We start from the raw sequence: 85751 nt of genomic DNA on the forward strand, positions 1-85751 counted from the left end.
AATTTCCCAATTTACGCCACCTGAACACGTAACTGCTTTGTCAGAAACCGTAATTCAGCGTTCCAGAGCTCTTAGATCCAAGTAATAATCCCGAGTAGCCGCTAACTTAGGATTGAAATTTTGATAAAAGTTATGCACAGATTGGTGCAAATTTCAAAATTCATGAAGATTCCGTATAAAGATAAACATTAACTTCTAGAGTTTATCCCAAGACATTGATTTTTATAGACTTTTAATAAAAAGCTCAAAAACAGTGCATATCTAGATAGCTGGTAAATTGGCTTGTAAATCAAAATCATTGGATGATATCCACAGACTTATCCACAGGCAAAACGAAAGATTGAAGTAAATAATGGCCCTACCCATCGTAGTTCAGGTAGTTGTTGATAAGCCCTTGGCGCAGGGCTTTGATTACTTGTGGGATTCGGAAAGGTTGGGGGAGGCCCCACAAACAGGACACGTAGTAGAGGTACCTTTTGGGCGCTCAAGTTTGGTTGGTATTGTAATAAAAGTAAGCACACACTCCGATTTTGAAATTGACAAACTCAAGTCGGTGACAAAGTTAGCCCCCTTACCGGCTTTTGATCCAGCAGCTCTGAGGCTGATTAATTTTGCAAGCCAGTATTACATTCATGCGCTTGGAGAAACCATTATTCCAACGATTCCACAGATGTGGAAAAAGTCTGAGAATTGGGAAAAAATCCCCAAAAAACTCATTGCTACAGAAGAGAAGAAAAAGAAAAAAAGCCTGGAAGAGAAAAGCGAAGGATTTATTAGTGAGGCGGAGTTAAACCGAGAACAAAGGCAGGCATTAGAAAAAATCCGCCATAGCAGCAGCAATAAAAACGAATTTAAAGCAATGTTGCTTCAAGGCCAAACCGGTAGCGGAAAGACAGCAGTCTTTTTAAATTGGATCAGAGAAGTCCTAAACGATGGAAGTGCACAGGTGTTGCTACTTGTTCCTGAAATTAATTTAACTCCACAGCTCGAGCGAAGAGTTCGAGCCTATTTTCCAGAAAAGAAAATGGTAGTGCTTCACAGTGGGGTAACAGAGAAAGAAAGAGGCATTGCTTGGTACAAGGCAATGACCGGTAAAGCACAAATTATTCTTGGCACCAGATTGGCAGCGCTGACGCCGCTCCCAAATTTGCGCGCAATTGTTGTGGACGAGGAGCACGACCCGTCTTATAAGCAACAAGATGGCATTCGGTACTCAGCGCGAGATCTTGCCATTTGGCGGGCGCATGATGTGAGGCTACCAATCTTGCTGTCATCTGCTACACCCTCTTTAGAAACATGGACGGCAGCGAAAGCTGGGCGTTATGAGCACATTCGCTTGGACCAGAGAGCACAAGGCGCAGGCTTGCCTAGAGTGCACCTCATCAATACTCGCGACCCCCAGAATCAATATAGCCCTGGTGACGCCGGTAAGCCCAAAGATAAAAGCCCGATTACTAAGACATTAGCGAATGCAATTAGTAAAAATTTAGAAGATAAAAAACAAAGCTTAGTTTTAATTAACCGCAGGGGATATGCCCCGGTATTAAGCTGTAACGCTTGCACGTGGCTTTCTAAATGTCAGCAGTGCAGCTCGTATATGGTGGTGCACAAAGCGGGCGCGCTGACAAAAAAATCCGTTCTAAGTTGTCATCATTGTGGTCTGGCAAAGCCTATTCCAAGTCATTGCCCGGATTGTGGCAATGCCGATCTAAAAACACTGGGACAAGGCACGCAAAAGATTGAAGATGCAATTGAGGAAATGTGGCCTGCGGCTAGAGTGCTGCGAGTCGACACCGATGCAAGTAGAGGTAGCAAGGGAACAGAAGAGCTATTTCAAGAGATTCATCAAGGCAAGGTGGATATCGTTGTCGGCACGCAAATGATCGCCAAAGGCCATGACTATCAAAACATTGGGCTTGTGGGCGTATTGGATGCCGATGGAAGATTGTTTTCTCAAGACTTTAGGGCTGCAGAAAGACTTTTTGCGCAATTGGTGCAAGTGGCCGGTCGTGCGGGACGCGCCGGCAAAGAGGGTCAAGTCAGTGGCGATATTTATATCGAGACGCAATATCCTGAGGCAGCTGTATTTCAGTATTTGCTGCGACATGATGTAGATGGATTTTTATCTCACACTACCAATGAGAGACAAGAGGCTGGACTTCCACCATTTTCACATCAGGCTTTAGTGCATGCTGAAGCAAAAAATTTGGATAAGGCAATTCAATTCTTAAGTGCTCTTAAGGGGCGACTCAAGTTACAAGGTCATACATCTGCAGGGCTGCGAGTGTATGATCCTGTTCCCAAGCCGGTTATGCGGGTAGCCGGTACAGAGCGCGCGCAACTCGTGATTGAGGCAGATAGTCGAAAGCAGCTGCAGGAAGTTTTGGAGGCGGTTGATCGAGAATTACGTGCCAACTCTCAAGGACGCATTAGCAAAACAACACGTGTTCGCTGGCTAATTGAACGCGACCCAATCGCGATCTAATGTTTGCTTAGGCGCCAGCAGTAGTGCTGTATTTATCCAGATCCATTAATTGATCAAGCTCAGATGCGAGATCGCTTTGAGAAGTTGGTTTGATTTTGAATAACCAAACCCCATAAGGATTTTCATTCACTATTTCAGGAGAGGCATCTACTTCTTCATTCAGGGCAATAATCTCGCCACTCACTGGTGCGTGGATGTCGCTTGCCGCTTTAACCGATTCAATCACGGCAATTGCTTCGCCCTGCTTTACTTGTTGACCAAGTTTGGGCGCCTGAAAAAACATGACGTCACCCAAAGCCTCTTGTGCATGGTTACTAATTCCAACCCATACCAAGTCGTCGGTCTCCAGATCAGCCCACTCATGAGTCTCGGCAAATTTGAATGTATCTTGGGTGTTCATTGTCAGCGTTTCATTGGGGGCAGATTTCAATCCCCATGTGTGTGATGGCCTTGGCCATCAGTACGTATTAAGTTTTAGCTGAACCAGTACGGTGTGTACGGTTGTATAGGCAGCTTGCGCAAATCCAGCGTTGTTTGCGATTGCTTGTCGGAATCCATGTGCCGCCCTCAAGTCGTTTTTCGCGACTGCAAGAAGAGCAAAACTTGAGGCTCTGGGAAGTATCTTGGGTAGCAGCTGGAGTTGAGGTAGTCATGGGCAATCCGGGTCAGGCAATTCTTTATACAGAAGGTCTATTTTACCCGTTTTGTCCCACTGGGGCTGGGCTTAAGACAACTCTGACAGAATCCGCCGTTTTATTGCCATCAAAGTCTAGCCAAGCCTTGTTCTCAAAGTCATAAAGCTTGCACTTGCGGGCGGTATCGAAATACCAGTCCCAAGAGAACTTTTGCACAAAAATACGCTCTGGAAGGATGGTTTCCAGGGTATTTTGGGCCTCTTGGAGGCGATATAGGGGCACGCTCATGTCCACGTGATGGGCTGTGTGCTCCATGATGTGGTGCATTAAAGAGCCCCAAATCCAATTGAATGTGAGGTGAACCGTGGTTGAAACAAACGGCTGGGCACGTAGCCACTCAGACTTTTTGTCATACCAAGAGACAGAAGGATGGGTATGGTGAACGTACACTACAAAACCAATCATGCCGTTCCAGAATAAGAATGGAACTGCGAAACCAGTAATGAGCCCAACCCAAATAGACTGACCAGTAGCAATTGCACCTGCAATTAAACAAGCAAGCCAAATGATTGCGAAACCAGTAACCAGCAAATTATCTTTTAAGAAAATTGGGCGATCGCCCGGCTTATTTTTAGCATTTGGGAAGTACTCGCGTCTCCACCAAATCTCAATCAAATAATAAAAAACTGGACCCCAGCCACTGCGATAAAGGCGCTCTAGAGCCTTACGCCCTGGGGATAGCGCGTCATACTCAGATTTAGATAGGGGCGCCCAAACAAAATCAAAACCTTTTAAATTTGTTTGACCGTGGTGCACCACGTTGTGACCAACATCCCACAAGCTATATGGTGTGAGTGATGGCAAGAATGCAATACGCCCCAATACTTTGTTGAGTTCGCGATTTGGGGTAAAGCTTTGATGACAAGCATCATGACCCAAAATAAAAATGCGACCAGTTACAAATCCAGCAACTAAACCGAAAATCACTTTGAGGAGAATGTTTTCAACAAATATCGTGCCAGCAATGCAGCCAAGCCATAGGGCTGCGTCAATAAAGAGCAGCATGATTGCACGACCTATTTCGCCTTGCGCCATTGGAATTAGCCAGCTCCGAATAATCTTGCGGTGCGGTAATGGGGCCTCTGGGGGCAGCGGATTAGTTAGGGATGGCTCTGAAAGGGCTGAATTTAGATGTGTAGACACGATAAGAATCAATAAGTTAGACTCAAATGATAGTGGTTTTTGCTTTTCTATGCATGATGTAAGTCAAAAACCCCTTCTATTTTGGCGCGCCCGGCAGGAATCGAACCTGCGACCCTTGGCTTCGGAGGCCAATACTCTATCCACTGAGCTACGGGCGCTAGGAAAAACTAGATACCTCGCCATTGTAAGTGCCTATAGCCCTACTCTCTAGTTATAATCACCGCAAAACAACCTTAAAACCCACAAATAATAAATTCCTATGAGCAACGAGCACGGAAATCTGATCAAGTCCCCAAAACAACTCATCATCACGGTGTTTGCAAGCTTTTTTGTACCCCTGATCATCATTTTGTTGTTAATGGTGTTTGTAAATAATGGCAAGCGCGGTGACTCTTCCACGACTAGTGAGCAATTGATTAAGCCGGTTGCACAGCTCAATTTTCAAGACTCCAGCGCGCCAGCGGATCCTAAAGCACCTGCTGCTAAGTAACGATTTTTGGCACCCAATAAAAGCTCGCTATATGCGAGCTTTTATTTTTTTTAGTTGCCTTGCTCTTTTGCATCAAGGGCAACTTGATAGGCCTCTTTTTTTGTAATGCCCAATGCTTGAGACAGAACTGCGGCGATTTCTTTGCTGCCAAGATAGGGGCTAAGAGCGTTTGCCCATAGCAAGAGCGATTCTTGCCCTGGAGCCTCATCAGAGCTAGCCTGCCGCCCTGCTACTAGAACAACAAATTCACCCTTTAAGCTCTCTGCATTTTCTAGCCATGATGCGATTTCGTTTGCCTTTATGGAAACAAGCTGCTCAAACTTTTTAGTTAATTCACGGCAAATAAATACTTGGCGCTTTGGCTCTAAAGCATTTGAAAGTAAAAGCAGTGTTTCGCGAATGTGATGCGGAGACTCAAAAAAGATACTCGTTTTTTTACTGCTGCAAATGTCATGCAGCAGCGCATCTCGCTCTTTAGTTTTATTGGGCCAGAAACCTAGGAACTGAAAACGCCCATCCGCATTCAGCATGACAGAGCCGGATGCGGAGATTGCGCAAGATACCGCGCTAGCCCCGGGAATGGGGAGCACTCGATAGCCAGCCCTTTGTACTTCATTTACTAATCTTGCGCCAGGATCTGAAACTCCCGGGGTTCCTGCATCCGAAATGTATGCCCAGCGCTCACCGCTCGCAAGACTTTGAATAACAGTTTGCGCGCCTCCAACTTCATTGTGTTCATGAAGTGCCAGACATTTTTTATGAATGCCAAATTGCTGTAACAACGCTGCACTATGTCTTGTATCTTCACAGGCAATGCCATCCACTGCGTTTAATACATGTAATGCTCGCAAAGTGATATCCCCCATATTGCCGATTGGTGTGGCAACCATATAGAGGGCTCCGGCAGGCAAATCCTGTTGGTTTAAAAAATCAAATGAGCCTATTTCCATGGGGGCATCTTCTGCGTAAGATTAGTCATAAGTAAGAGCATACGTTGCTTTAGAAATTAACCCCAGTTTGGCGCATAATATTGACATGGATAAAAACACTCTTGAAGCCTTGCGTAAGCGAGCATCACAACATTTTTTAGACAGCATTGCAGTAAAGCAAGAGGCCGAAAAGGTCTTGCCTGAAGCTGTTGCTCGCGGCGTGTTGGCAATGGTAGATTGTTTGAAATCTGGTGGCAAAGTGATGGCTTGTGGGAATGGTGGTTCTGCTGCCGATGCTCAGCACTTTGCTGCTGAACTGATTGGCCGATTTGAGCGAGAGCGTGAAGAGTTGGCAGCTATCGCCTTAACAACAGACTCATCCATTCTGACCGCTGTTGGAAATGATTACAGCTATGACGATATCTTTAGCAAACAAGTGCGTGGACTTGGAAAAAAAGGCGACATTCTTCTGGGAATTTCAACATCTGGCAACTCTAAGAATGTTGTGAAAGCAATTGAAGCAGCAAAAAAGATGGGCATCAAAATTATTGCTTTTACTGGCAATGGTGGCGGCAAGATTGCGAGCTTGCTCGACAAAGATGACATTCATTTATGCGTTCCTTCTACTCGCACTGCGCGTATTCAAGAAACACATTTGGTTCTGTTGCATGGCCTATGCGATGGTGTCGATCACGTTTTGTACGACTAAGTCTTTCAATTCAATCTATTCCAGAAAACATACCAATGCGAACATCCTCTTTGATTAAAATTATTGTTGCAGCAATGACGGTAACCCAGCTCTCATCTTGCGCAGTTGTTGCTGTTGGAGGCGTCACCGCAACCGCAACTGTATTGGCTGATCGACGCAGTCCGGGCGTGCAAGCAATTGATAAAGGAATTGAGCTGGAAGCAAACAATGCTCTCGATAAAAAGTTTGGGGATAAGGCGCACATTAATGTCACTTCCTTTAATCAGAAGGTGCTCTTAACTGGCGAAGTAAAGGATGCCGATATCAAGGGTGAGGCAGGGGCATACGTGAAGGCAATGAAGAATGCCCGCTCCGTGTTTAACGAGCTGATCATTGGCCCTAACAGCAGCTACACGGCCCGCGCCAATGACTCTTATTTAGAGTCTAAGATCAAAACACAAATGGTTTTTACAGAGAAACTGCCATCAAATTCAATGGCAATTGTTGCAGAAGGTAGCAGCGTTTACTTGATGGGTATCTTGACGCAAGGCGAAGCTGATTTGGCTAAAAAAATTGCTAGCAATACAAACGGCGTGAAAGATGTTTATGTTTATTTCGACATTATTTCTGATGCTGAAAAAGCGCGCCTAGAAAAGCAAGGTAAGGCCGAACAATCACAGCCAGATAGCCCGCCAAAATATCAGTAATCAGAATATAAAAAGCTGTCGATGCACGTGTTGCATAAATTCATAAAAATATTTTTTTCATTTGCATTGCTTGCTCTGCATTTTCAATCTGTGCAAGCAAGTAGTGAAGACCAAAAAGCATTTGGAATTGCAAAACAAAATGCATGCTTAGGTTGTCATGCAGTGAATAAAAAAATTGTTGGGCCCAGCTTTGAAGCGGTTGCGCAAAAATATCAAGCAGACCCAAATGCGCAAGCATTCTTAAAAAATAAAATTGCTAAAGGTGGAGCAGGCTCATGGGGCGTTGTGCCTATGCCTGCTAATGCAAAATTAAGTGACGTAGATTTAACACTCTTGACGAGCTGGGTCTTGCGCGGCGCGCCAAATAAAAATTAAAACTGCAAATTAAGGCGTGAGTCCGGGCCTGCCCAAGAACCACCACCAAGCTTGATTGGATCGCTTCAGGTTTTCTTTTAAAACGTAATCCATATCAGCCCACTGCTCATTAGCTGCTTCTTCAACAATCGTTGCAGGACTTGCTGGCGGTAATTTAAGGTAAGCATCTGCATCGCCATAAGCATATTCCACGCTCATGCCGGCCTTTTGGGCCAAATGCATCATTGCCTTGTTGTTCGATAAGCAGTGAACATATAAGGTTTCAATGCGAGTATTACGTGAATGAACCGCAGAGCGATGTAATAGCGCCGTGCCAAAGCCTTGAGAGTGACCCTCTGGCAATACAGAGACACCAAATTCAGCAGCGCGAGCCTGGCCCTTGATTTCTGGCAAATAAGCCAAGTGAGCCATCCCGACTAGGTTTAAATTCAAGTCAAAGATGCCGAAAATCGTATCTTTATTGAAATCAAGATGCTCTACGTAGTGCTCAATCACCTCATTCGGGGTTTGAGTGCCAAAACGTAGTCGCCGATCCTCATCATTCAGCTTCAATAAGTGTTGAAGTATCTCTGCTCTATGCCCAGCATGGAGCTCTCGAACAGGCACGACTTGCCCTGCCGAATAAGGCTTGCTGGGTAAGTGTTTACTTGCTAATTTATTGTGCATAGCAACAATTTTAGCAGAAAAATCAGAAAATTTCAGGGTTTTCCCTAATGTGTGGCTAATGCGCAAAAAAGTATCAAAAAGGCGTTTTGCTTTGGACCCAGTCCTAAAAATTGCAATAAAAAATTCATTTTTTGAAAAGAAGCTGAAATTTTTTTAAAAATTTATCCCATTGATTTAATTGGAGTTATTTTTAAAGTAGGAAAAAAAGAAGGCTTTTTTAGGAAAAAGACTGCGAAAGGTGTTGACAACCCTATTCGGGTATGTCATAGTCTCGCTTCTTCGCTGAATGTTTTTGAAAAACGATTTAGCCCTCTTTAAAAATTAGTCAACCGATAATTGTGGGTACTAGGCGAAAGCATCCAGTCCTTCGGGACAGATGTAAACAAATAGTACTCATAGACAGTAAAAAGATTTGGTTTTATTACCAAGTCAATTTCTTGAATGAGTGCGACGATCCGCAAGGATCACAGGAATTGAACTGAAGAGTTTGATCCTGGCTCAGATTGAACGCTGGCGGCATGCCTTACACATGCAAGTCGAACGGCAGCACGGGTGCTTGCACCTGGTGGCGAGTGGCGAACGGGTGAGTAATACATCGGAACGTACCTTATCGTGGGGGATAACGCAGCGAAAGCTGTGCTAATACCGCATACGCCCTGAGGGGGAAAGCGGGGGATCGAAAGACCTCGCGCGATTAGAGCGGCCGATGCCTGATTAGCTTGTTGGTGGGGTAAAAGCCCACCAAGGCGACGATCAGTAGCTGGTCTGAGAGGACGATCAGCCACACTGGGACTGAGACACGGCCCAGACTCCTACGGGAGGCAGCAGTGGGGAATTTTGGACAATGGGGGCAACCCTGATCCAGCAATGCCGCGTGAGTGAAGAAGGCCTTCGGGTTGTAAAGCTCTTTTGTCAGGGAAGAAACACCGGCTCTAACACAGTCCGGGAATGACGGTACCTGAAGAATAAGCACCGGCTAACTACGTGCCAGCAGCCGCGGTAATACGTAGGGTGCGAGCGTTAATCGGAATTACTGGGCGTAAAGCGTGCGCAGGCGGTTATACAAGACAGGCGTGAAATCCCCGGGCTTAACCTGGGAATGGCGCCTGTGACTGTATAGCTAGAGTGTGTCAGAGGGGGGTAGAATTCCACGTGTAGCAGTGAAATGCGTAGATATGTGGAGGAATACCAATGGCGAAGGCAGCCCCCTGGGATAACACTGACGCTCATGCACGAAAGCGTGGGGAGCAAACAGGATTAGATACCCTGGTAGTCCACGCCCTAAACGATGCTGACTAGTTGTTCGGGATTTACATCCTGAGTAACGTAGCTAACGCGTGAAGTCAGCCGCCTGGGGAGTACGGTCGCAAGATTAAAACTCAAAGGAATTGACGGGGACCCGCACAAGCGGTGGATGATGTGGATTAATTCGATGCAACGCGAAAAACCTTACCTACCCTTGACATGTCACTAACGAAGTAGAGATACATTAGGTGCTCGTAAGAGAAAGTGAACACAGGTGCTGCATGGCTGTCGTCAGCTCGTGTCGTGAGATGTTGGGTTAAGTCCCGCAACGAGCGCAACCCTTGTCTTTAGTTGCTACGCAAGAGCACTCTAAAGAGACTGCCGGTGACAAACCGGAGGAAGGTGGGGATGACGTCAAGTCCTCATGGCCCTTATGGGTAGGGCTTCACACGTCATACAATGGTGCATACAGAGGGTTGCCAACCCGCGAGGGGGAGCTAATCTCAGAAAATGCATCGTAGTCCGGATCGTAGTCTGCAACTCGACTACGTGAAGCTGGAATCGCTAGTAATCGCGGATCAGAATGTCGCGGTGAATACGTTCCCGGGTCTTGTACACACCGCCCGTCATACCATGGGAGTGGGTTTTGCCAGAAGCCGTTAGCCTAACCGCAAGGAGGGCGACTGCCACGGCAGGGTTCATGACTGGGGTAAAGTCGTAACAAGGTAGCCGTATCGGAAGGTGCGGCTGGATCACCTCCTTTCTAGAGAAAAGATGCTGGAGCTATAGTGCCCACACTTATCGGTTGACAATAAAAGCCACGGGTCTGTAGCTCAGCTGGTTAGAGCACTGTGTTGATAACGCAGGGGTCGTAGGTTCAAGTCCTACCAGACCCACCAATCAGCGTTGATATGGACTTAGTGGACGTTGGGGGATTAGCTCAGCTGGGAGAGCACCTGCTTTGCAAGCAGGGGGTCGTCGGTTCGATCCCGTCATCCTCCACCAACATCTAAATGTCAAAACTAAGCGAACATTTAATCGTTTAGTTTTGCCATTTATGGCTGTTCTTTAAAAATTTGAGTAAGCAAAGTGTCAAATGTTTCTTTGAGAGGACATTTGACAATGTAATAAGGGTAAAGATTGAATCATCAATCAGTAATACAAACGAGTTTTACCAAGTTCTTAACAAAGTACTTACAGTTTGGATTACGGCAAACATGTCAGAAGTAGAAGTAAAACCTGTAACGGTTACTAGCAATGGTGCTCGTTATAGGATCAAGTGAATAAGTGCACATGATGGATGCCTTGGCGATTACAGGCGACGAAAGACGTTATAACCTGCGATAAGCCCCGGGGAGCTGGTAAATAAGCTTTGATCCGGGGATTTCTGAATGGGGAAACCCACCACTTTTGTGGTATCCATACCTGAATACATAGGGTATGAGAAGCGAACCTTGTGAACTGAAACATCTAAGTAGCAAGAGGAAAAGACATCAACCGAGATTCCCAAAGTAGTGGCGAGCGAAATGGGAAGAGCCTTCTAGTGATATCTCAGTAATTAACAGAATGGAATGGAAAGTCCAACAATAAAGGGTGATAGTCCCGTATGTGAAAATTATTGAGTGGTACTAGGCTAGAGACAAGTAGGGCGGGACACGAGAAATCCTGTCTGAATATGGGGGGACCATCCTCCAAGGCTAAATACTCGTAATCGACCGATAGTGAACAAGTACCGTGAGGGAAAGGCGAAAAGAACCCCGGGAGGGGAGTGAAATAGATCCTGAAATTGTGTGCATACAAACAGTAGGAGCCTCGTAAGGGGTGACTGCGTACCTTTTGTATAATGGGTCAGCGACTTACATTCAGTAGCAAGCTTAACCGAATAGGGAAGGCGTAGCGAAAGCGAGTCCGAATAGGGCGCTAGTTGCTGGGTGTAGACCCGAAACCAGTTGATCTATCCATGGCCAGGTTGAAGGTGCGGTAACACGTACTGGAGGACCGAACCCACTAACGTTGAAAAGTTAGGGGATGAGCTGTGGATAGGGGTGAAAGGCTAAACAAAACTGGAAATAGCTGGTTCTCTCCGAAAACTATTTAGGTAGTGCCTCGTGTATCACTGTAGGGGGTAGAGCACTGTCATGGTAGTGGGGTCCATTGCGGATTACTGCGCCATAGCAAACTCCGAATACCTACAAGTGCAAGCACGGGAGACAGACATCGGGTGCTAACGTCCGGTGTCAAGAGGGAAACAACCCAGACCGCCAGCTAAGGTCCCTAATATATGCTAAGTGGGAAACGAAGTGGGAAGGCTAAAACAGTCAGGAGGTTGGCTTAGAAGCAGCCATCCTTTAAAGAAAGCGTAATAGCTCACTGATCGAGTCGTCCTGCGCGGAAGATGTAACGGGGCTAAGCATATAACCGAAGCTGCGGATCACAGCAATGTGATGGTAGGAGAGCGTTCTGTAAGCCTGTGAAGGTGTCTTGTAAAGGATGCTGGAGGTATCAGAAGTGCGAATGCTGACATGAGTAGCGATAAAGGGGGTGAAAAGCCCCCTCGCCGTAAGCCCAAGGTTTCCTGTTCAACGTTCATCGGAACAGGGTGAGTCGGCCCCTAAGGCGAGGCAGAGATGCGTAGCTGATGGGAACAAGGTTAATATTCCTTGACCATTGTTAGATGCGATGGGGGGACGGATCGCGGAAAGTTGTCCGGGTGTTGGATGTCCCGGTTCTTGCGTTGGAGATGGCTATTAGGTAAATCCGGTAGCGTAATTCAAGGGCGTGAGACGAGCGAATTTATTCGCGAAGCAATTGGAAGTGGTTCCAAGAAAAGCCTCTAAGCTTCAGTCTAACAAGACCGTACCGCAAACCGACACAGGTGGGCGAGATGAGTATTCTAAGGCGCTTGAGAGAACTCAGGAGAAGGAACTCGGCAAATTTGCACCGTAACTTCGGGATAAGGTGCGCCCTTGTAGTTTGACCGTGAACAACGGGAGGACGAAAGGGTTGCAATAAAAAGGTGGCTGCGACTGTTTAATAAAAACACAGCACTCTGCAAACACGAAAGTGGACGTATAGGGTGTGACGCCTGCCCGGTGCTGGAAGATTAAATGATGGGGTGCAAGCTCTTGATTGAAGTCCCAGTAAACGGCGGCCGTAACTATAACGGTCCTAAGGTAGCGAAATTCCTTGTCGGGTAAGTTCCGACCTGCACGAATGGCGTAACGATGGCCACACTGTCTCCTCCTGAGACTCAGCGAAGTTGAAATGTTTGTGATGATGCAATCTACCCGTGGCTAGACGGAAAGACCCCATGAACCTTTACTGTAGCTTTGCATTGGACTTTGAATCGGTCTGTGTAGGATAGGTGGGAGGCGTTGATAACAGGATGCTAGTTCTGTTGGAGCCAACCTTGAAATACCACCCTGATTTATTTGAGGTTCTAACCTTGGCCCGTTATCCGGGTCGGGAACAGTGCATGGTAGGCAGTTTGACTGGGGCGGTCTCCTCCCAAAGTGTAACGGAGGAGTACGAAGGTACGCTTGGTACGGTCGGACATCGTACCTAAAGTGCAATGGCAAAAGCGTGCTTAACTGCGAGACCGACAAGTCGAGCAGGTGCGAAAGCAGGTCATAGTGATCCGGTGGTTCTGTATGGAAGGGCCATCGCTCAACGGATAAAAGGTACTCTGGGGATAACAGGCTGATACCGCCCAAGAGTTCATATCGACGGCGGTGTTTGGCACCTCGATGTCGGCTCATCTCATCCTGGGGCTGTAGCCGGTCCCAAGGGTATGGCTGTTCGCCATTTAAAGAGGTACGTGAGCTGGGTTTAAAACGTCGTGAGACAGTTTGGTCCCTATCTGCCATGGGCGTTGGAGATTTGACGGGGGCTGCTCCTAGTACGAGAGGACCGGAGTGGACATTCCGCTGGTGTACCTGTTGTTTCGCCAGAAGCATCGCAGGGTAGCTATGAATGGAAGAGATAACCGCTGAAAGCATCTAAGCGGGAAACTTGCCTGAAGATGAGATCTCCCGTAGGTTTAACCTACATAAAGGGTCGTTGAAGACCACAACGTTGATAGGTCGGGTGTGGAAGTGCAGTAATGCATTAAGCTAACCGATACTAATTGCCCGTTAGGCTTGATCCTATAACCAGCACTATTGTGTTGGATGTTTGCCAGATTTAATCTGCATCCTTATTACATGCTTACTCAAATAGAGTTGTTGATTTATCAGCAACTCGACCCTCTACGCCCGGTGACCATAGCGAATTGGAACCACTCCTTCCCATCCCGAACAGGACAGTGAAACGATTCTACGCCGATGATAGTGCGGATTACCCGTGTGAAAGTAGGTAACTGCCGGGCACCAATGCGACGCCCAGACCCTTTTAGGTCTGGGCGTTTTTACTTGTGCAAAGCGCTTAGAGAGATTGACAGAAACTCCGTTTGGAGTCAGAATATTGGGTTCGCGGAGGGGTGTCCGAGCGGCTAAAGGAGGCAGACTGTAAATCTGTTGGCTACGCCTACGTAGGTTCGAATCCTACCCCCTCCACCAGATGTGCGGGATTAGTTTAATGGTAAAACAGCAGATTTCCAATCTTCGGTCAAGAGTTCGATTCTCTTATCCCGCTCCAGAATTTGTAGCAAAAAGATTGGCCCATGTGGCTCAGTGGTAGAGCACTCCCTTGGTAAGGGAGAGGTCGGCAGTTCGATCCTGCCCATGGGCACCAAGGTTTCGTTTTATTAATTGTGTATTTCGTGTTTGGTTTAAGAGTTAACTAAAGGCAGATAAAAATGGCAAAAGAAAAATTCGAGCGGACAAAACCGCACGTAAACGTAGGCACCATCGGTCACGTTGACCACGGTAAAACTACATTGACAGCAGCAATTGCAACCGTGCTCTCAAAAGCATTCGGTGGCGAAGCAAAAGCATACGATCAGATCGATGCTGCTCCTGAAGAAAAAGCCCGCGGTATTACGATTAATACAGCGCACGTTGAGTATGAGACAGCAAATCGTCACTACGCTCACGTAGATTGCCCAGGACATGCTGACTACGTTAAGAACATGATTACTGGTGCTGCTCAGATGGACGGCGCTATTTTGGTTTGCTCTGCAGCTGACGGCCCAATGCCACAAACTCGTGAGCACATCCTCTTGGCACGCCAAGTTGGTGTTCCTTACATCGTGGTGTTCTTAAACAAGTGCGACATGGTTGATGACGCTGAATTGTTAGAACTCGTTGAAATGGAAGTTCGTGAGCTTCTATCTAAATACGACTTCCCAGGCGATGACACACCAATCATCCAAGGTTCTGCTAAGTTAGCTCTTGAAGGCGACGAAGGCCCATTAGGTAAAGAAGCCATCATGAAATTGGCTGAAGCTTTAGATACTTACATCCCAACTCCAGAGCGTGCAATTGATGGTGCGTTCTTGATGCCAGTAGAAGACGTGTTCTCGATCTCTGGTCGCGGTACTGTTGTAACAGGCCGTATCGAGCGCGGTATCGTTAAGGTTGGTGAAGAGATTGAAATCGTTGGTATCAAACCAACTCTCAAAACTACTTGTACTGGTGTTGAAATGTTCCGCAAATTGCTCGACCAAGGTCAAGCAGGCGATAACGTTGGTATCTTGTTACGCGGTACAAAACGTGAAGAAGTTGAGCGCGGCCAAGTATTGGCTAAGCCAGGTTCAATCACCCCACATACTCACTTTACAGCCGAGGTTTACATCTTGGGTAAAGATGAAGGTGGTCGTCATACTCCATTCTTTAACAACTATCGTCCACAGTTTTACTTCCGTACTACGGACGTAACTGGTTCAATCGAGTTGCCAAAAGACAAAGAAATGGTCATGCCTGGTGATAACGTCACGATTACCGTAAAACTCATCGCTCCAATCGCGATGGAAGAAGGTTTACGTTTTGCGATCCGTGAAGGTGGCCGCACTGTTGGCGCCGGCGTGGTTGCAAAGATTTTGGCTTAAGTAGTTTTTTAATAAAGGGGTGTAGCTCAATTGGCAGAGCGTTGGTCTCCAAAACCAAAGGTTGGGGGTTCGATGCCCTCCGCCCCTGCCACGATTTGAACTGAAAGTAATATGTCTCAACAAACTGTAAGTCAATCTGAAGAAAAGAGCAGCTGGGTCTCAGGACTCGCTGCTTTAATCGTCGTTGCTGCGCTAGTTCTTTACTACACGCTCATCGACCAATCTTTATGGGTTCGCTTGGGTGTTTTGTTTGGCGGCATTGCTGCTGCAGTTTTAATTGTGGCGATTTCACCGGATGGGCGTCGCTTTATCGCCTATTCGAAAGATTCTTGGTATGAAGTAAAAAAGGTTGTTTGGCCGACTCGCAAAGAGACTACCCAAATGACTCTAGTCGTATTTGGCTTTGTTCTGATCATGTCCTTGTTTTTATGGATTGCAGACAAATTGATTGAATGGCTAGTTTTTTCAGCCTTTTTAGGCTGGAAGTGAGTAAAAAATGATTGATTCTGAAGTAGCCGCAAATCCACAAGCCACTGGCAATATGCGCTGGTACGTTATTCACGCCTATTCCGGCATGGAAAAGAGCGTCAAAAAAGGCCTTGAGGAGCGTATTGCACGCTCTGGAATGCCTGAAAAATTTGGCCGCATTCTGGTTCCCTCCGAAGAAGTGGTGGAAATCAAGTCTGGCGCTAAGTCTGTTACTGAGCGTCGTTTCTTCCCAGGATATGTCCTGATTGAGATGGAAATGACCGATGAGAGCTGGCATTTGGTGAAAAACACCCCAAAAGTGACTGGTTTCGTCGGTGGCGTTCGTAACCGCCCAAGCCCGATTTCTACAGCAGAAGTTACCAAAATCATGGATCAAATGCAGGCTGGGGTTGATAAACCTAAGCCTAAGACCCTATTTGAGGTGGGTGAGATGGTCCGCGTTAAAGAAGGTCCGTTTACAGACTTCAACGGAAACGTTGAGGAAGTGAACTATGAGAAGTCAAGATTACGCGTTTCTGTTACAATATTTGGCCGCGGTACCCCAGTTGAGCTGGAGTTCGGCCAGGTAGAAAAGATGTAAAAACAAGGACTTAGTCCTGTTTTGCAGTGCAGTAGTTTAAGTGGTTAGCAATAACCGAGGAGCGGAGCTAGAAAGCCAAAAACTAGCGAAGCGTTTACTCAACGGCGGTCTTTCCTAATGAGGTTAGGCGCGCTTTAAGGAGCACACATGGCAAAGAAGATTATTGGCTTTATCAAACTGCAGATCCCTGCAGGCAAAGCAAATCCATCACCACCCGTTGGTCCAGCATTGGGTCAGCGCGGTCTTAACATTATGGAATTTTGTAAGGCGTTTAATGCTCAAACTCAGAGCATGGAACCTGGCCTACCAATTCCAGTCGTGATTACAGCGTTCGCTGATAAGAGCTTCACATTCATCATGAAGACTCCTCCAGCAACCATCATGATTAAGAAGGCCGCGAAGATCGAAAAAGGATCACCACGTCCTCATACCGATAAGGTAGGAAAAATTACACGTGCCCAGGCGGAAGAAATCGCTAAAGCAAAAATGCCAGATTTGACAGCAGCCGATATGGACGCAGCTGTTAGAACAATCGCTGGTAGCGCCCGTTCCATGGGCATCACTGTGGAAGGTCTCTAATCATGACTAAATTATCTAAACGCGTTAAAGCAATTCAATCTAAGGTTGATCGCAACAAGTTCTATTCATTGGAAGATGCATTGAGCCTCGTTAAAGAGTGCGCAACTGCTAAGTTTGATGAGTCTATCGACGTTGCTGTTCAGTTGGGTATTGATGCTAAGAAATCCGACCAAGTTGTGCGTGGCGCAGTAGTGCTCCCAGCTGGTACCGGCAAGCACGTTCGTGTTGCTGTTTTTGCACAAGGCGAGAAGGCTGAACAAGCTAAGGCTGCTGGTGCAGAAATCGTTGGCATGGAAGAGCTTGCTGAACAAATTAAAGGCGGCAAAATTGATTTTGACGTTTTGATCGCATCCCCAGACACAATGAAAATTGTTGGTACTTTAGGTCAAGTATTGGGCCCACGTGGTTTGATGCCGAATCCAAAAGTTGGAACTGTTACTCCCGATGTAGCTACTGCAGTTAAGAATGCAAAAGCTGGTCAAGTGCAATTCCGTGTGGATAAAGCTGGCATCGTGCACGCAAGCATTGGCCGTCGTTCGTTCGAGCCAACTGCATTGAAATCAAACTTGCTCGCATTGCTCGAGGCTTTGAATAAAGCAAAGCCACCTGCATCTAAGGGTATTTATTTAAAGAAGGTTGCCGTAAGCAGCACCATGGGTGCAGGCGTACGTGTAGACCAAGCATCGTTACAGGCAGCGCAATAAGTAGCTTGTAACAAAAAAGAACTTTGGGTCGACTCTTGCTCTTTGAGTGGGAGTCGAACATCAAAGACCGTTGGTGAGTTAGTTGCTTTTAAAGAGTTAATTCTTAATCGTTACGAAAGTAATAGCCAGCGCAGATGGCGACCCTGAAAAGATTTTCACAAGAGTCTTTGTGAACAAATGATCAGACGCTGGTGTGTAACCCCAACTGGAAACAGTTGGTTTTTATGGAGTTAAACCGTGCCTTTGAATGTACAAGACAAAAAAGCGATTGTTGCTGATGTCGGCGCTCAATTGGCTGGAGCCCAAACCGTCGTGCTCGCTGAATACCGTGGTATTCCAGTAGAGCAGTTGACAAAGCTACGTGCTAGCGCACGTGACCAAGGTGTATATCTTCGCGTTTTGAAGAACACATTGGCACGCCGTGCTGCACAAGGCACACAGTTTGAGCCTCTTGCTGATTCGATGGTTGGCCCCTTGATTTACGGCATCTCTGCTGATCCGATTGCTTCGGCAAAAGTATTGCAGGGTTTTGCTAAGACTCAAGATTTGCTAGTCATTAAAGCTGGCTTATATAACGGCAAATTGTTAGACGTTGCAGGTGTAAAAGCCCTCGCAACAATTCCAAGCCGCGACGAGTTGTTATCTCAGTTGTTGGGTGTGATGTTGGCACCTGTATCTGCGATGGCTCGCGTATTGGGCGCAGTAGCAGCACAAAAGGCAGCTGGAGCACCCGCTCCGGTAGCAGCACCTGTAGCAGAAGCAGCAGCCCCAGCAGCAGTCGTTGCTGAAGCCGCAGCTCCTGAAGCAGCCGCTGAGCCTGCAGCCGCAGCCCCAGAAGCTGGAACAGAAGCAAACGAAACCCCTGCCGCTGAATAAGCGACAGATTAACTATTTAAGTATTAGGAGCTAAAAATGGCGATTACTAAAGAAGAAATCATTGATGCAGTAGGCAGTATGTCCGTTATGGATTTGAACGACTTGGTTAAAGCGTTCGAAGAGAAGTTTGGTGTTTCAGCTGCAGCGATGGCTGTTGCTGGTCCTGCAGGCGGCGGCGCTGCTGCAGGTGGTGGCGAAGAGCAAACAGAATTCACTGTTAACTTGCTCGAAGCTGGCGCAAACAAGGTTTCAGTAATTAAGGCAGTTCGCGAAATTACTGGTCTTGGCTTGAAAGAAGCTAAGGATTTGGTTGACGGTGCACCGAAGCCAATCAAAGAAGGCGTTGACAAGAAAACTGCTGAAGAAGCCAAGAAGAAGCTTGAAGAAGCTGGCGCTAAAGCAGAACTCAAGTAATACAAACTCCGCTAGCGCTTCTCAAAAAGGGGCGTTAGCTATGTTGGGTTTGACCATTAGTGGTCAAACCCGATTTCATTTCTGATTGAAATCGGGTTTGCCTTCTGATACGACTGCAGAATGCAAGTTTGGTCGGACACTGGATCTAAACGATTTAGTGTTGTCCGCCAGTGATTGGTAGTGGCCAATCGCCAAATCTTTGTACAGTCGCTGAATTCGGAGATGAAATGAACTATAGCTTCACCGAACGCAAGCGAGTCCGTAAAAGCTTTGCTAAGCGAGTAAATAACCACCAGGTTCCGTACCTGATCGCAACGCAGCTGGAATCCTACGCTAAATTTTTACAGGCTGATAAGCCGGCAACGTCTCGTCTTACTGAGGGACTTCAAGCTGCCTTTACATCAGCATTCCCAATTGTGTCTAACAACGGCTATGCACGTATGGAATACGTGTCTTACCAGTTATCACAACCACCATTTGACGTTAAAGAATGTCAACAACGTGGTTATACATATCACTCTGCCTTACGCGCAAAAGTTCGTTTGATTATTTATGATCGCGAAGCGCCTACTAAGGTTAAAGAAGTAAAAGAGAGCGAAGTCTACATGGGTGAAATTCCACTCATGACAGAAAATGGCTCTTTTGTAATCAACGGTACTGAGCGCGTGATCGTTTCTCAGTTACACCGTTCCCCAGGCGTGTTCTTTGAGCACGATAAGGGCAAAACCCACAGTTCCGGTAAGTTGCTGTTCTCAGCGCGCATCATTCCTTACCGTGGTTCATGGCTCGATTTCGAGTTTGATCCAAAAGATATTCTCTATTTCCGCGTTGACCGTCGTCGTAAGATGCCCGTCACCATTTTGCTTAAGGCAATTGGTTTAAACAACGAACAGATTCTTGCAAACTTCTTCAATTTTGATCATTTTGCATTGACTGCCAATGGCGGTTCAATGGAGTTTGTTCCAGAGCGTTTGCGTGGCCAATTGGCTAACTTTGATGTGCTTGATAAAAATGGCGTAGTAGTCATTCAAAAAGACAAGCGTATCAATGCAAAACATATTCGTGAACTTGAAGCTGCTAAGACAAAAACGATCGCTGTACCGGATGACTATTTAGTTGGTCGTGTGGTTGCACGCAATATTGTTGATCCAGATTCTGGTGAAATCTTAGCTTACGCTAATGATGAAATCACTGAAGAGTTGTTGGCTACATTGCGCGATGCTGGCATCAAGCAGTTGGAAACTATTTACACCAACGATTTGGATTCTGGTGCGTACATTTCTCAGACATTGCGTACTGATGAAACTGCTGATCAAACAGCAGCACGTATCGCTATCTACCGCATGATGCGCCCTGGTGAGCCTCCAACAGAAGATGCTGTTGAAGCCTTGTTCCAGCGCTTGTTCTATAGCGAAGATACTTACGATTTATCTCGTGTTGGCCGCATGAAGGTCAATAGCCGTTTGAACCGTCCAGAAATGGAAGGCCCAATGGTTCTGTCGAACGAAGATATTCTCGACACCATTAAGTCTCTCGTAGATTTACGTAACGGCAAGGGCGAAGTAGACGATATCGATCACTTAGGTAATCGTCGTGTACGTTGCGTTGGTGAATTGGCTGAAAACCAATTCCGTGCTGGTTTGTCACGTGTTGAGCGTGCGGTTAAAGAGCGTCTCGGCCAAGCCGAAACAGAAAACCTCATGCCGCATGACTTGATTAACAGCAAGCCAATCTCTTCTGCTATTCGTGAGTTCTTCGGTTCTTCACAGTTGTCCCAGTTTATGGACCAAACCAACCCACTCTCAGAGATCACGCACAAGCGTCGTATTTCTGCGTTGGGACCTGGTGGTTTGACCCGCGAACGCGCAGGATTCGAAGTGCGCGACGTGCATCCAACCCACTACGGACGTGTTTGCCCAATTGAAACTCCAGAAGGACCAAACATTGGTTTGATCAACTCACTTGCGCTATTTGCACGTTTGAATGAGCATGGCTTCCTTGAGACTCCATACCGTAAGGTTTCTAATAGCAAGGTAAGCGATGAAGTGGTCTACCTCTCTGCCATTGAAGAAGCCAAGTATGTGATTGCTCAGGCGAATGCAACAATCGACAAAAATGGCAAGTTGGCCGACGAATTGGTTTCTGCTCGTCAAGCTGGTGAAACCATGATGGTTAGCCCAGAGCGCATCGATTTCATCGACGTTGCTCCTAGCCAGATCGTTTCTGCTGCTGCTTCACTCGTTCCATTCTTAGAGCACGATGATGCGAACCGTGCCTTGATGGGCGCGAACATGCAGCGTCAAGCGGTTCCTTGCTTGCGTCCAGATAAGCCATTGGTTGGTACAGGTTTAGAGCGTATTGTTGCAGTTGACTCTGGCACTGTTGTATTGGCTAATCGCGGCGGTATCGTAGATTATGTAGATGCAAACCGTGTTGTTATTCGTGTAAACGATGACGAAACTGCAGCCGGTGAAGTTGGTGTTGATATTTATAACCTCATCAAGTACACCCGTTCAAACCAAAATACCAATATCAATCAACGTCCAATCGTCAAGGTTGGCGATCGTGTAGCGCGCGGCGACGTAGTTGCTGACGGCGCATCTACCGATTTGGGCGAATTGGCTTTGGGTCAAAACATGACTGTGGCATTTATGCCTTGGAACGGTTACAACTTCGAAGATTCAATCTTGATCTCTGAAAAAGTTGTTGCCGATGACCGTTACACCTCTATTCATATTGAAGAGTTGTCAGTTGTTGCTCGTGACACCAAGCTTGGTTCAGAAGAAATTACCCGCGATATTTCCAACTTGGCAGAGTCACAACTCTCCCGCTTGGATGAGAGCGGTATCGTTTACATTGGTGCTGAAGTTGAAGCTGGCGACGTATTGGTTGGTAAGGTAACTCCTAAGGGCGAGACTACTCTCACTCCAGAAGAGAAACTCCTTCGTGCGATCTTCGGTGAAAAAGCCTCTGACGTTAAAGATACTTCTTTGCGTGTTCCTTCAGGAATGATTGGCACCGTTATTGATGTTCAAGTCTTCACCCGTGAAGGTATTGAGCGCGATGCCCGTGCACAGTCAATCATTCAAGAAGAGTTACAACGCTATCGTTTGGACTTAAACGACCAGTTGCGTATTGTTGAGGGCGATGCCTTCATGCGTTTAGAAAAACTGTTGGTTGGCAAAGTTGCTAACGGCGGCCCTAAGAAATTAGCTAAAGGCACCAAGATCGACAAGGATTACCTTGCTGATTTGGATAAATACCATTGGTTTGATATTCGCCCAGCAGATGATGATGTTGCTTCTCAGGTTGAGGCAATTAAATCTTCCATTGAAGCGAAGCGTAAGCAGTTTGATGAAGCTTTTGAAGAGAAGCGTACCAAGCTTACTCAGGGTGATGATTTGCAACCTGGCGTAACGAAGATGGTTAAGGTCTACCTGGCAGTTAAGCGTCGCTTACAGCCTGGCGACAAGATGGCCGGTCGTCACGGTAACAAGGGCGTGGTTTCTAAAATCGCCCCTGCTGAAGATATGCCATTTATGGCTGACGGACGCCCTGTAGACATCGTCTTGAACCCATTGGGCGTTCCTTCCCGTATGAACGTTGGCCAGATCTTGGAAACCCACTTAGGCTGGGCTGCTCAAGGTATTGGTAAGCGCATTGACGAGATGGTTCGTGAGCATGCTAAGCAAACTGAATTACGTAAGTTCTTCAAGCAGCTTTACAACGAAACAGGTCGTATCGAAGACATCGACAATTTCACTGATGAGCAAATTAATGTTTTGGCCGAGAATCTTCGCCAAGGCTTGCCATTTGCAACACCAGTGTTTGATGGTGCTACCGAAGCAGAAATCGGACGCATGCTCGAGTTGGCTTATCCACAAGATGTTGCGACATCTTTGAAGATGACGCCTTCACGTCAGCAAATGATTTTGTGCGACGGCCGTACTGGCGATCAGTTTGAGCGCCCAGTAACCGTTGGTGTAATGCACGTCTTGAAACTCCACCATTTGGTCGACGACAAGATGCACGCACGTTCAACCGGACCTTACTCATTAGTAACGCAACAGCCATTGGGCGGTAAAGCCCAGTTTGGTGGTCAGCGCTTTGGTGAGATGGAAGTTTGGGCCCTCGAAGCATACGGTGCTTCATATGTCTTGCAGGAAATGCTGACAGTGAAGTCCGATGACGTCGCAGGCCGTACCAAGGTTTACGAAAACATCGTCAAGGGCGAGCACACGATTGATGCTGGCATGCCCGAATCCTTCAACGTGCTGGTAAAAGAAATCCGTTCGTTGGGTATTGACATTGACATGGAGCGCAACTGATATGAAAGCATTGCTCGATTTATTTAAGCAAACGCAGGGTGATGAGCAGTTTGATGTCATCAAGATTGGCCTCGCATCTCCTGAGAAAATTCGCTCATGGTCTTTTGGTGAAGTACGCAAACCAGAAACCATCAACTATCGGACTTTTAAGCCCGAGCGTGATGGTTTGTTCTGCGCCAAGATTTTTGGACCAACCAAAGACTACGAGTGCTTATGCGGTAAGTACAAGCGCTTAAAGTTCCGTGGCGTTATCTGCGAGAAGTGCGGTGTTGAAGTAACACTCGCTAAGGTACGTCGTGAGCGCATGGGCCACATTGAGTTGGCAGCCCCTGTAGCGCACATCTGGTTCTTGAAGTCTCTCCCATCCCGTTTGGGCATGGTTCTCGATATGACATTGCGTGATATCGAGCGCGTTCTTTACTTTGAAGCATATGTAGTTGTTGATCCTGGCATGACTCCTGAAGGCGCAATGAAGCGCGGTCAGATCATGTCTGAAGATGAATACATTGCCAAGACCGAAGAGTATGGTGACGGTGCGTTTACCGCCATCATGGGCGCGGAAGGTATTCGTGATCTCTTGCGTTCGATTGACATCGATCGTGAAGTAGAGACTATTCGTGCCGACTTGAAAGCTACTGGTAGCGATGCCAAGATCAAGAAATACGCTAAGCGCTTAAAAGTGCTCGAGGCGTTCCAGACTTCAGGTATCAAGCCTGACTGGATGATCATGGAAGTATTGCCAGTATTGCCACCCGAATTGCGCCCATTGGTGCCGTTGGATGGCGGTCGCTTTGCTACCTCCGATTTGAACGACCTCTATCGTCGCGTGATTAACCGTAACAACCGTTTGAAGCGTTTGTTAGAGTTGCGCGCACCAGAGATCATCGTGCGTAACGAAAAACGGATGTTGCAAGAAGCGGTTGACTCATTGCTCGACAACGGTCGTCGCGGTAAGGCTATGACTGGCGCTAACAAGCGTCCTCTCAAGTCCTTGGCTGAGATGATTAAAGGTAAGAGCGGTCGTTTCCGTCAAAACTTGTTGGGTAAACGCGTTGACTACTCTGGTCGTTCAGTCATCGTGGTTGGCCCTACATTGAAATTGCATCAGTGTGGCTTACCAAAATTGATGGCTTTGGAATTGTTCAAGCCATTCATTTTCAACAAGCTTGAGACTTTGGGAATTGCAACCACTATCAAGGCTGCGAAGAAAGAAGTTGAAAGCCAGACTCCAATCGTTTGGGACATTCTCGAAGAAGTGATTCGTGAACATCCAATCATGTTGAACCGTGCGCCTACATTGCACCGTCTCGGTATTCAGGCTTTCGAGCCAATGCTGATTGAAGGTAAGGCGATCCAATTGCACCCATTAGTCTGCGCGGCATTTAACGCGGACTTTGACGGCGACCAAATGGCGGTTCACGTTCCTTTGTCGCTCGAAGCGCAAATGGAAGCACGTACATTGATGCTGGCTTCGAACAACGTATTGTTCCCAGCTAACGGCGAGCCATCCATCGTTCCTTCACAGGACGTGGTGTTGGGTCTGTACTACGCTACCCGTGACAAGATCAACGGTAAGGGCGAAGGCATGGTTTTCGCCAACATTACTGAAGTAGTGCGTGCATACGAAGCAGGTCAAGTTGAATTGGCTTCTCGTGTTGCTGTGCGTATTACTGAGTATGAGATCGTGGACAAGAAGGCAGAAGGCGATGCGCGTTTTGCTGAGAAGACCAAGATCTATCAAACATCAGTTGGCCGTGCAATCTTGTCTGAGATTTTGCCTAAAGGCATGTCTTTTGAGGAAATCAACAAGCCTTTGAAGAAAAAAGAAATCTCACGCTTGATCAACACATCATTCCGTAAGTGCGGCTTGCGCGAGACAGTTATTTTTGCTGACCGTCTCTTGCAGTCTGGTTTCCGCTTGGCGACTAACGCCGGTATCTCAGTTGCTATCGACGATATGCTGATTCCAAGCTCTAAAGAGCGCATCATCTCTGAGGCTTCTACCAAGGTTAAGGAGTATGACAAGCAGTTCATGTCAGGTCTCGTAACCAATCAAGAGCGTTATAACAACGTGGTTGATATTTGGGGTGCTGCTGGCGACCAAGTTGGTAAGGCCATGATGGATGAGTTGTCACATGTTGACGTACTCGACCGCAACGGTAAAACTGTACGTCAAGAATCCTTTAACTCCATTTACATGATGGCGGATTCTGGTGCACGTGGATCTGCAGCGCAGATTCGTCAGTTAGCTGGTATGCGTGGTTTGATGGCTAAGCCTGATGGCTCCATTATTGAAACCCCAATTACTGCGAACTTCCGTGAAGGCTTGAACGTTTTGCAGTACTTCATCTCAACCCATGGTGCTCGTAAAGGTCTGGCTGATACAGCGTTGAAGACAGCGAACTCTGGTTACTTGACACGTCGTTTGTGTGACGTTACTCAAGACCTCGTAGTTATTGAAGAGGATTGCGGTGCAACTTCTGGCGTAACTATGAAGGCGCTTGTTGAAGGCGGCGAAATTATTGAAGCATTGCGTGACCGTATTTTGGGTCGTGTATGTATCGGTGACATCGTTCATCCTGACACACAAGAAGTCATTGTTCCTAACGACACCTTGCTCGATGAAGATCATGTTGATCAAATCGTGGCATTGGGTATCGACGAAGTTAAAGTTCGCACAGTATTGTCTTGCTTAACCCGTTTCGGCTTGTGCGCGAAGTGCTACGGCCGTGACTTAGGTCGCGGTGGCTTGGTAAACGTTGGTGAGGCAGTGGGCGTTATCGCTGCTCAGTCCATCGGTGAGCCAGGCACACAGTTGACTATGCGTACCTTCCACATCGGTGGTGCAGCGTCACGTGCCTTAGTTGCAAGCAATATTGAAGCCAAATCTAACGGCGCTTTGAAGTTCTCCGGCACGATGCGTGTTGTGAAGAACGCGAAGGGTGAGCAGATCGTGATTTCACGTTCTGGCGAAGCCTTGATCGTTGATGAGAACGGTCGTGAGCGCGAGCGTCATAAAGTGCCTTACGGCGCAACTCTCTTGTTAAAAGAAGATGCAGCAGTTAAGGCCGGCGCAAGCTTGGCGACATGGGATCCATTAACACGCCCGATTATTTCTGAGTACGCTGGTGTTGCTCGCTTCGATAACGTTGAAGAGGGTGTAACTGTAGCTAAGCAGGTTGACGAAGTTACCGGTCTTTCCACTTTGGTGGTAATTGACGGTAAGCGTCGCTCAGCAGCAAGCAAAGGCGTTCGCCCAATGATCAACTTGGTTGATCAAAAAGGTAACGAAGTTATGATCGCCGGCACTGACCACCCAGTAAACATTGGCCTACAAGTGGGCGCTTTGATTACCGTTAAAGATGGTCAGAAGGTCGAAGTTGGTGAAGTATTGGCACGTATTCCAATCGAATCACAAAAGACTCGCGACATTACCGGTGGTTTGCCACGCGTTGCAGAATTGTTCGAAGCACGTTCACCCAAAGATGCAGCAGTATTGGCGAAAGTTACTGGAACAGTTTCCTTCGGTAAAGAAACCAAGGGTAAACAACGCTTGGTGATTACCGATATGGACGGCGAAGCTAATGAATTCTTGATTCCTAAAGAGAAGCAAGTTCTTGTTCACGACGGTCAAGTTGTGAATAAGGGCGAGATGATTGTGGAAGGCCCTGCTGATCCACATGACATTTTGACTCTCAAAGGTATCGAAGAGTTGGCTATCTACATCGTTGACGAAGTTCAGGACGTTTATCGTCTCCAGGGTGTGAAGATCAATGACAAGCACATTGAAGTAATCGTGCGTCAGATGTTGCGTCGTGTTCAGGTAACTGATCCAGGCGATACATCATTCATTACTGGTGAACAAGTTGAGCGTTCTAAGTTATATGATGCAAATGATGCCGTGATTGCCCAAGGTAAGCACCCAGCTCAGTTCGATAACGTGTTGCTTGGTATTACTAAGGCATCCTTGTCGACCGACAGCTTCATTTCAGCGGCTTCTTTCCAAGAAACCACTCGTGTATTGACCGAAGCCGCAATTATGGGCAAGACCGATACACTCCGTGGTCTCAAGGAAAACGTCATTATTGGTCGCCTGATCCCTGCTGGTACCGGCCTGTCTTATCGCCGTGCACGCAAGGTCAGGGAGCAATTCGAGCGTGATCGCGCTCAAATGATTGCCGCCGAAGAGGAAGCAATGGCCAATATGCCTGTAGAAGTTGAGGCTGAAGTCGTTGCTCCTACCGGGGAGGCTGATCCAAGCTAATTTGGTAATTCTGGCCAGAAATGGCCAGTTTTTTCTATCGAGGTTGACGGAAAAGGCTGGCCAAGCTAGAATGCTGAGTTCTACTGATTCAGAAGAGGGCCTTTTTGACCTAGAAATTCTCTAAGTCATTGATTTTCTTGAAGAAAGCAACAAAGAAGTACTAACCGAGCTATTTTATGCCAACAATTAATCAATTATTACGCAAGCCAAGAACAAGGCTTACCGTTAAAAGCAAGAGCCCTGCGCTGCAAAACAGCCCGCAGCGCCGTGGTGTATGTACACGTGTGTACACAACCACTCCTAAAAAGCCTAACTCTGCGCTTCGTAAAGTAGCCAAAGTTCGCTTAACCAATGGTTTTGAAGTGATTTCATACATTGGTGGTGAAGGCCATAACCTCCAGGAACACTCAGTTGTGTTGATCCGCGGTGGTCGTGTAAAGGACTTGCCAGGTGTGCGTTACCACATCGTTCGCGGTTCTTTGGACTTGCAAGGCGTTAAAGATCGTAAGCAAGCCCGTTCTAAATACGGTGCTAAGCGCGCTAAGAAAGCTGCTTAATTTTAAGAATTAAGTACTTGCAGTTTTTGTAGTAAGTCGTTGTTTGTCAGACTTAAAAGACAAGTAAGTGGTTGTTCCGTCTAGGAATTTTTCTTAGATAGTAGGGCAACCGGAGCGGGTGATCCATGTGGGCCACCCCTAACTGAACTGAAGGAGTAGTTATGCCACGTCGTCGTGAAGTTCCCAAACGGGAAATTTTGCCGGATCCAAAATTCGGCAATGTAGAAGTAGCTAAATTCATGAACGTCCTGATGTTGGACGGCAAGAAATCGGTTGCAGAGCGTATCGTTTACGGTGCCTTTGATCACATCGAGAAAAAAGCAAATAAAGAACCACTCGAAATTTTTTCAACAGCCATGGGCAACGTTAAGCCAATGGTTGAGGTAAAGAGCCGTCGTGTTGGTGGCGCTAACTATCAAGTTCCTGTTGAAGTTCGTCCATCACGTCGTTCCGCTTTGGCAATGCGCTGGTTGCGCGAAGCTGCCAAGAAGCGTGGTGAAAAATCTATGGCTCAACGTTTAGCCAACGAATTATTAGAAGCTGCTGAAGGTCGTGGCGGCGCAATGAAGAAGCGTGAAGAAGTTCACCGTATGGCAGAAGCTAATAAAGCTTTCTCACATTTCCGCTTCTAATCCAATAGTTAAGAAAAGGCACTAACAGTGGCACGTAAAACCCCCATCGACAAATACCGCAATATTGGTATTTCTGCGCACATTGACGCAGGCAAGACAACAACTACAGAACGCGTTTTGTTCTACACCGGTGTTAATCACAAAATCGGTGAAGTGCATGATGGCGCAGCTACCATGGACTGGATGGAGCAAGAGCAAGAGCGTGGTATCACCATTACTTCTGCTGCTACCACCACTTTCTGGAAGGGTATGGCAGGCAATATGCCTGAGCACCGTATCAACATTATTGATACCCCAGGGCACGTAGACTTCACGATTGAAGTTGAGCGCTCAATGCGCGTTTTGGATGGCGCTTGCATGGTTTACTGTGCGGTAGGTGGAGTACAGCCACAATCTGAAACTGTTTGGCGTCAAGCAAACAAGTATCAAGTTCCCCGTTTAGCATTCGTTAACAAGATGGACCGCACCGGCGCGAATTTCTTCAAGGTCTATGACCAAATGAAGACTCGCCTCAAGGCAAACCCAATCTTGATCCAGATTCCAATCGGCGCAGAAGAAAACTTCAAAGGCGTTGTGGACTTGGTAAAAATGAAGGCCATCTACTGGGATGAGGCTTCACAAGGTACTAAGTTCACCTACGAAGACATTCCTGCTGAATTGCAAGCTTCTGCTGAAGAGTGGCGCGAGAAGATGCTCGAAGCTGCTGCAGAGAGTTCAGAAGAGTTGATGGAAAAGTATCTCGGCGGCGAAGGCTTGACCGAAGAAGAAATTAAAGGCGCATTGCGTCAACGTACTATTGCCAATGAAATCGTTCCAATGTTGTGCGGAACTGCTTTCAAAAACAAGGGCGTTCAGGCGATGTTGGATGCAGTAGTTGAGTTGTTGCCTTCCCCATTAGATGTTCCGCCAGTTCCTTGCGAATTGGAAGATGGTTCACCTGCAACTCGTGAAGCATCTGATAACGCGAAGTTTTCTGCATTAGCATTTAAGATCATGACTGACCCATTTGTTGGTCAGCTCATCTTCTTCCGCGTTTACTCAGGCGTAATGAAGTCTGGTGACACCATCTATAACCCAATTAAGGGTAAGAAAGAGCGTGTTGGTCGTTTATTGCAGATGCATGCAAACCAACGTGAAGAAATTAAAGAAGTTTACGCAGGCGATATCGCTGCAGCAGTTGGTCTAAAAGACGCGACAACTGGCGAAACATTGTGTGATCCAGATAGCATCGTGATTTTGGAGCGCATGGTATTCCCAGAGCCAGTGATCTCACAGGCTGTTGAGCCTAAGACAAAAGCTGACCAAGAAAAAATGGGTCTTGCTTTGAATCGCTTGGCACAAGAAGATCCTTCTTTCCGCGTGAAGACTGATGAAGAATCAGGCCAAACTATTATTTCCGGTATGGGCGAGCTCCACTTGGAAATTTTGGTTGACCGTATGAAGCGTGAGTTCAGCGTAGAAGCAACTGTTGGTAAGCCACAAGTTGCCTATCGCGAAACTATTCGTAAGGTTTGCGAAGAAATCGAAGGTAAGTTTGTTAAGCAGTCTGGTGGTCGTGGTCAGTATGGTCACGTGGTTCTCAAGCTCGAGCCACAAGCCCCAGGCAAAGGTTTTGAATTCGTTGACGCCATTAAGGGTGGTGTAGTTCCACGTGAATACATTCCTGCAGTAGAAAAAGGCATTATCGAAACTTTGAATTCCGGTATTTTGGCTGGTTATCCAGTTGTAGATATCAAGGCAACATTATTCTTCGGTTCATACCATGATGTTGACTCTAACGAGAACGCATTTAAGATGGCGGGCTCAATGGCGTTCAAAGACGGTATGCGTAAAGCATCACCAGTGTTGCTTGAACCAATGATGGCTGTTGAAGTAGAAACACCAGAAGATTTCATGGGTAACGTAATGGGTGACCTCTCATCACGTCGCGGTATTTTGCAAGGTATGGATGACATTCCAGGGGGCGGCAAGATCGTTCGCGCTGAAGTGCCATTGGCAGAGATGTTTGGTTATTCAACTGGCTTGCGCTCGTTGACCCAAGGTCGCGCTACCTACACCATGGAATTTAAGCATTATTCCGAAGCACCTAAGAACGTTGCTGAAGCAGTTATGGCTGCTAAAGCGAAGTAATTTATCCACATTAATTTTGAATATTGACTAGCTAAGAAGGCAGACAAAAATGGCAAAAGAAAAATTCGAGCGGACAAAACCGCACGTAAACGTAGGCACCATCGGTCACGTTGACCACGGTAAAACTACATTGACAGCAGCAATTGCAACCGTGCTCTCAAAAGCATTCGGTGGCGAAGCAAAAGCATACGATCAGATCGATGCTGCTCCTGAAGAAAAAGCCCGCGGTATTACGATTAATACAGCGCACGTTGAGTATGAGACAGCAAATCGTCACTACGCTCACGTAGATTGCCCAGGACATGCTGACTACGTTAAGAACATGATTACTGGTGCTGCTCAGATGGACGGCGCTATTTTGGTTTGCTCTGCAGCTGACGGCCCAATGCCACAAACTCGTGAGCACATCCTCTTGGCACGCCAAGTTGGTGTTCCTTACATCGTGGTGTTCTTAAACAAGTGCGACATGGTTGATGACGCTGAATTGTTAGAACTCGTTGAAATGGAAGTTCGTGAGCTTCTATCTAAATACGACTTCCCAGGCGATGACACACCAATCATCCAAGGTTCTGCTAAGTTAGCTCTTGAAGGCGACGAAGGCCCATTAGGTAAAGAAGCCATCATGAAATTGGCTGAAGCTTTAGATACTTACATCCCAACTCCAGAGCGTGCAATTGATGGTGCGTTCTTGATGCCAGTAGAAGACGTGTTCTCGATCTCTGGTCGCGGTACTGTTGTAACAGGCCGTATCGAGCGCGGTATCGTTAAGGTTGGTGAAGAGATTGAAATCGTTGGTATCAAACCAACTCTCAAAACTACTTGTACTGGTGTTGAAATGTTCCGCAAATTGCTCGACCAAGGTCAAGCAGGCGATAACGTTGGTATCTTGTTACGCGGTACAAAACGTGAAGAAGTTGAGCGCGGCCAAGTATTGGCTAAGCCAGGTTCAATCACCCCACATACTCACTTTACAGCCGAGGTTTACATCTTGGGTAAAGATGAAGGTGGTCGTCATACTCCATTCTTTAACAACTATCGTCCACAGTTTTACTTCCGTACTACGGACGTAACTGGTTCAATCGAGTTGCCAAAAGACAAAGAAATGGTCATGCCTGGTGATAACGTCACGATTACCGTAAAACTCATCGCTCCAATCGCGATGGAAGAAGGTTTACGTTTTGCGATCCGTGAAGGTGGCCGCACTGTTGGCGCCGGCGTGGTTGCAAAGATTTTGGCTTAAGTAAGTAGAAGTAAATAATATTTAGCGGTTTGCTAACCGGTGACATCAGTGCTGCTGATGTCACCGTGCTCTTTAGATGTATAACGTGGCAGCACCACACCGCTCTTTGGAATTAATATGCAAAACCAAAAAATTCGTATTCGCCTTAAAGCATTTGATTACCGTTTGATTGACCAGTCTGCAGCTGAAATCGTTGATACAGCTAAGCGTACTGGTGCGGTTGTTAAGGGTCCAGTACCTTTGCCGACCCGTATTGAGCGTTTTGATATCTTGCGTTCACCACACGTGAACAAGACATCTCGCGATCAATTAGAGATCCGCACCCATCTTCGTTTGATGGATATTGTTGATCCTACTGAGAAAACTGTAGATGCTTTGATGAAATTAGACCTCCCAGCAGGTGTGGACGTCGAAATTAAGCTGCAGTAATGTAGTTTTTCCAGTCTTAGCTATTGCCAAGACTGGACTTTCGGGATAGAATCTAAGGCTTCGCTCAATTAATTGGGTGGAATTTTGGGCTTTATCAGCATTAAAAACGTTGTAAGTTATTGATTTAGAAGTACTTTTACTTGTAAATCACTTAAATTAATTTTGCCGACCAATCGAAGTCGGCGTGGAGCATGAATATGAGCTTAGGCTTAATCGGCCGCAAGGTCGGCATGACCCGTCTATTTACGGACGAAGGGGATTCTATCCCTGTAACCGTAATTGACGTGAGTGACAACAGAGTCGCTCAAATCAAGACCCAGGCAACTGATGGCTATGACGCTATCCAGTTGGCACATGGCACACGTAGAGCTACACGCGTTACCAAGGCAATGGCTGGTCACTTCGCTAAAGCAGGAGTGATGGCTGGTAACGGTCTCAACGAATTCCAATTGGACGCAGCAAAAATCGCAGAAATGACACCAGGACAAGTAATTCCTGCTGAAGCTGCATTTACTGCTGGTCAAAAAGTGGATGTGCAAGGCGTATCTATCGGTAAGGGTTACGCAGGTACCATCAAGCGTTATCACTTCGCTTCTGGTCGCGCATCCCACGGTAACTCTAGATCACACAACGTACCAGGTTCTATTGGTATGGCGCAAGATCCAGGTCGTGTTTTCCCAGGTAAGCGCATGACAGGCCACCTTGGTGACGTTACACGTACCGTACAAAATTTAGTCATCGCACGCATTGATGCAGAACGTAATCTCATCATGGTTAAAGGCGCTATTCCAGGCGCCCCAGGCGGTAAAGTTATTGTTACTCCAGCGGTGAAAACACCGTTGAAGAAGAAATAAGGAGAGCGAATATGGAACTTAAGCTTCTCCAAGACAACGGTACTTTAGGTGCAGGCGTACAAGCTTCACCAGAAGTATTCGAGCGCGAATATAACGAAGCATTGGTACACCAAGTTGTAGTGGCTTACCAAGCAAATGCACGTAGCGGTAACCGTGCACAAAAAGACCGTGAGCAAGTTAAGCACACAACCAAAAAACCTTGGCGTCAAAAAGGTACTGGTCGTGCACGTGCTGGTATGAGCTCTTCCCCGCTGTGGCGTGGAGGTGGTCGTATATTCCCAAATTCTCCAGAAGAGAATTTCAGCCAAAAAGTAAACAAGAAAATGTACCGCGCTGGTATGAGATCAATTTTGTCTCAGTTGGCTCGCGAAGGTCGTTTGAATGTAGTTGATCAATTTAATCTTGATGCTCCAAAGACTAAAGTTTTAGCTGACAAAGTTAAAGCAATGGGCTTGGATTCAGTCTTGATCATTGTTGATCAGGTTAGCGAGAATTTGTACTTGGCATCACGTAACTTGCACAAAGTTGCCGTGGTTGAGCCACAGCACGCTGATCCATTAGCTTTGGTTCAATACAAAAAGGTATTGGTAAGCAAAGCAGCGATCGCAAAAATTGAGGAGTTGCTGAAATGAGCCAAGTCCGTAAAAACGATCACAACCTAATGAAGGTTCTGCTTGGACCGGTGATCTCTGAAAAAGCCACTATGGTTGCAGAGAAAAACGAACAAGTAGTTTTCCAAGTAGCTCGCGACGCAAACAAGAGCGATGTAAAACAAGCAGTTGAATTGCTCTTCAAAGTGCAAGTTGACTCAGTTCAAATCGTAAATCAAAAGGGTAAGCCTAAGCGCTATGGCCGTTTTGAAGGTCGTCGTGACCACACTAAGAAGGCCTATGTGAATTTGAAGCCAGGTCAAGAAATTAACTTTGAAGCGGAGGCGAATTAATCATGCCTTTGATGAAGACAAAACCGACCTCACCAGGTCGTCGCTCAATGGTCAAGGTGGTAAATCCTGACCTGCATAAAGGTAAGCCTTTTGCAGCGTTGGTAGAGCCACAATTCCAAAAAGCGGGTCGTAACAATAATGGTCACATCACTACCCGTCATAAAGGTGGTGGTCATAAGCATCACTATCGTGTTGTTGATTTCAAACGCAACGACAAAGATGGCATTCCAGCAAAAGTTGAACGCTTGGAATACGATCCGAACCGCAGTGCAAATATTGCATTGATCGTGTTTGCAGATGGTGAGCGTCGCTACATTCCTGCTGCTAAAGGCATGACTGTTGGCCAAGCAATCATGAATGGTTCAGAAGCGCCAATCAAATCTGGAAACAACTTGCCGATTCGCAATATTCCAGTTGGTAGCACTATTCACTGCGTTGAAATTCTCCCAGGCAAAGGTGCTCAAGTAGCGCGCTCTGCTGGCGGCTCAGCAGTATTGTTAGCTCGTGAAGGCGTATACGCTCAAGTGCGTTTGCGCTCTGGTGAAGTTCGCCGTGTTCTGATTGAGTGCCGCGCCACTATTGGTGAAGTTGGTAACGAAGAGCACAGCTTGCGTCAAATTGGTAAAGCAGGTGCAAATCGCTGGCGTGGTATTCGCCCAACCGTTCGCGGTGTGGCAATGAACCCAGTAGATCACCCACACGGTGGTGGTGAAGGTAGAACTGGTGAAGGCCGTGTACCTGTATCTCCATGGGGCACTCCAACCAAAGGTTATCGCACACGTCGCAATAAGCGCACAACTTCGATGATCGTTCAACGTCGTCAAAAACGTTAAGCGATAAGGATAAATAGATATGACACGTTCAGCTAAAAAAGGCCCATTCTGCGACGCCAGCTTAGTAAAAAAAGTTGAAGTTGCACAAGCCAACAAGGACAAAAAGCCGATCAAAACTTGGTCACGCCGTTCAACAATTCTTCCAGACTTTATTGGTCTGACAATTGCTGTACACAACGGTCGTCAACACGTTCCGGTTTATGTATCAGAAAACATGGTGGGTCATAAGTTAGGCGAATTTGCCTTGACCCGTACTTTCAAAGGTCACGCTGCTGACAAGAAAGTTGTGAAGAAGTAAGGGGATGATGATGGAAGTTAAAGCTATTCACCGCAGCGCCCGCATTTCAGCGCAAAAGACACGTTTGGTCGCTGACCAAATTCGTGGTTTGCCGATTGCTCGCGCATTAAACATTTTGAATTTCAGCCCCAAAAAAGCTGCCTTCATTGTGAAAAAAGTAGTTGAGTCAGCGATTGCAAATGCTGAACACAATAAAGGTGCCGACATTGATGAGCTCAAGGTATCAGCGGTAATCGTTGATAAAGCAACATCCTTGAAGCGCTTCACTGCACGCGCTAAGGGTCGTGGCAATCAAATCGAAAAACAAACTTGTCACATTAGCGTGACCTTGAGTAACTAAGGAAAGATATGGGCCAAAAGATAAACCCCACCGGATTCCGACTCGCGGTAACGAAGAATTGGACATCACGTTGGTATGCAAACAATACTGACTTCGCAAAGATGCTGAAAGAGGACGTAGATGTCCGCAGCTATTTGAAGAAGAAGTTGAAGAATGCATCTGTTAGCAAAGTTGTGATCGAGCGTCCTGCTAAGAACGCACGCATCACTATCTATAGCTCACGTCCAGGCGTTGTAATCGGTAAAAAAGGCGAAGATATTGAAGTTCTCCGTCGCGAATTACAAAAGCGTATGGGTGTTCCAGTTCACGTGAACATTGAAGAAATTCGTAAGCCAGAAGTTGACGCGCAATTGATTGCTGACTCTATTACTCAGCAGCTCGAAAAACGCATCATGTTCCGTCGTGCTATGAAGCGTGCAATGCAAAGCGCAATGCGTCTTGGCGCACAAGGCATCAAGATCATGTCTTCTGGTCGTTTGAACGGTGCAGAAATTGCTCGTCGCGAATGGTACCGCGAAGGTCGTGTTCCACTTCATACATTGAAGGCTGATATTGATTACGCAACATCAGAAGCTGAAACAACATACGGCATCATCGGTGTAAAAGTTTGGGTATACAAAGGCGACACATTGGGTCGTGGTGCAGAAGCTCAAGTAGCTGCTCCATCTGCTGAACCAGCTGCCGAAGAAAAGAAAACTCGTCGTGCTCCAAGTAAAACAGCTGCTCGTAAACTAGCCGCTGGCACTGACAAGCCATTAGTTGCTGCTAAACCAGCAGTAAAGCGTGTGCGTAAGGTTGAAGCACCTGCCGCAGATACGCAGAAGTCAGGAGAGTAAGCATGCTACAACCAAAGCGTCGTAAGTATCGTAAGGAACAAAAAGGCCGTAACACTGGCGTGGCAACACGCGGTAGTTCTGTAGCCTTTGGTGACTTTGGATTGAAGGCCGTTGGCCGTGGCCGTCTGACTGCTCGTCAAATCGAGTCAGCACGTCGCGCAATGACCCGTCACATTAAACGTGGTGGTCGTATCTGGATTCGTATTTTCCCAGATAAGCCAATTTCACAAAAACCTGCTGAAGTACGTATGGGTAACGGTAAAGGTAACCCAGAGTACTACGTAGCTGAAATTCAACCAGGCAAAGTGCTTTACGAGATGGATGGTGTGGATGAGACTTTGGCGCGAGAAGCTTTCAAGCTTGCTGCCGCTAAGTTGCCTTTACAGACCACTTTCGTGATTCGCCACTTAGGTTGATCGGGATAGAGATTATGAAAAATAAAGAATTAGCAGCTAAAGATCTGACTGGCTTGAATGCAGAATTGACAGAGCTCTTAAAGACCAACTTTAAGCTCCGTATGCAAAAAGGCACTCAGCAACTAACTAATACCAGCCAATTGGGTAAAACTAAGCGCGACATCGCTCGTGTGAAGACTTTTATTACCCAAAAAACTGCACAGAAATAAGGAAAAAGGGATATGACAGAATTATCTAAACCCTTGCGCCGCACCCTTGTGGGCCGCGTTGTTAGCGACAAAATGCAAAAAACTGTGACGGTGTTAGTTGAGCGTCAAGTTAAGCATCCAGTGATTGGTAAGTACGTTGGCCAGTCCAAAAAGTACCACGCTCATGACGAAGCAGGCACATACAAGATGGGTGATACCGTTGAAATTGCTGAATCTAAGCCAATTTCACGCACTAAATCTTGGGTTGTGACCCGTTTGGTAGAGGCTTCAAAGGGTATTTAAGGTATTTTTAAGGGATTTTGGCGAAGATTCTTCCCAAATCCCTGTTTTACGTAGTAGAATAGAAGGCTTCTCTGGTTTTATTGGAGAAGCAGTGTTTTTCATTAATTCCGGGTTTTAGCTTTCGTTAAAGCCCATAGACGGAACCAAGACTGTTTGCCTTTGGCCAATAAGTTGGGGATTAGAAATGATACAAACCGAAAGTAGATTGCAGGTCGCCGATAACACAGGCGCCAGTGAAGTTTTGTGCATCAAGGTATTGGGCGGCTCTAAGCGTCGTTACGCCAGTATCGGTGATGTCATCAAAGTGACTGTAAAGTCCGCAGCTCCACGTGGCCGTGTAAAAAAAGGTGATATTTATAACGCTGTTGTAGTGAGAACAGCTAAGGGTGTTCGCCGTCCAGACGGTTCATTGATTAAGTTCGATGCAAACGCTGCGGTATTGCTCAACGCTAAGTTAGAGCCAATTGGCACACGTATCTTTGGACCAGTTACACGCGAATTGCGTACTGAAAAGTTCATGAAGATCGTTTCTCTCGCCCCCGAAGTTATTTAAGAGGCTGATATGAAAAAGATTCGTAAAGGTGATTCCGTAGTTCTGTTGACTGGCCGTGATAAAGGCAAGCAAGGAACTGTTACAGCCGTTCTCGATGAGAAGTTAGTCATCGAAGGCGTGAATATTTATAAAAAGAGCGTTAAGCCAAACCCAGCTGCTGGTGTAACCGGCGGCATGATTGACAAGACTATGCCTGTTCACATTTCTAATGTGGCTTTGGTTGACGGTAACGGCAAACCATCACGTGTTGGTATCAAACTCGTTGACGGTAAAAAACAGCGTTTCCTCAAAACCACTGGCGCAACATTAAGCGCATAAGGGGCACGGAGAAATTATGAGCACACGTTTTCAAGAACACTATCAACAAAAAGTTGTTGCTGATTTGATTACCAAGTTTGGTTACAAGTCTGTAATGGAAGTTCCACGTATCACCAAAGTAACCCTCAATATGGGTTTAGGCGATGCAGTGAACGACAAGAAGATTATCGAAAATGCAGTTGGTGATTTAACTAAAGTTGCAGGCCAAAAGCCAGTTGTAACTAAGGCTAAAAAAGCGATTGCTGGTTTCAAAATTCGTCAAGGCTACCCAATCGGTGCCATGGTGACATTGCGCGGTCAGCGCATGTACGAATTCTTGGATCGTTTCGTTACTGTTGCATTGCCACGCGTACGTGACTTCCGCGGCATCTCCGGTAAGGCATTTGACGGCCGTGGTAACTACAACATCGGCGTTAAAGAACAGATCATTTTCCCTGAAATTGAATACGACAAGATTGATGCCCTCCGTGGTCTCAATATCAGTATTACGACGACTGCTAAAACCGACGAAGAAGCAAAAGCTTTGTTGGCAGCATTCAAATTCCCTTTCCGCAATTAAGAGGCTAACGTGGCAAAACTATCCCTGATTGAGCGCGAGAATAAGCGCGCAAAAACTGTAGAGAAGTACGCTGCCAAGCGTGCTGAACTCAAAGCGATCATCGCTGATCAATCCCGCAGCGATGAAGAGCGCTATGAAGCTCGCTTGAAGCTACAGGCACTTCCACGTAACGCAAGCCCGATTCGTCAAAGAAATCGTTGTTCATTAACCGGTCGCCCACGTGGCACATTCCGTAAGTTCGGTTTGGCTCGTAGCAAGATTCGTGAAATCGCCTTCCGTGGCGAAATCCCCGGTTTAACCAAGGCCAGCTGGTAAGCGGCGAAAGAATTAGGAGAACTCATGAGTATCAGCGATCCAATCGCCGACATGTTGACCCGGATCCGCAATGCGCAAGCAGTGCAGAAACCGCTAGTCACAATGCCGTCGTCAAAAGTTAAAGTAGCTATTGCAAAAGTTTTGCAAGATGAAGGCTATATCGAAAGTTTCGAAATCAAAGGTGAGGCTGCTAAGCCAGTACTTCACATTGATCTCAAATACTATGCAGGCCGTCCTGTTATCGAGCGTATCGACCGTGTATCCACACCAAGTCTGCGTATCTATAAAGGCCGCCATGACATTCCAGAAGTAATGAATGGCTTGGGCATTGCAATTATTTCAACCCCTCAAGGCGTAATGACAGACCGTAAAGCACGTGCAACAGGCGTGGGCGGCGAAGTTATTTGCTACGTAGCTTAAGGAGCGAAATATGTCCCGCGTAGGTAAATCACCAATTACAGTTCCTAAGGGAGCTGAAATCAGCATCAACGGTGCAAACATTACTGTTAAAGGCCCATTGGGTACTTTGACGCATAACTTGCATCCTTCTGTTGGTTTGAAACAAGCAGATGGCGTATTGACAGTTGTTTTAAATAACGACTCACCAGAAGCTGGTGCCCAGTCAGGTACTGCCCGCGCTTTGGTAAACAACATGGTTGTTGGCGTTACTTCTGGCTTTGAGCGCAAGCTCAGCTTGGTAGGCGTTGGTTATCGTGCTCAAGCCCAAGGCGAAACATTGAAGTTGCAGTTGGGTTTCTCACACGACATTATTTACAACCTGCCAAAGGGTGTAAAAGCTGAGACTCCATCTCAAACTGAAATCATTATCAAGGGTTCCAACAAGCAGCAAGTTGGCCAGGTCGCAGCTGAAGTTCGCGCATATCGTTCACCAGAGCCATACAAAGGCAAGGGTGTTCGCTACGTGGATGAGGTTGTGCACCTGAAAGAAACTAAGAAGAAGTAAGCGAGATTAGAAAATGAATAAAGACGAATCCAGACAAAGACGTGCTCGGCAGACTCGTATTCGCATTGCCGAAGCATTGGCAAATCGCTTAACAGTTATCCGTAGCAATTCACATATTTCTGCACAGGTATATAGCCCATGCGGAACCAAAGTTGTAGCAGCTGCTTCAACAATGGAAAAAGATTTGCGCCAAGCGATCAAAAACGGCGGCAACGCTGACGCTGCAAAACAAATCGGCAAGTTAGTTGCTGAGCGTGCTGTTAAGGCAGGCATTGTTGATGTTGCTTTTGATCGTTCCGGTCATCGTTACCACGGCCGTATTAAGGCCTTAGCTGAAGCTGCGCGTGAAGCCGGCCTGAAGTTCTAATAGGGTTTAGGAAAAAACATGGCAAAAATGCAAACTAAGATGCAAAACGAAGAGCGTGATGATGGTCTTCGCGAGAAGATGATCGCTGTTAATCGTGTAACTAAAGTGGTTAAGGGTGGTCGTATTCTCGGCTTCGCTGCACTCACTGTAGTTGGCGATGGCGATGGCCGCATCGGCATGGGTAAAGGCAAATCAAAAGAAGTTCCAGTTGCTGTTCAAAAAGCAATGGACGAAGCTCGTCGCAAGATGATCAAGGTTTCCTTGCGCAAAGGTACTTTGCAGCACACCGTTACTGGTCAGCATGGCGCATCACGCGTTTTGATCTCTCCAGCTAAAGACGGTACTGGAATTATTGCTGGCGGCCCAATGCGCGCCATTTTCGACGTAATGGGTGTAACTAACGTTGTTGCTAAGTCACTTGGTTCTACAAACCCATACAACTTGGTTCGTGCAACGATTGATGGTTTGAGCAAGATGAGTACTCCTGCTGAGATTGCTGCTAAACGCGGTAAGTCAGTTGAAGAGATTCTCGGCTAAGACCAAAAGATTAGGAATCTATAAATGACAACATCTAACACTAAAGTCAAACTGCAATTAGTACGCAGCTTGATCGGCACACGCGAAAGCCATCGTGCAACTGTACGTGGCTTAGGCCTTGGTCGTATCAATTCAGTTTCTGAATTGGAAGACACTCCAGCTGTTCGCGGCATGATTAATAAAGTTTCTTATCTAGTTAAAGTTGTTGGCTAACTAGCAAGTAAATAGGCGAAGAATATGCAACTCAATACACTCAAGCCCGCAGAGGGCTCCAAGAAAAACCGTCGTCGCGTAGGTCGCGGCATTGGTTCTGGTCTTGGTAAAACTGCTGGCCGTGGTCACAAAGGTCAAAAATCCCGTTCCGGTGGTTTCCACAAAGTTGGATTCGAAGGTGGTCAGATGCCTATGTACCGTCGTTTGCCAAAACGCGGTTTCGTATCTTTGACACGTCGTCACGTTGGCCAAATTACTTTGAATGACTTAGCAAAAATCAACTTGCCAGAAGTGGACTTGTTGGTATTGAAAGCTCATGGCTTTGCTGGTGAGCAAATCAATGCAGTGAAAGTTATTAAAACTGGTGAACTCAAGATTGCTGTAACCCTCAAGGGCATTACAGCTACTGCCGGCGCTAAAGCAGCTATCGAAGCAGCTGGCGGCAAATTAGTTGAAGCAGCTTAATAGGTCTTTTCAGTAAATATGGCATTAGCACCTACCACTAACGCAGGCACTGCAACAGCAGGAGGCAAGTTTGGCGAATTACGTCAGCGCTTGATCTTCTTGGTGTTGGCTTTGCTCGTGTTCCGTTTGGGTGCTCACATTCCAGTTCCTGGTATTGATCCAGACCAATTGGCTCAGTTATTTGCAGGTCAAAAAGACGGCATCTTGGGAATGTTTAACTTGTTCTCAGGCGGCGCTTTATCGCGCTTTACTGTGTTTGCTTTGGGAATCATGCCTTACATTTCTGCATCGATCATCATGCAGTTAATGACAATTGTTGTTCCTTCTTTAGAGGCTTTGAAAAAAGAAGGCCAAGCAGGTCAACGTAAGATTACTCAGTACACCCGCTACGGTACTGTGCTCTTGGCTACATTCCAAGCACTAGGTATTTCCGTTGCTTTGCAAGCTCAACCTGGTTTAGTAATTAACCCAGGCTTGATGTTTGAATTGAACACTGTAGTTACTTTAGTAACTGGCACGATGTTCTTGATGTGGCTCGGTGAGCAAATTACTGAGCGCGGTTTAGGTAACGGCATTTCAATCATCATTTTCGGCGGTATCGTATCTGGCTTGCCTTCTGCGATCGCCAGCTTGCTTGAGTTAGTTCGTACTGGCTCGATGAATATTATTTCTGCATTGTTGATCGTGGTGATTTGCGTTGCAGTGACTTATTTTGTGGTGTTTGTAGAGCGCGGTCAGCGCCGTATCTTGGTGAACTACGCTAAGCGTCAAGTGGGCAACAAGATTTATGGCGGCCAATCTTCCTACTTCCCATTGAAGCTAAACATGGCAGGTGTTATTCCTCCAATTTTTGCTTCTTCTATTATTTTGTTTCCTGCAACGATTGCTGGCTGGTTTACATCAGGCGAGCCAACCAATATGTTCAGCAGAATTATTAAAGACTTGGCTGCTACTTTGGCCCCAGGTCAGCCTGTTTACACCATTCTGTACGCAGCGGCGATTATTTTCTTCTGCTTCTTTTATACCGCCTTGGTATTTAACAGCCGCGACACCGCTGAGAACCTAAAGAAGAGTGGTGCATTTGTTCCGGGTATTCGCCCAGGTGATCAAACAGCCCGTTACATCGACAAGATCTTGGTGCGTTTGACATTAGCTGGTGCGATTTACATGGTTTTGGTTTGCTTGCTGCCAGAATTTTTAGTCTTGAAGTACAACGTGCCGTTCTATTTCGGCGGTACTTCATTGTTGATTATTGTTGTTGTTGCAATGGATTTCATGGCTCAAGTTCAGTCATTTGTGATGCAGCAGCAGTACGGCTCTTTGATGAAAAAAGCCAACTTTAAGATGGGCGCCTAACTGAATGTCTAAAGACGATGTAATTCAGATGGCGGGTGAGGTTGTAGAGAATTTGCCGAACGCGATGTTTCGCGTGAAGCTTGAAAACGGACATGTGGTTCTAGGGCACATTTCCGGAAAGATGCGGATGCATTACATCCGTATTTTGCCGGGAGATAAGGTGACGGTGGAGATGACTCCTTACGACCTGACGCGCGCCAGAATCATATTCCGAGCGAAGTAAAGATTAAGTAGTACCTATTTTTAAGAGGTGAGTTATGAAAGTTTTAGCATCCGTTAAGTGTATTTGCAGAAATTGCAAGATCATTAAGCGCAAACGCGTTGTGCGCGTGATCTGTTCTTCAGACGCACGTCATAAGCAGCGTCAAGGCTGATCTGGTTAATTAAGAGGAAATCTCATGGCACGTATCGCTGGGGTAAACATCCCAAATCATCAACATACTGTTATCGGTTTAACAGCAATTTTTGGCATTGGCACAACTCGTGCACGCAAAATTTGTCAGACCACAGGTGTTGCAATCGACAAAAAAGTTAAAGATCTTACTGACGCTGACTTGGAAAAGTTGCGTGATGAAGTAGGTAAGTTCATCACCGAAGGTGACCTTCGTCGTGAAGTAACTATGAGCATCAAGCGTTTGATGGACTTAGGTTGCTATCGTGGCGTACGTCATCGTAAGGGCTTGCCTGTCCGTGGACAACGTACTAAGACAAATGCGCGCACCCGCAAGGGCCCACGTAAGTCTGGCATCGCACTGAAGAAATAATCAAGAAAGTTTATTGACATGGCAAAACAACAATCCGCTTCCGCCGCTTCACAGCGCACTCGTAAGAAGGTTAAAAAGAACGTTGCTGACGGTATCGCGCACGTTCATGCTTCTTTTAACAACACCATCATTACGATCACTGATCGTCAAGGAAATGCGCTTTCTTGGGCAACTTCTGGCGGCCAGGGCTTCAAGGGCTCACGTAAATCAACACCTTTTGCTGCTCAGGTAGCTGCAGAAGTTGCTGGTAAAGCTGCCGTTGAATGCGGTATCAAGAATTTGGAAGTTCAGATCAAGGGCCCAGGCCCAGGTCGTGAATCAGCAGTTCGCGCTTTGAACTCTTTGGGTATCAAGATCACTGAGATTCAAGACGTAACTCCAGTTCCACACAATGGTTGCCGTCCTCCTAAGCGTCGTCGTATCTAAGCTGGGAAGTTGGTAGTACAAGTTTTAGTAGTTTTTTATTAAAAGCCCACTGTTCATCTGATTTAAAGGATGAACTCACCGCCGGTCGCAAGACTGCGGCAAAGAAAGGAAAGCATCGTGGCACGTTACTTAGGGCCTAAGGCCAAATTAGCACGTCGGGAAGGTACCGACTTATTTTTAAAGAGCGCACGTCGCGCCCTGTCAGACAAGTGCAAGTTAGATACTAAGCCTGGTCAACATGGTCGTACATCTGGCTCAAGAACATCTGATTACGGTAATCAATTGCGTGAAAAGCAAAAGGTTAAGCGTATCTATGGCGTATTAGAGCGTCAATTCCGTCGTTACTTCGCAGAAGCTGAGCGTCGTAAGGGCAATACTGGTGAAACATTGCTCCAGTTGCTTGAGTCACGTCTCGACAACGTGGTTTATCGCATGGGCTTTGGTTCAACACGCGCAGAAGCACGTCAATTGGTTTCCCATTGCGCAATTTTGCTCAATGGCAGCCCAGTGAACATCCCATCTATTCAGGTTAAGCCTGGTGATGTGGTTGCGATTCGTGAGAAAGCGAAGAAGCAAGCGCGTATTACAGAATCACTCAATTTGGTTCAGCAAATGACTGCTATCAGCTGGGTTTCAGTTGACGCGGCTAAGCTGGAAGGAACATTCAAGCAAGTGCCTGACCGTGAAGAAATCAGCGGTGAAATTAATGAAAGTTTGATCGTCGAATTGTATTCACGCTAATTAGGCACTCTCAAGGAAAAAATATGCAAACAAATTTGCTCAAGCCAAAAATTATTTCTGTTGAAGCGCTTACCGCCAACCAAGCTAAGGTTGTTATGGAGCCGTTCGAGCGTGGCTATGGCCACACACTCGGAAATGCATTACGTCGCGTACTCTTGTCCTCAATGGTTGGTTACGCGCCAACTGAAGTAGCAATCGCAGGCGTTGTTCATGAGTACTCTACTTTGGATGGCGTTCAAGAGGATGTAGTAAATCTCTTGTTGAACCTCAAAGGTATCGTATTCAAGTTGCAGTCACGTGATGAAGTTACTATCAATTTGCGTAAAGAAGGCCCAGGCGTCGTTACAGCAAAAGATATTGATCTCCCACATGATGTAGAAATCATGAATCCTGATCACGTTATCGCTCACTTGTCTGCTGGTGGCAAGTTGGATATGCAGATCAAGGTTGAAAAAGGCCGTGGTTATGTACCAGGTAACGTACGTCAATATAACGACGAAACTACCAAGATCATTGGCCGTATCGTGTTGGATGCTTCATTTAGCCCGGTAAGCCGTGTTAGCTATGCAGTTGAGTCTGCTCGTGTTGAGCAACGTACCGACCTCGATCGTCTCGTAATGACTATCGAAACAAACGGTGTGTTGTCTCCTGAAGAGGCAATTCGTCAGGCAGCCAGCATCTTAGTTGATCAGTTAGTTGTATTCGCAGCTCTTGAGAGCAGTGAAGTTTCTGGCGATCTCGCACCAAGCCGCTCTTCAATGGTTGATCCAATGTTGATGCGTCCGGTTGATGATCTCGAACTCACAGTTCGCTCTGCAAACTGCTTGAAGGCTGAGAACATTTACTACATCGGTGACTTGATTCAACGTACAGAGAATGAATTGTTGAAGACGCCTAATTTGGGTCGTAAGTCTTTGAATGAAATTAAAGACGTATTGGCTGCTCGTGGCTTAAGTCTTGGCATGAAACTCGAAAGCTGGCCTCCAGCTAACCTCGAGAAATAATTAGAAAGGAAGCATCATGCGTCACGGAAACGGCTTACGCAAACTAAATAGAACATCATCACATCGCTTGGCGATGCTGCGCAATATGTCCAATTCACTTTTGGAGCACGAAGTCATTAAAACGACTTTGCCAAAAGCTAAAGAATTGCGCATGGTTGTTGAGCCTTTGATTACCTTGGGTAAAAAAGATAACTTAGCAAACCGTCGCTTGGCATTCAATCGCACACGTGATCGCGATATCGTAGCCAAGCTCTTTACAGAACTCGGTCCACGTTACGCAACACGTCCAGGTGGCTACCTTCGTATTTTGAAGTTCGGCTTCCGTCATGGCGACAATGCACCTATGGCATTGGTTGAGTTGGTTGATCGTCCAGAAGTTGAAGAAACAGCAGTAGTAGCTGAAGAGGCTTAAGTCTCTCAGTTGCGCAAAAAGCCAGGCTTCGGTCTGGCTTTTTTCATTTACGGGTTATAAATACAGCATGCATCAAAACTCTCCAGCAAATGCCGATGACCTCTTGGTGGTTGTGACTAGCCTTCCTAATTTGGAGGCTGCTACAGCCTTGGCTAGAGCTCTGGTAGAGGCTCACCTTGCGGCTTGTGTCCAGATTAGCGAAGGGTTGTATTCGGTTTATCGCTGGGAAGGTAAAGTTTGTGAAGAGCAAGAGGTGCTCCTGTCTGCCAAAACTATCCCACATCGATGGGATGAGATTTGTGCATTCATTAAGGAAAGCCACCCTTACAAACTTCCAGAAATTTTGGCTTTTTCACCAAAACAATATGAGCAGCAATATGGCGAGTGGGTGCAAGCTGAGGTAAATTCAAAGCCATGAGAATGCCATCCTATCTGAAAATGCTCATCGCATTGCTTGTGCTGTTGGCAGCCCAAGTTTTTGCTGCGCAAGATTTCTTGTCGCCAGAAAAAGCATTTCGGGTGGAAGCGACTTGGCTGGAAAATTCCAATCAAATTGAGATTGAGTTTATTCCTGCCAAGGGCTATTACATCTATCAAGAGTCGCTTAAATTTGATGTCGGCACAGAGGCTTCGAGGCTATATAAAATAAGCCCTTCATTACCATTAGGCATCGAAAAGTTTGATGAAACTTTTCAGAAAAAACTGCAGGTTTATAAGCAGCCATTCATGGTTTTATTGGCCGTTAAACCGGTTGCTGGAAAGCCGATTCATGCAGAGGTAACTCTACAAGGGTGTGCTGAGGCTGGTATTTGTTATCCACCTATGACCTTAAAGTTTTTATTAGCCGGGCCTGGCGTAAAGGCTGCGCCGATACCAGAAATTTTTGAGGGACAAAAAACTCAAAGTCCGTCTCAAGGTGACTTTAGTCTGGCCGATTTATGGCGTGAGCGAGATGACGTGAACGCAATCGGTCGTTTCTTGGCGAATACTTCCACTGCGTATTTATTCTTAGCTTTCTTTGTTTTAGGTCTTGCCCTAGCATTCACGCCTTGCGTATTGCCAATGCTACCGATTTTGTCGAGCATCATCTTTGGTTCCCAGGGTGGCAAAACGATTTCTAAAGGGCGCGCGAGCCTTTTGGCCCTATCGTATGTTTTGGGCATGGCCTTGATCTATGCATTGGCCGGAACCCTGATGGCAGCCCTTGGCGGAAGCGTTCAAAGAGTCCTACAAAGCCCGGTTGCACTGATTGCCTTTGCCTTATTGCTATTGGCCCTGTCAGGCAGTCTATTTGGCCTCTACGAGCTTCGTTTGCCCAATTCCTGGCATCAGCATGTTGATAGGCTGGCGGGCCGCCAGAAGGGCGGCAGCGTCTTTGGTGCCTTCGCCTTGGGAGGCATTTCTACTTTGGTAGCCAGCCCCTGCATTACTGCCCCGTTAGCAGGAGTTTTAGCCTTTATTGCTCAAACTGGGTCTATGAGCCTAGGTGCGGGTTTGCTATTCGTGATGGCCCTGGGGATGGGTCTGCCACTTCTCTTTATTGCGATTGAGGCTCGTATTCTGATTCCGTCTACCGGAATTTGGATGATCTGGCTTCAGAGGACTTTGGGTGTGTTGCTAGTGGCAACGGCAGCTTGGATTGCATCTCCTTTAATTCAAAAAACGGATCAAGTTGGCAGTGAAAAAACAATCAATGGACAAAAAGTACATCAGGTTGGCGACCTATCTTTCTTGGCCATTCATTCGTCAGCGGAATTAGATGTGCAATTGATCAAAGCAAAGCAAGAGCAAAAATTAGTCATGCTCGATTTTTATGCTGATTGGTGTATCAGTTGCAAAGAGATGGAATTGAATACTTTTGCTAATGCAGAAGTTAGCAAAGAATTAAAGCAATTTATTTTGCTACAAGCGGATGTAACTACGAATAGTTCAGACAATCAAGCATTGCTGAAACGCTTTGGCTTATTTGGGCCGCCAGGTATTTTGATTTTTAATCAGAACTCGGAAGAGCTAAAAGCTCAGCGAGTGATTGGCTATATGCCGCCCCAGCGTTTTATTGAGCGCTTAAAGCAAGCAGTCAATCAGAAGTAACTAACTCGTTGCTTGAGCTTATTTGCTTGATGCGCTTGCTTTCAGTAAACGTGCTGCCTCAAGTGAAAAGTAAGTGAGGATGCCATCCGCGCCAGCACGTTTAAATGCAAGTAAAGATTCCATCATGACTGCATCATGATCAAGCCAACCATTTTGAGCGGCTGCTTTTAGCATGGCGTATTCGCCGCTGACTTGATAAGCGTAAGTGGGGTAATCAAACACTTCTCTAACCCGGCGCACGATATCTAAATAAGGCATGCCAGGTTTGACCATCACCATGTCGGCGCCCTCGCTAATGTCGAGCGCAACCTCCCGCAAAGCCTCATTGCTATTGGCGCAATCCATTTGATAGGTTTTTTTATCAGCCTTACCGAGGTTCTTTGCTGAGCCTACCGCATCTCTAAAGGGGCCATAAAACGCAGAGGCATATTTAGCTGAATAAGCCATGATGCGAGTGTGAATTAAATTCTTATTCTCGAGTGCTTCACGAATTTTTCCGATACGACCATCCATCATGTCTGATGGTGCAACGATATCGACACCAGCTTCTGCTTGCGCAATCGCTTGTTGCACCAAGATTGCAGTGGTCTCATCATTGAGAATGCGGCCTTGATCATCGAGTACGCCATCTTGGCCATGACTTGTATATGGATCAAGCGCAACGTCAGTCATGATTCCTAAATTGGGGAAACGTTTTTTGAGTTCACGAACTGCATTGGGAACCAAACCCTTTGGATTAAAGGCTTCTTTACCGTCCGGTGTTTTTAATGCTACATCAATCACGGGAAATAAAGCGAGTACAGGAATACCTAGATCAACACATTCTTGCGCGACTGGAAACAGTAAATCCAAAGAAACACGATTAACGCCAGGCATAGAAGCAACGGCTTCTGATTTGCCTTGGCCCTCAAGCAGAAACACTGGATAAATGAGATCGCTTGCAGAAACGGTGTTTTCTTGCATGAGGCGTCGTGACCAATCATCACGACGCATGCGGCGAGGGCGATGCCCTGGAAAATTGAGCAAAGAGTTAGCTTGTGATTTCTTGTTCATGAGTTTCTGCTTCAAATAACCATCGAATAATTAAATTATCTGCCTCTTCAAGGCCAATCCGTTTTGTGCTTGAAAATAATTGTGCCGTAAGTTGCTTGGAGTCACCAGTCCCTTCTGGTAGGGCGGGGTCGTATTGTTGTAATTGCTTCCTGACTGCCTCAAGGGCGTGCTTGCACTCACTTTTATTGAGTTTGTCGCATTTGCTCAGCAAAATATGGATGGGTTTGCCGGTCGGCACAAACCATTGAATCATTTGCTCATCTAGCTCAGTAATACCTCGTCTGGCATCCACAATGAGGACCATGCCTACTAACTGCTCACGCTCCTGAAGGTAGTCGCTTAGGAGGCTATTCCAGTGGTATTTGGTCTCATGGTTTACTGCCGCATAGCCATAGCCTGGCAAGTCCACTAAATAGGCTAAAAGCTCATCCTTAGCGAAAAGCCCAAAATAGTTGATATGTTGGGTGCGGCCAGGCGTTTTACTGGCAAAAGCGAGTCTTTTTTGATTGCACAGAACGTTAATGGCGCTGGATTTGCCGGCGTTTGAGCGACCTGCAAAGGCCACCTCACGCAGGGGGGTAGCAGGTAGACAATGGGTGTCATTGACTGTGGTGGCGAAGCGGGCTTGAAAGAGTTTAGACATGTCCTGAAGCTATTGTAAAATCACGCCAAATCATGAAATATCTCATGGTGTTGGGTAAAAAGGTTGTAAATGCAGGGCCCAAACACTTTTAGGAATTTTTGCCAAGGTAAACATAATGCGTCAAAGCTCCAAAATCTCCAAATTAACTGGCCTACGTGCTGGTTTTGCGCTTTTCTCTATTTTCGCTCTGATCGGTATTTCTGGGGCTGCTATTGCTGCCGATGCCGCTCCAATGGCCCCAGCAGCTGAAGCTAAGGCTGCTGCACCAGCAAAACCAAAGATTGATCCTGCCGTTGGCGAGGCTCTTTACTCCAATGGAGATGCAAGCCGTGGCGTAACTGCTTGTATTACTTGTCATGGCCCTAAAGGCCAGAGTGCGATTAGTACATGGCCTAAGTTATCTGCACAACATGCAGCCTATACGGCCAAGCAATTGAAAAACTTTAAAGAAGGCACTCGTGCTAATCCAATCATGATGGGTATGTCTGCAGCGCTGACAGAACAAGATATGCAAAACATCGCTGCTTATTTATCTAAGCAAGCGATTTCACAAGGCGTTGCACAAAACAAAGAAACAATCGAGTTGGGCCAGAGCATTTACCGCGGTGGCATTGCTGCCAAAGGTGTTCCGGCTTGTGCCGCCTGCCACAGCCCTACAGGCGCTGGCATTCCTGCTCAATACCCACTCTTGGGCGGCCAATGGGCTGACTACACAAACGCACAGTTACTTGCGTTCCGTGAAGGTGTTCGTAAAAACAGTAGCCAAATGACAGCGATTGCGACTAAGCTTTCTGATCAAGAAATGAAAGCGGTTGCTGATTACATCGCTGGCTTGCATTAAAAAATACTGAGCTTTAAATAAAAACCCCGCTCATGTAGCGGGGTTTTTATTTGCATCGATGCATTCAGAATTATTTTGGCAAGATTGTTTCGCTTGCAAATAGATCTGCAGTTTTTTCACGAGCACGAATAACGTAAGCATTTTTTCCATCAACCATAATCTCTGCCGGTTTTGGGCGAGTGTTGTAGTTCGATGCCATCACAAAACCATATGCGCCAGCAGAAAGGATTGCTAAAAGATCCCCCTCCTCAACAGCAAGTGTGCGATCTCTACCAAGCCAATCACCAGATTCACAGACAGGCCCAACCACATCATAGGTTGAGCTCTTAGCTGCTTTAGTTTGAGCGGCAACAATGCCATGATGTGCTTCATATAGGGCCGGCCGCATCAGCTCTGTCATAGCGGCATCGACAATACAGAAGTTTTTTTCTACACCGGGCTTGAGGTATTCAACTTTAGTGAGTAGAACGCCAGCATTGCCAACCAAAGATCTGCCTGGCTCAAGCACAACATCTAGATGAGCAAAGCCGCGTTCTGCCACATGGTTCAAAAGAGTATTGGTAAATTCGGTAATGTCTGGAGGTGTTTCATCGCTGTACGAGATTCCGAGACCACCACCAAGATCTAGATGATGAATCACAATACCTTCCCTTTTGAGATTCTCAACTAAGTCTAAGACTTTATCTAAGGCATCTAAGTAGGGCGCGGTAGTGGTAATTTGCGAACCAATATGACAGTCAATTCCAACTACATCAATCTGCGAAAGTTGGCTAGCTTCACGATACGTTTTTAAAACTTCGTGATACGCAATTCCAAATTTATTTCCTTTTAAGCCTGTAGAAATATACGGATGCGTTTGCGCATCGACATCTGGATTGACGCGTAAAGAGATGGGCGCTCTGCAGTTGAGTTTGCTTGCTACACGGTTGATGTTGTGAAGCTCCGCAATGGATTCAACGTTAATACATTTCACTCCAGCCTGAAGAGCGCTTGCAATTTCAGTAGCAGATTTACCAACACCAGCAAACACTAGACTTTTTGGGTCGGCACCAATGGCCAAGGCACGTGCTAATTCACCGCCGCTTACTAAATCAAATCCCGCGCCGAGTTTTTTGAAGCAATCAATTACTGCTAAATTGCTATTGGCTTTCATGGCGTAATGCACGCGTGCGCGACGCTTACCTTGCTGATCAATGCAAGCTTTGTCATAAGCTTGGTAGGCTTCAGTCAACGCTTTTTTGCTGTAGACATACAGCGGTGTGCCAAATTCTTTTGCTAAATCTGCAAGCGGAATTTCTTCGGCATACCATGTGCCTTCGCGTTCAGTAAATCCAGATAATTGAGGAAGTGGAATTGCTTTACTTGTCATTACTTGGCCGATGATGAATTGTTGGTGCTAGCAGGAGTTTGCGGTGGATAGAGCTTACCTTTAGGCTCGGGCTCTGTAGGTGCTGGAGGCGCATTTGGAACATTTGGCATATATAGAGGACCCCTAACCCCACATCCAACAAGGGCTATTAGTAGGGCAATGCCGAGGGCTCTATTGAGAATCGCTATCATGAATGTCTCTAAAACGAATGATTGAATATAGCATGCAGGACTCTGGGATGAATCCAAATAAATCGAGCGTGGAAACCATTGACGACAAGCAGTTTCACCAGCTAGGGAGCAATTTATTGCAGTCTATCGAAGTGGCTTTAGAGGCCGCCGATGATGAATTGGATCTCGATTTGGATGTAGAGCGCCAAGGGGGCAATGTGATCAATATCCGCTTTAGGGATAAAAGCGTCATTGTGGTCAATACACAACCACCTTTACATGAGATTTGGGTGGCAGCAAAGTCTGGTGGTTATCACTACCGTTGGGCGGGAACCATGAGTCAGCCTTTGTGGCTCGATACCAAAACTGGCCGAGAGCTCTTAAATGATTTGACTGAGTTTGCTAGTGCTCAGGCTGGTCAAGCTGTGAATATTGGCCTAATTAAGTCTTAAGGCCTTAGGCTGCGCCAGTGGCATTTAAGGTTTCGATTACCTGGGTGTCAGGTACGCTCTTGATTTGAGCCTTACCTATTTTTTCCAAGATGACATAGCGAATCTGCCCGCCCTCTGTTTTCTTATCCACTTGCATGAGTTCCATATAGCGTTCTGCGCCAAACTTAGGCGGAACAATAGGCAAGTTCATGGATTTGATGATGGTAGTGAGGCGCTCTAACTCAGGTTTGGTAATGAGCTTAAGGCGACAAGATAAATCAGCACCCATCACCATGCCACAGCCAACAGCCTCGCCATGTAACCATTCCCCATAACCCATCCCAGCCTCAATAGCATGCCCAAAGGTATGTCCAAAGTTCAAGGTTGCACGAACGCCACCTTCTCTTTCGTCTGCAGAAACAACTGCAGATTTAATTTCACATGAACGCAGTACAGCATGTCCCATCGCATCGGTATTGCAGGCCAGTAATGCCGCCGCATTCACTTCAATCCAATCTAAGAAATTGGCATCTGCAATAGCACCATGTTTCACTACTTCAGCAAGGCCAGCAGAGAGTTCTCTTGGAGGCAAAGTCTTGAGTGTATTCAGATCGGCAATGACAGCAACCGGTTGATGAAAGGCCCCAATCATATTTTTCCCTAAAGGATGATTGATGCCAGTCTTCCCGCCAACAGATGAGTCAACCTGAGCTAGTAAGGTAGTGGGAACTTGTATGAAGCGAATGCCGCGCATGAAGCTCGCAGCAGCAAAACCAGCCATATCGCCAATCACACCGCCACCTAAAGCAACCAACATGGTTTGGCGATCTGCACCAAACTTTAAAAGATCATCAAAAATCAGTTGAAGATTTTTCCAGTCTTTGTATGACTCTCCATCAGGCAGAGTAATTGTTCTAACGGGTTTGCCAAAAGTCTCTAAAGTCTTAGTCAAGCGCGCAGCATAAAGCGGTGCAACCGTAGTATTGGTAACAATATAAATTGAAGTGGCTTTTTCACAAGCGCTAAATAAGCTTGGTTGATCAATCAGGTCAGTACCGATATAGATTGGATAGCTGCGGTTGCCAAGATCAACTTCGAGTGTTTTCATCATAGTGCCAATGTATTTAAGCGGAAAGTTCAAGTTGCATGATTAAGGTATTGACCAGCTGATTGACACTGGGCTTACCAGTTTCAATGACATGATCTGCTATTTCGCGGTAAAGGGGATCGCGAATGGCATATAAATTTTCTAGAATCTTTTTAGGGTCACCATTCCGAAGTAGGGGGCGCCCTTCGCCGCCTTTAGTGCGGTGCCAAAGTTCATTTGGATTTGCGTGAAGGTAAATTACAGTGCCACGCTCACTGAGCGCTTGACGATTACCTGGAAGCAAAATAGCGCCACCACCAGTGGCCAGCACAATTTCATGTTCAGCAGTAATGTCCTGAATAGCTTGGGCTTCTCGTTTGCGAAATCCTTCTTCACCTTCCATCTCGAAGATGACGGGAATTTTCACACCACAACGCTCTTCAATGACATGGTCGGCATCTAAAAAGCGGCGCCCTAATTTTTTGGCCAGCACTTTTCCTACGGTCGACTTTCCGGCACCCATGAGGCCGATGAGAAAGATGTTGTTTTTCGAAGAGTTCACACTTCGATTTTATTAGGGTTTGTCGAGAACGGTAGGGGTTAAGAAGACAAGCAGTTCAGTTTTGTCTTGTAATTTGGATTTATGACGAAATAAGTGGCCTATTAGAGGAATATCTCCCAGTAAGGGGACTTTGACTTCATCCTCCCTTGCGGTTGTCTGAAAGATTCCTCCAATAATCACCGTTCCACCATTTTCAACCGTCACCTCTGAGCTCACGCTTTTGGTATCAATGGCATATCCCTGCTCTGTTTTCATGCCAATAGTGTCTTTATTAATGCCAACTAGCATGGAGATTCTTCCGTCAGGATGAATTTTTGGCAAAACCTCCAAACGTAAATTTGCCTTCCGGAATTGCAATTTACTGCCATTTTGTGAGGTGGTTTGATAGGGAAGTTCCGTCCCCTGCTCGATAGTGGCCTTCACCTGATCACCGGTCATGATGCGTGGATTGGAGAGAATTTTTCCTTGGCCATCTGACTCAAGAGCCGACAATTCTGCCTGTAAGAGGCGACTACCATTTTTAGAAATCAGCGTTGCAGCTACAGTTGCAGGATTGAATCCACTTAAACCTGTACCACTCAAATCAAAATTACTCGAAACCTTTTTGTCTAGGCTGCTGCTCAAAGAGCTCGCTTGATAACTAAGCTTTACTCCTAGTTCACGAGCAAAGCGTTCATCTGCTTCCACAATACGGGCCTCAATCAGTATTTGTCTTGGGCTATTGATGTGGTCGCCACCAAAGGGGAGGGCTGCATCTTCCCGCCGATGCTTTTGGAATGCAGCAATTTCTGCATGGGGACCAATCCAGTAAATATCGCCATTGCGCAGTAGGCGCAATCCTCTGCTTGCCAGAATGGAGTGAAGGGCTGTTTCCCATGGCGTGTTATTGAGTTCAACCGTCATTCTGCCTTTGATAGATTCACTTAATAAAAAGTTGGTGCTTGCAAGTTTGGCAAGCACTTGTAAAAGCTCTGTCACCTCAATATCGCTAAATTGCAAACTAATGGGTGCCTCCATTAAGTTTTGCGCAGGCAAATTCGCACGAATTGGAGTCACTAGAAAAATGCATAAAAAGCCAAAGCAAAGACTAAATTTTTGTATGTGTGCCTTCATCGATTTGGCCTTTGCTTCATTCGGTTTTAGAGGGTTTGAGATTGAGGGTTTTACCTTGTACGTGAGTGAGGGTTGCAAAGTCCTTCTCAAGCTGGGTTAATCGCCAATCCCCTAAAACCAGACCTCCTTTTTGAAACATCACATTGTTTTTACCGTTATGAAAAAACGCTTGTTGGGAGCCCCCCATTTGACTTACCCCCAGATAACGCCAGCCACGGAGTTCAAGCTCATAAGGCAGGGCTTGAGGCTTGGCAATGAGCCTGGTAATTGGCCTACTTTCTTTTAATGAGTGAACGCTCACTTCTATTGAGTCAATTGCCTCATATAAATCGTCTTGTTCGGTCTCTAATTCAGAGCGCAATACAGCAAGTTCCTTTTTAAGCTCAGAAATCTGCTTGTATGACTCTTGGTTTAAGGCTTCAGAGCCCGTCTTAAGGGATTCATAGGCCATCAATAGTGCTATGCCAATAGCGATTAACAAGACTCCGAATATGGCAAACGCTCCCAACTGGTGGAGTTGATTGAATACTTTAGAGTTACTGAAATCTGCTAGTCCGATGCGTTCTTTGGGTTGGTTTGAGGGCTCTGGAGATGGGCGCTTTGGTGAGGTGGATTTACGAATTCCATGAGGGTCGGGGATGGCTGGATCATCACCAAGCTCACTCAGAATTGCATCAAAAGATTGGGGAGAAATGTGGCGAGATGGCATCCCCTTATTTTTCAAGTTTGGACAATTAATAGACATCAGCCTGGGTTGAAACTGTTGTCAGCAAAGATGCTTAGAAAAACTCAAAAACAAGGGTTTTGGAGCTTTTAGGAAAATTACTTAAGCGCCCTATAATTTGAGCATATGGCCCTCCCCCCAAAAGACAAGCCGCCGCAAAATCAGCGACCAATCCGTCAACTCGACAGAAGTCCGCGGTATTCCCGAGTAGGGCCAGGCTCACCACGTAAATCTTCCAGTAATCCCCTAGTGAAAGCTATGTTGATTATGGGCGTGGTATTTGCTTTGGTAGTGATGTTGTTAATGGGCTACGCCTTTCTGGTCGCTAAACCCAATTTGCCAAAAATTTCGGCCTTGACGGATTACAACCCAAAAACACCATTGCGGATTTTTACAGCAGACAAGGTCTTGATTGGTGAGTTTGGTGAAGAGCGGCGCAAGGTCATTCCGTTGGATGAAATCCCGCAAACCATGCGCAATGCCGTTCTGGCAATTGAGGACGATCGTTTTTACTCTCATGGCGGCGTTGATTACGTCGGTATTTTGAGGGCCGCCCTTACTAATCTGCGCGGGCATTTATCGCAGGGCGCTTCAACCATCACCATGCAGGTGGCTCGCAATTTCTTCCTCAGCAATGAGAAAACATTCAGTCGCAAAATTTATGAAGTTTTGCTTGCGTGGGAGATTGAATCTCAACTCACAAAAGACAAGATCCTCGAGATCTACATGAATCAGATTTTCTTGGGCCAAAGAGCTTACGGTTTTTCGAGCGCAGCCCAGATTTATTTTGGCAAAGATTTAAAAGATATCTCGATAGCGGAGTCTGCTATGTTGGCTGGCCTACCTAAAGCCCCATCAGCATATAACCCAGTAAGCAATTTCCGTCGCGCTAAGATTCGCCAAGAATATATCTTGCAGCGTATGCGTGATCTTGGGTATATCTCAACTGAGGACTACCAAAAAGCCATGATTGAGGAGCTGCGTATTCGCGGCCTTGGTAATGAATTTGCAGTACGCGCTGACTTCCCTGCAGAGATGGTTCGCCAGTTATTGTTTACTCAGTATGGCGAGGCTATCTACTCTCAGGGAATCGATGTCTACACGACGATCTTAAAGGCAGATCAGGATGCTGCTTATAAAGCGGTGCGTCGCGGTATTTTTGAGTATGACTTACGGCATGCCTATCGCGGGCCCGAGGGCTTTATTGATCTTCCAGAGGACCCAGTAAAACGTCAGCGCGCAATTGATGAAGCCTTGCTTGCTTATCCACAATTAGATGACTTGCAATCCGGCGTTGTTCTCGATGTGAAGCCTAAAGAAATGCAAGTCATGATTGCTACTGGCGATACCATCACCTTGAAGGGTGATGGTATGAAATTAGCCTCGGCATCGATTACGGATAGCACCCAACCCAAAAAGCGTTTACGCCCAGGTGCAGTAGTTAGATTGCTTTTGGATGGTGGCGTTTGGAAGTTAGCGCAGTTGCCTCAGGTGGAGGCAGCCTTTGTTTCGATGAATGCAGATACGGGCGCGATCTTATCCTTGGTTGGAGGCTTTGATTTCCGTCGTAATCAATTCAATCACGTCACTCAAGCGCTGCGTCAGCCGGGATCCTCCTTCAAGCCTTTTATTTATGCTGCTGCAATTGAAAAAGGCTATACCCCAGCCACCATGGTTAACGATGCACCCTTATCGATTGGGAGTATGGAGACCGGTAGTCAGGCTTGGGAGCCAAAGAACTACGACGGCAAGTACGATGGCATGATGCGCTTGCGCAATGCATTGGCTAAATCCAAGAACTTAGTTTCTGTTCGGATTATTCGAGCGATTGGCCCTTCATATGCGCAAGAATATATTCAGCGTTTTGGCTTTGAGCCTGAAAAACATCCGCCTTACTTAACCATGGCTTTAGGTGCGGGCTCAGTGACGCCTTTGCAGATGGCCTCAGCTTATAGCGTCTTTGCAAATGGCGGATATCGCGTAGATCCGTTTTTGATCGACAAGATGGTTGGGTCCAAAGGAGAAATTTTGTTTGAGGCCAAACCTGCACGCGTTGGCGATGGAGCCCCTCGAGTTCTAGATGCGCGCACTGCATTTGTGATGGATAGTATGTTGCAGGAGGTAACTAAAACCGGTACGGCAGCATCCGCTAGACCTAAATTAGGTCGTAATGATATTGCCGGCAAAACAGGTACTACCAATGATTCTCATGATGCTTGGTTCGCTGGCTACAACCCTAAAGTAGTTGCCGTTGCTTGGATTGGTTTTGATAAGCCAGCTAGCTTAGGTGATCGTGAAACTGGTGGCGGCCTCGCTTTACCGATGTGGATTTCATATATGTCTGTAGCATTGAAAGATGTGCCACAGGAGGCACGTGAAGTTCCTAGTGGCGTGACGCAGGTAGATGGTGATTGGTTTATTCCTGAGTTTTCTCGTAGTGGTGGCTCACGCGAACTTCAGTAGTTCGTATTCAAAATGGCCCGGCAAGCACGCACTGTAATTCCTGGCCAAGCAATGCATGTCATGGTTCGTGGTAATAATCGTGAAACTCTTTTCTTTAGCGATGAAGATCGTCGTGCCTACTTAGATTGGTTGCGAGAGGCTGCAAGACAATTTGGATGTTCAGTCCACGCTTTTGCGTTAATGCCAAATCATGCGCACTTACTCATGACCCCGCAAAATGAAGATTCGCTTGCGAAAACAATGCAGTCTTTAGGTCGACGTTATGCCCAATACTTCAATCAACAGCATCATCGTTCCGGAACAATTTGGGAGGGACGTTATCGCTCATCTTTAATTGACCCAGACTATTTTTTACGTTGCCAGCGCTATATCGAACTGAATCCGGTAAGAGCTGGCTATGAATCGAGCCCCCAAGACTCCAATTGGACTAGCTTTGCTACTCATATTGGAGGCAAAGCAGAGTCTTGGTTAGTTGATCACCAGCACTTTTGGAAGCTGGGTAATACCCCATTCGAAAGGCAAATGAAATGGGCGGAGTTTGTGAGAGAGGGCGCCCCCCATTGGGAAGACCGGCAAATTACCGAATCTTTGCTCAGATCAAAGCCATGGGTCAGCGATATCTATGCGAAAAAGGTATTTAAAGACACTCCAGACTTGGCTCAAATACGGCATCGCGGACGTCCTAGAAAAATTAATTCAAGTAATTCAATTTCTTAGGATGATTTAGCGACGGTATTTAGGGTTGTGATAAACGACTCTGTCCCTATTTCAATAATTCATTTTGGTGCGGTCCCTAAATAAATGGGACAGAGTCATTTTATTTCTATTGCATCGGTATGGGTATTCCCCTATATTTGATCCTCCAAAAGTTATCGGGCCTTTGTCGCCCCTCGGAAATACTATGACTACACAATTCAATTCTGATCTACGCCCAATCGCTCATGGTCTCTATGACCCAAGTAATGAGCATGATGCTTGCGGCGTAGGATTTGTCGCGCACATTAAGGGCAAGAAATCCCACGAGATCGTTGCTCAAGGTTTAAAGATTCTTGAGAACTTGGATCATCGGGGTGCGGTTGGCGCAGATCCTTTAATGGGTGATGGTGCTGGCATCTTGATTCAGATTCCAGATGCCTTGTATCGCGAGGAAATGGCTAAGCAAGGAATTACATTGCCACCATTTGGTGAGTACGGTGTTGGCATGATTTTCTTGCCAAAAGAACATGCATCACGTTTAGCTTGTGAACAAGAATTAGAGCGCACTGTGCGCTTAGAAGGTCAAGTTGTTTTGGGATGGAGAGATGTGCCGGTAGATGTGAAATTGCCGATGTCTCCAACCGTGAGAATGACAGAGCCATTCATTCGTCAAATTTTTATCGGTCGCGGTCGCGACATCATGACAACCGATGCGCTTGAGCGTAAGTTGTATGTGATTCGTAAAACAGCAAGCCATGCAATTCAAGATTTACATTTGAAGCATGGCAAAGAATATTTTGTTGCATCAATGTCTGCGCGTACTATTGTTTATAAGGGTTTGCTGTTAGCTAACCAGGTAGGCGCATATTACGAAGATTTGCAAGATAAGCGTGCTGTGTCAGCTCTTGCACTAGTGCATCAGCGCTTCTCTACTAATACTTTCCCTGCATGGGAATTGGCTCACCCATACCGCATGATTGCGCACAACGGCGAAATCAATACTGTTAAGGGCAACGTTAATTGGGTCAATGCACGTGAAGGTGCAATTAGCTCGCCAGTCTTGGGCGATGACTTGCAAAAATTATGGCCATTGATTTATCCAGGTCAATCTGACACCGCTTGCTTTGATAACTGCTTAGAGTTGTTGGTAATGTCCGGCTATCCGTTGGCACAAGCCATGATGATGATGATTCCTGAGGCATGGGAACAGCATGCATTGATGGATGACAATCGCCGTGCTTTCTACGAGTACCACGCAGCGATGATGGAGCCATGGGATGGACCAGCTGCAATGGCATTTACCGATGGTCGTCAAATTGGCGCAACGTTGGATCGTAATGGCTTACGTCCAGCACGTTATTACGTAACCGATGATGACTTGGTCATCATGGCTTCCGAAGCTGGTGTGTTGCCGATTCCAGAAAATAAGATCGTTCAAAAATGGCGTCTACAGCCAGGCAAGATGTTCATGATCGACATGGAGCAAGGTCGCATCATTGATGACGTTGAGCTCAAGAATGCTGTATCTAAAGCCAAGCCATACAAGAGTTGGATTGATGCAGTTCGCGTGAAGCTAGATGAGGTTGATGCTAGCAAAGCTGATTTAGTCGATGAAAAAATGACGATTCGTCCAGCGGCTAAATTATTGGATCGCCAACAAGCGTTTGGTTACACACAAGAAGATATCAAGTACCTCATGGCCCCAATGGCCATGAATGGTGAAGAGGCTATTGGGTCCATGGGCAATGACAGCCCATTAGCGGTGCTATCAAACAAGAACAAGCCTTTATATAACTACTTCAAGCAATTATTTGCGCAGGTAACCAATCCTCCGATTGATCCAATTCGCGAAAACATGGTGATGTCATTGGTGTCATTCATTGGACCAAAGCCCAATTTATTAGATACCAACAATATCAACCCTCCAATGCGTTTGGAAGTGAGTCAACCCATTTTGGATTTTGATGACATCACCAAGATTCGTCATATTGGCCACTACACCAACGGTAAGTTCCGCTCTTACGAGTTAGATATTTGCTATCCGGCAGCATGGGGTAAGGCTGGCATCGAAGCGCGCTTAGCATCATTGTGTGCAGAAGCTGCTGATGCAGTACGTTCTGGGTACAACATTTTGATCGTGAGCGATCGTCAGGTGGATGAGAAGCATGTTGCTATTCCTGCATTGTTGGCTACCTCAGCAATTCATCAACACTTAGTTGAAAAAGGTTTGCGTACTAGCGTAGGTCTGGTTGTTGAGACTGGTAGCGCGCGTGAAACACATCACTTTGCACTCTTGGCTGGTTACGGTGCTGAAGCTATTCACCCGTACCTCGCGATGGAAACATTGACCGATATGGCTAAAGGCTTGTCGGGCGATTTATCTGGTGAAAAAGCGGTTAAGAACTTTGTTAAAGCGGTTGGTAAGGGCTTGCAAAAAGTGATGTCCAAGATGGGCATCTCTACGTATATGTCTTATACCGGCTCACAGATTTTTGAAGCGATTGGTTTAAACCATGAAATCATCAATCAGTATTTCAAGGGCACTCCATCTAACGTAGGTGGTATTGGCGTCTTTGAAGTAGCTGAAGAAGCTTTGCGTATGCACGCTGCTGCGTTTAGTAATGACCCAGTTCTCAGCAATATGTTGGATGCTGGTGGCGAATATGCCTTCCGTATCCGTGGCGAGAACCACATGTGGACTCCAGATACGATTGCGAAGTTGCAGCACTCTACTCGTATTGGGGCGGAGAAGGGCTATCAAACTTATAAAGAGTACGCCAACATCATCAATGATCAAACTAAGCGTCAGATGACTTTGCGCGGTTTGTTTGAGTTCAAGATTGATCCTGCAAAAGCAATTCCATTGGATGAAGTTGAGTCTGCAAAAGAAATCGTGAAACGTTTTGCTACGGGCGCGATGTCTTTGGGCTCGATCTCAACTGAAGCACATGCGACCTTGGCAATTGCGATGAACCGTATCGGCGGTAAATCCAATACCGGTGAGGGTGGCGAGGATCCAAATCGTTATGTGAATGAACTCAAAGGCATTCCAATTAAGAAGGGTGAAACGCTCGCTAGCGTTTTAGGTAGCGATGTTGTTGAAGCCAATATCCCATTGCTTGATGGCGATTCATTGCGCTCGAAGATTAAACAAGTTGCTTCAGGCCGTTTCGGCGTAACGACAGAGTACTTGCGTTCTGCAGATCAAATTCAGATCAAGATGGCGCAAGGCGCAAAGCCAGGTGAAGGCGGTCAATTACCAGGCGGTAAAGTATCTGACTACATTGGTAAGTTGCGTTTCTCAGTGCCAGGCGTTGGTTTAATTTCTCCTCCTCCGCACCATGACATTTATTCAATTGAAGATATTGCCCAATTGATTCATGACTTGAAGAACGTCAATCCAAAAGCAGATGTTTCTGTCAAATTAGTATCTGAAGTTGGTGTAGGTACAGTTGCGGCTGGTGTTGCCAAGGCAAAAGCGGATCACGTAGTGATTGCTGGTCATGATGGCGGCACTGGCGCATCTCCACTATCTTCAATTAAGCACGCTGGTTCACCATGGGAACTGGGCTTGGCTGAAACCCAGCAAACCTTGGTTCTCAATGGTTTACGTAGCCGTATTCGCGTTCAAGCTGACGGCCAAATGAAGACGGGTCGCGACGTAGTTATTGGTGCTCTATTGGGCGCTGATGAGTTTGGTTTTGCGACAGCTCCATTGGTAGTAGAGGGTTGCATCATGATGCGTAAGTGCCATTTAAATACTTGCCCAGTCGGTGTTGCTACTCAAGATCCAGAGTTACGTAAGAAATTCTCTGGTAAGCCAGAGCATGTTGTGAACTTCTTCTTCTTTATTGCTGAAGAAGCTCGCGAGATCATGGCGCAATTGGGTATTCGGAAGTTTGATGACTTGATCGGCCGCGTTGATTTGCTAGATACTCGCAAAGGTATTGAGAACTGGAAGGTTCATGGTTTGGATTTCAGCAAAATTTTTGCTGAACCTCAAGTTGCTGCAGATGTTCCACGCTATCAAGTGTTGACACAAGATCACGGCTTAACAAGTGCGCTTGATAACGTTTTGATCGAGAAGAGTGAGCCTGCTTTAGAGCGCGGCGAGAAAGTTTCGTTCATTGTTCCAGTGAAGAACGTGAATCGTACTGTTGGCGCAATGCTCTCAGGCGAAGTAGCGCAACGTTATGGTCACGCTGGTTTGCCTGACGACACTATCCACATTCAGTTGAATGGCACGGCGGGTCAAAGCTTTGCGGCTTTCTTGTCCCGTGGCATTACTCTGGACTTAGTAGGTGATGGCAATGACTACGTTGGCAAAGGCTTGTCTGGCGGACGTGTGATTGTTCGTGCTTCACATGAGTTCCGTGGCGATACGGCTAAGAACATCATTGTTGGTAACACCGTTTTATACGGTGCAATTGCTGGTGAAGCATTCTTCAATGGTGTTGCTGGTGAGCGTTTTGCAGTTCGTAACTCTGGAGCCACTACGGTTGTTGAAGGTACTGGTGACCACGGTTGTGAATACATGACTGGTGGAACTGTAGTGGTGCTTGGTACTACTGGCCGTAACTTTGCTGCAGGCATGAGCGGTGGTATTGCTTACGTTTATGACGAAGATGGCATGTTTGATAAGCGTTGCAATACCAGCATGGCAACGCTAGAAAAAGTTTTGCCTTCTGCAGAGCAGATTGCCAAGATGCCTCAGTCTGAGTGGCATGCTCCGGTTGATGTGAAAGATGGTGGTGAGCGCTTAACCGACGAGCAAATTTTGAAGAGCTTAATTGAGCGTCATTTCCGTTACACCGGTTCAGAGCGCGCTAAAGCACTCTTGGCTGATTGGGAAAATTCTCGTGCGCGTTTTATCAAGGTTCTCCCAACTGAGTACAAACGTGCTCTAGGTGAGTTATGGGATAAGGCGCAAAACAAAACTGTTGCTGCTTAATTAATACAGATATTAAGAAAAGATACTAAGGATTCGATATGGGTAAGGTCACTGGATTTATGGAGTTTGAGCGCGTCGATGAAACGTACGAAGCGCCAGTCAAACGCCTTCATCATTACAAAGAGTTTGTCGCTGCTTTAACCGACGAAGAAGCTAAAGTTCAAGGCGCGCGCTGCATGGATTGCGGTATTCCGTTTTGTAATAGCGGGTGCCCAGTGAACAACATCATTCCCGACTTTAATGACTTGGTGTTCCATAACGACTGGAAAAATGCTTTAGATGTTTTGCAATCTACCAATAACTTTCCAGAGTTCACGGGCCGTATTTGTCCGGCACCTTGTGAAGCGGCTTGTACCTTAGGTATTAACCGCGCTCCTGTTGGCATTAAGTCTATTGAACATGCCATTATTGATAAAGGTTGGGAGAGTGGTTGGGTGAAGCCTCAGCCATCTAAAACCAAGACTGGCAAAAAGGTAGCTGTTGTTGGTGGTGGCCCTGCTGGTATGGCAGCCGCCCAGCAATTGGCACGCGTTGGCCATGACGTCACTGTGTTTGAAAAGAATGATCGCATTGGTGGTTTGCTGCGCTACGGTATTCCAGATTTCAAAATGGAAAAGTGGTTGATTGATCGTCGTGTAGAGCAGATGCAAGCTGAAGGCGTGAAATTTGAAACCGGTGTTTTTGTTGGTAAAGAAGCCATTGGCGCCGAAGTAAAAAATTACTCTACTAAAACAGTTTCGCCTGATCAGTTGATGAAAGACTTTGATGCAGTAGTGATTACTGGCGGTGCAGAGCAGCCACGTGATCTCCCTGTTCCTGGTCGCGAATTGGCTGGCGTGCACTATGCCTTGGAGTTTTTGATTCCACAAAACAAAGAGAATGCGGGCGATTTCAAAAATGAAATCCGCGCTACTGATAAGCATGTTGTCGTTATTGGTGGTGGTGATACTGGTTCTGATTGTGTTGGAACATCGAATCGTCATGGCGCCACAAAAATTACTCAGTTCGAATTGCTCCCGCAACCGCCTGAAGAAGAGAATAAGCCCTTGGTATGGCCTTATTGGCCAACCAAACTCCGTACCTCCTCTTCTCATGAAGAAGGTTGTGACCGCGATTGGTCAGTTGGAACGAAGCGTTTTGAAGGCAAAAACGGCAAAGTAGAAAAATTAATTGGTGTTCGTTTGGAGTGGAAAGACGGCAAGATGGCTGAAGTTCCAAATTCTGAATTTGAGATCAAGGCAGATTTAGTACTTCTGGCTATGGGATTTGTATCCCCAGTTCAGCAAGTGCTCAATGCTTTTGGCGTTGAGAAAGATGCGCGTGGCAACGCTAAAGCAACTGTGGATGGCCAAAATGCTTATCAAACTAACGTTCCCAAGGTTTTTGCAGCTGGTGATATGCGCCGCGGACAATCTTTAGTGGTTTGGGCAATTCGTGAAGGGCGCCAATGCGCCCAGGCAGTAGATGAGTATTTGATGGGGTCATCTGTTTTACCCCGATAATATTGGGGATATGAACACTGTCCACCCAAACTCTTTGGATGCAAGCAAGCAATCTATAGGAGAAGTTGTCGTTTCCGTCAAGGACGTCGACTTTTCCTATGCTCCTGGTGAGCGACAGATTTTGTCAGGTCTCAATATGGAGTTTCGTCGCGGCCAAGTGGTCGCAGTGATGGGCGGATCGGGCTGCGGTAAAACTACCATCTTGCGTTTAATCGGCGGTCAATTTACTGCACAATCTGGTCAAGTTTTATTTGAAGGCCAAGACATCGGCAAGATGACCGGTGATCAATTAATGAATGCTCGTCGTCGCATGGGTATGTTATTTCAGTTTGGTGCTTTGTTTACCGATCTCAGCGTTTTTGAAAACGTAGCATTCCCATTACGCGAACATACTGATTTAAGTGAAGAACTTTTACGTTCCTTAGTATTGATGAAGTTAAATGCGGTGGGATTACGTGGTGCTCGTGATTTAATGCCATCGCAAATTTCTGGTGGCATGGCAAGACGGGTTGCCCTCGCTAGAGCAATTGCTTTAGACCCTCCCCTCATCATGTATGACGAGCCTTTTGCAGGCTTAGACCCAATCTCTTTAGGCATTACTGCACGCTTAATACGTGATCTGAATAACGCCCTCGGAGCCACGAGTTTATTGGTTACACACGATGTTGAAGAGACTTTTGAAATTGCTGATTACGTCTACTTTATCGCGAATGGCCGGATTGGCGCACAAGGTACGCCTGCTGAATTAAGTCGCTCGACCGATCCTTTTGTTAGACAGTTTTTGGATGCTGCACCTGATGGTCCAGTACCTTTTCATTACCCAGGTCAAAGCTTGGCTGAAGATTTTGGAGTGAGCATTTAATGACTGCTCTTCAAAAACTTCTCGACTTATTTGGCGACCTTGGATTTTTTGTTCGTCGCAACTTGAGTAGTCTCGGGCTTGCTACAAGAATGTTTGTAGCAGTCATTTTGCGTTCAGGATTTTTACTGAAAAGACCTCGCCTCGTCATCGATCAAATCCTCTTTGTTGGCAATCTCTCTTTTGTGATCATTGCGGTCTCGGGTTTATTTGTAGGATTTGTATTGGGATTGCAGGGCTACTACACCTTAAATCGCTATGGCTCAGAGCAGGCCCTGGGTTTATTGGTTGCACTTTCTTTGACTCGTGAATTAGGCCCAGTTATTACTGCTCTGCTGTTTGCTGGTCGTGCGGGTACTTCATTGACCGCAGAAATTGGCTTAATGAAAGCCGGTGAGCAATTAAGTGCAATGGAGATGATGGCTGTTGACCCCTTAGGCAGAGTGATAGCCCCAAGACTTTGGGCTGGCATTATTTCTATGCCAATTTTGGCAACCATCTTTACTGCGGTAGGCGTCATGGGTGGCTATTTTGTGGGAGTTCCCCTGATTGGTGTTGATTCTGGGGCCTTTTGGTCTCAGATGCAGGGTGGTGTAGATCTCTTTTCAGATATCGGTAATGGCTTAATTAAAAGCATGGTGTTTGGTGTGGCAGTGACGTTTATTGCCCTTTATCAGGGTTATGAAGCGAAGCCTACGCCTGAGGGCGTATCGCAGGCCACCACTCGGACAGTGGTGATTTCTTCTTTATCGGTTTTAGCGTTGGATTTCCTGCTAACCGCAATGATGTTCTCGAACTAGAAAGAATAAACTGGGACTCTTATGAGAAAAAGTGCAATTGATATTTGGGTAGGAATTTTTGTTGCCATTGGTTTATTGGCAGCTCTATTTCTGGCATTGAAGGTCGGCAATATGAATGCAGTGTCATTTGCACCCACTTATAAAATTTCTGCGCGCTTTGACAATATTGGCGGATTAAAACCTCGTGCACCAGTGAAGAGTGCTGGAGTGGTAGTTGGACGTATTGCTAATATTTCCTTTGATGACAAAACCTATCAAGCAACTGTTGTGATGACAATTGAAGATTCTTATAAGTTTCCAAAAGACTCATCCGCAAAGATTTTGACTTCAGGATTGTTGGGCGAGCAATATATTGGCCTTGAGGCTGGCGGCTCGGATGATTTTTTGGCTAATGGCGAAAAAATTACCCAGACCCAATCAGCAATTGTTTTAGAAAACCTCATTAGTCAGTTTCTCTATAACAAGGCAGCAGATAGCGGGCAAGATAAGGGTGCAGCAAAGTAATGCCGTCTGTAGTCAAGTTCATCAGCAGGGCTAGGCAATGCATCTTGTTATGTATAGCTTCTGTCTTAGTAGGCTGCGCCTCAATACCTGCAGGGGTTGAGCCTTCACCACAAGATCCTTGGGAGCGATTTAATCGCTCCGTTTTTGAATTCAATGAAGGTCTTGATGCCTATTTATTGAAACCAGTAGTCGCTGGTTATCGATTTGTTTTACCTGAATTTGTGCGTGAAGGTATTTACAACTTCTTTAGTAACTACAACGATATCTATACAGCTTTGCAAAATATGTTGCAGGGTAAGCCCGACTTTGCCTTCAATGATTTGATGCGCGTGGTAGTTAATACCACCTTTGGTTTGGGTGGATTAATCGATATGGCCACTCCTGGCGGTTTAGAAAAGCACAAGGAAGACTGGGGCCAAACTTTTGGTGTTTGGGGTGTACCTGCTGGCCCATACGTAGTCTTGCCTTTCTTTGGACCAAGTAACGTACGCGATACCTTTGGAACGGTTGCTGATTTAGAGTCCGATTATCTCTTCAGTTACGTTAAAGATATTGGGTTACGAAACAGTATTACTGGCTTACGCGTTGTAAATGCTCGCAATACTTACTACGAAGCTGGTGATTTATTGGATGGGGCTGCGATTGATAAGTACAGCTTTATGCGAGATGCTTATATTCAGCGTCGTCAGTATCAAATTAACGAGGGCCGTGATGATGAAGAGCCTACGATGCCCGTTTACCAGAATCCTTACGAGTAAGCGATTTAGCTGAGGGGCTAAAATTAGCCTCAATCAAGATAAAAATAGCGAGATAATTGGATATGAAAATTTTTAAAAAATTGACCAAGTCTTTAGTAGCAGGTTTGCTACTTATCTCCGGCGCAGTCTTTGCGCAAATCCCTGATCAAACAACGGCTCCTGATGTGCTGATCAAAATGGTTGTGTCTGATGTTATGGCCTCCGTGAAGGCGGACCCTGAAATCCAAAAGGGCAATATTCCGAGGGTAGTCGATTTAGTTGAAAAGAAAATTGTTCCTTATACCGATATGCGCCGCACCACCGAAATGGCAATGGGCCCCAATTGGAAGAAGGCAACCCCTGAGCAGCAAAATCAATTGGTCATGGAATTCAAAAACTTATTAATCCGCACATACTCTGGCGCCTTGAGCCAGCTGCGGGATCAGACAGTGCAATTTAAGATACTTCGTGCAGCACCAGACGATAAGGAAGTTGTTGTCAAAACCGTTGTCCTTGGTCGTGGAGATCCAGTCCCATTGGATTACCGTCTGGAGAAAACCGACAAAGGTTGGAAAGTCTACGATATGAACATCATGGGTGTTTGGTTAGTTGAGGCTTACCGTAATCAGTTCTCAAATCAGATTAGTCAAAATGGAATTGATGGCCTTGTGAAATTTTTGCAAGAACGCAATAAGCAGTTAGCTAGCGCTAAGCCAGCAAATTAATAACAATATTCATTTAGATATTTTTCAATGACCTTTTCTTTACCTACAACCGTTACACAGGAAAACGTTCTGCAGTTAGAAAAAGAAGGCTTGTTAAATTTAGCGAACTTAAGAACGATTAATTGCTCTGCCTTAAAAGATTTTGATTCCACAGTACTAACTGTTTTATTGGCATGGCAAAAAAAGCTGAAGGCTGATGGTCAGTCCCTATCTATAGAGCATGCACCTGAGAAGCTAAAAGTATTGGCCAGCGTATATGGTGTATCCGCATTGCTAGGTTTGTAATAGCATGCATCCTGCAATTTCAATTCAAAACATATCCAAACATTATGGGGCGCTTCAGGCCCTAGACGATGTTTCTCTCACTATTGAGCCCGGTGAATTTTTTGGCCTACTTGGCCCTAACGGCGCTGGTAAAACCACGCTGATCTCTATCTTGGCAGGCTTGGTAACCCCAAGTGCGGGTCATGCAGCAATTATGGGTGCTGATGTACAAAAGGCTTTTCGTGAGGCGCGTCGCATGTTGGGCGTTGTTCCTCAAGAATTGGTATTTGATCCTTTTTTCACCGTTCGTGAAACCTTGCGTTTCCAATCTGGCTACTTTGGTATTCGCAATAACGACGCATGGATTGATGAGATCATCGCAAATCTTGATCTCACAGCAAAGGCTGATAGCAATATGCGTTCTTTGTCGGGCGGCATGAAACGTCGTGTATTGGTTGCCCAGGCATTAGTGCACAGACCACCGGTGATTATTTTGGATGAGCCAACTGCTGGGGTGGATGTAGAGTTGCGCCAGTCTTTATGGCAGTTCATTAGTAGACTCAATCAAGATGGCCACACCATTGTGTTAACTACGCATTATTTAGAAGAGGCTGAAGCCTTATGTCAGCGCATTGCCATGCTCAAGCAAGGCAAGATTGTTGCGTTAGATACCACTGCCAATCTTTTAGCTCGCTACGGTTCGGTCAAAAAAGATGGCGAAGGCAAGACCGATCTGGAAGAGGTTTTTGTCAACATCATGTCTGGGGGTGCTTTATGAAGCATGGACTCAGTAGACCGCCTTTAGAGTACGGCAGCGGCTTCCCCACATTACTGCGCAAAGAAATATTGCGTTTTTATAAGGTTGGATTTCAGACTGTAGCGGCACCGGTATTAACAGCGGTTTTGTATCTCATGATTTTTGGACATGTTCTCGAAGGTAGAGAGGTCTATGGCCGTTTGAGTTACACAGCATTTTTGATACCAGGTTTGGTCATGATGAGCGTTTTACAAAATGCATTTGCAAATACCTCCTCATCCCTAATCCAGTCGAAGGTCACGGGCAACTTGGTATTTGTTTTGCTTGCCCCTTTGAGCCATTTTGAATTCTATGCGGCCTATATATTGGCGGCCGTGTTTCGTGGTGTCGTAGTGGGCTTTGGCGTATTTGTGATTACCGCTTGGTATGGCTTGCCGGCACTAGAACACCCATTGTGGATTCTGACTTTTGCATTTTTGGGTGCCGCTATTTTGGGTAGCCTGGGTTTGATTGCTGGTATCTGGGCGGATAAATATGATCAACTCGCTGCTTTTCAGAACTTTGTCATCATGCCCGCCACCATGTTGTCTGGCGTTTTCTACTCGATTCATTCACTGCCACTAGCCTGGCAAGTGGTTTCCCATTTCAACCCATTTTTTTACATGATTGATGGCTTCCGTTACGGCTTCTTTGGAGTTTCTGATATTTCCCCATGGAATAGTTTGGCAATCGTGGCTTGTTTCTTTATTGTGGTTTCAGTGATTGCTTTACGCTTGTTACAAAAGGGCTATAAGCTCCGCCATTAAGTATTCACATTATTACGTTTTATTAGGAGAGATGTATGTTTCCAACCCCAGAGCAAATTGAGGGCTATATCAAGCAGGGCATTACCTGCACCCACATTCAGGTAGAGGGCGATGGCCAGCATTTTTTTGCAACGATTGTGAGCCCAGACTTTGAGGGTAAGCGCTTGGTACAGCGTCACCAATTGGTATATGGCGCAATGGGCGATCGCATGAAGGCAGAAGTGCATGCCTTATCCATTAAGGCTTTTACACCCGAAGAGTTTGCTCAAAACCCTGCAGCCTAAATATTAATAACAGAACTACGACAGTTTTTATTGGAATCGTTTCATGGATAAATTACGAATGGTTGGCGGCACTCCTCTCAAAGGTGAGGTGGTGATCGCAGGAGCCAAAAATGCAGCTCTACCCATTCTTTGTGCCTGCTTACTTACTGACCAACCAGTCGTGTTGCGCAACGTGCCAGATTTACAGGATGTCCGCACGATGCTCAAGCTTTTGCAAGAAATCGGCGTCACAGTCAATTTTCCAGATGCAAGTGATCGCAGTCATTTGGTATTGAGTGCTGCGGTAATTAAGAGTTCAGAAGCGACCTATGAGAGGGTGAAAACCATGCGCGCCTCTATTTTGGTTTTGGGCCCACTGTTAGCCAGAATGCATAGCGCCAAGGTTTCTTTGCCAGGTGGTTGCGCCATTGGTGCTCGGCCAGTGGATCAGCACATTAAGGGCCTCAAAGCCATGGGTGCAAGTATCAAGATTAAGAGCGGTTATATCCAAGCAGAGACAAAATCACCAGCCGATCGTCTCAAGGGCGCATCGATTTTGACCGACATGATTACGGTAACAGGCACAGAGAATTTATTGATGGCTGCTACCTTGGCCACAGGCACCACCATTTTAGAAAATGCTGCACGCGAACCAGAGGTTGGCGATCTTGCTGAATTGCTAGTCAAGATGGGTGCAAAGATTTCTGGCATTGGTACCGATCGCTTAGTGATTGAGGGCGTTGAAAAACTTCATGGTGCTGAGCATTCGGTGATTCCGGATCGTATTGAAGCGGGTACATTCTTATGCGCAGTTGCCGCTGCTGGTGGTGAAGTGGTGGTGAAACATTGCCGCCCCGATACTTTAGACGCGGTAGTGGTTAAGCTCAAAGAGGCTGGTCTACAAATGGAGATTGGCGCCGATTGGATTAAGGCCTCTATGCAAGGTCGCCCTAAGGCAGTGAGTTTTCGTACTTCAGAGTACCCAGCTTTCCCAACCGATATGCAGGCGCAATTGATGGCTGTGAATGCTGTAGCTGCTGGCAGCTCAATGATTACCGAAACTATTTTCGAGAATCGTTTTATGCACGTTCAAGAGTTAAATCGCCTAGGTGCAGATATCGCAATCGAAGGAAATACTGCCATTGCGCAGGGCGTTGAAAAGCTCTCGGGCGCGATTGTGATGGCTACCGACTTACGTGCCTCTGCTAGTTTGGTGATTGCTGGCCTGGCGGCTCAAGGTGAAACTCAGGTTGACCGGATCTACCATTTGGATCGTGGCTATGACCGCATGGAGCATAAATTGACGCTGTTGGGTGCAAAGATTGAGCGCATAAAGTAAGCCTGATGGATAATTAGTCCATGAAATTGACTTTAGCCCTCTCCAAAGGGCGTATCTTCGAAGAGACTGCTGAGATCTTATCCAAGGTCGGCATTGTGCCGAAGGAAGATCCTGAGAAGTCACGCAAGCTGATTATTGAGACCTCAAATCCAGATGTCCGTTTGATTATTGTGCGCGCCTCTGATGTGCCAACTTATGTGCAATTTGGCGGTGCTGATTTTGGCGTGGCAGGGCTAGATGTACTGATGGAAAAAGGCACAGACGGCCTTTATGTGCCATACGATCTCAATATTGCAAAGTGCCGCATGTCGGTTGCAGTGCGCGAAGGCTTTGACTACGCAGCAGCAGTTAAACAAGGCTCTCGTTTAAAGGTGGCCACCAAATACGTGAATTGCGCACGTGAGCACTTTGCTAATAAAGGCGTACACATCGATACGATTCAGCTCTATGGTTCTATGGAGCTTGCCCCGCTAGTTGGTTTGGCTGATGCAATTGTCGATTTGGTCTCTACTGGTAATACTTTAAAAGCGAATGGTTTAGTTGAAGTGGAGCCAATTGCGGATATCAGTGCGCGCCTAGTAGTAAACCAGGCCTCATACAAGCGTAAGCGTGCTCAATTGCAACCTATTTTTGAGTTACTGAAGTAAGGCATATTCCTTTTCGCTCAAATGTCTGCGCCAATCAAAGTCAAGCGTCTCAATAGCCATGATGCGGGTTTCAAAGAAACCCTGCTCTCTAGTCTTTCCTTGCCCATGGCTGACGATGAAGCAATTGAGGTAGCTGTTGCTAAAATCCTCTTAGCGGTTAAAGAGAATGGTGATAAAGCAGTTCTAGAGTTCACAAAACAATTTGATCGTTTGAACGTTGCTAGCGTATCTGAATTAGAGATTCCGAAAAAAGATTTAGAGCAGGCTTATAAGTCTTTATCTGCTGATCAAAAAAATGCGTTAGATATCGCTGCACAACGCGTTCGTGCGTACCATGAGAAGCAAAAGATTGAAGCCGGTTGCCACTCCTGGGAATATGAAGAGGCGGATGGTACGCGCTTAGGTCAAAAAGTGACGCCACTAGATCGTGTTGGAATTTATGTTCCCGGTGGCAAGGCCGCTTATCCATCTTCTGTGCTCATGAATGCCATCCCTGCGAAAGTAGCTGGTGTTGCACAAGTCATCATGGTTGTGCCAACCCCAGATGGTGCGCGTAACCCATTGGTATTAGCTGCTGCGTATTTGGCTGGTGTTGATCGTGTCTTTACCATTGGCGGCGCTCAAGCTGTTGGCGCCCTAGCTTATGGCACGAAGACTATTCCCTCTGTAGATAAGATTGTTGGTCCGGGTAATGCTTATGTTGCGGCTGCTAAGCGCAGGGTATTTGGAATTGTTGGCATTGACATGATTGCAGGCCCCTCTGAAATTTTAGTGCTTTGCGATGGCTCCAGTAATCCCGATTGGATTGCGATGGATCTCTTTTCTCAGGCAGAGCATGATGAGCAGGCCCAATCGATTCTGCTTTGCCCTGATGCTGCATTTATTGAGCAAGTACAAGCCAGTATTAATAAGCTGCTACCAGAGATGCCAAGAGCCAAAGTCATTGAAGCATCTTTAAGTAATCGTGCACTCCTCATTCAGGTAAAAGATATGAGCGAAGCTTGCGAGATCGCTAATGCGATCGCTGCAGAACACTTAGAGATTTGCGCAGTAGATCCACGCAAGTGGGCAGAGAAGATTCGCCATGCTGGCGCGATCTTTATGGGTAACTACACTAGCGAATCCCTTGGAGATTACTGTGCTGGACCTAATCACGTCCTGCCAACAGCCCGTACAGCCCGCTTCTCATCACCGTTGGGCGTCTATGACTTTATTAAGCGCTCCAGCATGATTGAAGTAAGTGAAGCGGGTGCTCAGACCTTAGGTTTGGTTGCTAGTACCCTAGCCCATGGAGAGGGCTTACAAGCTCATGCACGCGCCGCTGAGATGCGACTTAAAAAGTAATTCGAAAATAAAATCGATTTAAATTAAGCGAGGATTTCTTTTAAAGCGGCGACTAGTTCGCCGCTTTGTTCATCTGTGCCAATCGTAATGCGCAAGAAATCCTCTATACGCGGCAACTTAAAGTGGCGCAAGATGATGCCGCGATCTCGCAAAGCTTGATAGAGTTTTTCTCCTGCATGTTGCGGGTGGCGAGTGAAGATAAAGTTTGCAGTTGACGGCAGCGTTTCAAAGCCTAGGACTTTTAGATCGCTAATCAATTTGCTGCGAGTTTGCATGACCTTGGCCGAGGTGCTTTCAAGATGTGCTTGATCTTCGATTGCAGCGATGGCACCAGCCTGTGCAAGACGACCGAGAGGGTAAGAGTTAAAGCTATTTTTTACCCGCTCCAAGCCTTCAATCAAGGCTGGGTGACCAACTGCAAAACCAACACGCAAGCCAGCAAGCGCTCTTGATTTTGAGAGTGTGTGTACTACGAGAAGATTCTCTGGACAGGAGGCACTACGCAATAATGGAATGCAAGATTCCGTGCCGTAATCAACATACGCTTCATCAATAACTACCACGGAGTCTTTATTTTGGGAAAGTAAAGATTCGATTGCAGAGCGTGCGATGGATCTGCCAGTGGGTGCATTTGGATTCGGGAAAATAATTCCACCGTTGGGAGCTTGGTAGTCTGCTAGATTGATCTCAAACTCTTTTCCAAGTGGCACCGCCTTGTAGTCAATTCCAAATAGCTTGCAGTAGACCGGATAGAAGCTATACGTGATATCCGGAAAATGAACTGGTTTGTTGTGTTTGAGTAGGCCGGCAAAAACATGGGCCAAAACTTCATCTGAGCCATTTCCCAAAAAGACCTGTTTTGGATCTAGGCCATGCAGCTTGGCAATAGCTTGTTTGAGTGCAGCACCCTCTGGATCGGGGTAAAGGCGCAAATCTTCATTGTTTTGGCCATCAATTGCGGCTATAGCTTTGGGCGAGGGTCCATAAGGACTTTCGTTGGTGTTGAGCTTTACCAGCCGCTGCATTTGCGGTTGCTCCCCAGGCACATAAGGGGTTAGGGTTTGAACAACAGGGCTCCAAAAACGGCTCATTAGGGTACTCGGCTCAAAAATCAGAAAGAAAGTGAAGCAATATCTGCATTTATATCTCTTCTAGGAATGATATTATGAGGCTTCAATCAACACTTCGCCTCGCGGCGCAATGAAGCATGCGGCAAGCCGACGTTACCCGAAACACTTCGGAAACCAAAATTCAAATTTCCATCAATTTAGATGGTACTGGTAAGGCTGAGCTGGCCTCCGGTGTCCCTTTTCTAGATCATATGCTCGATCAAATTGCCCGCCACGGCATGATTGACCTCAAAGTAGTCGCTAATGGCGACACCCATATTGATGATCATCACACCGTAGAGGATGTCGGAATTACCTTGGGTCAGGCTTTTGCTAAGGCGGTCGGCGATAAAGCGGGCATCACCCGTTATGGCCACTCCTATGTTCCTCTAGATGAGACCCTCTCGCGCGTTGTGATCGATTTTTCTGGTCGTCCGGGGTTGGAGTTCAACGTACCGTTTACTCGCGCTCGAGTTGGTGACTTTGATGTTGATCTCAGTATTGAGTTCTTCCGTGGTTTTGTAAATCACGCCGGAGTAACTTTGCATATCGATAATTTGCGCGGCATTAACGCGCACCATCAGATTGAAACCGTGTTCAAGGCTTTTGGCCGTGCTTTACGTATGGCTTTGGCCATTGACCCACGGGCATCTGGTGCCGTTCCTTCAACTAAAGGCAGTCTCTAATTTAGACACCCATAGTTGCTCTGTAGACAACAGCGAAAGATAAGCTAAATTGGCGCAAACTATTGCGATCGTTGATTATGGGATGGGTAATCTCCGTTCCGTATATCAAGCATTTCGTCATGTAGCCCCTGATGACAATGTGTTGATTGCGCACAAGCCCGAAGAAATTCTTTCTGCAAATCGAGTTGTCTTACCTGGCCAAGGCGCAATGCCAGATTGTATGAAGCATCTCGAAGAGTCTGGTTTATTGGAAGCGCTGTTAGAGGCATCCAAAAATAAACCCCTACTTGGAGTATGTGTAGGTGAGCAAATGCTGTTTGATCAAAGCGCTGAAATACGAGCAACAGAAAAGGGTCAATGGACCCCGTGTTTGGGCTTAATTCCGGGTGAAGTGCGTCGTTTTGAGCTAGCAGGCAAAAAACAGGCGGATGGCTCTGCATATAAAGTCCCGCACATGGGCTGGAATCAAGTGCGCCAAGACTCTAAACACCCCATATGGAAGGGCATTCCTGATTTAACTAGTTTTTATTTTGTCCATAGCTACTTTGTTGTGCCGCAGCGCAAAGAAGATATTGCGGGCTCTACAGAGTACGGGGATTGGTTTACTTCTGCCGTGGCGAGAGATAATATTTTTGCTACACAATTTCATCCAGAAAAAAGTGCAGAATACGGATTAAAGCTTTATCAAAATTTTGTTTCTTGGCAACCTTAATACTTTTAACCTTTAGATATGCTGCTGATTCCTGCAATTGATCTCAAAGACGGCCACTGTGTTCGACTTGAACAAGGTGACATGGATAAAGCCACCGTTTTCTCTGAAGATCCTGGCGCCATGGCAGCACATTGGATTAGTAAAGGCGCACGTCGCTTGCATCTGGTGGATCTCAATGGTGCCTTTGCAGGCAAACTCAAAAATGAATCTGCAATCAAATCGATTCTCAAAGCAGTTGGTGATGAGATACCCGTTCAATTGGGTGGCGGCATTCGTGATCTTGAAACCATTGAGCGTTTATTAGATGACGGTATTAGCACTGTAATTATTGGCACTGCTGCAGTCAAAAATCCAGGCTTTGTACAAGATGCTTGCACTGCATTTCCTGGCCATGTGATGGTTGGCTTAGATGCCCGCGATGGTAAGGTGGCCACAGATGGTTGGAGCAAGATTACTGGCCATGAAGTGATTGATCTCGCTAAGAAGTTTGAAGATTGGGGTGTTGAAGCCATTATCTATACCGATATTGGGCGTGATGGCATGCTCAAGGGTGTCAATATTGACGCCACTATTAAGCTGGCTCAGGCTATTCGTATTCCGGTAATTGCCAGTGGTGGTCTCTCAAACAATAAAGACATTGAAGCGCTGTGCAAAGCGGAAGAAGAGGGTGTGATGGGTGTTATTGCAGGCCGCTCCATCTATGCCGGGGATCTGGATCTTGCAGCAGCTCAAAAGTATGCGGATGAGTTAACTCTGAAGTACATGAAGAAAATTATCTAGTGTTAACAAAACGCATTATTCCTTGCCTTGATGTCACTGCAGGGCGCGTTGTTAAGGGTGTGAACTTCGTTGGCTTACGCGATGCAGGTGATCCTGTCGAAATCGCTAAACGTTATGACACCCAAGGCGCTGATGAGCTTACGTTCTTAGATATCACTGCTACATCTGATGGCCGCGATCTCATTTTGCACATCATTGAAGATGTTGCTTCCCAAGTATTTATTCCTCTCACCGTTGGCGGTGGTGTGCGCGCTGTTGCTGATGTGCGTCGCTTGCTCAATGCTGGCGCAGATAAAGTGAGTATGAATTCTTCCGCAGTAGCGAATCCGGATTTAGTTTCAGATGCTGCCGCTTACTATGGCTCACAATGCATTGTGGTTGCGATTGACGCCAAACAAACTGCTGCCGGCAATTGGGAGGTATTTACCCATGGCGGTAGAACAGCTACCGGTATTGATGTAGTGCAGTGGGCGAGTGAGGTGGCTAAACGTGGCGCTGGCGAAATTTTGCTGACCAGTATGAATCGCGATGGCAGCAAAGATGGCTTTGATTTAGCTTTAACCGCAGCCGTGAGCGATGCAGTCTCTGTACCAGTAATTGCATCTGGTGGCGTCGGTAATTTGCAGCATTTGGTTGATGGGATTACCAAGGGTCATGCCGATGCCGTATTAGCAGCAAGCATTTTTCATTATGGCGAGTACACCGTAGGCCAGGCAAAAGAATATATGGCCGCCCAAGGAATTCCGGTTCGGATTTAGCGAGAGCTTTTAAGCGCTGATTGCCATGTGAGCGATAAAGGCTGAGCGATTTTCTCCGGCTGATTTAGCTTTGGCATCCAATCTTGCCAATACTCTTTTTGGTAAAGAGATATTTACCCTTTCGATATCGTCTGATAGTAAAGCTGGGTCAATCTCAGCAATAGCCCAAATACATCCCTTGAATTCTTTCTTCTTCTGTAGATTGGTAATAGGACTGGGCTTCGGTATATCTTCACTGGCATCTAACGCTGACTCAATCCAAAGTTCAATAGCTTCTTTGGCATTTTCAATTGCCTCATCAACTCCGCTATCAGCAGCCGAGAAGCAGCCAGGTAAATCAGGAACGACTACGCTCCACGCTAACTTATCTCCACCCGGTTCAATCGCAATTGGATATTTCATGATGATTCCTCTATTTCATGCCTGCTTGTTTTAGTAGCTTTTGAACTAAACCAATTCCTAAATCCTTTTTGGGGTGAGGAACAGTGATATGCCCAGCTTTATGGGGATGATTAAAAACATGATGAGAGCCTTTTGAGCCCCGCAACACCCATCCATCCTTTTCTAATGCCTTAATGAGTTCTTTGCTATTCATTCCCAAATTATAAATTTATACACATCATACACACAAATATAGAAGGTGTCCATGAGGCGGGGCGGGTCATTACACCAAGCTCTAATAAATACTTATTTGGTTTGGCCTTAACAATTCTGTCAAAATTGAGCAAATGTCAGATATGAATAAAAACCCTCAAGAACAAAGCCTATTAGATGCCGTGACTTGGAATGATCAGGGTCTTGTACCTGTGATTGCTCAGGAAGTAAGTAGTGGCGATGTATTGATGATGGCTTGGATGAATCGCGATGCTTTGTTAGCAACTTTACGTTCTGGTGAGGCCGTCTATTGGACGCGTTCACGGCAAAAACTTTGGCATAAAGGCGAAGAGTCCGGGCATATCCAGAAAGTAAAAGAAATTCGTTTAGATTGCGATGGCGACACAATTTTGCTCATGGTTGAGCAAAAGGACGCTATTGCTTGCCATACGGGTGAGCATAGTTGCTTCTTTAAGCAATGGGATTCAGCTAAGGCCGCTTGGGTTGACCAGTCGATTTCTAAAAAATAAACAAGCTAAAGTCTTTTGCTTAAAAGACATAAAATAATCAAATGACGAGCTCTGCCAACAAACCTTCTAATTTAGATTCTGCATTCGCGCATTTGGCTGATGTAGTAGACCAGCGTCGTGATGCTTTTAAGGCTGGCCAAGCTGATCCTAAGACTTCCTATACTGCTTTGCTCTTCTCTAAGGGCGATGATGGAATTTTGAAGAAGATTGGTGAAGAGGCAACTGAGGCGGTCATGGCAGCGAAAGATGCCCGTAGTGCGAACTTGGCTCCAGAGCAACAGAAGCTGCTGGTGGCTGAGATGGCCGATCTTTGGTTTCACTGCCTGATTGCCTTATCCCAATTTAACTTGCGTCCAGAGGACGTGATTAGTGAGCTCGACCGTCGCTTAGGCACCTCTGGAATCGAAGAAAAAGCCGCCAGAAAAGCAGCCGGTAAGGAATAAATACTGATGTCACACGATCCAAATTGCCTGTTTTGCAAGATTTCACAAGGCTTGATCCCATCCCAGAAGGTCTATGAGGACGAGGAAGTCTACGCGTTTAAAGATATCAATCCAGCCGCACCAGTGCATTTTTTAATGATTCCTAAGAAACATATTCCCATGCTGGAGTCAGTAGAAAGCATTGATGCCCCTTTGCTGGGTAGAATGATGGAATTAGCGCCGCGTCTTGCCAAAGAGCAGGGCTGTCGTCCGGGTAAGGATGGTGGCTTCCGTTTGATGGTGAATAATGGTGCAGATGGAGGGCAGGAGGTTTATCACTTGCATTTGCATGTGATGGGCGGTCCACGCCCCTGGAAAAAATAATCCAAGGAGATTTGAAATGGGCTCATTTAGCATTTGGCATTGGTTAATTGTTTTGGTCATCGTGATGTTGGTATTTGGTACCAAGAAATTACGCAATATTGGCCAAGATTTGGGTGGTGCTGTAAAAGGTTTTAAAGATGGCATGAAGCCAGGTGATGAACCGAAAGAGCAAATCCAGCAAGCTGCTGCAACAACAGAAAAAACTGTTGATGTACAAGCTAAAGACATCAACAAGTGATTCTTGATAGCGCAATAGAAATCCATGTGGTTTTTAGAAGACTGCTGAAATGATTGATCTTGGGGTTTCAAAACTTGCGCTCATTGCAGTAGTTGCTTTAGTTGTAGTGGGCCCAGAGCGCCTACCAAAAATTGCTCGCATGGCGGGTAATTTATTTGGTCGTGCGCAGCGCTATATGGCCGACATTAAATCTGAAGTTAATCGCCAGATGGAAGTAGAGGAATTTAAAAAGTTCCGCGAAGAGAGTGCTTTTGCTCTAAAGGAAGTTGAGAACAGCATTAACTCCACTGTTCAAGAAGCCAACACCCACCTTAGTGATCAGGCCGATATTTTCGAGACCAGTTTTGAGAAGCTGCCTCTTGATGAGAGAGCGGTGTGGGACAAGACTAAGCGTCAGGGCCGCAATAGCTGGGGTGTTAGGCGTGCAGCTAGACCTATATGGTTTAAACGCTCAGCAGGCGTGCGCACACGAGTTCAATCGGGCGCCGCCAGAATGAAACGCTTTCATCACAGCGCCATCAAATAAATAAAATAAGAATAAAAATACTTTCGCATGTCAGAAAATCATTCCACTGAAGAGTCAGGTTTACAAGAATCTTTTCTCTCGCATTTATTTGAATTGCGTGATCGTGTTATCAAAGCAGCTCTAGCAATTATTGTTGTCTTTGTTTGCTTGGTGTATTGGGCGCCAGATATTTTTCATTTGTTTTCACAGCCTTTGCTAGATTCATTGCCAGCAGGTGGCAAGATGATTGTGACTGATGTCACTGGCTCCTTCTTTGTCCCCATGAAAGTCACTATGCTAGTGGCATTTCTGATTGCATTGCCTGTAGTGATTTATCAGTTGTGGGCTTTTATTGCACCGGGTTTATATCAACATGAGCGTAGGTTGGTCGTTCCATTAGTGGTGAGTAGCTATAGCTTGTTTATTTTCGGTATGGCCTTCGCCTACTTCTTGGTGTTTCCAACAGTATTTAATTTCATGGCTAGCTATAACGCACCATTGGGCGCGGAGATGTCTACGGATATCGATAAATATCTGAGCTTTGCGATGAACACTTTTTTGGCCTTCGGCATTACGTTTGAAGTTCCAGTAGTGGTAGTTGTTCTAGTGCGCATGGGCATTGTGCCTTTGGCTAAGCTCAAAGAAATTCGTCCCTACGTCATTGTGGGCGCCTTTGTAATTTCTGCAGTCGTAACTCCGCCCGATGTTCTATCGCAATTGCTCTTGGCAGTGCCGATGACATTGCTCTATGAGCTGGGCTTATTTATTGCGCGCTTCTATATGCCTAAGCCTGCAGATGATGAGACCGCTAAAGAAGATCAAGCTAGTTCAGCGTCAGTCTGATTTTTAGGGCTCTTAGAAAAAGTATCCGTTAGCCAATTGGTAACCCGATCAAAGCGATAGCGCCTTTGTCGGAGATTGCCTTCAATGTCCACTTCAGCACCAGCAAAAGCTTTGCCTGCTGCCAAAAGAGTGCGGCGCTGTTGAATCGTATCAATCTGAATGAGTCGCGGCAAAATCTTAGGCAATTCCCAGCGAATATCAACAGCTACACAATGCTCATGTTGTAGCTGACCTACTTCGCAAAGCAATAACTCTGCTTTGCTAAAGTTAAATTGATTAGCAATGATGATGCGATGACACAGTAGCAACCAGTCTTCGTCTAATTTATGTTCAGCATGATGGTTAATAGCGCGCTCAGCATATTGCGCCAGTTCAAACCATTCATTTAATTTGGGGTCTGGGCAACTTTCTAAAATTTTGCTGAGCAAATCTTTAGCTTCTGTCACACCTTGCTGATGCGCTTGCCAGACCCAATATGACGCTTGCAAGCCGCGCACCTTTTCTTCAGACTTTTCTCGCTTACGCCACAGGTTGGCACCTTTACGCAATTGTGCTTCTGCATGTCCTAAGTCAGCAGCACGATCAAAGCAGCGATCACTTTCTGTAGCGTTATATCCTGAGAATTGAGGGCGGCGATAAATTTCACCTAGTGCATACCAAGCATCACGATCGCCATCTTTGGCTGCGAGCTCTAACCAGTACGCCGCTTTTTTAAGAGATGCATTCGACTTAGTATCGCTGCCATCTAATTGCGCGAGACGCAATCCCAAGGTCAGTTTTGCAATAGTGAGTCCAAGTTCTGCTGCTTGTAGCAAGGCATCTTCATTTTTCTCTTCAAGCCAAGCGCTCCATAAAGAGGAAAGAGCCTCATTTTTGGGTTGAAGCTTAATCAGTAGTTCTTTGGCAGAGCTTGTGAATGGCGAATCAATTTCAGAAAGCTCTTGAAGATATTCCTTAGCGAGTTTTTGAAGACCCACAAAATCAAGACCAGTAATTTTTTCAACAGAGGGGGGAATGGCCGCTTTATTTAACCAATCGGCAAGTTGAGGTTGAATCTCTTGATAGGCTGGGTTTATTAGCAGATTGGCTAGTTGCCACTTAGCAGCCAGGCTAGAAGCATCCTGAACGGCTTTTTCGGCCACCTCCCAGAACGACCCCCAACCAAAGCTAAAAGCAGGGGAATTGAAGGTCTCCGCCAGGGGAATGCTGGCCACTTGATCTAAAAGACCGGAAATTTCCTGTTGGATTGAGTCTTTTTCGTCAAGTCCTTGATTTGAAATGGAAAAATAGGACTTTTCGAGCCAAATTAAGGCATTTGTAGGCTGAATTGGGGTTTTAAATGCCCCGGTCATATAAGCCTGCGCTAACTTTTGTTGCGCTAATACATCACCTAAGCGGGCTGAACTGAGGATTTTTAGGAATTCGCGACTTGCCATATGACAATTTTGTCATCTAAGGGCCTTAAAAGACAGAAAACAAAGGTCTTGTTGCCGAGATACAACGAAGAAAGCCAAAAAACTACCTTTTCACAAGCAAAAAGAGCTCTTAATTACCCCTACCCCCAGTCTAGATGGGCAATAGAAGCAAAATTCATTGGTCCCGGTTTTATTTGGGCATTACTTTTAATTTTTGGAGATTTAAAGAATGAAAAAATCGCTATTAGCAGTTGCAGCTATGACAGCTTTTGCTGGCGCAGCTCAAGCTCAGTCCTCAGTGACTGTTTACGGAATTATGGATGTTGGTTATACCAATGGTAGTGCTAGCTTCACTAGTGCCACCGCCACTAACAAGCAAAACGTTAGCCGTATCAGCAACAGTATGGAATCTGGCAGCCGTATTGGTTTCCGTGGCACTGAAGATCTTGGTGGCGGTACTTCAGCAAACTTTGTATATGAGTTAGGTATCCAACCTGCCGGTAATGCTGGTTCGAACGCTTCTGGCGAAACAATTGCAGCTCCTACAGCTAGTTCAGGTTCAAACGCTGGATCACCAAATCAGGTTTTCAACACTCGTCAAGCATATGTTGGTTTAGTTAAAAAAGGTTTGGTTGATGTACGTATTGGTACACAAAACACCTTTAACTGGGAACAAGCTGGTAGTAACACTACTGGTCAGTTGAATCAAACTTTAGGTAGCATGTTAGCTCCTACAACTGACGGCGCTTTCTTTAATAGTGCCTCTGTTCCTTCCACTGCTACTGCAGCACTTAACGGTTCTGCTTATGGCGCATTTACCAATAGAACCACAAACACGATTACCGCTCGTTCCGATAGAATGGCTGGCGTACAAGCTAAACTTGGCGCTGTCTTGAGTAATCAAGATTCCACTAGAACATCTGCTACTAATGGTGGAAACTCTAACCAGTTTGGCTGGATGGGTGCTTTGGATTGGAATATTCAAAAAGCAAATATCCAGGCTTCATACCAAGTGTTCCATTCCGAGGCTCCAGTAGGTGGCGCAGCAACCTATACAACTACCCCAGCAGCTTGGGGATCAGGTACACAGGGTAATAACGTTATTGATGGACAAGCTTTGATCACAGGAAGCTATGACTTTGGTATTTTGAAGGCCTACGCTGGTTGGGTAAACCGCAAAGTTCAGGCGGACAACAATCCTAGCCTATTCCTTAAGCGTTCAGCTCAAGAAATTGGTGTACGTAGCTTCATTACACCAACCATTGAAGGTTGGGCATCTGTTGGTAACGGTCGCTACACTTCATATGGAGTTGGCGCACCTACTGCTAACATTATTGGCTATCAGTTAGGTGGAAATTACTGGCTAAGCAAGCGTACAAACTTGTACACAATCTATGG

At 46.2% G+C, this 85751-nt stretch carries 94 protein-coding genes, 7 tRNA genes, 3 rRNA genes and 2 pseudogenes (1 of these 106 only partly in view); 88 read left to right on the forward strand and 18 right to left on the reverse strand.

Annotated features, from left to right (window positions below; all coding sequences use genetic code 11):
* Positions 1-85 carry the 3' end of a uroporphyrinogen decarboxylase gene (hemE, locus tag ICN13_RS07745; RefSeq protein ID WP_216139823.1) on the forward strand. It extends 1025 nt beyond the left edge of the window, so only the last 85 of its 1110 coding nucleotides appear in the window; its start codon lies off the left edge, out of view; its stop codon occupies positions 83-85.
* A gap of 267 nt (positions 86-352) precedes the next feature.
* Complete coding sequence (gene priA / locus ICN13_RS07750; RefSeq protein ID WP_216139824.1) at positions 353-2485, forward strand: primosomal protein N'; 2133 nt, start codon at positions 353-355, stop codon at positions 2483-2485.
* 7 nt (positions 2486-2492) lie between these two features.
* Here priA and gcvH read toward each other — a convergent pair whose 3' ends face one another.
* The 4 genes from gcvH to ICN13_RS07770 all read right to left on the reverse strand — a co-directional run bounded on the left by gcvH (position 2493) and on the right by ICN13_RS07770 (position 4481).
* Complete coding sequence (gcvH, locus tag ICN13_RS07755) at positions 2493-2885, reverse strand: glycine cleavage system protein GcvH (protein ID WP_216139825.1); 393 nt, start codon at positions 2883-2885, stop codon at positions 2493-2495.
* A gap of 67 nt (positions 2886-2952) precedes the next feature.
* Positions 2953-3138, reverse strand: coding sequence for a hypothetical protein (locus ICN13_RS07760; protein WP_129560400.1), 186 nt, complete (start codon positions 3136-3138; stop codon positions 2953-2955).
* Between the two features lie 42 nt (positions 3139-3180).
* Positions 3181-4323 carry a fatty acid desaturase gene (locus tag ICN13_RS07765; protein WP_370622974.1) on the reverse strand — a complete coding sequence of 381 codons (1143 nt, stop codon included), beginning with the start codon at positions 4321-4323 and terminating at the stop codon, positions 3181-3183.
* Between the two features lie 82 nt (positions 4324-4405).
* A tRNA-Arg gene (locus ICN13_RS07770) sits at positions 4406-4481 on the reverse strand.
* A gap of 101 nt (positions 4482-4582) precedes the next feature.
* Between ICN13_RS07770 and ICN13_RS07775 the strand changes: the two genes are divergently transcribed.
* Positions 4583-4813, forward strand: a complete 231-nt coding sequence (locus tag ICN13_RS07775; protein ID WP_255534092.1) for a hypothetical protein — start codon at positions 4583-4585, stop codon at positions 4811-4813.
* Positions 4814-4863: 50 nt separating this feature from the next.
* Here ICN13_RS07775 and rsmI read toward each other — a convergent pair whose 3' ends face one another.
* Positions 4864-5763, reverse strand: a complete 900-nt coding sequence (gene rsmI, locus ICN13_RS07780; protein WP_216139826.1) for a 16S rRNA (cytidine(1402)-2'-O)-methyltransferase — start codon at positions 5761-5763, stop codon at positions 4864-4866.
* 85 nt (positions 5764-5848) lie between these two features.
* Between rsmI and ICN13_RS07785 the strand changes: the two genes are divergently transcribed.
* The 3 genes from ICN13_RS07785 to ICN13_RS07795 are packed head-to-tail and all read left to right on the forward strand — an operon-like array spanning position 5849 to position 7512.
* Positions 5849-6451, forward strand: coding sequence for a phosphoheptose isomerase (locus tag ICN13_RS07785; protein WP_216139827.1), 603 nt, complete (start codon positions 5849-5851; stop codon positions 6449-6451).
* Positions 6452-6486: 35 nt separating this feature from the next.
* Positions 6487-7137, forward strand: coding sequence for a BON domain-containing protein (locus ICN13_RS07790; RefSeq protein WP_216139828.1), 651 nt, complete (start codon positions 6487-6489; stop codon positions 7135-7137).
* A 21-nt stretch (positions 7138-7158) separates the two neighbouring features.
* Positions 7159-7512, forward strand: a complete 354-nt coding sequence (locus ICN13_RS07795) for a c-type cytochrome (protein WP_255534093.1) — start codon at positions 7159-7161, stop codon at positions 7510-7512.
* A 9-nt stretch (positions 7513-7521) separates the two neighbouring features.
* Here ICN13_RS07795 and ICN13_RS07800 read toward each other — a convergent pair whose 3' ends face one another.
* Positions 7522-8178, reverse strand: a complete 657-nt coding sequence (locus ICN13_RS07800) for a GNAT family N-acetyltransferase (RefSeq protein ID WP_216139829.1) — start codon at positions 8176-8178, stop codon at positions 7522-7524.
* 475 nt (positions 8179-8653) lie between these two features.
* On the opposite strand from ICN13_RS07800, the gene ICN13_RS07805 reads away from it, so the two are divergent.
* The 53 genes and pseudogenes from ICN13_RS07805 (at position 8654) to dsbD (ending at position 48727) form a co-directional block, all read left to right on the forward strand.
* Positions 8654-10186, forward strand: a 16S ribosomal RNA gene (locus ICN13_RS07805).
* Between the two features lie 59 nt (positions 10187-10245).
* Positions 10246-10322: transfer RNA gene (locus tag ICN13_RS07810), tRNA-Ile, on the forward strand.
* Between the two features lie 30 nt (positions 10323-10352).
* Positions 10353-10428 (forward strand) — tRNA-Ala (locus tag ICN13_RS07815).
* A 268-nt stretch (positions 10429-10696) separates the two neighbouring features.
* A 23S ribosomal RNA gene (locus ICN13_RS07820) occupies positions 10697-13570 on the forward strand.
* Between the two features lie 105 nt (positions 13571-13675).
* A 5S ribosomal RNA gene (gene rrf / locus ICN13_RS07825) occupies positions 13676-13789 on the forward strand.
* The 16S, 23S and 5S rRNA genes sit together here with 5 tRNA genes alongside, the layout of an rRNA operon.
* Positions 13790-13894: 105 nt before the next feature.
* A tRNA-Tyr gene (locus ICN13_RS07830) sits at positions 13895-13979 on the forward strand.
* Positions 13980-13984: 5 nt separating this feature from the next.
* Positions 13985-14058 (forward strand) — tRNA-Gly (locus ICN13_RS07835).
* A gap of 21 nt (positions 14059-14079) precedes the next feature.
* A tRNA-Thr gene (locus ICN13_RS07840) sits at positions 14080-14154 on the forward strand.
* 64 nt (positions 14155-14218) lie between these two features.
* Positions 14219-15409, forward strand: coding sequence for an elongation factor Tu (gene tuf / locus ICN13_RS07845; RefSeq protein ID WP_215296093.1), 1191 nt, complete (start codon positions 14219-14221; stop codon positions 15407-15409).
* A gap of 15 nt (positions 15410-15424) precedes the next feature.
* Positions 15425-15500 (forward strand) — tRNA-Trp (locus ICN13_RS07850).
* A 20-nt stretch (positions 15501-15520) separates the two neighbouring features.
* Entirely contained in the window at positions 15521-15898 is a 378-nt protein-coding gene (gene secE, locus ICN13_RS07855) for a preprotein translocase subunit SecE (protein ID WP_216139830.1), read from the forward strand.
* 7 nt (positions 15899-15905) lie between these two features.
* Positions 15906-16478, forward strand: a complete 573-nt coding sequence (gene nusG, locus ICN13_RS07860; protein ID WP_068947685.1) for a transcription termination/antitermination protein NusG — start codon at positions 15906-15908, stop codon at positions 16476-16478.
* A gap of 147 nt (positions 16479-16625) precedes the next feature.
* The gene (gene rplK, locus ICN13_RS07865) at positions 16626-17057 is read left to right on the forward strand and encodes a 50S ribosomal protein L11 (RefSeq protein ID WP_011901890.1); all 432 of its coding nucleotides are present in this window, start codon (positions 16626-16628) and stop codon (positions 17055-17057) included.
* Between the two features lie 2 nt (positions 17058-17059).
* A complete protein-coding gene (gene rplA, locus ICN13_RS07870) occupies positions 17060-17761 on the forward strand; it encodes a 50S ribosomal protein L1 (protein ID WP_215296095.1) in 702 nt (233 codons plus the stop codon).
* Positions 17762-17998: 237 nt separating this feature from the next.
* Positions 17999-18517, forward strand: a pseudogene (gene rplJ / locus ICN13_RS07875) (50S ribosomal protein L10); the annotation flags it as partial.
* 156 nt (positions 18518-18673) lie between these two features.
* Positions 18674-19051 (forward strand): 50S ribosomal protein L7/L12, encoded by a 378-nt coding sequence (gene rplL, locus ICN13_RS07880; RefSeq protein WP_216139832.1) that lies wholly within the window; start codon positions 18674-18676, stop codon positions 19049-19051.
* Between the two features lie 227 nt (positions 19052-19278).
* Positions 19279-23379: a DNA-directed RNA polymerase subunit beta gene (rpoB, locus tag ICN13_RS07885; RefSeq protein WP_216139833.1), complete on the forward strand. Its 4101-nt coding sequence runs from the start codon at positions 19279-19281 to the stop codon at positions 23377-23379.
* Position 23380: 1 nt separating this feature from the next.
* A complete protein-coding gene (rpoC, locus tag ICN13_RS07890; protein WP_216139834.1) occupies positions 23381-27643 on the forward strand; it encodes a DNA-directed RNA polymerase subunit beta' in 4263 nt (1420 codons plus the stop codon).
* Between the two features lie 176 nt (positions 27644-27819).
* Positions 27820-28200 (forward strand): 30S ribosomal protein S12, encoded by a 381-nt coding sequence (gene rpsL / locus ICN13_RS07895; protein WP_068947691.1) that lies wholly within the window; start codon positions 27820-27822, stop codon positions 28198-28200.
* 161 nt (positions 28201-28361) lie between these two features.
* A complete protein-coding gene (rpsG, locus tag ICN13_RS07900) occupies positions 28362-28832 on the forward strand; it encodes a 30S ribosomal protein S7 (RefSeq protein ID WP_068320103.1) in 471 nt (156 codons plus the stop codon).
* 27 nt (positions 28833-28859) lie between these two features.
* Entirely contained in the window at positions 28860-30962 is a 2103-nt protein-coding gene (gene fusA, locus ICN13_RS07905) for an elongation factor G (RefSeq protein WP_216139835.1), read from the forward strand.
* 49 nt (positions 30963-31011) lie between these two features.
* The gene (gene tuf / locus ICN13_RS07910) at positions 31012-32202 is read left to right on the forward strand and encodes an elongation factor Tu (protein WP_215296093.1); all 1191 of its coding nucleotides are present in this window, start codon (positions 31012-31014) and stop codon (positions 32200-32202) included.
* Between the two features lie 117 nt (positions 32203-32319).
* The gene (rpsJ, locus tag ICN13_RS07915) at positions 32320-32631 is read left to right on the forward strand and encodes a 30S ribosomal protein S10 (protein WP_011901899.1); all 312 of its coding nucleotides are present in this window, start codon (positions 32320-32322) and stop codon (positions 32629-32631) included.
* 197 nt (positions 32632-32828) lie between these two features.
* Positions 32829-33485 carry a 50S ribosomal protein L3 gene (rplC, locus tag ICN13_RS07920; RefSeq protein ID WP_087908909.1) on the forward strand — a complete coding sequence of 219 codons (657 nt, stop codon included), beginning with the start codon at positions 32829-32831 and terminating at the stop codon, positions 33483-33485.
* Between the two features lie 11 nt (positions 33486-33496).
* Positions 33497-34117 (forward strand): 50S ribosomal protein L4, encoded by a 621-nt coding sequence (gene rplD / locus ICN13_RS07925; protein ID WP_087908798.1) that lies wholly within the window; start codon positions 33497-33499, stop codon positions 34115-34117.
* Entirely contained in the window at positions 34114-34428 is a 315-nt protein-coding gene (rplW, locus tag ICN13_RS07930) for a 50S ribosomal protein L23 (RefSeq protein WP_068947693.1), read from the forward strand. The genes rplD and rplW overlap by 4 nt, the downstream gene beginning before the upstream one ends.
* A gap of 2 nt (positions 34429-34430) precedes the next feature.
* Positions 34431-35261: a 50S ribosomal protein L2 gene (rplB, locus tag ICN13_RS07935; protein WP_087908799.1), complete on the forward strand. Its 831-nt coding sequence runs from the start codon at positions 34431-34433 to the stop codon at positions 35259-35261.
* Between the two features lie 19 nt (positions 35262-35280).
* Positions 35281-35559, forward strand: coding sequence for a 30S ribosomal protein S19 (gene rpsS, locus ICN13_RS07940; RefSeq protein WP_087908800.1), 279 nt, complete (start codon positions 35281-35283; stop codon positions 35557-35559).
* Positions 35560-35566: 7 nt separating this feature from the next.
* Entirely contained in the window at positions 35567-35899 is a 333-nt protein-coding gene (gene rplV, locus ICN13_RS07945; protein WP_201721455.1) for a 50S ribosomal protein L22, read from the forward strand.
* 8 nt (positions 35900-35907) lie between these two features.
* Positions 35908-36735 carry a 30S ribosomal protein S3 gene (rpsC, locus tag ICN13_RS07950; RefSeq protein WP_216139836.1) on the forward strand — a complete coding sequence of 276 codons (828 nt, stop codon included), beginning with the start codon at positions 35908-35910 and terminating at the stop codon, positions 36733-36735.
* A gap of 2 nt (positions 36736-36737) precedes the next feature.
* Positions 36738-37151, forward strand: a complete 414-nt coding sequence (gene rplP, locus ICN13_RS07955) for a 50S ribosomal protein L16 (RefSeq protein WP_071464443.1) — start codon at positions 36738-36740, stop codon at positions 37149-37151.
* 14 nt (positions 37152-37165) lie between these two features.
* Complete coding sequence (gene rpmC / locus ICN13_RS07960; protein WP_088525613.1) at positions 37166-37360, forward strand: 50S ribosomal protein L29; 195 nt, start codon at positions 37166-37168, stop codon at positions 37358-37360.
* A 12-nt stretch (positions 37361-37372) separates the two neighbouring features.
* Entirely contained in the window at positions 37373-37642 is a 270-nt protein-coding gene (gene rpsQ / locus ICN13_RS07965) for a 30S ribosomal protein S17 (RefSeq protein WP_011901909.1), read from the forward strand.
* Positions 37643-37826: 184 nt separating this feature from the next.
* Complete coding sequence (gene rplN / locus ICN13_RS07970; protein WP_087908804.1) at positions 37827-38195, forward strand: 50S ribosomal protein L14; 369 nt, start codon at positions 37827-37829, stop codon at positions 38193-38195.
* 9 nt (positions 38196-38204) lie between these two features.
* Positions 38205-38513, forward strand: coding sequence for a 50S ribosomal protein L24 (gene rplX, locus ICN13_RS07975; protein ID WP_068947698.1), 309 nt, complete (start codon positions 38205-38207; stop codon positions 38511-38513).
* 16 nt (positions 38514-38529) lie between these two features.
* On the forward strand, positions 38530-39072 hold the full coding sequence (gene rplE / locus ICN13_RS07980; RefSeq protein WP_215296104.1) for a 50S ribosomal protein L5: 543 nt from the start codon (positions 38530-38532) through the stop codon (positions 39070-39072).
* Between the two features lie 9 nt (positions 39073-39081).
* Entirely contained in the window at positions 39082-39387 is a 306-nt protein-coding gene (gene rpsN / locus ICN13_RS07985; RefSeq protein WP_071464445.1) for a 30S ribosomal protein S14, read from the forward strand.
* A gap of 24 nt (positions 39388-39411) precedes the next feature.
* Entirely contained in the window at positions 39412-39807 is a 396-nt protein-coding gene (gene rpsH / locus ICN13_RS07990; RefSeq protein WP_068947700.1) for a 30S ribosomal protein S8, read from the forward strand.
* A 10-nt stretch (positions 39808-39817) separates the two neighbouring features.
* The gene (gene rplF / locus ICN13_RS07995; RefSeq protein WP_216139837.1) at positions 39818-40351 is read left to right on the forward strand and encodes a 50S ribosomal protein L6; all 534 of its coding nucleotides are present in this window, start codon (positions 39818-39820) and stop codon (positions 40349-40351) included.
* A 13-nt stretch (positions 40352-40364) separates the two neighbouring features.
* Complete coding sequence (gene rplR / locus ICN13_RS08000; protein ID WP_015420247.1) at positions 40365-40718, forward strand: 50S ribosomal protein L18; 354 nt, start codon at positions 40365-40367, stop codon at positions 40716-40718.
* 18 nt (positions 40719-40736) lie between these two features.
* Positions 40737-41255, forward strand: a complete 519-nt coding sequence (gene rpsE / locus ICN13_RS08005) for a 30S ribosomal protein S5 (RefSeq protein WP_068947703.1) — start codon at positions 40737-40739, stop codon at positions 41253-41255.
* Between the two features lie 24 nt (positions 41256-41279).
* Positions 41280-41468 (forward strand): 50S ribosomal protein L30, encoded by a 189-nt coding sequence (gene rpmD / locus ICN13_RS08010; RefSeq protein ID WP_216139838.1) that lies wholly within the window; start codon positions 41280-41282, stop codon positions 41466-41468.
* Positions 41469-41492: 24 nt separating this feature from the next.
* Entirely contained in the window at positions 41493-41933 is a 441-nt protein-coding gene (gene rplO, locus ICN13_RS08015; RefSeq protein WP_216139839.1) for a 50S ribosomal protein L15, read from the forward strand.
* Between the two features lie 18 nt (positions 41934-41951).
* Positions 41952-43289 (forward strand): preprotein translocase subunit SecY, encoded by a 1338-nt coding sequence (gene secY / locus ICN13_RS08020; protein WP_216139840.1) that lies wholly within the window; start codon positions 41952-41954, stop codon positions 43287-43289.
* 4 nt (positions 43290-43293) lie between these two features.
* Positions 43294-43512: a translation initiation factor IF-1 gene (gene infA, locus ICN13_RS08025; RefSeq protein ID WP_068320132.1), complete on the forward strand. Its 219-nt coding sequence runs from the start codon at positions 43294-43296 to the stop codon at positions 43510-43512.
* A 34-nt stretch (positions 43513-43546) separates the two neighbouring features.
* The gene (gene rpmJ, locus ICN13_RS08030; RefSeq protein WP_012357167.1) at positions 43547-43663 is read left to right on the forward strand and encodes a 50S ribosomal protein L36; all 117 of its coding nucleotides are present in this window, start codon (positions 43547-43549) and stop codon (positions 43661-43663) included.
* A gap of 24 nt (positions 43664-43687) precedes the next feature.
* Complete coding sequence (gene rpsM / locus ICN13_RS08035) at positions 43688-44053, forward strand: 30S ribosomal protein S13 (protein ID WP_068947707.1); 366 nt, start codon at positions 43688-43690, stop codon at positions 44051-44053.
* 18 nt (positions 44054-44071) lie between these two features.
* Complete coding sequence (gene rpsK / locus ICN13_RS08040) at positions 44072-44479, forward strand: 30S ribosomal protein S11 (protein WP_088525623.1); 408 nt, start codon at positions 44072-44074, stop codon at positions 44477-44479.
* Between the two features lie 117 nt (positions 44480-44596).
* Complete coding sequence (gene rpsD / locus ICN13_RS08045; RefSeq protein ID WP_216139841.1) at positions 44597-45220, forward strand: 30S ribosomal protein S4; 624 nt, start codon at positions 44597-44599, stop codon at positions 45218-45220.
* A gap of 23 nt (positions 45221-45243) precedes the next feature.
* Positions 45244-46224 carry a DNA-directed RNA polymerase subunit alpha gene (rpoA, locus tag ICN13_RS08050; RefSeq protein WP_011901925.1) on the forward strand — a complete coding sequence of 327 codons (981 nt, stop codon included), beginning with the start codon at positions 45244-45246 and terminating at the stop codon, positions 46222-46224.
* 16 nt (positions 46225-46240) lie between these two features.
* Positions 46241-46636, forward strand: coding sequence for a 50S ribosomal protein L17 (gene rplQ, locus ICN13_RS08055; RefSeq protein ID WP_087908811.1), 396 nt, complete (start codon positions 46241-46243; stop codon positions 46634-46636).
* A 67-nt stretch (positions 46637-46703) separates the two neighbouring features.
* Entirely contained in the window at positions 46704-47054 is a 351-nt protein-coding gene (gene cutA / locus ICN13_RS08060; RefSeq protein WP_216139842.1) for a divalent-cation tolerance protein CutA, read from the forward strand.
* Between the two features lie 2 nt (positions 47055-47056).
* A complete protein-coding gene (gene dsbD, locus ICN13_RS08065) occupies positions 47057-48727 on the forward strand; it encodes a protein-disulfide reductase DsbD (RefSeq protein WP_255534094.1) in 1671 nt (556 codons plus the stop codon).
* Positions 48728-48745: 18 nt separating this feature from the next.
* Here the strand turns inward: dsbD and hemB are convergent, their stop codons facing one another.
* Positions 48746-49780 carry a porphobilinogen synthase gene (gene hemB, locus ICN13_RS08070; RefSeq protein ID WP_370622975.1) on the reverse strand — a complete coding sequence of 345 codons (1035 nt, stop codon included), beginning with the start codon at positions 49778-49780 and terminating at the stop codon, positions 48746-48748.
* The gene (gene yihA / locus ICN13_RS08075; protein ID WP_216139844.1) at positions 49758-50423 is read right to left on the reverse strand and encodes a ribosome biogenesis GTP-binding protein YihA/YsxC; all 666 of its coding nucleotides are present in this window, start codon (positions 50421-50423) and stop codon (positions 49758-49760) included. The genes hemB and yihA overlap by 23 nt, the downstream gene beginning before the upstream one ends.
* Before the next feature lie 115 nt (positions 50424-50538).
* Here yihA and ICN13_RS08080 point away from each other — a divergent pair, with 115 nt between their 5' ends.
* On the forward strand, positions 50539-51264 hold the full coding sequence (locus ICN13_RS08080; protein WP_216139845.1) for a cytochrome c: 726 nt from the start codon (positions 50539-50541) through the stop codon (positions 51262-51264).
* 70 nt (positions 51265-51334) lie between these two features.
* On the opposite strand, the gene lysA is transcribed toward ICN13_RS08080, so the two are convergent.
* Together lysA and ICN13_RS10160 are read right to left on the reverse strand one after the other, a co-directional pair.
* Positions 51335-52633, reverse strand: coding sequence for a diaminopimelate decarboxylase (gene lysA / locus ICN13_RS08085; protein WP_216139846.1), 1299 nt, complete (start codon positions 52631-52633; stop codon positions 51335-51337).
* Between the two features lie 110 nt (positions 52634-52743).
* A pseudogene (locus ICN13_RS10160) lies at positions 52744-52824 on the reverse strand (lipoprotein); the annotation flags it as partial.
* Between the two features lie 47 nt (positions 52825-52871).
* Here ICN13_RS10160 and cyaY point away from each other — a divergent pair.
* The gene (cyaY, locus tag ICN13_RS08095; protein WP_216139848.1) at positions 52872-53255 is read left to right on the forward strand and encodes an iron donor protein CyaY; all 384 of its coding nucleotides are present in this window, start codon (positions 52872-52874) and stop codon (positions 53253-53255) included.
* 4 nt (positions 53256-53259) lie between these two features.
* On the opposite strand, the gene aroB is transcribed toward cyaY, so the two are convergent.
* The 4 genes from aroB to ICN13_RS08115 are packed head-to-tail and all read right to left on the reverse strand — an operon-like array spanning position 53260 to position 56705.
* Complete coding sequence (gene aroB / locus ICN13_RS08100) at positions 53260-54342, reverse strand: 3-dehydroquinate synthase (protein WP_255534098.1); 1083 nt, start codon at positions 54340-54342, stop codon at positions 53260-53262.
* 16 nt (positions 54343-54358) lie between these two features.
* Entirely contained in the window at positions 54359-54883 is a 525-nt protein-coding gene (locus tag ICN13_RS08105) for a shikimate kinase (RefSeq protein WP_216139850.1), read from the reverse strand.
* A gap of 12 nt (positions 54884-54895) precedes the next feature.
* Entirely contained in the window at positions 54896-55996 is a 1101-nt protein-coding gene (locus tag ICN13_RS08110) for a secretin and TonB N-terminal domain-containing protein (protein ID WP_255534096.1), read from the reverse strand.
* Between the two features lie 16 nt (positions 55997-56012).
* A complete protein-coding gene (locus ICN13_RS08115; RefSeq protein ID WP_216139851.1) occupies positions 56013-56705 on the reverse strand; it encodes a hypothetical protein in 693 nt (230 codons plus the stop codon).
* Between the two features lie 141 nt (positions 56706-56846).
* Here ICN13_RS08115 and ICN13_RS08120 point away from each other — a divergent pair, with 141 nt between their 5' ends.
* The 16 genes from ICN13_RS08120 (at position 56847) to hisD (ending at position 75377) form a co-directional block, all read left to right on the forward strand.
* Positions 56847-59183, forward strand: coding sequence for a penicillin-binding protein 1A (locus ICN13_RS08120; protein ID WP_216139852.1), 2337 nt, complete (start codon positions 56847-56849; stop codon positions 59181-59183).
* A 12-nt stretch (positions 59184-59195) separates the two neighbouring features.
* A complete protein-coding gene (locus ICN13_RS08125) occupies positions 59196-59900 on the forward strand; it encodes a transposase (protein ID WP_216139853.1) in 705 nt (234 codons plus the stop codon).
* A 184-nt stretch (positions 59901-60084) separates the two neighbouring features.
* Entirely contained in the window at positions 60085-64830 is a 4746-nt protein-coding gene (locus ICN13_RS08130) for a glutamate synthase-related protein (protein WP_216139854.1), read from the forward strand.
* Between the two features lie 38 nt (positions 64831-64868).
* Positions 64869-66332 (forward strand): glutamate synthase subunit beta, encoded by a 1464-nt coding sequence (locus ICN13_RS08135; RefSeq protein ID WP_216139855.1) that lies wholly within the window; start codon positions 64869-64871, stop codon positions 66330-66332.
* A 10-nt stretch (positions 66333-66342) separates the two neighbouring features.
* Entirely contained in the window at positions 66343-67194 is an 852-nt protein-coding gene (locus ICN13_RS08140) for an ABC transporter ATP-binding protein (RefSeq protein WP_216139856.1), read from the forward strand.
* The gene (gene mlaE / locus ICN13_RS08145) at positions 67194-67991 is read left to right on the forward strand and encodes a lipid asymmetry maintenance ABC transporter permease subunit MlaE (RefSeq protein WP_216139857.1); all 798 of its coding nucleotides are present in this window, start codon (positions 67194-67196) and stop codon (positions 67989-67991) included. The genes ICN13_RS08140 and mlaE overlap by 1 nt, the downstream gene beginning before the upstream one ends.
* A gap of 21 nt (positions 67992-68012) precedes the next feature.
* Positions 68013-68495, forward strand: a complete 483-nt coding sequence (gene mlaD / locus ICN13_RS08150) for an outer membrane lipid asymmetry maintenance protein MlaD (RefSeq protein ID WP_216139858.1) — start codon at positions 68013-68015, stop codon at positions 68493-68495.
* The gene (locus ICN13_RS08155; RefSeq protein WP_216139859.1) at positions 68495-69253 is read left to right on the forward strand and encodes a VacJ family lipoprotein; all 759 of its coding nucleotides are present in this window, start codon (positions 68495-68497) and stop codon (positions 69251-69253) included. Before mlaD ends, ICN13_RS08155 begins: the two co-directional genes overlap by 1 nt.
* A gap of 62 nt (positions 69254-69315) precedes the next feature.
* The gene (locus ICN13_RS08160) at positions 69316-69957 is read left to right on the forward strand and encodes a phospholipid-binding protein MlaC (RefSeq protein ID WP_216139860.1); all 642 of its coding nucleotides are present in this window, start codon (positions 69316-69318) and stop codon (positions 69955-69957) included.
* A gap of 27 nt (positions 69958-69984) precedes the next feature.
* Positions 69985-70242, forward strand: a complete 258-nt coding sequence (locus ICN13_RS08165) for a lipid asymmetry maintenance protein MlaB (RefSeq protein WP_216139861.1) — start codon at positions 69985-69987, stop codon at positions 70240-70242.
* 4 nt (positions 70243-70246) lie between these two features.
* Entirely contained in the window at positions 70247-70999 is a 753-nt protein-coding gene (locus ICN13_RS08170) for an ABC transporter ATP-binding protein (RefSeq protein WP_216139862.1), read from the forward strand.
* Positions 70996-71784, forward strand: coding sequence for an ABC transporter permease (locus ICN13_RS08175; protein ID WP_216139863.1), 789 nt, complete (start codon positions 70996-70998; stop codon positions 71782-71784). Before ICN13_RS08170 ends, ICN13_RS08175 begins: the two co-directional genes overlap by 4 nt.
* A gap of 35 nt (positions 71785-71819) precedes the next feature.
* The gene (locus ICN13_RS08180; RefSeq protein ID WP_216139864.1) at positions 71820-72068 is read left to right on the forward strand and encodes a BolA family protein; all 249 of its coding nucleotides are present in this window, start codon (positions 71820-71822) and stop codon (positions 72066-72068) included.
* A 43-nt stretch (positions 72069-72111) separates the two neighbouring features.
* The gene (gene murA / locus ICN13_RS08185; RefSeq protein ID WP_216139865.1) at positions 72112-73386 is read left to right on the forward strand and encodes a UDP-N-acetylglucosamine 1-carboxyvinyltransferase; all 1275 of its coding nucleotides are present in this window, start codon (positions 72112-72114) and stop codon (positions 73384-73386) included.
* Between the two features lie 20 nt (positions 73387-73406).
* Entirely contained in the window at positions 73407-74033 is a 627-nt protein-coding gene (gene hisG, locus ICN13_RS08190) for an ATP phosphoribosyltransferase (protein WP_216139866.1), read from the forward strand.
* 21 nt (positions 74034-74054) lie between these two features.
* On the forward strand, positions 74055-75377 hold the full coding sequence (hisD, locus tag ICN13_RS08195) for a histidinol dehydrogenase (RefSeq protein ID WP_216139867.1): 1323 nt from the start codon (positions 74055-74057) through the stop codon (positions 75375-75377).
* Positions 75378-75400: 23 nt separating this feature from the next.
* On the opposite strand, the gene hisC is transcribed toward hisD, so the two are convergent.
* The gene (gene hisC / locus ICN13_RS08200) at positions 75401-76468 is read right to left on the reverse strand and encodes a histidinol-phosphate transaminase (protein ID WP_216139868.1); all 1068 of its coding nucleotides are present in this window, start codon (positions 76466-76468) and stop codon (positions 75401-75403) included.
* Between the two features lie 116 nt (positions 76469-76584).
* Between hisC and hisB the strand changes: the two genes are divergently transcribed.
* From hisB to hisF, 4 genes are read left to right on the forward strand one after another with little or no spacing between them, the layout of a single operon-like run.
* Positions 76585-77172, forward strand: a complete 588-nt coding sequence (hisB, locus tag ICN13_RS08205) for an imidazoleglycerol-phosphate dehydratase HisB (protein ID WP_215376713.1) — start codon at positions 76585-76587, stop codon at positions 77170-77172.
* A 49-nt stretch (positions 77173-77221) separates the two neighbouring features.
* The gene (gene hisH, locus ICN13_RS08210; RefSeq protein WP_216139869.1) at positions 77222-77884 is read left to right on the forward strand and encodes an imidazole glycerol phosphate synthase subunit HisH; all 663 of its coding nucleotides are present in this window, start codon (positions 77222-77224) and stop codon (positions 77882-77884) included.
* An 18-nt stretch (positions 77885-77902) separates the two neighbouring features.
* A complete protein-coding gene (hisA, locus tag ICN13_RS08215) occupies positions 77903-78664 on the forward strand; it encodes a 1-(5-phosphoribosyl)-5-[(5-phosphoribosylamino)methylideneamino]imidazole-4-carboxamide isomerase (RefSeq protein WP_087908842.1) in 762 nt (253 codons plus the stop codon).
* The gene (hisF, locus tag ICN13_RS08220; RefSeq protein ID WP_088525659.1) at positions 78664-79422 is read left to right on the forward strand and encodes an imidazole glycerol phosphate synthase subunit HisF; all 759 of its coding nucleotides are present in this window, start codon (positions 78664-78666) and stop codon (positions 79420-79422) included. Before hisA ends, hisF begins: the two co-directional genes overlap by 1 nt.
* Before the next feature lie 9 nt (positions 79423-79431).
* On the opposite strand, the gene ICN13_RS08225 is transcribed toward hisF, so the two are convergent.
* Entirely contained in the window at positions 79432-79824 is a 393-nt protein-coding gene (locus ICN13_RS08225; RefSeq protein WP_216139870.1) for a type II toxin-antitoxin system HicB family antitoxin, read from the reverse strand.
* A gap of 10 nt (positions 79825-79834) precedes the next feature.
* Complete coding sequence (locus ICN13_RS08230) at positions 79835-80017, reverse strand: type II toxin-antitoxin system HicA family toxin (RefSeq protein ID WP_216139871.1); 183 nt, start codon at positions 80015-80017, stop codon at positions 79835-79837.
* Between the two features lie 142 nt (positions 80018-80159).
* Between ICN13_RS08230 and hisI the strand changes: the two genes are divergently transcribed.
* The 6 genes from hisI to tatC are packed head-to-tail and all read left to right on the forward strand — an operon-like array spanning position 80160 to position 82938.
* Positions 80160-80546 carry a phosphoribosyl-AMP cyclohydrolase gene (hisI, locus tag ICN13_RS08235; protein WP_216139872.1) on the forward strand — a complete coding sequence of 129 codons (387 nt, stop codon included), beginning with the start codon at positions 80160-80162 and terminating at the stop codon, positions 80544-80546.
* Between the two features lie 41 nt (positions 80547-80587).
* On the forward strand, positions 80588-80989 hold the full coding sequence (locus ICN13_RS08240) for a phosphoribosyl-ATP diphosphatase (protein WP_216139873.1): 402 nt from the start codon (positions 80588-80590) through the stop codon (positions 80987-80989).
* Positions 80990-80995: 6 nt separating this feature from the next.
* A complete protein-coding gene (locus tag ICN13_RS08245; protein ID WP_216139874.1) occupies positions 80996-81352 on the forward strand; it encodes a histidine triad nucleotide-binding protein in 357 nt (118 codons plus the stop codon).
* 16 nt (positions 81353-81368) lie between these two features.
* A complete protein-coding gene (tatA, locus tag ICN13_RS08250; protein ID WP_216139875.1) occupies positions 81369-81590 on the forward strand; it encodes a Sec-independent protein translocase subunit TatA in 222 nt (73 codons plus the stop codon).
* Between the two features lie 49 nt (positions 81591-81639).
* A complete protein-coding gene (gene tatB / locus ICN13_RS08255) occupies positions 81640-82116 on the forward strand; it encodes a Sec-independent protein translocase protein TatB (RefSeq protein ID WP_216139876.1) in 477 nt (158 codons plus the stop codon).
* A gap of 27 nt (positions 82117-82143) precedes the next feature.
* Positions 82144-82938, forward strand: coding sequence for a twin-arginine translocase subunit TatC (gene tatC, locus ICN13_RS08260; RefSeq protein WP_216139877.1), 795 nt, complete (start codon positions 82144-82146; stop codon positions 82936-82938).
* Here the strand turns inward: tatC and ICN13_RS08265 are convergent.
* Positions 82914-84374 carry a tetratricopeptide repeat protein gene (locus ICN13_RS08265; protein ID WP_216139878.1) on the reverse strand — a complete coding sequence of 487 codons (1461 nt, stop codon included), beginning with the start codon at positions 84372-84374 and terminating at the stop codon, positions 82914-82916. The two genes, tatC and ICN13_RS08265, sit on opposite strands and share 25 nt — an antisense overlap.
* 208 nt (positions 84375-84582) lie before the next feature.
* Here ICN13_RS08265 and ICN13_RS08270 point away from each other — a divergent pair.
* Positions 84583-85751, forward strand: a 1169-nt coding sequence (locus ICN13_RS08270; RefSeq protein WP_216137881.1) for a porin, incomplete at its 3' end; no start/stop codon positions are given.

The sequence above is a fragment of the Polynucleobacter sp. MWH-Berg-3C6 genome, assembly GCF_018881855.1.
GTDB lineage: Bacteria > Pseudomonadota > Gammaproteobacteria > Burkholderiales > Burkholderiaceae > Polynucleobacter.

What these genes read in the sequence shown, in the direction of transcription:
- rpoB (WP_216139833.1), top strand. Translation starts at nt 19,279, where the DNA reads ATGAACTATAGCTTCACCGAACGCAAGCGAGTCCGTAAAAGCTTTGCT.
- mlaD (WP_216139858.1), top strand. Translation starts at nt 68,013, where the DNA reads ATGAGAAAAAGTGCAATTGATATTTGGGTAGGAATTTTTGTTGCCATT.
- hisB (WP_215376713.1), top strand. Translation starts at nt 76,585, where the DNA reads ATGCGGCAAGCCGACGTTACCCGAAACACTTCGGAAACCAAAATTCAA.
- rpmD (WP_216139838.1), top strand. Translation starts at nt 41,280, where the DNA reads ATGACAACATCTAACACTAAAGTCAAACTGCAATTAGTACGCAGCTTG.
- rpsJ (WP_011901899.1), top strand. Translation starts at nt 32,320, where the DNA reads ATGCAAAACCAAAAAATTCGTATTCGCCTTAAAGCATTTGATTACCGT.
- rplD (WP_087908798.1), top strand. Translation starts at nt 33,497, where the DNA reads ATGGAACTTAAGCTTCTCCAAGACAACGGTACTTTAGGTGCAGGCGTA.
- ICN13_RS08135 (WP_216139855.1), top strand. Translation starts at nt 64,869, where the DNA reads ATGGGTAAGGTCACTGGATTTATGGAGTTTGAGCGCGTCGATGAAACG.
- ICN13_RS08170 (WP_216139862.1), top strand. Translation starts at nt 70,247, where the DNA reads ATGCATCCTGCAATTTCAATTCAAAACATATCCAAACATTATGGGGCG.
- rpsC (WP_216139836.1), top strand. Translation starts at nt 35,908, where the DNA reads ATGGGCCAAAAGATAAACCCCACCGGATTCCGACTCGCGGTAACGAAG.
- nusG (WP_068947685.1), top strand. Translation starts at nt 15,906, where the DNA reads ATGATTGATTCTGAAGTAGCCGCAAATCCACAAGCCACTGGCAATATG.
- rplO (WP_216139839.1), top strand. Translation starts at nt 41,493, where the DNA reads ATGCAACTCAATACACTCAAGCCCGCAGAGGGCTCCAAGAAAAACCGT.
- murA (WP_216139865.1), top strand. Translation starts at nt 72,112, where the DNA reads ATGGATAAATTACGAATGGTTGGCGGCACTCCTCTCAAAGGTGAGGTG.
- rpsK (WP_088525623.1), top strand. Translation starts at nt 44,072, where the DNA reads ATGGCAAAACAACAATCCGCTTCCGCCGCTTCACAGCGCACTCGTAAG.
- gcvH (WP_216139825.1), bottom strand. Translation starts at nt 2,885, where the DNA reads ATGAACACCCAAGATACATTCAAATTTGCCGAGACTCATGAGTGGGCT.
- rplB (WP_087908799.1), top strand. Translation starts at nt 34,431, where the DNA reads ATGCCTTTGATGAAGACAAAACCGACCTCACCAGGTCGTCGCTCAATG.
- tatB (WP_216139876.1), top strand. Translation starts at nt 81,640, where the DNA reads ATGATTGATCTTGGGGTTTCAAAACTTGCGCTCATTGCAGTAGTTGCT.
- infA (WP_068320132.1), top strand. Translation starts at nt 43,294, where the DNA reads ATGTCTAAAGACGATGTAATTCAGATGGCGGGTGAGGTTGTAGAGAAT.
- rpoC (WP_216139834.1), top strand. Translation starts at nt 23,381, where the DNA reads ATGAAAGCATTGCTCGATTTATTTAAGCAAACGCAGGGTGATGAGCAG.
- priA (WP_216139824.1), top strand. Translation starts at nt 353, where the DNA reads ATGGCCCTACCCATCGTAGTTCAGGTAGTTGTTGATAAGCCCTTGGCG.
- ICN13_RS08165 (WP_216139861.1), top strand. Translation starts at nt 69,985, where the DNA reads ATGACCTTTTCTTTACCTACAACCGTTACACAGGAAAACGTTCTGCAG.
- yihA (WP_216139844.1), bottom strand. Translation starts at nt 50,423, where the DNA reads ATGTCTAAACTCTTTCAAGCCCGCTTCGCCACCACAGTCAATGACACC.
- ICN13_RS07775 (WP_255534092.1), top strand. Translation starts at nt 4,583, where the DNA reads ATGAGCAACGAGCACGGAAATCTGATCAAGTCCCCAAAACAACTCATC.
- hisI (WP_216139872.1), top strand. Translation starts at nt 80,160, where the DNA reads ATGAATAAAAACCCTCAAGAACAAAGCCTATTAGATGCCGTGACTTGG.
- rplC (WP_087908909.1), top strand. Translation starts at nt 32,829, where the DNA reads ATGAGCTTAGGCTTAATCGGCCGCAAGGTCGGCATGACCCGTCTATTT.
- hisA (WP_087908842.1), top strand. Translation starts at nt 77,903, where the DNA reads ATGCTGCTGATTCCTGCAATTGATCTCAAAGACGGCCACTGTGTTCGA.
- hisC (WP_216139868.1), bottom strand. Translation starts at nt 76,468, where the DNA reads ATGAGCCGTTTTTGGAGCCCTGTTGTTCAAACCCTAACCCCTTATGTG.
- rplF (WP_216139837.1), top strand. Translation starts at nt 39,818, where the DNA reads ATGTCCCGCGTAGGTAAATCACCAATTACAGTTCCTAAGGGAGCTGAA.
- ICN13_RS08265 (WP_216139878.1), bottom strand. Translation starts at nt 84,374, where the DNA reads ATGGCAAGTCGCGAATTCCTAAAAATCCTCAGTTCAGCCCGCTTAGGT.
- ICN13_RS08115 (WP_216139851.1), bottom strand. Translation starts at nt 56,705, where the DNA reads ATGCCATCTCGCCACATTTCTCCCCAATCTTTTGATGCAATTCTGAGT.
- ICN13_RS08230 (WP_216139871.1), bottom strand. Translation starts at nt 80,017, where the DNA reads ATGAATAGCAAAGAACTCATTAAGGCATTAGAAAAGGATGGATGGGTG.
- tatC (WP_216139877.1), top strand. Translation starts at nt 82,144, where the DNA reads ATGTCAGAAAATCATTCCACTGAAGAGTCAGGTTTACAAGAATCTTTT.
- ICN13_RS07785 (WP_216139827.1), top strand. Translation starts at nt 5,849, where the DNA reads ATGGATAAAAACACTCTTGAAGCCTTGCGTAAGCGAGCATCACAACAT.
- rplK (WP_011901890.1), top strand. Translation starts at nt 16,626, where the DNA reads ATGGCAAAGAAGATTATTGGCTTTATCAAACTGCAGATCCCTGCAGGC.
- secE (WP_216139830.1), top strand. Translation starts at nt 15,521, where the DNA reads ATGTCTCAACAAACTGTAAGTCAATCTGAAGAAAAGAGCAGCTGGGTC.
- ICN13_RS08160 (WP_216139860.1), top strand. Translation starts at nt 69,316, where the DNA reads ATGAAAATTTTTAAAAAATTGACCAAGTCTTTAGTAGCAGGTTTGCTA.
- rpoA (WP_011901925.1), top strand. Translation starts at nt 45,244, where the DNA reads ATGCAAACAAATTTGCTCAAGCCAAAAATTATTTCTGTTGAAGCGCTT.
- rplR (WP_015420247.1), top strand. Translation starts at nt 40,365, where the DNA reads ATGAATAAAGACGAATCCAGACAAAGACGTGCTCGGCAGACTCGTATT.
- rplL (WP_216139832.1), top strand. Translation starts at nt 18,674, where the DNA reads ATGGCGATTACTAAAGAAGAAATCATTGATGCAGTAGGCAGTATGTCC.
- ICN13_RS08120 (WP_216139852.1), top strand. Translation starts at nt 56,847, where the DNA reads ATGGCCCTCCCCCCAAAAGACAAGCCGCCGCAAAATCAGCGACCAATC.
- rpmJ (WP_012357167.1), top strand. Translation starts at nt 43,547, where the DNA reads ATGAAAGTTTTAGCATCCGTTAAGTGTATTTGCAGAAATTGCAAGATC.
- rpsH (WP_068947700.1), top strand. Translation starts at nt 39,412, where the DNA reads ATGAGTATCAGCGATCCAATCGCCGACATGTTGACCCGGATCCGCAAT.
- tuf (WP_215296093.1), top strand. Translation starts at nt 31,012, where the DNA reads ATGGCAAAAGAAAAATTCGAGCGGACAAAACCGCACGTAAACGTAGGC.
- ICN13_RS08140 (WP_216139856.1), top strand. Translation starts at nt 66,343, where the DNA reads ATGAACACTGTCCACCCAAACTCTTTGGATGCAAGCAAGCAATCTATA.
- rpsE (WP_068947703.1), top strand. Translation starts at nt 40,737, where the DNA reads ATGGCAAAAATGCAAACTAAGATGCAAAACGAAGAGCGTGATGATGGT.
- ICN13_RS08080 (WP_216139845.1), top strand. Translation starts at nt 50,539, where the DNA reads ATGCGTCAAAGCTCCAAAATCTCCAAATTAACTGGCCTACGTGCTGGT.
- rpsS (WP_087908800.1), top strand. Translation starts at nt 35,281, where the DNA reads ATGACACGTTCAGCTAAAAAAGGCCCATTCTGCGACGCCAGCTTAGTA.
- cyaY (WP_216139848.1), top strand. Translation starts at nt 52,872, where the DNA reads ATGAATCCAAATAAATCGAGCGTGGAAACCATTGACGACAAGCAGTTT.
- secY (WP_216139840.1), top strand. Translation starts at nt 41,952, where the DNA reads ATGGCATTAGCACCTACCACTAACGCAGGCACTGCAACAGCAGGAGGC.
- rplX (WP_068947698.1), top strand. Translation starts at nt 38,205, where the DNA reads ATGAAAAAGATTCGTAAAGGTGATTCCGTAGTTCTGTTGACTGGCCGT.
- hisD (WP_216139867.1), top strand. Translation starts at nt 74,055, where the DNA reads ATGTCTGCGCCAATCAAAGTCAAGCGTCTCAATAGCCATGATGCGGGT.
- ICN13_RS07800 (WP_216139829.1), bottom strand. Translation starts at nt 8,178, where the DNA reads ATGCACAATAAATTAGCAAGTAAACACTTACCCAGCAAGCCTTATTCG.
- ICN13_RS07790 (WP_216139828.1), top strand. Translation starts at nt 6,487, where the DNA reads ATGCGAACATCCTCTTTGATTAAAATTATTGTTGCAGCAATGACGGTA.
- rplA (WP_215296095.1), top strand. Translation starts at nt 17,060, where the DNA reads ATGACTAAATTATCTAAACGCGTTAAAGCAATTCAATCTAAGGTTGAT.
- rpsL (WP_068947691.1), top strand. Translation starts at nt 27,820, where the DNA reads ATGCCAACAATTAATCAATTATTACGCAAGCCAAGAACAAGGCTTACC.
- rpmC (WP_088525613.1), top strand. Translation starts at nt 37,166, where the DNA reads ATGAAAAATAAAGAATTAGCAGCTAAAGATCTGACTGGCTTGAATGCA.
- ICN13_RS08125 (WP_216139853.1), top strand. Translation starts at nt 59,196, where the DNA reads ATGGCCCGGCAAGCACGCACTGTAATTCCTGGCCAAGCAATGCATGTC.
- rsmI (WP_216139826.1), bottom strand. Translation starts at nt 5,763, where the DNA reads ATGGAAATAGGCTCATTTGATTTTTTAAACCAACAGGATTTGCCTGCC.
- rpsM (WP_068947707.1), top strand. Translation starts at nt 43,688, where the DNA reads ATGGCACGTATCGCTGGGGTAAACATCCCAAATCATCAACATACTGTT.
- ICN13_RS08180 (WP_216139864.1), top strand. Translation starts at nt 71,820, where the DNA reads ATGTTTCCAACCCCAGAGCAAATTGAGGGCTATATCAAGCAGGGCATT.
- ICN13_RS08240 (WP_216139873.1), top strand. Translation starts at nt 80,588, where the DNA reads ATGACGAGCTCTGCCAACAAACCTTCTAATTTAGATTCTGCATTCGCG.
- rplP (WP_071464443.1), top strand. Translation starts at nt 36,738, where the DNA reads ATGCTACAACCAAAGCGTCGTAAGTATCGTAAGGAACAAAAAGGCCGT.
- aroB (WP_255534098.1), bottom strand. Translation starts at nt 54,342, where the DNA reads ATGAAAACACTCGAAGTTGATCTTGGCAACCGCAGCTATCCAATCTAT.
- tatA (WP_216139875.1), top strand. Translation starts at nt 81,369, where the DNA reads ATGGGCTCATTTAGCATTTGGCATTGGTTAATTGTTTTGGTCATCGTG.
- dsbD (WP_255534094.1), top strand. Translation starts at nt 47,057, where the DNA reads ATGCCATCCTATCTGAAAATGCTCATCGCATTGCTTGTGCTGTTGGCA.
- rplQ (WP_087908811.1), top strand. Translation starts at nt 46,241, where the DNA reads ATGCGTCACGGAAACGGCTTACGCAAACTAAATAGAACATCATCACAT.
- ICN13_RS08225 (WP_216139870.1), bottom strand. Translation starts at nt 79,824, where the DNA reads ATGAAATATCCAATTGCGATTGAACCGGGTGGAGATAAGTTAGCGTGG.
- hemB (WP_370622975.1), bottom strand. Translation starts at nt 49,780, where the DNA reads ATGAACAAGAAATCACAAGCTAACTCTTTGCTCAATTTTCCAGGGCAT.
- cutA (WP_216139842.1), top strand. Translation starts at nt 46,704, where the DNA reads ATGCATCAAAACTCTCCAGCAAATGCCGATGACCTCTTGGTGGTTGTG.
- rplV (WP_201721455.1), top strand. Translation starts at nt 35,567, where the DNA reads ATGATGGAAGTTAAAGCTATTCACCGCAGCGCCCGCATTTCAGCGCAA.
- rpsQ (WP_011901909.1), top strand. Translation starts at nt 37,373, where the DNA reads ATGACAGAATTATCTAAACCCTTGCGCCGCACCCTTGTGGGCCGCGTT.
- rplE (WP_215296104.1), top strand. Translation starts at nt 38,530, where the DNA reads ATGAGCACACGTTTTCAAGAACACTATCAACAAAAAGTTGTTGCTGAT.
- ICN13_RS08175 (WP_216139863.1), top strand. Translation starts at nt 70,996, where the DNA reads ATGAAGCATGGACTCAGTAGACCGCCTTTAGAGTACGGCAGCGGCTTC.
- ICN13_RS08110 (WP_255534096.1), bottom strand. Translation starts at nt 55,996, where the DNA reads ATGAAGGCACACATACAAAAATTTAGTCTTTGCTTTGGCTTTTTATGC.
- ICN13_RS07760 (WP_129560400.1), bottom strand. Translation starts at nt 3,138, where the DNA reads ATGACTACCTCAACTCCAGCTGCTACCCAAGATACTTCCCAGAGCCTC.
- ICN13_RS08245 (WP_216139874.1), top strand. Translation starts at nt 80,996, where the DNA reads ATGTCACACGATCCAAATTGCCTGTTTTGCAAGATTTCACAAGGCTTG.
- tuf (WP_215296093.1), top strand. Translation starts at nt 14,219, where the DNA reads ATGGCAAAAGAAAAATTCGAGCGGACAAAACCGCACGTAAACGTAGGC.
- ICN13_RS08130 (WP_216139854.1), top strand. Translation starts at nt 60,085, where the DNA reads ATGACTACACAATTCAATTCTGATCTACGCCCAATCGCTCATGGTCTC.
- rpsG (WP_068320103.1), top strand. Translation starts at nt 28,362, where the DNA reads ATGCCACGTCGTCGTGAAGTTCCCAAACGGGAAATTTTGCCGGATCCA.
- ICN13_RS08155 (WP_216139859.1), top strand. Translation starts at nt 68,495, where the DNA reads ATGCCGTCTGTAGTCAAGTTCATCAGCAGGGCTAGGCAATGCATCTTG.
- mlaE (WP_216139857.1), top strand. Translation starts at nt 67,194, where the DNA reads ATGACTGCTCTTCAAAAACTTCTCGACTTATTTGGCGACCTTGGATTT.
- lysA (WP_216139846.1), bottom strand. Translation starts at nt 52,633, where the DNA reads ATGACAAGTAAAGCAATTCCACTTCCTCAATTATCTGGATTTACTGAA.
- rplN (WP_087908804.1), top strand. Translation starts at nt 37,827, where the DNA reads ATGATACAAACCGAAAGTAGATTGCAGGTCGCCGATAACACAGGCGCC.
- hisG (WP_216139866.1), top strand. Translation starts at nt 73,407, where the DNA reads ATGAAATTGACTTTAGCCCTCTCCAAAGGGCGTATCTTCGAAGAGACT.
- ICN13_RS07795 (WP_255534093.1), top strand. Translation starts at nt 7,159, where the DNA reads ATGCACGTGTTGCATAAATTCATAAAAATATTTTTTTCATTTGCATTG.
- rplW (WP_068947693.1), top strand. Translation starts at nt 34,114, where the DNA reads ATGAGCCAAGTCCGTAAAAACGATCACAACCTAATGAAGGTTCTGCTT.